Consider the following 113917-nt stretch of genomic DNA (forward strand, 5'->3'; position numbering starts at 1 on the left):
CGGCAGCCCGCAGTTCGCGAACGAGACGTGATGGCCGCGCTCCAGCACGATTATCTCTGCACTCTCGTCTAACCGGCGCGCGCGGGCGGCAACGGATGCCCCTCCCGCGACTCCTCCAACGACAACCAGTTTCATGGTATACCACACCTTTCGCGGCGGCCGCGCGACTGTTTGTCGCAGTCTTTTGGCCCATCTCGTATACGAATGCTAGTCCCCGGGCAGGTTAGAACGCCGCCGCCATGACGAAGATACCGAACCGGATCGCGCCCCAACTTTCGGGCCTCATTCAGCATTCGGCGAGCAAGTTCGTTCATTCGGGTGACCCGATAGTGAAGGAATAAACCGGAGCGCTACCCTAGCTCTTCTGCTCGGAGAGGAGTTCGGCATGGCCATGCAGCGTGCCGGTGGCGAATCCGATGGATACCGGCAACGGTGCGCCGCAGCAGGACTCGGCGGCCGTGCCAGGTGCGCCGCAGCTGGGTGTCGGTTCATCGGCCGCCGGCACGTCGCAGCAACCGCCCAGATCGGTGGAGCACACGCCGGTTTCGGGAAGTTGCAGCTCAACCCGGTCCGCGGCCATGCGGTCCCCGGCCAGAGACGCCGCGATCGAGCGAACCTGCTCGTAGCCGGTGGCGAGAAGAAATGTCGGTGCGCGGCCGTAACTCTTCATGCCGACGATGTAGAAATCGGTTTCCGGGTGCGCCAGGATTCGTTCTCCGTGAGCGGTAACCGTGCCACAGCTGTGAAATTCGGGATCGATCAGCGGTCCGAGGGCGAGCGGCGCCTCCACGATCTGGTCCAGATCCAACCGCAGTTCCGAAAGGATTTTCAGGTCCGGACGAAATCCGGTGGCCGGGACCACGAGGTCAACGACGAAGCTGCGTTCGTCGGAAAGGTTCACTGTCAATCGTTCCCCGGCTTCTAAGGCGGCGACGGAAACGTTTTCGACCACGGTGATGTCACCGTCTGCCACGAAGCGGCGCAAGCTGGTGCCGAGTTGACCGCGGGCCGGCAGTTCATCGGCGGCCCCGCCTCCGTACAGGCGCACCGGGTTCGCCGGGCCGCGCAGACCCCAGAGGATGGTCGTATTGGGGTGTTGTTGGCGTAGTCGGCCGAGACTGATCAGGGTATTGGCGGCCGAATGCCCGGCGCCCAGCACGAAAATGGTTTTCCCGGCGAAGAGCTTCTGATCGGTACCGAGTGGGTCCGGCAGGGGCGAGGTGATGAACCCTGCCGATGTGGCCTCGGCTTCGCCGATGGCGTCGATGCCCGATCGGCCCACCGGGTTGGGTGTGTTCCAGGTTCCGGAGGCGTCAATGACCGCCCGTGCCAGCACATCCGTTGTTCCTTCGGGGGTGCTGGTGCGCACCAGAAAGAGCGACTCCGCGCGGCCGGGCGAGCGCGTTTTGTCGATACCCGGGCCGTTCGGGTGGATCCGGGTGATATTGGTGACGCGGTGGCGGTAGCTGATTCTGGGGGCCAGCGCCGGGTGGGCGGCCAATGGCTTCAGGTAATCGTTGACCAGTTCCATTCCGGTGGGCAGCCGATCTTCCGTCGGGGCATCCCAATCAGCGGCGTAGTGCTCGGTGGGTGTTTCCAGAAGTCGACGTGCGGCGGCATCGATGTTGTAGAGCCAGGTAGAGAAGAGCTTGATGTGTCCCCAGTTTTGAATGGATGCACCGGCGCTGGCGCCGGCTTCCAGAACGAGAATTGCCTGGTGGCGTTCAACCAGGTGTGCGGCGGCTGCCAGACCGATGGGTCCGGCACCGATGATTACGATGGGATAGGGCTGGTTCACGGACTTCATCTTCTGGAATGCGGCGGTATTCGTCACGGTATATTCTCTCCAACTAGACATCGATGAACCTCGATGTATCGAGTATGCTTGCACATATCGACATTTGTCAATGTCCCGATTGCCGGTCGAAAGAAAGCGAGGGAAGGCACTTGTCTCCACCTGTCGTCTCAGCACGCGCGAGGATTCCCGTAGCTGCCGTCAGCGCAACTAACGCGCCGTGCTGCTTCCCCGCTCAGGGCCGAGGATCGTTGTCGGCGGCGGAAGCCGCGGCTCTTGCCGCTCGGTTCAAGGCTCTGGCTGATCCCAATCGCCTGCGTATTCTTTCCATCGTCTCCTCCAGTCCCGAAGCCGAGACCTGCGTCTGTGATCTGCCCGAACCGCTGGGTTTGGGGCAGCCCACGGTGTCGCACCACCTGAAAATTTTGGTGGAGGCTGGCCTGCTCAACCGTGAAAAGCGTGGCGTCTGGGCGTATTACTCGTTGGTTCCTGGGGCGCTGAATTCTTTGGCTGACACCCTGGCTCCGAAGCCGTGATGATGAGCGAGGCGCGCGCGGTCAGCTGTGCTGCCCCGATGGTCTGAGCGTTGGCCTTTACCCAGAGATTCGCGACCAGGCGCGACCACGTCATCATCGGTTTAGGTGTTGGGCAGATCCTTTCCTGGGGTTCGACCTTTTACCTGCTGGCTGTTCTGGCCGCTCCCATCGCCGCCGATACCGGATGGTCCGGTTCCCTGGTCGTTTCAGGCGTTTCGGTGGGACTGGTGATAGCGGGTCTGGGCTCGCCACGCGTTGGTGCCCTGGTTGCGAACGATCATGGGCGCACGGTTCTGATCGTCAGTGCGCTGCTGCTCGCACTCGGTCTGACAGTGCTCGGTTTGGCCCCCGATCAGTGGTGGTACCTCGGTGCCTGGATGATTCTGGGTTTGGGCATGAGTGGTGGCCTCTATAGTGGGGCGTTTGCGGTTCTCGGGCACACCTATGGGTCCTCCGCGCGCTCGGCTATTACGCTCCTGACCCTGTTCGGAGGGTTCGCCAGCACCATCTGCTGGCCCCTGAGTGCCTTGCTGGTCAACGAGGTCGGATGGCGATGGACGGCTCTGGCCTATGCGTGCGCACACCTTCTCGTGACTGCACCTCTCTATGCGCTTACGGTTCCGCGTCAACCCATTGTGCCCACGTCCGCTCGTGATGCCGGCGATGTACCCCAGGGTTCGCTTCCGAGCACGGCCCCGCGCTGGTTGGTAATTCTTCTGGTTGCCACTGTGTCTACCGTGGGAACATCCATCACAGCACTGATGTCGGTGCATATGTTCTCCTTGCTTGCCGGCATTGGAATCGCCGGAGCGGCAGCCATCGTGTTGGCCACAATGATTGGTCCTTCCCAAGTGGGTGCACGGTTTGTCGAATTGACCATCGGTCGACGGCACCACCCGCTGTGGACGCTATTGACCGCGACCTTCGCCATGGCAGTGGCCCTCAGTTTTCTCGGCTTCGGGTTGCTGGTACCCACGATTCTGATCATTGTGTACGGGGTCGGAATTGGTCTGGCGTCGATTGCCAACGGGACCGTGGCGCTGTCGCTCTTTGGTCAAACCCAGTACGCGCGCATCATGGGACGTATCGCTCTGCCTTCCCTCCTAGCCCAGGCGGCCGCTCCCATACTCGGTTCGATACTCATCCAAAACCTGGGGTACCGAGAGACACTGATTGTTTTGGGTTTCGTAGCGTTGCTGGCCTTTGGACTGGCGCTCTGGCTGGTGTTTCTTCTCCGGAGTGGGCGTAAAACGGCGATCGCCACGACAACCGGCGAATCATCCGCTCTGGGTGCGTTTCCGGCGTAGGACAACTATCTGCCGCCCCCGCTAGCGATATATCTGTGAGATACTAATCGAACTCGTTCAACGAAGTTCGGAGACAGATGTCACAGCGCGATTTGCACCAGGGCGGCGGATCGCTCTTCCGTGACGACGGCCAAGACGGGCTCTTGCATCGAGCGTTCCTCAGAGCCGAGGGTTTCACCGCCGCGGAGGTGCGTCGAACCCCGGTCATCGGCATCGCAAACAGTGCAAGTGAACTGAACCCCTGCAACGCGGGGTTACGAGCCCTCGTTGAATTTGTCAAAGAGGGTATACGAGAAGCCGGGGGACTGCCCCTGGAATTTCCGACGATTTCGATCTCGGAACCGTTTACCCGCCCAACAAGTTTGTACTTGCGCAACTTGATGTCCATGGACGTTGAAGAGATGGTTTCCAGCTCGCCCATCGATGGCGTCGTGCTGCTCGGCGGTTGTGACAAGACTGTTCCGGCGCAGATCATGGGGGCGATCAGTGCGAACAAGCCCGCAATGATGCTGGTCGCTGGTCACCGCCCGATCTCCTGTTTCAAGAAGAACAAACAATTCACCGTTGATGATGTCTGGCCGGTGTGCGAGCAGCGCCGCGTCGGTGAGGTGAATGATGCCGACTGGCTTGAGCTTGAAGGCCAGGTGAATATCGGAGTGGGAACCTGCAACGTCATGGGTACGGCCACAACCATGGCCGCCGCTGCAGAGATGCTCGGGTTTGCCCTGCCCGGTTCTACCCTGCAAGCCGCCGGCAGCCCGGCGCGCAATGAATTGGCTCGGGCGGTGGGTCGACAGATCGTGGCCAACGTGAACGCGAACTTACTCCCACGGGACCTGATTACGTCGGCTTCGCTGGAGAACGCCTTTCGAGTCGTTTCGGCCATCGGCGGCAGCACCAACGCAGTCATCCACCTTGAGGCCATCGCCGGTCGCGCCGGGCTCTCTATCGGAACGGACTCGTTCGAGGCGTGGTCGTCGACGACGCCCTACGTGGCCAATGTTCGCCCCGGCGGAGCGATGCTCCTATCCGATTTGGATGAGGCGGGCGGTATCCCGGCGATCGTGAATCGAATCCGCGAGTTGATCCACACCGGTTCTGTGACCGCGACCGGACGGAGTTGGGAGGACGAGCTGAACAACTTCGAGTTCGTGGAACATCCGTCTATTGCTCCCGTTGGCGCCCCACTCTCCGAGCGTGGTGCTTTGGTCATGCTTCGGGGAAATCTGGCTCCGCGCGGCGCGGTCTTCAAAGCCGCGGGTGCACATGATCTGGCCTTGCAGCATCACCGAGGCCGCGCCGTCGTTTTTGATGGCATCGACGACTTGAACACCAGAATCGACGACCCAAACCTCGAGGTCGATAAGGACAGCGTGCTGGTTCTACGCGGCATGGGAGTTCTGGGAGCACCCGGCATGCCCGAGGTCGGGCACATCCCCATCCCCGCCAAACTCGTCCGAGAAGGGGTCCGAGACATGGTCAGGCTCTCCGACGCGCGGATGAGCGGAACGTCGACGGGAACCGTGGTCGTGCACATTACGCCCGAAGCCGTCGCTGGGGGACCGCTCGGGTTGCTGCGCACCGGCGATGAGATCGAGCTTGACGTCGACAGCGGAATCATCCGTCACTTCCTCGACGATTCCGAGTTGGCGTCTCGCACACCGCTCGCCAACCCCAGCACCGCCCGACGAGGTTTTGCCTGGTTGCACCAGCAGCATGTTCTGCAGGCGGATGGGGGCTGCGACTTCGACTTCTTGCGGGAACAAATGAAGGGGGAGCTGGCATGAACGATCAGGTCGCAATAGTCACCGGCTCGTCGAGCGGAATCGGCAAGGCGATAGCCACGCGATTGTCCCGCGAAGGCTGGAGGGTTGTCTTGAATGGTTACCATTCGCAAACCGAAGGTCAGTTGCTATCCGCTGAGTTGAGTGGATCCGTTTACATCGATGCGGACGTCAGTACTGCCGACGGCGCGAATAGCCTCGTTTCGAAGACCATCGACGAATTTGGTCGACTGGATGTCTTGATCAACAATGCGGGGATCGCTCGCCAGATACCGCATTCCGATTTGGATGCCGTCGACGATGAATTCTGGGATCAAGTGATGGCGGTCAATCTGAAGGGTCCGTGGAATATGTCCAAAGCGGCTCGTCCGCACCTCGTCGCGACCCGCGGTCAGATCATCAACACAGCTTCTTTGGCCGGTCTCAAGGCGGCCGGCAGCTCGATCCCGTATGCCATCAGCAAAGCCGGCGTCATTCATCTGACCCAGTTGCTGGCTAAGGCACTCGGACCCGATATCCGCGTCAATGCCGTGGCTCCCGGGTATATCGATACGCCGCTAACCCGAGACTGGCATCCGCTACGAGAGTTCATGGAAGAGAACACTCCGGCCAGACGGCTGGGGGTTCCGGAGGATGTTGCCGAGGTGGTGCACGGCCTGTTATCGATGCGCTACGTGACCGGCACCACGATTCCCATCGATGGAGGGGCTCACCTACTATGAGCGACCGAACCGTAATACCGCTGCCAGAGGCAGATTCCATTAGCTCGCAAACTCGCCAGTCGCAGTCGGAACGTCTACGAAAGCTGTTTTGGGAACAGATCCTTCGAGGCGAACTGCGACCCGGCGAAATCGTGATCGAGTCTGAATTGGCGCGCAAGCACGATGTGTCCAAAACCCCGGTGCGAGAGGCGCTGCAAAACCTCGCGATGGAGGGTCTCGTTACGGTGCTGCCGAGGAAGGGCTACTTGATTCGTGGCCTGAGCTTCTCCGATATTCACGAGGTCATGGATCTGCGACTCATTTTGGAGCCTCGCCTGCTCCGGGTCGTCGCAGCGAACCCCCCACCCGGGACCGTGGCTGAACTGCGTGACATCCTGACGGAGCAGTTTCGAGAGGGCGCAACCCTCGACGAGCAGCTCGACGCCGCGAGCAACTTTCATCTCGCCTGTATGCGGGCATCTAGAAGCACCCGCGCGGTGTCGATAGTGCGCATGCTCACCTATGAAATCGAACGCCTCCACTACTTGTTTCCAGCGGTCGCTCGACACGTCTCGTCGGAAACAGAGTACGACGCACACAGCGGGATTATCGCTGCCATCGCGGCCGGAGATCCTGATGAAGCCGAGAAGCAAATGCAAGAGCATCTCCAGGAATCCAACATTGCCATGGTTCGGGCCTTCTCCGAACCAGGAGCAACAACAAGTACATTCTGAGGGAAAGTGCCATGACAAATAGAAACCTTACCGACGGAACACACAGCGCTCCCGTCGCCGTGGTGACCGGAGCGGGCTCCGGAATTGGCCGTGCGGTGGCGGAAGCCATGTTGAGCGCCGGCTACCGTGTAGCGCTGGCCGGTCGCCGCGAGGCGCCCCTGCGTGAAACGGCTGGTGCAAACGCCAATGCCCTGGTTGTACCCACCGACGTCACCGTCGCTGACGAGGTCAAACGGTTGTTTGATCGAACCGTCGAAGAATGGGGGCGGGTAGATGTGTTGTTCAATAACGCCGGCATACCCGGCCCCGCCGTTTCCGTGGACGACCTCAATGAGGCTGATTGGGATGCCGTGGTTGCGGTGAACCTCAGTGCCGCCATGTTGTGTGCCAGAGAAGCGGTGCGCACGATGAAACGGCAGACTCCGCAGGGCGGACGCATTATCAACAATGGCTCCATCGCCGCGCACTCACCGCGACCACAATCTGTGGCATACGCGACAACGAAGCACGCGATCACTGGATTGACCAAGTCGATCGAACTCGACGGACGCAAGTTTCAGATCAGTTGCGGTCAGATTGACATTGGCAATACTGCAACCCAAATAGCCACGGTGCTGGCAACGGGTTCGGGCGCCAAGCAGGCCGATGGGAGCACGATGCGGGAGCCGGTTTTTCCGGTAGAAGACGCGGCACGGGCCGTTCTGTTCATGGCAGACCTGCCCGCGTCGTCGAATGTGTTGTCCATGGTGATCACTGCTGCCGGCATGCCGTTCGTTGGGCGTGGCTGAGCACTCAGGCGGCACTTTCGGGTGGCAAAGAATCATTCCGGTATCGGTCGATTCCTTGCCAAAGGAAGACAGGCACGATAATGTGAGAACATATTCCTCTCATATATGACATGAATATCTGATTATAAATTGGCAGCGCGGCCAACACGAAGGATGCGGTACTTGACGATGAAAACGCCGAATAACGGACCGAGCGAGGTTCTGCTTGCCGCTCAAGGAATTCGCAAGTCCTATGGGCATCTAGAAATACTTCGAGGCATCGACCTCAATTTGGGTACTGGCGAGCATGTGTCCATCATCGGACCGAGTGGCTCGGGTAAGAGCACACTGATCCGTTGCCTGAACTTTCTCGAAATGCCCGATGGGGGATCGATTGACTTCGGCGGAAAGCGAATCTGGGATGAAAAGTCTCCCATCAAGGAAGCGGACAGCCGCGCCCACCGCACCAAGGTCGGCATGGTTTTCCAGTCCTTCAATCTTTTTGCGACTCACACCGCTCTTCAGAATGTGAGCATCGCACAAGTGCACACGCTGGGCCGGTCGCGAAAAGCGGCCGACGACCGCTCACGCGAATTGCTCGATCAGGTGGGATTGTCCGAACACCTCGACAAGCATCCTGGTCAGCTCTCGGGTGGGCAGCAGCAACGCGTAGCCATCGCGCGCGCTCTGGCGATGGACCCCGAGATCATGCTCTTTGACGAACCCACTTCAGCGATCGATCCAGAAATGCGCGTGGAGGTGCTGCGGGTTATGAAGGACCTCGCCAACGGCGGAATGACCATGATTTCGGTGACGCACGAATTCAATTTCGCCCGCGATGCCGCGGACCGCGTTCTCTTTTTGGCGGGCGGCCTCATTGTCGAAGAGGGGACGCCAGACGAGATCTTCAGCGCACCCAAGCAAGAACGAACTCAGCAGTTCGTCAATGCCGTGAGCGGAATCGTCTAATGGATCTCGCGTACCTGATGCAGGGGCTGAAAGGCACTCTTCTTATCTGGGTAGGCTCACTCGCTTTGGCGGTTCTGCTCGGTGTGGTCGTCGCCGCTGGGCGCCGATCGCACAGCACGTGGGTGCGTTCGATCGTTCGGGTGTGGGTCGCCATCGTGCGGGGCATTCCACCCTTGGTCTGGATGCTCCTGCTGTTCTTCGGCCTCGGCTGGGGTCTTCTGGGCGATTCGCCGATTTTTGCGGCCGTGGTCGCGCTGGGGCTCATCAACTCCGCCTATATCGGTGACAGCATCAACGCCGGACTCAGCGCCGTGCCACGAGGACAGTGGGAAGCCTGTCAGGCCATGGCGTTGCCCAAGCGGGTGGCGTACCTGCGGGTAATCCTCCCGCAGGCATTCCCCATCATGTTGGCCTCGAGCACCGCCTACGCGATCTCTCTCTTGAAGAACACCGCAATTGCCTCCATCATCGGGGCCAACGAGATGGTCTTCTACGCCTATAACACCGTGCAGCTCGGCGCCGACGCGCTCACCAGCTTCTTTGTGATCGGACTCGTCTATCTTGCCTTCAGCGTTCCCATTGGTTTTCTTGCCCGGTGGATTGAAGGCCGTTCAGTGATTGCGCAGGTGCGCTGATGGATTACATCGTTGAGTCTCTGACGAGGCTTCTTCCTGGCCTTCTCACCAGCGTTCAAATGACCGTGGTGAGCGTGGCAATCGGCATGGTTCTGGGCTTTCTCGGTGGTCTACTCCTGAATAACCGTCACCGCGGAGTGCGTTATCCCGTCATTGCACTCGTCGAGGTGCTGCGTGGTTTTCCCGCCCTGCTGACTCTGTATTTCGTCTATTTCGGACTGCCCAAACTGGATGTCGTTCTCGATGGTTTCGTCGCGGTCGTCATCGCCTTCGGATTGACCGTCGCGGCCTATACCGCGGAAATCTTCCGCGCGGCTATCGCCAGTGTTCCGCGGGGTCAACGCGAGGCCGCACTCAGCCTGGGACTTCGTCGAAACAAAACAATCCGACTGATTGTGCTGCCCCACGTCTTGCGCGTCGCCGTACCGCCACTCCTCGGAATTGTCGTCATCGCGTTTCAAGGAACGTCCTTGGCAATTTCGATCGGCCAACTCGAGCTCACCGGAGTGGCGTTGAACTTTGGCATGAGCACCTTTTATCTCCTCCCCGAAATTCTCATGGCCGGAGCGCTCTACCTGATCGTCACGACGCTGCTGACCTGGGTCGAAATCGTCTCCGAACGCCGTGCGCAGCGACTATCCGGTGGTAGCTACCAGGGGTCCGGACGAAAAAGAAGAAGGGGGGTCCCGAAAATTTCTACCGAAGCTCTGCGCACCACCGGCTGACCGCCACCATTCTAGAAAATACCTGCCTGCCCTGCACGACATCACAGAACTGGAAAATCAATGAAGATTTCACAACTGGCTCTTGGCGCATCCGCCACGATCTTCGCCCTCGCATTGACGGGCTGCTCGAGCGAGAGCGGCAGCACTGCTGCACCGGATGCCGATTGCAAGCCCGTATCAGAATTCACCACCGCGAGTGAGGGCGTTATCAAGGCCGCCGGCATGAACGAGATGCCCGGCTTTCTGGGAATTTCGGATCAGGGCCCCTTCGAAGGCTTCAACGCGACGCTCTTTGAGCAGTTCGCGGCCGAGAACTGCCTCACCGTGGACTGGACTCCGTCGACGGGCGCGGGTGCGACGCTCGCCCTGCAGGAGGAAAAAGTCGATATCTTCGTCGGCATCGTTGTGAAGAGCGAAGCGCGTGGCGAGATCTTCAATCAGCCGTCAAGCGAATTGTTTTTTGAGGCAGCGGGAATCCTGTCCGAAGATGGCTGGAGCAGCGTCGGTGATCTGCAGGGGAAGCAGGTTGGCGCCGTCACCGGTTCGACCTATACCACCCCGCTCATGGAGGCGATCGGCGAGGCGAACCTCACGCAGTACCAGTCCTCGGATGCCGCGTACAGCGATTTGAAAGCGGGTCGAATCGACGCCGTAGTGACCCCCAGCGTGCCTCAGGGCTGGTACGTTCACGAAAATCCAGATCTGGGCGTTGTGTCCGAAGTGATTGAAGCCGATGACAACTTTGCCCTGCTGACCCAGCAGTACGAGGTCAACTGGCCCGTGGTCAAGGGCAACGACGGCCTCAGCGACGCCATCAGCGACTTCTACGATCGAATCCACGAGGATGGAAGCCTCGAGAAGATCCTGGGCGAATACGACATCACGGATCCGTTCTACTTCAACGGACGGTAATACGTGCCGGCGCTCGCCCCGCAGCTGCGGAGCGAGCGTTGGCGTGCCCCTGCGCTTTCGACAGGGACAAATGACCGCCGATCTCAACGCTTAGATATTCTCGACACGTCCGGAGCCATGATGAACCGAACAACACAGTTGCGCCGCTATACGCTCAACCCCGAGCACGCTGCAGCTTTTTTCACTTGGTGGCAGGACAAAATCCTGCCCGTGCGTCGCGAATACGGATTCACCATCGAGTTTGCATACTTTGAACGCGAGGGGATGGACTTTGTTTGGGCGGTCAGTCTGGAGGGGGACACCGAGAAATTCATGCAGGTTGAGCACGACTACACCCGATCGAAGGGCCGAATGCTCGCCCTCGATGGTGTGCCCCCGTGGACGACGAACCAGCACATCGCGCTCGTGGATCCAATTGGCTTTCCCGGGCGTGCCGACGACGATGACAACTAGCGTGAGCATGTCGCAACGACGAGGTAGGACCGAATGAAAATCAGAATTTTGCCCTATGACGCTTCGGCGGCATCCGCTGTTGAACGCTCGGGAGCGGAGGTGGCGAACGAAAGCGACCGGGCCGACGGTCTCGTGGCACATTTTGCCTGCTCTGTTTCTGACCTTGTCCAGGCACTCGAGGCAGACAGTTCGATTCGCTGGGTGCAGCTTCCAACGGCGGGCATCGAGAAGTGGACAGACGTCATCGCCGCACACCCCACCCTGCTGTGGACGAGCGCGAAGGGAGCCTACGCCGAACCGGTTGCAGAACATGCGCTCGCCCTGGCCCTCGCGCTGTTGCGCAATTTAAAGGAGCGCTCCCGTGCCACCAGCTGGGGTTCGCCATCGGGTACGAGTCTTCACGGGTGCAATATTGTGCTGCTCGGTGCCGGGGGAGTAGCCGAGGAGACGGCACGCCTGCTGGGGGTATTCCGCACGTCCGTAACCGTCGTGCGGCGTCTGCCCGATCCCGTCGATTGGGCGGCGCGCACGATCTCACTCGATGAGCTCGATGAGGTACTCCCCGAGGCGGACGTGGTGATTGTTGCGGCTGCGCTCACGGGACAGACGCGCGGACTCTTCGATGCGGCACGGCTCGCTCGCTTGAAACCGAGCGCTGTTCTGGTGAATATTGCCCGGGGAGCGTTGGTCGATTCCGATGCACTCGTCGGCGCCTTGTCTCGGGGCGAGCTCGCGGGAGCTGCGCTGGATGTGACGGATCCAGAGCCACTCCCCGATGGACACGCGCTGTGGGGGGAGCCGCTCGCGCTGATCACCCCGCACACTGCCGACACGATGGAGATGATCGTTCCGTTGCTCGCCGAGCGGATCGCTGACAACGTTGCGCGTTTTGGCGACGGTCGCGATCTCGCCGGACGGGTCGACCCCGCTGCGGGCTACTGACAGCGGTAGCGGGTCGAGTTAGTCGACCGATACCTGCGCGCGTCTGGCGTCCCTGTCGGTCTGAACGTTGGCGCGGTGCAGCTCGTGGTGAGCGACCTGCTCCGGACGCCGGCGAATGACGGCCCACACAATGCCCAGCCCGATGAACCACACTGGCGTTACAAGCAGGGCCTGCAAGGTGTCGGTCTTCTGCGTGAGAGCCCAGACCAGGAACGCGAAGAAGGCCAGAACCACGTAACACATGTACACGCCGCCGGGCATTTTGAACTTGGATGCGGCATGCAGTGCGGGGCGGCGCTTGCGGAACACAATGTAGCTCACGAGGATAATCGTCCACACGAAGATGAAGAGCACCGCCGACATGGTGGTGACTACCGTGAACACAGCGATGATCGACGGGTTGGCATAGAGCAGCACCGCGGACACGAGCAGGAACGTGCATGAGAACAGCAGCGCGTTGGCGGGGACCCGGTGTCGCGACAACCGTTGAAAACGGCCGGGCGCTGTGCCCTCCCCGGCAAGGCCGAACATCATTCTCGATGTGGAATATAAGCCGGAGTTAGCGGATGAGGTGGCGCTGGTGAGCACAACGAAGTTGATCACTCCGGCGGCGATGCCGATTCCGGCCAGGGAAAACATGGCCACGAAGGGGCTCGCCTCGGCCGTGACCTCGCGCCAGGGCGTGACGGTCATGATCATGATCAGAGCCACCACGTAGAAGAGCATGATGCGAATGGGGATCGAATTGATGGCCTTGGGCAGGTTCTTCTCGGGGTCTTTCGCCTCTGCAGCAGTGGTTCCGATGAGTTCGAGCCCGACAAAAGCGAACACGGCAATCTGAAAGCCGGCAATGAAACCCATCGGTCCGGTGGGAAACATCCCGCCGTCGTTCCACAGATTGCTGAAGCTGGCCGGGGCCCCGCCGGGCGACTTGAAGTGGGTGATGACCATCACGAGGCCGACGACGATGAGCGTCACGATGGCGACGATTTTGATGAGCGCGAACCAGAATTCGGTCTCGCCGAAGGCCCTGACACTCGTGAGGTTGAGGCCGAGGAGCAGGCCCACCGCGGCGAGGGCAGGAATCCACAGTGGAAGGTCGGGCCACCAAAAGCTGGTGTACAAGGCGATCGCGATGAGTTCAGCGATGCCCGTGACGATCCAACACAGCCAGTAGGTCCAACTGGTGAAGAATCCGGCCCACGGACCGAGCAGGTCGCCGGCAAAATCGCTGAACGTCTTGTATTCCAGATTGGACAGCAGCAGCTCGCCCATGGCCCGCATGACGAAGAACAGCATGAAGCCGATGATCATATAGACGAAAATCACAGAGGGTCCCGCCAGGGCGATGGTCTTGCCCGAGCCCATGAAGAGGCCGGTTCCGATGGCGCCGCCGATGGCGATGAGCTGGATGTGCCGGTTCGACAGCGAGCGTGCGAGGTGCGGCTGCTGCCCGGAGGAGGTTCGAGGGCTAGTGGCGACCGAGGGTGTCTTCATTGACATCGAGGCTTCTTCCTGAGAGAGGGTAATGGAGCGCACGGATGCCGTGGGTCGGCCCAGCTGGTCGACCCAGGCATCCGTTCACGCAGGTTGTGATTCGAACGGATCTAGACGAGCGCGAGCTCGACCTCAGCGACGAGGTCTCTCCAGCTCTCGAGCTCAAGTCCGAGGGCCACGCTCACCGAACGGTTGGCGATCTTTCCTGCCGCAATGTTGAGCCCGCCGGCGAGTGCAGAGTCTCGCTCGAACGCAGCGCGTACGCCGCGGTCGGCGATGGAAAGGGCGTAGGGAAGGGTGACGTTCGTGAGCGCGTTCGTGGACGTGCGGGGCACGGCGCCGGGCATGTTCGCTACGCAGTAGAAGATGGAATCGTGAACGGCGAAAGTCGGGTCTTCGTGGGTGGTGGCGCGTGTGTCGGCGAAACACCCACCCTGGTCAACGGCGATGTCGACCAGGACGCTACCGGGCTTCATGCGGGAGACGAGCTCGTTGGTCACGAGTTTGGGGGCCTTGGCTCCCGGAATGAGTACGGAGCCGATGACGAGGTCGGCCTCGATGACAGCCCGATCAATCTCGAACGCGTTCGAGGCAATGGTTTTGAGACGGCCGGCGTACTGGGCATCGAGTTCACGCAGCCGATCGATGTTGATATCGAGGATGGTGACGTCCGCGCCGAGGCCGATGGCCATGGCTGCGGCGTTCGTTCCGGCCACTCCGGCACCGATCACAGTGACCTTCGCGGCACGCACGCCGGGCACTCCGCCCATCAAGATTCCGGGGCCGCCGGCCGGGCGGCTCAGCGATTGGGCGCCGACCTGAACGGCGAGACGCCCGGCGACCTCGCTCATCGGGGCGAGCAGCGGCAGCGAGCGATCGGCCTTCTGCACCGTCTCGTAGGCGATGGCAGTGACGCCGGATGCCAGCAGCGCGGCGGCGAGCTCAGGCTCGGCGGCGAGGTGCAGGTACGTGAAGAGGATGAGGCCGGTGCGAAAGTGCACGTACTCGGCGGTGATGGGTTCCTTCACCTTGAGTATCATGTCGGCGCTGGCCCACACGTCAACGGCGCTGTGAACGATCGTGGCGCCAGCCGAAGCGTAGTCGGCGTCAGTGAACCCGGATGCGATACCCGCACCAGCCTGCACGAGCACGGTGTGGCCGTGCAGCTTCGCCTCATGAACCCCGGCGGCGGTGATGGCCACTCGGAATTCGTTGTTTTTGACTTCTGTGGGAACTCCAATAATCACGGGAAACTCCAGCTTGTTGTGACGTGGCACTGATCGGCTTTGGTCAGCTAAGAAACCATATGTCGGGTTTTTCACGGTAGTTCGATTCCGCGGGGTCGGCCAACGGATGCCGCGGGTCGGAACCCGGGGATGGCGTGAGCGGAGATTCAGTCGAGATCCCCGTTTTTCCGCAGATGTCGGGCGGGCCCGGTGCAGCCGCGCCCTCGGCGGTACCGACCTCGCGAGCGGATCAAGCTCGACATGTGTAGCGTCAACCCGCTTCGATTGTCGCCTGACGTTCACAGGTATCCATAGACTGAACGCTATGAAAGCGGCCGATATTGATCAGGCGGTGGCGCTTATCGCCGCGCATCTCGGTCGCGCACTTTCTTTGGAAGACCTCGACGGTTTGCTTCTCGCGTATAGCGCGCACCAGGCCACGGCCGACCGGGTGCGCACGAACTTTCTGTTGAGCAAGGTTGTTCCGCCCGACGTCAGTACCTGGCAGCTCAGTCACGGTATCGCCACCGCGGTGAAGCCCGTGCCGGTTCCAGCGAATTCCGATCTGGGAATGTTGGGCCGGGTCTGCGTTCCGCTCCTGGCACGTGGATTTCGTGTGGGGTATCTCTGGGTGCTGCAGCTGGATGATGAGCTCGTGCCGGACGCGATCCTGCAGGAGGTGCGCATAATCCAGCCGGAGATGGACGCACTGGCCGAGATGCTCCTCAGCCGCACGAGCGCGTACTCCGACGGGCGCCGATTGGCGGAAGATCAGCTTCTTGCGGCCTGTCGCGGCGATCGCCACGCTGTGGTGGGTTTGGGCGGCTGGCCGGGAGTGCACGGGCATGGGCCGTGGCGACTTGCCGCACTGGTCACGCGCGGAACGAACCCGTCAAACCCAGAGGAAAGCAGCTTGCTGCATCGACTCTCGGCACTACAAGCCACGCTTGGCATCAACACGGTGCTGTTCTCGGCCGGAACGCAAACGCATGCCGTGCTGCTGTTAGAGGATGCCATTGATGGCATTGACGAAGCGGAGATTCTGCGTCGTTTTGGGCTCGAGATTTCCCGTCGCGCCGGTCTGCCGTCGTCGTCTGCCCTGATGGGCCTGAGTGAACCGCTCTCCGACCTGCGGCTGCTGCCCGGCGCGTATATGGAGGCGCGCAGCGCCGTGCAGGCGGCGTGGGTTGACGCGCAACTGGGCGGGCTGGTGTCGTTTCGCGCGACCGGGGTCTACCAATTTCTGGCCGTGGAAGGCCGAGACATTTCACCCGTCGAGTCCACTCTGTTCTCCCTGTTGCGGGAGCTCGACTGCAACCGGGAGCTGCTGCCGGTACTCGAGCTGCTCTACGACAAAGACGGCTCTGTGGCTCAGGTCGCTCAACAACTGCATCTGCACCGCACGAGCATCTACAACCGGCTGGGGCGCATCCGCTCTCTTCTTGGGGTCAATCCACTTGGCGGCCAGGTTCAGCTCGAGCTACACCTCGCGCTCAAGGCTGACCGCTGGGCGGGCCGCCCCCGTCTCTAGTTCGTGGCGAGGTGCGCGTGCGATGGTGCAGCGTTGCGGTAGACGCGCGGCACTCGGGGACTGACACGGGTGACCACTTCGTAGTTGATGGTACCGGCAGCGGACGCCCAGTCATCAGCAGATGCCTCACCGTCGTCTCCCGGGCCGAACAACACGGCTTCGGCGCCGATCATGCTCGCACCACGGGCCACGAGGTCGGCCTGGCCAAGGTCGATGACCATCTGGTCCATGGCGATTCGCCCCACTACGGGATAGTTGACCCCGTTGACTCGTACCGGGCCGCCGGTCGCGACGCGCGGGATACCATCGGCATAGCCGAGGGGGATGAGCGCGAGTGTCGACGCGGCAGTGGTGTGATACTTCAGCCCGTACGACACGCCACGGTCGGCCGGCACGTCCTTGCACATGGAGATCACCGTGCGCAGTGTCATGGCGGGGCGCAGGCCGAGGCTCGCCGAGGTGCGGCCCTCGAAGGGCGAGAGACCGTAGATGGCGAGTCCGGGACGTACGAGGTCGAAGTGCATATCGGGGCGCGAAAGCACTCCGGCGCTGTTGGCGATGTGGCGGTGGGTGGGGCGGAGACCCGCGGCCTCGGCCTGGGCGACCGCCTCGGTGAAGTCCGCGAGTTGCTCATCAGTCTCTGGGCGTTCGATCTCATCGGCCACGGCCAGGTGCGAGAAAATACCCACCACGCTGACCGCACCGGCCAGTTCGGCTGCCCGGGCCCGGGCCACAAACCCCACCCAGTCCTCAGCAGTCGAACCGTTGCGGCCCAGACCGGTGTCGATTTTCAAGTGGATGCGTGCGGTCGTATCCAACAGGTTTGCAGCCGCCACGATGTGGGGCAGCTCCCACCCGGAGCATCCGAGGTCGATGTCGGCAGCGACGGCCGCGTGAAAATCGCTCTCAATCGTGTGCAGCCACGCCAGCAGTGGGGCGTCGATGCCCGCAGCTCGCAACGGCAACGCTTCGGAAATGTGTGCCACGCCGAGCCAGCCAGCACCGGCGTCGAGTGCAGCGCGGGCCACGGGGAGAACGCCGTGGCCATATGCATCGGCCTTTACCACGGCCATAACCGTGGCTGGGGCGGCGAGTCCGATGAGATGACGAACGTTGTGCCTCACCGCGGCGAGGTCGATGACCGCCGCGCGCTCCGGCATCCGTTCGGTGGACTTGGGACTGGCTGCAGAATTCACACGTTGCAGCCTAGGGGAGAATCTTGGCCGAGGTTTTCCCGGGCTCAGGAGCTCGGGCGGATGCCCTCCTGAACTCATCCAGATCGCCGAATCGTGCAGCATGGCGGTCACCGGAGGCTTCAGTATTAGTCTGTTCGTGCCACAACCATCGGTAAAGTGCAGTGTGCAGCACATTTACTTCTATCGAGGAGAAGATGTGTCCTTTACCCTGCGCCAACTGGAACTGTTCGTCACCCTCGCGGACTATCCCACGCTCAGCGCAGCTGCCGCGGCGCTGCACATCTCTGAATCTGCGCTGTCCAATGCCATCAGCCAGCTCGAACGCGGGCTGGGCGCGCAGTTGTGCGTGCGGAGAAAAGCACGGGGCATGACGCTCACACCCACGGGGCATTTTTTTGCGGCGAAGGCGTCGTCGATCCTGCGGGATGTTCAAGAGCTCAGCAACGATGTCGCGGCGCGCGACGGAAAAACTGTGGGAGAAGTGAGAATCGGTTGTTTCACCACGTTGACTGCGACGGTCCTCCCGCCGATCATGCACCACCTGCCCGAAATCCATCCCGGCGTTCGGATTACGGTTTCGGTGGCTACGCAGGAGGAATTGCTCGATCAGCTCGACAAAGGGCGCTTGGACTTCGCCTTTTTATACGATCAATACCTGCCCGACTATCTGCAGAAGACTCCGATTTATCAGGCAGAGGAGATGGCGCTCCTTTCCGAAGACCACCCTCTCGCTGCGCGCGCTTCGATCACTCTGAAAGAGCTTGAAAATGAGCCGATGGTGCTCTTGGACGCCACTCCGAGCGTGCCGAATATGCGCCATCTCTACGCCGAGCAGGGTTTGACGCCGAACGTCGTCGCGGCGGTTCCTGAGATTGACCTCGTTCGCGCCTTGGTCGGACGCGGCGTGGGCTACGGGGTATTGATGTCACGACCCCAAGGGGTGGAGACGACGATCGATGGGCATCGAATTGTCTTTAAACCGCTACGCCCGCGGCGCCCACGCACCGATGTGGTTGCCGTGTGGCATCAGGATGCTGCTCCCACCCTGCGAGCTCAGGCTGCCATAACGTTTGCTCAGGAGTGGTTTCGTGACCGATCCGTCGTATCTGAGTAATTCGATTAAACCGAACTTATACATAGATCTTTTTCAATTTACTCTTAGTAGTTTGCGTGTGATGCTGGAGCACAAGTTCTCAACACGAAGGAGAGATCCAACATGGCGCACATCAGCCCGCTCACAGACCACGACATTGCGGACACAGAAATTCTCGCGTCGTTCGCGCACTACGAAAAAACCCGAGGCTTCGTTCCGAACAGCATCCGAACGATGGCGCGCCGGCCTGCGATAGCCAAAGCATTCATGGCTCTGAATCAAGCGGTGCTCTACGAAGGCACCGTGGCGATCGAGACCAAGATGCTCGTGAGCCTGGCCAGCAGCATGGCGGCGGGCTGCCAGTATTGCGAATCGCACATGACAAATCTCTCCAGCATCTACGAGGCATCTGATGAGAAGATCGCCGCGATCTGGGAGTTCGAATCCAGCGACCTGTTCTCGGATGCGGAGCGCGCAGCGATCACCATCGGGCTGAATGCCGGTGGTTCCCCGAACGAGGCTACTGCCGAGGATTTTACGGAGCTCAAGAAGCACTATTCAGACGAAGAGATCGTTGAAATCATGGCTTCGGCCGCGCTCTTCGGATACCTCAACCGGTGGAATGACACGATGGCCACAACCCTGGAAGTACTCGCTGCTGATGTTGCCGAGAGGGTGATCGGAAGCGTCGGGTGGACCCCCGGAAAGCACGCCTGATGGCGTCGCGGCCGGTCACGGACGAAACCTTCGAGGGCGCCCTCCGTGAACTCTCCGGGCCAGTCTTCCTGTATGTGTGGGCACCCTGGTGTGGTCCCTGCAAAATGGTGAAACCGCACTATCTCGCCATCTCCGAGCAGAAGAGCGGGGAGGCAATATTTCTCGATGCCGACCTACAAGCCTTTTCTGAGGTGGCAGCACGCCTGAGCGTAAAAACTACTCCAACTCTTGTTGCGTTTCGCGACGGGCGCGAGGTTGCCCGACGCACTGGCGCTCTGATGCGCGGGCAAATTCAAGACTGGGTTGACGCGCAATTGCGAGCAGAGCGGGGCTTAGGCACGGTGTGAATACGATTTATCCCAGGCTCGAGCCGAGCGCTCCGACGATATACGGAACGAGCCAGACCACCCACACGATGACCGAGAACCGGTGGAAGCTGCTCTTCTCGGTGTCGCGATTGCGCAGGAGCACGACGATCGCCCACGCGAGGTGCACAGACATGAGAACGATTGCGATTAGCCCGGTCACGCCCATCAGCTGATTTAGGGCGCTCTGCTCGAAACCGGCGGCTCGGTTCTCGTTCGCGATCATATTCATGAGAAAGGTGCCACTGGCGTCGGAAGCGAGCCCGAGCCCAAAGAATATGGCGTGCCACGGCTTGAGTACTTTCTGCACGCGTTCGCTCCAAACCCCGATCGTGTAGAAGGCGAGGGCGAGGGTGATGAGAATAATTGCGGGTAGCAGCATGCTTCTATTCTCCTTGGTCACTCCGTTGGGGCGGGCTTCGCCGGAAACGGCTCAGCGCTTTCTGGCCACTGGCGTACCGAAGCAATCAAACCGAATGTGACGTGATCGCCTCGAACGGCCGAGCGGCGAGAAGGCCTTCGCAGAGGGGCTTATGAAACGTGGAGCCGCACAGAACTCGCCCAACGTGTCGCAGTTCTGCGACGTGCTGCAGCCTTGTATGTTGAGCAGTCAGACGTGCTCGCAGCCGCCATGGCCCAGGGCATGGGTAAACCCGTTACGCAAGGAAGGGGCGAGGCTGGGAGCTGCGCTCGCATCCTGAACTACTACGCGGACAATGCTTCAGAATTGTTGGCACCCCAGCATTTGGGAACGGGCACCGAAGATGCGGCGCACGTCGAACTCGCACCCACGGGGTAATCCTTGGCATCATGCCGTGGAATTATCCCCACTACCAGCTAGTGCGACTTATCGCGCCGAATCTGCTCCTCGGGAACTCGATTCTCTTCAAGCATGCGCAGATCTGCAGGAGAACCGCAGAACTCGTCGAGGAGCTGTTCGAACGTGCCGGCGCCCCGCAGCACGTCGTACACCACTCGGGGTTTTCGCACGCGGAGACATCTGCTGCAATCACGCATCCCACAGTCACCGGCGTCTCATTCACTGGAGGAGAGACGGCAGGCGCTGCAATCGCCAAGACTGCGGGTGGGGCGCTCAAGAAGGCGGTGCTTGAACTTGGAGGAAACGATCCCTTTCTCGTTTTTGACGGAGAGCGCGTCAGCGAGCTAGCCGAGCTTGTAGCGTCAGCCCGTTTAGCGAATGCCGGATAAACGTGCGTTGCCCCGAAACGAATCATTGTTAAGCAGTCGCTGATGCATGAGTTCATGGAGGTCTTCACAGACCGATTTCTTGCCGCCGTTCCAGGTGACCCTCTTATAGATGACACTGTGCTGGGTCCTTTGGCTACGGAAGACGCCGCGAATGAACTCCGTGAGTTTAGTGCTCTTCGTCGTCGAGTTGGAGGTCGGCGGCTACCAGATTCTCTTCGAGCTGCGTGAGTGTTCGTGCGCCGATGATCGGGACGATGACGCTGAGGTGAGGGTCGGCACGGAGCCGGTCTCCTCGTAAGTCGTTGTCCGTCCCCTCGGTTTTGGCAGTAGATGATGGTCAGGTGAGGTGAAGTCCAATCTTTCAGCCGTTTTTGTATCAGGTTTTGAACGACACACGATCTCATCGATCGTTGCGCCAGACCACCAGGACCATGACAAGGGCATTCGCAATCTGCGGACAAATTTTGGCATCGACCACGGTCAGGAATCTTCATTCACGGATACCCTTCGCCGCAGACGTGCGTGCGTGCGACTAATGCCAATCCAATTGGCCTAGGGCTACGAACTGACGTTATCTCATGTAACCGTCGGGATCGTCCTGAGGGTTGAGGTCACAAAGGAGTGAACCGTGAAGAAGAACATCAAATTGGTGCTCGGCGCTAGTGCAGCTGCGCTGATCGCCCTGTCGTTGGGCGCTGCGCCGGCGTCAGCGCACGTCCCGAAATCGGTACGCGGCAACGTCGTGCTGACCGCCCACCTCACGGAGCTTAACGGCTCAGGAGCGTCGGGTAGCGCCTTCGCCGTCGTTCGCGGCGAGACAATTCGGGCGATCGGAATCCGCGCGAGGGGTTTGACGCCCGATGCTCCGCACGCACAGCACATCCACTACGGCGAACAGGCAATGAATGAGTGTCCCACGCTGGCGTTGGACAGCAACGGCGACGGACGACTGAACACCGTCGAGGGGGTTCCCGCGTACGGACCCGTTGTGGTGTCCCTGAATACCAGCGGAGACACCACGCCGGCCAGTTTTCTGGACGTTTCCCGGTTCCCCGTCTCGAAAAACGGCTCCTATAACTACCTCCGGACCAACATCCGCTTCACAGCCGTGGCCGGAACCGGATACCCGGGAGCCGAAGGGCTCGGCACCGCCGCGCAGATCGCCGAGGCTATCCGCGACGGGGAAGGTGTTGTCGTGATCCACGGAAACGACTACGACGGCAACGGAACGTACAACCTCAGCGATCCCGAGGGTGCGAGCGAGCTCAACCCCACCCTCCCGGCCGAGGCAACCGACCCGGTCGCCTGCGGAGTCCTTCACTAGCTGCGAGTGTCCGGTGAAGGCTGAGGTCCAGGCGCCGAGCGGGCGCGCACAGTGCCGCACGGTCCTGGGCCTCAGTCTTTGACACAGGGGCAACAGCCCGAGGCCGGCTCGGGCGCGCTCCAGCAATCACCTTGCTGTGCACGGACGTCCTTGAGCCGTGGCAGCAAATTCTCCATGATGCGGCCTTCAACACCGCATCGAGCATCCAGGCCGGGAACCGCCGGGGGGTGAACCGGTGCGAGTGTGCCTCACATGAAATCCTCGCGCCCCTGCGGGTCATGCCTCAGTATGAGAGTTGTGACCGACACCGAGCGCGAAAAACGGATGCGCAACCGCGTCGCGCTCGTCGGCGACCCTGTGCGAGTTCGCCGAGGCATACGCAGAGATTAAGCGGGCATGGGACTACCTCCGGTACCGGTGGAGAACATCGTCTACGCCCGGGCCGTCGAGATCGTCGCAGGGTGGATGCGTCGAGTCGACCTGCTGACCAGCCGCGACGTCGCGGCGGCTGTGCGGAGCACGAAGGCTGAGCTTCGGCGGGAAGAGCGGCAGCAGCAGATAAATGAGCTCGTGACGGCCATCGTGGTGCATCTTCACCAAGACAGTGCGCGGTTGGAAACCGGGCAGAGATCGAGAACCGGGCGCGGGAACATCAGGGCATGCCGCGGGTGCCGGCCAAGTCGTCGGTGGTGCAGTTTGCGCTGCAGGACGTTATCGAGCGCGTGCCCACGAGCAGGCTGATCCAAGCGGATGCTCGGACCGCCGCCCGCATTGCGGACCTGCACGTTGCGACGTCGCTCGAATCTCGCGAGGTGGTCGACCAGTCGGTTCATCGACGGGCGCTCTCGTAGTCGCTGGCGACGAAAGGAGCGAGCAAACCGGGCCCTTGCGAATGCCGGTGCTGGACTAGGCGGGAACCACGCCAGGCGACTCATCGACCTCGTGAGGCGTCCATGCGCTCTGGGCTCCCAAGGACCGACCGCTGAGGCATTGCCCCTCGCGTCCACGGCGCTCCCCACCGTGAACAGATACGCAATCATGGGTAGGGAGGCAGCGTTACGTGGATCCCTCTACGCACGGACATTTTTTCGTAGCTCGGTCGTTGCCAGTGAACATCAGCCCGATGCGGAGAATTCTCTTACACGTCCGTGACAAAGTCGGGCAGCGCAATCGAAGCAACTGCTAGCCTGTGGGCGTCAGCATGGACGAGTATGGGGGAATTCGCATGGGGCAGGGACCTCGAGATTGGAATCCGCCGGGGTACTGGGACGAACCGGTGGCCAAAGCAAATAGAGGTTCCTCGCGGGCGTTCAAGTCGAACCCGCCGCGCACACAGGGACGGCAACAGTCACAGCGACGGCAACAGCCTCAGCCACGGCAACAGCCACAGCCACAGCGACGGCAACAGCCACGTGTACTGCAACGTGCCAGGGTAGCGCCGAGCAACCTGACCGGCCTTGTCGCTGTTGCCCTAGGACTGTTCGCTACGCTCTTACCCCTTGCTCTGCCTGATGCGAGCACAAGCTTCCGAGGGTTTGCTTTCAGTACTGCCGGCATCACAGCAGTCGTTCTCGCTAATAGAGCAAGCCAGCTCCGCCGAGAAGGTCGTGCGACCAGTCGACTCTTCCCCGTTGTCGGCGGAATTCTCGGTGTGACGGGAACACTGCTATCACTTTGGAGCTTGGCATTCTTCTACGCGCCAAGCTACGTACCTCCGATACCGAATTTGGCTTCGTTGACTGGTTCCACCCAGCCCGTCATCGCCCCGGCTGACGCGGCACAACAGCCAAGCCGGCCAGCAGCATTACCGGAAGTTGTACCCAGCGCCCTCGCCCAAACGCCGCTGGCAGCGGCGCGGACTCCGGAGGAAACTCGTTTAGCCATGGCGCAGGCAGCTGGAACGATGTCATTCGTGCTCGACAAGTTGAGAAGGCCCGGAGCGCCTTGGCCGGATGCGCTTTTCCTCAGCGCAGATCGCATAGTGTCAACGCCAGAAGGGTACAAGCTGTCTCGAATTCCTGTCGATACAACAGCAACATACACACGGAGTCCAAGCGGTCAGAACTACCGCCTGACGATCACCGACGACGCTACGGGTCTTGGCGTGAACTTCGACTCCGTTGCCGGAGTTGTGGCGAACAACTGAACGCGGGATGCATGTGTCCTTGACGACTCGGATTGCCCTTCGGTGGCGCTTCCCTTACATCCGTTGGGCCATCGGCAACGAAATCAACATCAGTTTTGGTGTCCACTGGGCGTTATTCTCGCGCATCGGCTTGGAACTGGCGTGTGACACTCGTTCCAGTCAAATTCGACCCACGAGTGGCTCTTCGCAATCACGAGTGCAGTTGAGGTCGGAATCCGCCGGCCTCGAGGAGCGAGCGGGCTATGTAGTGCGTCAGTTTTCGGAAGCCTAAGGCTGTGCCGCGGAGGTGCTCGAGCCGTCCGTTGATGGCTCCGGTCGGGCCGTTCGAGGATCCCGGTCTGCGGCACCGAATATATCGAATCTGTTCTTCCAGCTCGTCGCGAGCCGCTATGAACACGCGTCTCTGATCCTCACGAGCAATTTAACATTCGGGTGCTGGGGCGAGGTCTTCGGCGACCAGACCGTCGCCTCCGCCATGATCGACCGGATCGTTCACCACGCCGACGTTCTTAGCCTCAAGGGTGCCAGCTATCGGCTCAAAAGCCACCAGTCGGTCGCTGATACGGCATAGTAGAAAACACAGATAGTGGTCCTGTTTTCAAACGGCAGGCACTATTGGCCCTGTTTTGGCCCGGCGTTAACACCACCGCGAAGTACCTAAACGGCCACGTAGGCCGCCACTACCGCCCGAGAGGGCACGCCTCCCCGCATTCCGAACAATCCGACGCGCCGCAAAACACAAAAAACCACCGGCGACACTGCCCTGGTCGACGAGTCGCCAACACAACTCCACGAACACCCCGCTTAAACCAGAAATCGCTCCTGAGAATCCTCAGGAGCGATTTCTTTTTGTTCCAACCAGACCGTTTCGCGAACAGTTTCGCGAACGGCCCTTTGGTCGGGCTGACAGGATTTGAACCTGCGACCCCTTGCCAGAATTAGAGCGATTCTGGACGTGACCGAATGTCTAGGGAACTCGCGGATTCCCTTGAATTTGCAGGGAACCGGGCGGTTCACTTCCTCCGAGTGTACGCGTCGATTTTCGGATGTTCACGGTTGATTCAGGTGGGTAAATGATGGTGTGCGAAAGCGAGCGCGTCTGCGATGACGCCGAGGATGACGAGTCAGAGTCCCTCACATCGCAATTGTGAAGGCGGAATGTTTTTAATCTCCGCCGGGATTACAAACATTCGTACAGTTCGCGATCAAAATGATCACTTCCGATTGAATCTTTTCAGGCAGCATCGCGTCTTGGACCATTGTGCTCAACCGAGATAATTTCGTCTGGTGGCTGCTGGCGAAACCCGTCATGGCGCGGACCGCGTGTGCCTGCGAATGGCGTTTCCCTCCTCGAAAGTCGAGTCTTTCCTCCAGGACATGTCAACATCAGGACTGCCCTTTCTCGATAGCGGTCCCCGACTCTTAAGTCGGCTCTTCGAAATCCCCGGGATCCGATGCAACCGCGGCTTCGACCTCATCCGCCACCTCGACTTCCGCCTGTTGCAGTGCCATGTTGTCGGGCCGGGCCACGCCCCATCTTTCCATCGCCCAGCTAGCAAGCTTGTGCTGACGCTCGATAATGGATACAGGCGTCCATTCCACCCACGAGGCGAGCTCACGCTCTTGAGCGAGACTCGCGGTGTAATAGCACGGCGGTGCGTACTGGTCGATCACGCCTCGCTTCGCGGCGTAGTCCTTGTTGGAGTATGAGGAGTTGTCATAGGTGAGGACGAGGTTTCCCAGCGTGTGGTGGAGCTGCTTATGCTCGTCCTGGCTGAATGTATTCCACCAGTCGCTGTCGGGCGCAGGATTTTGGGGAAGTACATGTTCGGTGGTCTTGCGGTTGCCGGTGTCGATGAATTCTGACCACGGCATGACGTCAAATTGTGAACCGTCCCGTGTTTCATGCCGCCGTTTTGTTGGCGGCTTCGATTTTTATCGGGCCGTTTGTTTCAGCGTAATAGTTGAGCTCATATTCGGCCGGCGGCATGTTCCCCAGGGCGCTGTGTAGCCGCCTGTTGTTGTACCAGTCGAGCCAGTCGAAGGTGAGTTTCTCGACGTCGGCGAGGGTCTTCAAAGGACCGGTGATGAAGGGTGAGTTCTTCGCGACGGCCTCGTTCTTGTAGAGGCCCATTACGGTCTCGGCGGCCGCATTGTCATAGGCGTCACCGACCGTCCCGATCGATGCGACCAGTCCCTCGAGCGCTACGGTCTCGGTGAATTTGATGGACGTGTACTGCGAGCCGGCGTCGCTGTGATGGATCAGGCCGGGTTGGACGGTGTGACCGGCGTTGTCTCGGCGCCAGAGCGCCATGTTCAAACACACCTCAACGAACGGGGTGTCCTTCACCGTGGACGCATGCCAGCCCACGATCGCCCGAGAATACAAGTCGATCGCGAAGGCCACATAGATGAACCCGCCCCACGTCGGCACATACGTGAAGTCCGTCACCCAGCTGTGGTTCGGGTGGGGCGCGCTGAAATTGCGTTTGAGGAGGTCAGGGGCGCGGGCGGAATCCTTCCCGGTCGAGACTGTGCTGCGCGGCTTACGGCCACGAACGAGGCCGTTCATGCCTTCGAGACGCATCAGCCGGTCCACGGTGTGTTTGGACACACCGGCGAACTCGCCCCGGCTCAGCCAGGCCGTCATCTTGCGGCGGCCGTAGAGAATCTCCGGCTGTTGCCGGCCGTGAACGTCCCGCACTGTCAGCGCTTTGAGCCGATCCAGAAGGATAGCGTCGCTGCGGGTCCTAACCGCAGCAGCGCGGATCTTCCACGCACGATACGACCGTGAAGTGACCGCGACGCCCTGCTCACGCAGGACGCCACACGTCAGCTCGACTCCATGGCCGTTCGCCTTCATCGAAACGATGAACGCGACTATGGACGGTTGCGAGGGTCGAGCTCCCTCGCGAAGAAAGACGCCGCTGCTTTGAGGATCTCGTTGGTTTCCCGAAGATCGCGGTTTTCGCGCTTGAGGCGCTTGATTTCCTCGAGCTCTTCGCTCGTGGGGCCGGTCCGTTCTCCAGCGTCGGATTGCGCCTGCCTCACCCACTTCCGGAGCGTCTCCGGGCCGACGTTGAGCTTGGGCGCCAGTTCGCGGCACGCGGCCCACATCGACGGGTAATCCTTCAAACGGTCAACCGTCATACGAACCGCTCGCTCACGAACCTCATCTGGGTATTTCTTGGGCATAACCGAATCCTTTCACTAGAAAGAAAGCGGCAGGAAATCAGGGACGGTTCAGCATCCAGTACTTGGGTGAACTTTGATCCAGGGTTTTCGATCTCTGTGTTCTTGGCCATAGGTCCAATCTATCGTTGGCTTTCGACGGCCTGAGATCAACCTGAACGTCTTGGTTTCTTACCGCCGTTCGTCGGCGGCCTCATCGAGATGCTTTCCTGAGTCTTGTTGCACCTAGAACTCATCCCCGGCTCGAGAGGTGTCCGAGACGAGAATTCGTTTCAGTCACGCCCGGGGTTGCTCCGGCTATTCGAACCGCTATCACGGCCACAATGACGGATGTCCTTCAGGAGGCGGTCGGCTCCGTGACTACCGAACGAGGAGCGTCGCCGATAAGGACGGATATGTCGGTGCGTCAGAGCATCATCGTTTCCCCACGCGTCGGCTGAATCCTGAAATCAGACGGATGCGGCACAGGTATAGATTTCGGCCTCTGCCGTGCGCCGCCTGGCAACGTCGTCGACGACGAACTGCACGAAGTCCTCGTCACGATCGCCAATGACGACATCCTCGACTCCTCCAGCGGGCGGTTCGCCAGGCCATGCAGTCTGCCGAGTAGGTCGGTCGCGCTCCAGCCGCGTGCCCGATATAGCGACCCAGTCGCGGAGCCGCTGGCGGGCATCCGCGAAGTCTCGGTGCCATCCCAGCGGGGCGGAGCCGTGCTGGTCGGGGTCGTAGGCGCCGAGCCAGTGCAGGTGCAGGGCGGAGAGTTCCCAGACAAGTTCGGGGTGTCGATGCCAGAACGGCGGCACGACGGATGCCGGCAGCCCGTAGGTGCGTCGCAGCCAGTTCACCCAGCGGTTGAGTTCGATCCATTCGGCCGCGGCGTCGTCGGCGCTGAGCAGGTTCCAGTTGATCGGATGCGGCGGTTCGGGCAGGGGCGGGCCGTCGAGATCGTCCAACGAGCTGGCTTCAAACGCGTTGTCGTGATCGTCGGACGCCCACTCGATGAGTGACTCTGACATGGCCGGTTCACCGCCTCGAGCCTGTGTGTACCGCTCCTGCTTCGTGCTCGACCTCGATGTTCGTACCTGTTCGATGGGTACGGTCGACGGAATAGTTGGTTCGCGCGAGGTCGTGGCCGATCTTCTTGGCAACAAACTCTTCGCGTTGGATGGTTTCGCCGTCGCGCTCGATCTGGAAGGTGCGCACATACCCTTCGGCGACAAAGCTGTCGCCCTTGGCCAACCGGGCAAGGGCCCGTTCGGCGGTGGCGCGGTAGGCGACGAGGTCGTGGAACGTCGGCTCGAGCGCGGTGAAGCTTCCAGTGTATTCATGGCGGAAGTGCGGCTGCCCGACTCGCACGTAGAAGCGGGTGTCGCCGTTTTCGGTGACCGATTGTTGCGGGTCGGATGCGATGAAACCAGACAGGGACTGCTGGGTGTGAAGTGCCATGGGACTTTGCCTCCTGTAATTCGGGCAGACCATCGTGGTCCGCGTTCACTAGGAGGTGCACCTGGCGCACCATGGCATTCTCTGCGGTATTCAAGGGAATCCGCGGTCAGCGTGGCAGGACATGCACCTGAAGATTGACGTGTGCAGTATCCGGTCCCGAATGTGGCAGGAGTATAGGCTTGGGCGCCATGGCCCTTCGACTGGTTCAGGTGAATTTCAAGGCTCGGGATGATTCGGCGCTCGGTCAGTTTTGGGCGGATGCGCTGGGTGGGGTGTGTCCAGCGAAGGTCCCGGCGTGACAAACGTCGAGCCTGCCGGCTTGGTCCTGCCGGATCCGGCCGCCGTCTGCGTCGATGTCGTGACCGTCCTAGACCCCGAAACGGTCAAATACCGCGCACACCTCGACCTCGCCACCTCTTCCTTGGCTCACCAATCGGAACTGGTAGCGCGATTGAAGGCGCTGGGCGCAACATCGCCTGATATCGGCCAGGGCATCGTGCCGTGGACGGTTCTGGCCAACCCGAAGGGCAACGTGTTCTGCGTGCTCGAGCCTCGGGCGATCTATGCGGACACCGGCCCGATCGCCGCAGTGGTCGTCAGCTGCGCGGATCCGCGGGCGATGGCCCGGTTCTGGAACGCGACGATGGATTGGACCTTGCACGAGGTGACCGACGACATGGCGCGGCTGCGATCGACCGCGGGGGTTGGTCCGTATCTGGAGTTCGTTCGCGTCACCGAAATAACCGTATGGACCCGCGTGCACCTTGACCTACGACCGAACCTTCGTGACGATCAGGTAACTGAAGTCGCTCGGCTGCGAACATTGGGTGCGACGGATGCTGACATTGGGCAGGGCCACGTGCCTTGGGATCTGCTCACTGATCCCGAGGGAAATGAGTTCTGCGTCCTTCAGTCGAGGTGATCCGTCAGGTCGGCCCCTACAAGGTCGTCCCTGTACAGCGGATGTCCGCCACCGGTAGGTATCTCCGCACGTTGAATTCGGCCGGCGCGATCTGGAAAGCGGGGCGCAATGTCGTTGCTTCTCGTTGCCCCGCTCCGGCATAGGCACGTTCCGAGTCGGGTGGTTCATAGCCGTTGCAGATAAACGCAGGACTTCAGTCACGTCAGGCATGGTCCAAACTGGGCCAATGGCCCTTGCAATCAACATGGAATTTTCGCTTATGAAGTGTGTGCGGTGCGGCTTTGGTCAGCGCGTCGCGGGACGGCCGTGCTCCGAATGCGGGCACTTGGGGCGCCTCGATGAGGTCAATTCACTCGTCGTCCGGCGACGGCAAGGTATTCGGGCCGTGCTCGCGCACATCGCCAGTAGCGAGGCCGCCGAATCCGAAGTGCTGCCGTTCTACCTCACCCGCTCATCGTGGCGCGCCTCGTCAGGACAGGCACTGGACGAGTCGATCGCAGCGCTGGCCAAGTTTTCTACGATGCCCTTGGATTCCGGCGCGCAGCTGGCGCTGGCCGTCGCGGTGGCGCGGCTGCAGCAGATTGGACGCGACCTGTCCACGTTTTCCCCAAGGAGGCCCTTCGTTTCGAACCTCAAGGCGATTCGACAAGCCACAGAGTGCCTGGTCCGGATGACTGATTTGTACATCGCGGCACTGGGAGCTGCCCTTCCTGCCGAAGCGCAGGCTCTCGGGAAGCGCGCACAGGACCAAATTGATGCAGCGACCAAATTCATGAACGACGCGGAACGTCACCAAGAGATAGGCGACAATCTCGGATCCGCCGATTCGCACGATTTTGTGAGCGCAACGCTCGCCGCGTTCGCCACCCTGTATCCGGAAAAATCGTTTATGGAGGTTGACGCGGACAGGCAAACCCGATTAGCCCGACATCTCGGTCGTGAAATTGCCACAGGGCAAGGTGCGGCCTACGAAATTGCTTTGGTCATCGCACGGTCGATTCTTGACGTGAATCGGTTCGAATCCGTAGTCGCAGAAGCCTCGCGACTTTTCGACTCAACTGCGCGTCTCCGCGACATCGCAGCTGAACCCGGTGCCCTAATCACCTTGCGGCGGGCAAGGAACGCGATCGTCGAATCCACAGCGGCTTTCGCAGCAACGTTGACGGCATCGACGAGTGACGAGTCGCGGCTCGCGAGGACCATCAATCTCTATCGGGAACTCTTCGAATACGCCGGGTTGCCTTTGTTCGCATGGTTTCTCCGAATCGGTGGCACGAAGTCAGCGCCCATATCAACGCTCATGCAAAGAGACTCAACCGCCTTGCTGAGCGCGATTGAAAAGCTGCCAGACCTCGCCAGCATCTTCGTCGGGGCAGACAAAAATATCCGCACTGCCGCTAGCCACGGTTTCGGCTACGAGCTTGTCGGCGACAACGTCATCTTCACCACCAGATCGTTTAAGGGAACAATGACCGTGGAGGTCGTGATCGACCTTCTCTTGGCTCTGATCGAGAGTTTTCTCGCGGCGTTCTGGGTGCTGGACAATGAATTAACCGTCGCAGGAATCGAAGGTCACGCTTCGGAGGACTCACTCGTCGGCGCACCGATGCTCGTCGTTGCGGAGGAGGTACTCAAGCACTTGGGGGCGACAGTTTTATCCGCAACATGTACGGAAACTGGGTGGCGATTCGAAGTCGCGGGAGGTTCGACTTCCATTCCTCTCGTGTATGCAGAGGGCCTGGCATCCCTCCCTCCGCGTGGCATCGACGAGATTTCCATCGTTTGCGCGAATTTCCCCGAGGGTGAACTCCGAATTCCGCGAGTTTCAAGCGCTCAGTTCAGACTAGCGAAAGACGCATCGCCGATGACATTGGTTGGTGCGAACCTTGACTTGCTCAGCGAATCATCCTTGGACGGGCGAACCGCTATTCGGGTAGAGCATATTCGATGGTCGGCGTGCGTCGCAGCTGTCGAACTGCTGTCAGAAGACAACCGAGAAGCCATCCGCTCACTCCGTCAATGCATTAGGTTGGCGCGTGTAACGGGCGCGGCAGACGTCGTTCAATTCGCCGAATTGGCGTTCACCCAGTGGCGATCTCCCGATAATGGCCGCCTCAAGCAAGTGCGCGAAACGATGATGGCCTGGACGACCCTGCCCACCCCCCAACAACCCTTAGTTCGTACCACCACTATGACGAATCTTCACGACAGTCAGTGACGGCTGCTGTGGTTCCTGGCTGACGCCAATTTCGCTGACCTCCGAACTGCTCACCTGGAATATTCGTGGAGCGATGAAGGAGCCCGTGACCGTTACCCACAATTAGGCGCTGGATCATAATCTGCACGCGCGCAGGCTCAAGACTCAGCTTCCAGAACGTCGCCATTTGGATCGCACATGGGCGGTATCAGCAGTTCTGGGACTCGCGAGATTCGACACCCGGTACTGCGAGCATTCGGCTACCATCGCTGTTGGTCGGCGTAGACGACAGACACGGCCTAGACGTTGCGACTCCCAGCCCGACGCTACGGCCCATCCCCGCCCCGGCACCACAGGTTGATGCGCGAACGGCCCCGAGATCATCTCCGGAGTGCACGATGGTTGGCTTGGCAACGCCATCAGTCCACAGGGCCGACAGGCTCTTCCGCGCCCTCAGCCTGAGTCGGCGCGCGCATCAAACCCTCGATTTCCTCGCGGTTGGCGCGGAGCGTCTTGGCGTCAGACCGGGCGGTCCACATTTGCAGTCTCGCGATGATGGGTGGCGCTGCGCGCAGCATGATCAGGCCGGTGCCGAACGGCAGGGTGCGGATCGTGTCGGGCGGCATGATCGGCACCCGGCGAATCGAGCGCTGCGATGACCGTGAACCGTGGTCGCCAATGGTCGTCGAGTCGGTCGTCTCGTCGCGATCGCCGATCAGGGTCGAGAGGTCGTGCAGATCCCGGGAATTGGATCCGCCGCCGAGCACGATCTTGACGATCGAGGAGTCCCAGATGGTGCCGGCGGCGTTGTCGCTCCACTTCGTGCGGGCCTGCGCGAGAGACTGCAGGACCGGCATCGTGGTGATGCCCGTGCCGCCGCCTTCGGCCATGAGAGTGGGGAGTGACGGGAGCGGTGCGAGGTTGCCGATCTCGTCGAGCGCGAGCAGCAAGGGCGGGTCCAGCCGTGCGCCCGCGCTTCGGGCGGCGATACGGCGGGCGGTCTCCACGAGGTCCTCGACGAACGCCGAGACGAGAGCGGCCGAATTGTTCGATCCCGCGCCGGTCGCCAGCAGATAAAGAGTGCCATTGCTGCGCAGAAACGGTTCGGGGTCGAACTCCTCGCCTTCGGGCGGTGAGACGGCATCCAGCACTCGCGGGTCAGCCAAGGCGCCGAGCGAAAGTGAAACGCCCTGCCATATGGAGTCACGCGTGCGCGGGTCGGCCTCGAGCGTGGCCCGGAGGGAGTCGCCCCAGCCTGTGGCCGCGGCCGGGGAAGCCAGCAGGATGGAGACAGCATCGTGGGCGGCGGCCGGGTCGAGGGTCCAGCGGAAGAGGTCAGCTGGCGTGCAGTGGTCGAGCGCTGCCGCGTGCAACATCGACTGCAGGGCCGTGCGGGTTTTGGCTTCCCAGAATCCGCCGCCGTCGACGCCACCCGCGGCCAGCCCGGTTCCAGCGGCGAGCCCCGCCGCGCGGATCATCGCCGTGAGCGGATCCTCACACCCACGAATCGGTGACCACCGCAGCCCCACAGGTACGCCCGCTGCCAGCTGCTGCGGGTCGAACACCGCCACTGGCCCGAGCCGTTGCCGGGCTCGCAGCGTCGTGGTGAGATTGTCGGGTCGCGTCGAGGTGGTCACGACCGGGCCGGGCGCATCGAGAATGGCATTGATCACAATGTGCGCCCCCTTGCCGGAGCGCGGCGGCCCGATCACCAGGATCGAGTCCTCGACGCTCGCCCATACCGCGGCACCGCGCGATCGCCCGATCCGGTAACCAACATCGCTCGGGCTGGCCTTCGCGAGCGATGGTCGAAGGTGCGTCGCGCGCTTCATGATCGCCGAATGCGACGCGGCGCGAGCAACCTCGGCACGGGTCGCGATGCCAGCGATGCGGAGGGGGTCGACCTTCGTTGAGACGCCCCGAAATATGCGCCACAACCCAACCGCCAGAGCGGATGCCAGCCCAACCAGCACGGTCGTCGTCACCCAATAGGTGACCGGGTTCAGACCCGGTGCCCGCAGCGCTGCGGCCGGGTTGTCTGGGTCGAGAAGCACGGCGAGCCCGGACTCCGGTCCGTCGTTGGGCTGCGCGATCCCACTTATCCAGGCGGCGACGGCACCCGAGCAGCGGAGCAGCAGGGCCAACACTGCCGCGCCGATTAGCAGTCCAAGACCGAGGTTGGTCAGTTCGTCGCCGAGGTCGGTCTGCGGTCTCTGGGTGGTCATCCGCTTAGAATTTCAGGTTCGGGCAGGTGCGGCTGAACCGTCTCGTTGAGGAGCGAGCGAAGTGTGGCTCGCCGGAGAAGCAGGCGGAACCGTCGGGTAGCTCGAGTAGTTCGGCGAGCGTTATTCGGGCTTCTCGTTCCATTGCCAGGCCTCCTCAATCAGATACAAGGTGCGCAGCTAATGCCCAGAGGTCATCCGAGCGGTCGTATCGAACGCCGTAAGCTCATCAGGATGCAGCTGGTGCTGCACCACAAAGCTGCGATCCTTCACCCGCCATAGTCCCTGACCGGCGCCGAGCGCGGGCAGCAGCTTCTGCTCGGTTCGGCTGAGTCCGAGCGCGCTCGCCGTTGAACCGAGCTGGTCCGGTTCCTGCCGATAGACGATGCGCGTTTCCGCGTTGGCCAGCAGAGACGACGCCAAAGCGCGCATGGCGGAGCCGGAGTCGCCGACGTTGTCGAGGTCGCTGAGTTTGTGAAAAATCAGCATGTTGGCGATGCCGAAGTGGCGGGCGAGCCGCCACTGGGCATCCATTCGGCGCAGCAGCGCCGGGTACGCCATGAGCCTCCAGGCTTCGTCGTAGATGACCCAGCGCTGGCCGCCGGCCGGGTCGGCCAGGGCGGATTCCATCCACGCCGACGAGCACGTCATCAGCACCGAGATCAGCGTCGAGTTCTCGGCCACCCGCGACAGGTCGAGCGAGACCATCGGCAGCGACGGGTCGAAGCGCACGGTGGAGGGTCCGTCGAAGAGTCCGGCGAGGTCGCCGGCCACCAGCCGCCGCAGTGCATGGCCGACCAGGCGTCCGTCTGCGGCGAGGCGGCCCTCGTCGTCCTCGGGGTTGGGGGAGAGGATGCGATCGACCACCATAGGCAGGATGGGCACCTCGGCGCTGCGCACGGCATCGGCCAGAGCGAGGTCGATGGCCGTGTGCTCGAGCGGGCTGAGCGGGCGGTCGAGCACGGTTTCGGCGAGGGCACCGATCAGATCACGGCGGCGGGCGGCCAGTTGCGCCGACCACTCAGCGTCCGAAACGGATGCTGCCCGGTGGCCTTCGTCGAGGGGGTTGAGCCGGTTGCGGAGTCCGTGGCCGAGGATGATCGCCTTGCCGCCGACGGCCTCGGCGACGGCGGTGTGCTCGCCCTTTGGATCGCCGGGCACGTACACGCGCCGACCGAAGGGGAGCGAGCGGGTGTAGAGAGACTTCGCCAGCGAGGATTTGCCGGAGCCGACGATGCCGGCGAGCACGATGTTCGGAGCGGTGATCAGGCCGCGCTGGTAGAGCACCCACGGGTCGTAGACAAAGGAGCCGCCCGAGTAGAGGTCCTGACCGACGAAAACGCCGGCCGAGCCGAGTCCTGCTTCGGCGAGAAACGGGTAGTGACCGGACAGCGTCGCCGTGGTGTCCTGGTGCTTGGGGAGTTTCAGTCGTCCGGGCGTTCGTAGTTGCGCGGGTCCGGCCTCGCCAGCTTTGGGCAGGTAGGCGCCTGATCGTGCTTCGTCTCGCTCCGCGTGCCAGCGAGTGCGGGTGGCGAGAGTTGTGGCCTTTTGGGCATCCGCTTCGATCTTGGCGGCTTCTCGCCGGCGGGCGCGACGGTCGCGGCGCAGCTCGCCGCGCGGTTCGACCAGCGCGGCCGTATGCATCCGCTCGGTTGCGGCGTCTTTCACAGCGTGACCGTGCGCTCAGCCTGGCGCGTTGACCGTGGGGCGGCCCAGATGTCGTCTCGATGGGGAGCTTGCCGTGCCGGTGCAACTTCAGATTCAAGCGGTTGCCACCGCAACAGCGAAACGTATCGGTAAGTCCGGCTGTAGGTCAGCGCGTACGGAGAGCCGTCGTGCTCGATGGTGTGGTCGGTGCGGCCGGCCGGGATGCGGTCGTACACGTACCCGTTCTCGAGGGCGGCGTTGGTCGTGGCCTCGCCGTGGTCCCGTGGCTGCAGGTATTCGAACGCAGCGGATGCTCCGCTTCGGTCGATCAGGCCGAGCACCGCGTCGGCCTCAATTCCCTGCAGGAAGGTGACACTGATCCATCGACTTTGTTGGTCAGGCATATTCGCTCCAATCGATTCACCGAGTAGGAGTGCATCGCTCACATGCTGCGGATCAGAGGAGCGCTGCCGCCTTGATCGGCTGCGCTTGCTCGCCCGTGAATCAGCGAGTTGGCGGGTGGAGGCATGGCTGGCGGTCCGGTCGATCGACGACCCAGAATTCTCGAGTCTTATACGATTTCAGCAAGGGTTATCAGCAGGGTGAGACAACCAATCTTTGGCTCTGCGGGGCTCGGATGCGAACAGAACTCGCACGCTTCGAACAGGCGGGAAGCGCGGGGGCGGGCCGTGCAACGCATGAGAGAATTTTCAGCAGCCGCTCAAGAGCGGTACTACCAGGGGGATAGTTTTGGTGAGTTTAGGTCTGGCCGATCAAGAATTAAAGACAAAAGCTGCGACGCTTAGATTCTGGGACATATCCGTATGAGCGGCCCAATGACGGTGGATGTAACCGATCTGACCCTGCAAGGCACCGTTGCGCTGGCTGCGCCGTTGTTGTTCTATGTAATCGTGCGCGTTAGACCGCACGACCGCTGGATGCGGCGTCTGCGCCGAGATCTCGCAATAGAGAGTGAGTTGCCGGAAAGTGAACTGAAGACTGAATACGAAATTTCGATTCGATACCAACTTGCGAAACTTACAAAATATCGCAGCATAATGCGGGGCTACACTCGTCTGTTCGTCGGGATCGCGGTGACACTTAGCGGATTTTGGTTGCTCCTGAATTTGTGGTTTGTTATTCAAATAGTTTTCACTGATTTGAACCGTACGGGCCTTATGGACTCGATGCCTTCGGGTTTCTGGTTTGGGTATTGGGCGGGTGCCTTCCTGACGGTCCTATATCTACTCGCGCAATCAGCGGGGCTTCTTTTCGGAATGGTGTTCCGAGCAAGAAGGGCGGTCCGAGCACTCCGTCGGCTTCCTCCCCCTGTCAGAAAGCAACGATGACCCTTCGACTCTTCAAATGTTCGTCCAACGCTCTGGTAATCATCGGGTTACCGGATGGTAATGCACGGATCACACGCTCCGACACAACGGCAGCGCCGCCGCCGTGAACGCCTGCGCCTGCTGCCCCACGAGCCGTCGAGTCTCGCACGAAGCCTGGATTGCGGCCTGCTCGATCGACGCCACCGCGGCGTCGAGCTCATCAACCGTCGGCGCGGTCACGCAGATGAGGCCGGTGGTGCGCAGCACGCCGTGGCCGGCGGTGAGGTCGGCTTCCTGGTGCAGCAGGTCGTCGTACTCGGCGGTGGCACCGGCATCCTCTATTTGGCCGATGCGGGTGCGTTGGTGGGCGTCGCTGATTAGCTCGGTCTTCTTCTTGCGCAGGTCGCGCGCGGCCTGGTCGGCGCGCACGGGCAGGTAGTGCAGCGACACCGTGCGCAGGATGCCGTTCGTGAAGACCAGGGGCGACAGAAACCCGGGGAACACCTGCGACCTGGGCCATTCACTGATCCACAGCACCGCGTGAAACGCACTATCAGTGCGGAGGTGGTCCCAGCTCTCGGCGACCGCGACCGGTCCGGCCGTGGCCAGCGACCGCCCGACCAGCGGATGCCGCTCCAGATCGATACCGACAGCGGGGTCGTAGGCGGTTCGCAATACAACGGCGAGCTCGTCCGCGGTGAGCCAGCCGCCGACGGTGAGGTCCGCTGCGCGCAAAGAACCGGTCAGTGCAGTCATTTCCTGGCGCAGTACCGTCGCCGCGCCGCGCATCCCGCCGCCCTGCGTGCGTACCTGGCGAGCCGCCGCGCCGAGGTCGAGTGAGAGCGCGATCGTTGTGGCGTGGCGCTCCCCGGCGGGCCCGGCTCGCTCGATCAGATCACGGTAGGTGGTCGCGGCCCAGCTGTCGTCGTCGATGCCGTGCCCCTCCCACCACTCGGACAGACCGGTGCCCGAGTCGGACAGCGTGCGTTCCGACACCTGCAGCCTCGCGATGCGGCCCGACCGGCAGGCGCCGGCCAGCACGCGCCCCCAGCCGACCACGCGGCGATGCTGCTCGTCCGGGTCGAGCAGCGCGAACGCCGGGTGCGACACCGCGACGACCGCGGTCAGGGTTTGCGCGTGCGGATCGTGGATCATGACCGCCCCCGACTCGGGATCGTTCCACTCGCGCAACGCGGCCGCATCGCCCGGCAGCGACAAGGTTCCCACCGGGCGCGGGCGGATGATGCGGCGCCGATAGGTCAGCTGCTCATGCCCCGACCGCCACGCCCACCGCGTGACAACCGGCATCCACTCGACGATCTTGCGCCCGCCCACGGGGATGCCGGCGATCACCGCCGCGGTGCCCCAGATTGGGCTGGTCCAGGCGACGCCTGTGGCACCGGCTGTGTACAGCGCTATGACGATAGTGAGCGTGCCGATCGACAGGGCCACCAGTTGCGGCACCGACAGTCCGAGCAGTACACCGCGCTTGGTCAATCGCGAGAACTGCACCGGGGCGAGTCGGTAGTCGGCGCGGTTCGTGTCGGTGTCCATGGCTACGCGTCTCTGACCTTTCGTCCGGCTGGCAGTTCCTGCGGTGAAGCGGATGCCGGTGGTCGCCTTGGGATGGAAGTAGGTGTACTCGGGGCGCTGGCGTTGCCGGCGGACTGGGTGTGGGCATCCGCTCTCTGCGCAACCGCGGTGCCGACTTTGGGGCCGGCCTTGGCTGTCGCGCTGGCAACGGCGGCACCGGCGCCGACTCCCGCGGTGGCCACTCCGGCGCCAGCACCAACTGCTGCGCCGCCCACTCCGGCGCTTGAGCCGGCACCAGCGTTCGCAGCGCCAGCCCCCGAGACTTCGGCCGACGAAGACATGGGTCCCGGTCCGGCGCTGCTGGACGTTGCCGTCGGTGCAGTGCCAGCCTGTGTCCCTCGACCGCTGCCGCCCGCACCCAGGACCTTCTGCGCGCTGCTCATCATGGGCGCGCTCGGCACCGGCACGGGCCGGTTCAGCGCGGACTTCGCCTCCTGCTCGCTGGACATGGCGTGGTACATGTCGAGGCCGACGAAGTTGAGGAACTTGTAGGTGATGTAGGGCGCGAAGGCGGCGATGAACATCAACACGATTCCGGCTATGGGGTCGCTGACGGAGGCCAGATCCGCATCGATTGGGGATGCAACCTGAGCGACCGCGACCAGAAAGATGACGACGAGCACAAGTTTGGAGAGGATGAGCGCGATCACGAACGCGACCCATTTTGAGAACCAGCCTTTGGCGGCATCCCAGGTGGCGCCGACGAGAGCGATCGGCCCGAAGACGATGGCGACCAGCAGCAGTGCTTTGCGGATGAGGAGGGAGAACCAGACGATGGCCGCGCCGCTGATGGCGAGGCCGGCCAGGAAGATCGTCAGGATGGCGCCGACGCCGGGTGCGCCGGGGCTGATCGCGGTGAGGCCTACGGCGAGGAGCGCGATGCGGTTGCCCATGCCTTCCATCGTGTTTCCGCTGGCCTGCACGACGCCGATGGACAGCTGGTCGGTGATTTCGAGGAGCAGGCCGGTGATGGTGATGATGACGAAGGATCCGAGGACCGATTTGGCGACGCCGATCGCTGCGCGAGAGAGCGCGGTCGGGTCGCGGTGCATGAGGCCGGTGATGAGTTGCAGGCAGAAGAAGATCAGGGTGACGAAGATGGCGAGGCCGAAGAGCACGTTGTAGACGTCGATGTAGGTCGGGTCGGTGAGGTCGACGAGGGTGGTCGTGTCGAAGGCGGCCCAGACGGATTCGAAGAGCCAGGCGGCGGTGGAGCCCATTGCGCTGGCGAGCCAGTCGAACGGTGCGGCGACGACAGCGGATGCGACGTCGGTGACGCCGGTGCAGACATCCGCCACGACGGGCACATCGCACACGCTCATCGGTTGCCCCGCTCGGAATCGCTGGTCAGACGGACTGGCCGACGTTCCAGAAGAAGTTGACGAGGGTGACGGCGGCGCCGCAGATGATCGCGGCGCCGCAGGCAGCCATGACGCCGGTCTTGCCGCGGGAGGCGAGGTGCGGGTTGGAGGAGTTGGCGCCGAATCCCCAGACGATCGCCGCGACGATGAGGGCGAGCACGCTCAGCACGAGGCCGATGGTCATCACCGCGCCGACGATGACGCGCAGCTGCTCGATGCCGGGAAGGCCCGTGCCGTTGGGGTTGATGTCGATCATGGGTGGCTCCCTGTGTCGTTTGATGCGTACGACAGGGAGGAGCGCACGGCATCCCGTGATCGCGCAGGTGAAACCTTGACGACTTGGAAAACGCGCGTTCGACACTCGCACCTTGCGTCGTTACATGTCCGGAACGTTCACCGTCTAGGGTCGAAACATGATCCCCGGTGAATCCCTCCATACGACCGGCACCGATCTCCGCGCCTTGTGGCAAACCCAGCCTGCAATAATTGCAATGACCGTGCTCTGGGCACCCGCTCATCGCCTGAAGGCTGCCGTTGCCTGGGTCACCCCTTGGTCAGCCCACGACAGCGATGACGATCTCGAAGGCCACCTTCTCTTAGTCAAACCAGATACCGCACGGCGGGCGATTGACTACGCGGTTGAGTGCGGTTCCATCGCAATTGCGATAGTCGGTGCCACCGCAGATTTAGACCCGGACATACTCGCGGCGGCGCGCCTGCGAAACATAGCCGTTGCCACCGTCGTGAGCGCACTAACGCCGACAGGATTGGCACGCCAGTGGAATACCCAACTGGTGCGGGCGCGTGATCGCCGGGCTGAAGATGCTCTCGATCTGCATGAGCAACTGGCAAGGGCACTCCTCGCGAACGCCGGAATCAGTGGTGCTCTTCGGCTAGCGCTGCGACCGCTGCACGAGGTGGAGGCCGTCGCCTTCAGCTATTTCGGTGAGATCGTCGGATCGCGGCAACCTTCCGCCCGCATCGTGACCGAGGTGGGGAGCCTGTTCAGTACGGCCAAGCGCCTGCTCAGTGACCGCGATTGGGCGGAAGAAACGCAGCCGGACGGCACGACCATCACCGCCGCTACCGTGCGAGTCTGGCGTAACCCCGAGGTATTTCTCGCGTTTCGCAGCACGCGGGCGGTTACTGACCGGGACCGGCTCGCGTTTCGGCACTGCACGGTCGCGGTGCTTCTCGAACTCGGTCGTCAGCAGACCTTTCGGCGCGCACGCCGCGCTGCAGTGGAACCATTCCTGCGCGGCCTCGACGAGGGCAGTCTCAGCCTGTCGGACGCGAGAAATCAACTTCAGAATCTCGGCTTCCAAGCGGTCGAGGGGTATCGGGTGCTTTGCCTGAATGCCCCGGTCGAACTCAGTACAGGGCAGGTGTGTTCTCTGGCTGAGGATGCGCTCGAAACATCGGGAACTCCCGTCGTCGGTTCGATCGATGAGCACGTTTACTGCCTCGTCGAGGAGTCGGGTGCGGACCAGGCTCAACGGCTCTTGGAAGCCTGCGTCGGGCGCGGCTGGACCGGGGTCAGAATCGGCGTCAGCAGGGTGAAGTCTGACGCGATTAATCTACGTGCAGCCATGCGCGAGGCCAACATCGCTGCATCACAACAGAGTCTCACCGAGAACGGAATTCAGCGGGTGGAAGACCTCGGCATCCAGTCGATGCTCGCGCCCTTGCTTAGCACTCACGCGACGACATCGTTTCTGTCTGGACTGCTCGGGCCCCTGATCGAACGGGACAGCGCCGATGACACTCGCCTGCTGGAAACTCTGATCTCCTATTTCAATGCCGGTTGTCATCCTGGCCCTACGGCTCTGGCCCTCAACCTGCATCGGCACAGCCTCGCAAACCGGCTAGACCGCATTGAGGCATTGCTCGGCATGGACCCGCGCAACCCTGAGTACATGCTGACCTTCTCACTCGCCGTGCAGCTGTGGAAGGAATTGGGAGAGGCCGGGCAGCGCGTCCTAGCGGCAGAGTGACGCACGTGTAGATCACACGCCCGAGGAATCGACCATTTGCTGGGCAATGATGCAGTGCAGGCGAACGTCACTGAGCTTTGACAGTGCACGACTGTACTCGTCGGGATCGGCGTGCAGTCGCACTCGGAGCCGAGTCAGCTCATCACGGTTGAAAACGAGGTCTCGACGGATGGATTCCCAGAACATCGGTGTGGAGCTATGGAACTCGTGCGCGATCTCACTGGCCAGCGGCGAGTAGAACACGAACAGTGCGTCGGTGAATAAGGGCACCAGGTGCGGGCGACGCAGATGCAGAATTGCCAGAGCGAGCGGAGCGCCCAACCCGTACCGATACCGAAAGTGCGTATACAGCTCGGTTACCCGATCGAGAAGTTCCGGATCAACCGAGGGGTCGGCGTCACTCAACCGCAGTTGCTGCGGTACGCCGCCCCACTTCGCGCTCACCGACGCAACGAGTGCTCGTGAAACCCGATCGGCGTCAAGTTCCACACCGAGGGCAAGAATTCGACCAAAATCGGCAAGAGTCAGAGTGTCATCCGGTTGCGGATCAAGCGCCGGCAGGTTGCCGGCAAAATCGAAGTAGATGACCGCGTCCTGCCGATAGACGTGCAGGAGCAGCCACGCCTCGCTCTCATCGAGCCGGGTTCGGCCAATCCGCATATCACCCTCCGCATGTTTGCTGGTGCAACTCTATGCCGACATGACAACCCGACTCCGCCGAGACGTCGGGGTAGGTCCGCGGCTGCCGAAGCGGTTCGCATCGAACGGGGCGCTCCATCCGGGTAATTTTTTCCCCCCGATGGCGCTGATGGCCAGTTCAGCGGATGCCGGGCCCAGGGTCAGACCGATCATGTTGTGTCCCGCAGCCACCACGACCCGATCGCTGGAACGCGCAGCGCCGATTAGGGGGAGTCCATCGGGCGTCATCGGCCTGGGACCGACCCACTCGTCGAAACGGGCATCCCAATCTATTCCCGTTAGGTACGGGGTGGCAGCGCGAATGATTCGCTCGATGCGACTCGGGTTGAACTTGTCCATCGTGCCGTCGAACTCGACTGTGCCGCCGATACGCAGGCGGTTGCCCATCGGAGTGGCAACCGCGTTGGATTCGGGCATGTTGATGACGTGCTCGGGCATTGTCTCGGGAGAGACGCTAAAGCTGTAGCCCTTGCCGGACTGGATGGGTGCGCGCACACCCACGGATTTGAGCACCTTGGGTGTCCAGGCCCCTGACGCAATGACGACGGCATCAGCATGCCGATCGCCCTTATCTGTGTGCACAACAACCGAGTCGCGGTATGGCGTGACGCCGGTCACCTCGGTATGTTCGATAAATTCGACACCGACGGCAAGCAAGGCGGCGTGCAAATCGCGTACGAGTACCGACGGATCAACGAACCATTGATCGGGCCAGTGGTAGCCGGCGACGACTTTGTTCGATACCACTGGAGCAAGTTCGCGAATTTCGTCGCCGGAGATCAATTGGGTCGGTGCAGCGAGACCGAATCGACGAACGTTCTGGGAGACCGCAAACTCACGGTGCGCCCGTGCGCTATCGGCGAAGCAGCGCAGGTTGCCCGATTTATCCAGCGTGGTGGCGACTCCCAGATCGGGGAGCTGCTCGAATAGTTCGAAGCTGCGCTTTGACAGCGACGACAGTGCCTCAAAGCCATGCTCGTACGCGCCTGGCCGGCAGTTGCGGGCGAATCCCAGTAGCCAGCGGCTGAGGTTCACACTCGGGGGCAGGTGAATGCGCAGAGCTGCATCGGGAGCGAGAGAGTTTGAGAGCCCGTTTTTGACCATGCCTGGGGCCGGCATGGGATTAGCCATTGATGGGCAAATCTCGCCGGCGTTTCCCTGCGATGCGCCGCTACCGACCACGCTTCGTTCGATCACGCGCACCCTGTAGCCGGCGCGCTGGCCATACAGTGCGGTGAACAGGCCGATAAGCCCGCCTCCGACAACGGTGATCTCACTGATTCCGGGGCGCTGCGTGGGCAGGGTGCTCGGCCGGTTATCCGTGCTCATGATGTGCTTCCTTTTCTGTCGTGCTCGATACGCGGCGGGGTGGGCCGTGCAGCGCCCGGCCCACCGAGGGGTGCAGTTAGCTGATGTCTTCGCCGAACCATTCCATGCTGATTTTTGTGTACGTGCCATCGTCGTGAATGGCCTGCAGAGCGGTGTTGATGGCAGCCAGCAGCTCGGTGTTGTCCTTGTTGACCGGGATGGCGGCGATGTCAGGCAGCAGCACGTCACCGACAGATCCAACCTTCAGCTCGGCGCTGTTAGCTAGGAATTTTCCGATGAAGCCCTGCGCGATGACAGCATCCACGCGGCCAGCATCCAGGTCGCGGAGTGCGTCGACGGTTGCCTGATAGGTCGTGATCTCGCCGACACCGGTGAGGGTGCGCGCGTAGGTTTCAAAAGTGGTGCCGAGTGCTACTCCGAGGTTGGAATCGGCAAGGTCGGTGACATCCGTGATCGGCGAGCCCTCCTTCACGAAGAGGCTGGCACCCGTGGAGTAGTAGGGCTCGGTGAAGTCGACTTCTTTGAGACGTTCTTCGGTGCTGGCCATCGATCCGACGATTGCGTCGAAGCGATTGCTCTTCAAACCAGCGATCAGCGTTGTGAAGGCGCCGGTGACGGGTGCCGCTTCCAGATCAAGTTTGTCGGCGATAGCGTTGCAGATGTCGACGTCGAAGCCAACGAGTGTATTGGTGTCATCGTAGAAGTTGAACGGCCGGTACTCGCCGCTCATGGCGCAGATGAACTTGCCGTCCTCCACGGTGCTGACAGCCGTTGCGGCCGCAGTGTCGGTCGGTTCGGCCGTGTCAACAGTGGCCGAGCAGGCGGTCGCGCCCAGGAGCAATCCGGCCGCGATGGTAGTCGCCGCAATACGGCGTAGTGCGGTGAGCGAGTGTTGAGTCTTCATAGGATTGTCCTTCTTTCATTGTTTGCTGCTGCGGTGGATGAGGGAAATTTAGGGGGAACGGATGCGGCTGCACGGTTGGAACGCAGAGTCGCGGTCTTCGGCGCATCGACCAGCCCATCAACGGTCAGGATGACGCCGTAATCGGCCTCGGCTTGTTCGGCGTTGATATAGCCGAGCTTGCAATCACGCGCGACTCGAGCTGTATCGCGCTCCCACGGTGCGCCGTACCCGCCGCCGCCAGGGGCGTAAAAGGTGACGGTGTCGCCGTACTCAAGATCGAGGGTTGGTCCCGCCTGATTGGCCAGAACGTGTGCCGCCGGCGTGCCTTCGTTAATAATCCAGCGGCTTACCCCGCCGCTGCCGCCGCCGAATAGGCCGTGGGGTGGGATCACGGAGCGCTGTGACGTGTGCGAGAATCTCACGTCGTATCCGAGGGCTTGCCAGGACAGAATGACGCCCAGGCCCCCGCGATATTTGCCGGGACCCGCGGAGCCGGCGCGAAGCTCCTTGCGCAGGTAACGGACGGGGCCCTCGACCTCCGAACTTTCAATTGATGTGCTCGCGACGTTGGTGATCCAACCGGGCATTCCGGTCAGACCGTCTTTCGTGGCGCGAGCGCCAAGCCCGCCGACGCTGGGTCCAGCACCGTTGCCCCAGCCGCGGCGCCCGGAGACGTCGCCTCCATCGGGGTGGCTGTCGCGATTGATGGCCGACGCGACGCAATAGACCATTCCGCACGAGTTGGCCACAACAGCGTCCGGGACCGCTGGCGCGAGCGCGTCGAAGACGAGGTCCACGATCTGGTGAGTCACCGCCATACGTTGGTAGACGGCGGCGGGGAATCGCGGGTTCACCAGCGAGCCCTCTGGCGCGACGATGTGTACTGGGTTTGATGATCCTTCGTTCTTGGGAATGTCCGTCGGAAGGAGCGACAATAAACCGAACAAGCTGGCCGATATTGTTGCCGACATGGGGCAATTGATTGGTCCGGCAACGGATGCATCGGTGCCAGCGAAATCGAAGGTGATCTCATCACCAGCAACTATCACTGTTAGTGCCAGCTTGACCGGGCCGCACATGCTCCCGTCTTCGAGCAGGGTTGTCTCGGCAGAGTATCGTCCGTCGGCGATTTGGGCGATGTAGCTGCGGGTACGCCGTTCTGCGTAGTCGATCTGGCTATCGATGGCCTCGTCGATCGCGGAGAGACCGTATTTCTCGACTAGGGCGAGGTAACCGTTTGCGCCGACCTTCGCCCCTGCTACTTGCCCAAGGATGTCCCCGCGCTGTTCGTACGGCGAGTTTGTATTGGCGAGGATGAGCTTGAACAGCTGCTCATCCAGAACTCCTTCATTGAAGAGTTTGATCGGCGGAATGCGCAGACCCTCCTCGAAGATGGTCGTGTGCCAGCCTTCAGGATCATTTCCGCCGGAACCTGCCAGATGGGCGAAAATCGTCGAGAATCCGATCAATTGGTCGCCGAGGAATATCGGGTGGTAAACGATGAAGTCTGAAGTATGGTGAGCTCCAACACTGCCGCCGACGTAGGGGTCGTTGGTCAGGATGATGTCGCCGGGTTTCATATCGCTCGCCGGGATGTGCTCCTGCAGCATGGCGCGCAGGCACGGGCCCAGGGCGTTGAGATGAACGGGGATATTCGCGCCTTCAGCAACGAGCCGGCCGGAGACGTCGAAGATGGAAGAGGAGCAGTCCTTGCCTTCCTTGAGGAGCAGGGAGTAGCTGGTGCGTTCCATGGTGTCGGTCATCTGTTCGGCGAGAGATTCCAGCGCGCTGCGGATGACTTCAACCGTGATGACGTCAAGTGTGCTCGTCGGAACGAGAGAGATGGGCATGGGTCAGACACTCCTTGAGGAATTGGACGAGGCGAGGGCCGGTGCGAGATCGTAGATCACGAGACTGCCGTCGTCGGCGGGTTCCAGAAGATGGCCCGGCGGCACGACAATGGTGCTTCCGGATTCCTCGATGATTGCTGGGCCCGTGATGGAATCGCCCTGACGGATGGCGGCGCGAGCGAAAACAGGTACGTCGAGCCAGGTATTGAAATATGCGCTTCGGGTCGTGGTGGGCATCGGCGCGACCCCGTCCTCTGAACGAGCCAGCGCAACCGGACGTGGGCTATAGGTCTTTCCGATTCCGGTGACGCGGAGGTTTACGAGCTCGATCGGATCGGATTGGGACGAGTGTCCATATCGGCCTTCATGCTGGCGATGGAATTCGCGTTCCAGACTGTCGAGCGTTTCGGTCGTGATCGGTCCGGACGGGCACGGCACGATCAACTCGAAGGTTTGGCCAAGATAGCGTAGTTCGACAAATCGATGTATCTCGCGGGAATCCTCCTGGACGTTATCCTGCTCCAGTTGGAGCGCGCAGTCACCTTCGAGCTGTTCGAATGCAATATTCAGTGCGGCTACGTCGCTTCCAGCCAGGAGGGAGAGGAACGAGGCAAGAACGTCGTGGCGCTGGTCAGTGAGCAGGAGCCCAAGGGCGGAACTGTTGCCGGGATTTTGGGGAATCACGAGCCGGGGCGTGCCCAACTCGTGGGCCAGCGCGGCGGCGATGAGCCCGCCGGCGCCGCCGAAAGCGATGAGGGCCATGTCGCGGGGATCGTGTCCGCGCGCGATGGTGAGCCGCCGAATGGCGCGCAGGGATGCGGCTGCCGCGAGCGCCATGATGCCGCTTGCCACGGCAGGCATCGACATGCCCAGGGGTTCGGCGACTATTTCTATGGCGCGCACGGCGGCATCACGATCGAGGGTACGGCGCCCGCCAAGGAACGCGCTGGTCCCGAGATAGCCGAGTGCAAGCGCGGCGTCCGTAACTGTAGGACGAATGCCGCCCTCACCGTACGCGGCCGGACCGGGATGCGCGCCGGCGCTTTCCGGGCCCACTCGCAAGGCCCCGCCATCGTCGACCCACGCGATCGAGCCGCCCCCAGCCCCGATCGGGTCAACTTCGATGGCCGGTTGCTGCACCGGATGGCCCTGCATGGCATCGCTCGGGACCTCAATGGGCGCGCCGTCCAAAACGAGAGCTACGTCCGTACTCGTGCCGCCCATATCGAGAGTGATCACTGCCGGTAGGTCGAGGTTGCGGGCGATTGCAGCACCAGCGATGACGCCGGCGACTGGGCCGGAATTAGTCACACGAATCGGTTGGCGCCGGGCAGCGTCGAAGGACATCGTTCCGCCGTTGCCCTGCATAGTGAGCAATACGGCATCGATGCCCAACTTCCGAAGCTGGTCCTCAAGATGGGCGAAGTGCTCGGCGAGTCGCGGTTTCACGAAGGCGTCTACGGCGGCCGTGCTGGCACGCTCGTATTCGCCGATGGTCGGGCTCAGATCCGACGAAATTGAGATGTAGGCCTGGGGAAGGGCTGCGCGAACGAGTGTAGCGATTTGTTGCTCGTGAGCATCATTCTTATACGAGTGCAGAAGGCAGATAGCGACCGATTCGACGCCACGGTTCGCGAATGTCGCAATTGCCTGGCGCACATCCGCTTCGTTCAGCGGTTCGACAATGCGTCCGCGAAAGTCAATTCGCTCGCGCACGCCGAGGCGCAGCTCTCGGGGAATGAGCGGGACAGGCTGTTCCCATTGAATGTTGTAGATGCTGCCGGCCCGGTGAGACCGGGCGAGTTCGAGCACGTCTGTGAATCCAGCCGTGGTGATCAGCCCGCTGACTGTCCCGTCACCCTGGATGATGCGGTTGACCATCACTGTTGTGCCGTAGACCACCGTCGACACCTGAGAAGGGTTGACGCCAGCCGTGGCAAGAACGCGCTCGATGCCGTTGAGCACCCCGATGACGGGGTCACTCGGCGTCGAGGACACTTTGTCCACCCACACGGCTCCGGTTTCCTCGTTGAGCAGCACGAGGTCGGTATGCGTGCCGCCCGTGTCTATGCCCACTCTGAAAGTCACAATTAAATCCTTTGCTCGGGCTGAAGTGCCGCGGCGTTGACCGCTGAAAACCATCCCACCAGCGAGCGTTCAGTCCTGTCACCTTGCGAACGACAGTTTCGAGACGGCCCTCCCTGGACAAATGTCCAGTGTGGCAGCTGGGCGATCGCGCTATCTCGAGAGGGATTCCAGCCAGCTACGTTCCTGAACGGTAAATGGGCGGGATCGACCCGCTTCATCATCTACGGCGACCATGACAACGTTTCCGGCGGCGTAAACGCGATCGTCCGAATCTGCTGATGCATCGTGGATGCGACAACTCAGGGTGAATGAGGAGGTGCCGACTCGTGTAACTCTGAGGCCAACCAGCACCGGTTCGTGCCTATAACTCAGCGGCATGGCGTAGTCGAGACCTTGGCTCGCGACGACGATCCCGCTGGCGAGTAGTGAAGCGCCGTCGCCCGTTGTCGGAAACCAACGTGCACGCGCCTCTTCGAGGATTCGAAAGAATTCGACGTTATTCACGTGCCGATTGGCGTCCATGTCCGCCCACCTTAAGGCAACTTCGATGTCCTGTTCCGCTGGCATGGGCGATTCCGTCCTTTGAGGGTCGTTAAGTGACATTCATGTTTCGTTTGCACCCGAGGCTTGCTTCGCAGCGGGTGCCGCCTCTATTGTAAAACACATGATCGATCGATCGATCGATTACACCGAAGATTCTATGTCGGCCTGCGTTGCACCTGAACAGAAGGACCTCAATGACTCACCGTCAACCTCTCTCACGAATACGTAACAGAGTCGCTGCGGCGGGTGTGGGGATCGTGCTCCTCGCCGGCATCAGTGCCTGTTCGGCCTCGGTCGACTCCGATAGCGACGCCACCTCAGCAGCATCCGCTTTGAGTACCGTGGCGGACGGTAAGTTCACGTGCGCCATGAGCGGTGAGTATCGCCCGTTCAATTTCTATGACGACACGAACGAACTCGTCGGGTTCGATGTAGATATCTGCAATGCCATTGCAGACGAACTCAACTTGACCGCAGAGCCAACCACGGGTGCATTCAACTCGCTCATTGCCGGGCTCAAGTCCAATCGTTACGACGCCGTGGTCGGGTCGATGTCAAGTACCGAAGAGCGCCTCGCCCAGGTCGACTTCACTGAACCCTATTACGCCACCGGTGCGGAACTGTTCGTCGGCGCCGAGTCCAAGGTCAAGGACGTGGCCGACCTCAACAACTCAACCGTCGGCGTGGCCCTCGGCACGACTTTCGAGGAGTTTGCCCGCACGCTCGACGGTGTGAGTGAGGTCACCACGTATCAAGCTGATATCGATGCACTTCGCGACCTCGAGGCCGGACGGGTTGATGCCGTGATCACCCAGGGGTTCATGGGACGCTATCTGGCCAAGAACGCTGACCTCAAGGTAGTCGCGGTCGGTGACGTTCTCTTCCCCGACGTTGCAGCGATCCCCGTGAACAAGGACAACCCCGAGCTGTTAGCTGCGATTAACGCGGCCCTCACGACAATGCACGAAGACGGCACCTACGCCGCCATCAGTATTGATTGGTTCGGCGAAGACATCAGCTAGCCACCCGTGGACGGCCGGCTTTACTGCCGGCCGCCCTCTGAATAGTCGCCCCACCACCGGGAGTAATACATGGAATTTCTGAATGCCCTCATAACCAGCTGGCCCACCTTGGTCAAGGGACTAACGGTCACGCTCAGCCTCACAGCACTCACGCTCGTATTCTCGGTCATCCTGGGCGGGATCATCGTCGCCCTTAAAATGAGCAAGATACGCGCTCTGTCCGCGTTCGCCACGGCCTACCTCGCCATTGTGCGTGGCGTGCCGCTCATCGCACTGTTGTTCGTTATCTATTTCGGCATCGTGTCGATCGTCAAGGTCGACGCCTTTGCTGCGGCCGCTATCGGATTGAGCGTGCACAGTTCGGCCTATGTCGCCGAGATCTTTCGGTCGGGAATTAATTCGGTTCACAATGGCCAGATTGAAGCATCCCGTTCCCTCGGTATGAGTCGTGTCGCAACGATGAGCAAGGTTGTCGCGCCCCAGGCGTTGCGCGTAGTGGTGCCAGCCTTGGTCAATCAAGCCATCATTTCGCTCAAGGACAGCGCTGTCGCCTCGTTCATCACCGTCGATGAGCTCTTCATGAGCGCTCAACGCCTTTCCGCGGCTACTTTCCAACCGCTCACCTATTACGCAATCGTCAGCCTGTACTACCTGGCGATCGTCGGTGCGATGACCTACTTCTCCGGTCGCGTCGAGCGTTACTTTGAAAAGCGAGGCTAGAGCATGATAAATACAGCGTCCCTCACAACCACCCCCCGCGTCACCATTACCGGGGCGGTGAAAAAATTCGGCGACACCACGGTGCTTGACGGTATCGATCTGCAGGTTCGGTCGGGCGAAGTCGCGGTGCTGATTGGCCCCTCCGGGGCTGGAAAAAGTACCCTTTTGCGATGCATAAACGGGTTGGAACGTCTCACGGCCGGCACCGTCGATATTGACGGTGTGCGACTGGAGTATCGCGAAAGCGCTCTCAATCACATGCGCGAGCACGTCGGCATGGTGTTTCAATCCTTCAATCTCTTTCCCCACCTCACGGCCCTCGAAAACATCACGATGGCCCAAACCCGCGTCTCGAAACGTTCCAAAGCGGATGCCCGCGATCGCGGAATGGCGCTGCTCGCCCGTGTGGGGCTCGCCGGAAAAGCCGACAGTTATCCGAGCGCCCTTTCTGGTGGGCAGCAGCAACGGGTGGCCATCGCCCGCGCCCTGGCCATGACGCCAAAGCTCATGCTGTTTGACGAACCTACGTCTGCCCTTGACCCCGAGCTGGTTGGTGAAGTGCTTCAGGTTATGCGTGAGCTCGCCGACGAGGGAATGACCATGGTCGTCGTCACGCATGAGATGCGCTTTGCCCGCCAAGTAGCCGATCACGTGGTGCTCCTGGCCGACGGCGGCATCGTCGAAGAGGGACCACCCGAGAAAGTGCTTGACGCTCCCGAATCAGAGCGCGCACGGAGCTTTCTGAGCCAAATTCGAGCCGATGACTAAACTACGGCGCCCCGGTACCGTCGCCCACACCCGCACGACCGACAAGGAGAACAACCAGTGACCGGCACGACCTCTCAATCCGAGTTCGTCATCCTGACCCAAGAGGATGGTATCGCCGTCCTCCGACTCAATCGCCCCGACCGCTTGAATGCGGCGTCGCCCGAACTCGTTGCAGATTTCAAGGCAGCGCTCGACCGTGCCATTAACGACAAGGCCTTCGTTGTGATCGTCACCGGAGAGGGCCGAGCCTTCTGCGCAGGTCACGATCTAAAGTCCAGCACGTTGCTACCGGAATCCGCGGAAGCCCTCGAGCATCTGCACAACGTGCAGGACATCACCCGGCTGCTTCGCAGCTCCTCGATAATCTCGATCGCTGCCGTTCACGGGTACGCCCTCGGTGCCGGTATCGAGTTTGCCTTGAGCTGCGACCTGGTTGTTGCCGAGGAGGGCACGACGTTCGGGTTCCCCGAGGTATCAGTGGGATTGTCCGTGACCGGTGGCATCTCCTACCTTCTGCCGCAGGCGATCGGACTGCCGCGGGCAAAGGAGTTGATTCTTCTCGGTGAGAATTTTGGAGCGGACAAGGCCTACGACCTCGGCCTGGTCAACCGCGTGACGGCATCGGGGGAGCGACTCGTCGTGGCACAGGAACTGGCCCGCAAAATTGTGAGCCAGCCCCATCACGCTCTGGCGCTCGCCAAGGAATCATTCGAAGTTGCCGTGCGCAGCCAGGTCGAGTCGGCCATGGCCGTGGAGATTTCCAACGCACTTCTCACCGGAGACTCCGCGGACGCTGACGTGGCGAAGGCGGAATTCGCCGCCAAGAGCCAGTAGTCGGGGCTGGCGCCGGGCGAACGCTATCGCCCGGCGCTGGTGTCAGCTTGCAGGCAGCCACCGATAGGTGGTCCAGCCGGACTGCGCTACGGCCCCCAACTTGCGGTAGAAGCGTTCGGCGCCGTCATTGCCGGCCGACACATCCCACTCGATCCGTCCATCGGTGCGGGTGCGCAGATCGCTCATCAATTCCAGACCAAGGCCAGCGTTTCGATAGCTGTCGTCCACGAAGAGATCCTCGAGCCATATTCCGCTGGCCAAGGACCACGACGAGAAGGTCGGGTACCACATTGCCAAACCTGCGATGGTCTCGGGTGCATGTGGCAGTGACACGACGGTCACGAACACGGTCGGTGTAGCCCCGACCAGGGCCTGCTCGAGCCCATCGTCCACGCTGGCAACCGTGGCAATGCCACTCTCTGTCTTGGCGTGAGTGCGCAACATCGATCGGATGGTGCTGAGATCAGCGGGGGTGGCAAGTCGAACAGACATTTTTCCTCTTTTGGCCTGGGGTGTGCTTGGTGGGAGTGCAATTGCACCGTAGCATGGAGGGGTTACCGATCGATCGATAGATTGTAATTGGACAACATATGAAGGACGTCACGATGAACCGCGAGCAAACCGAAAGTAGTTCCAGCGCTGCAGCGACCGATGCTCCATTGATCACGCAGAGCGCCGGAATCGACAACCTCGGGCAACTCATCCTGCGGGCCGCAGAGCGGTGGCCACAGCAATCCGCATGGTGCTTTGATGAGACCGCCGATACGCTCACGTTTAGCCAGGTTGAGGAGGTTACCCGCCACTTGGCTGGGGAACTGGCCGCTGCCGGCATCCGTTCGGGTGATCATGTCGCCGTGCTCGCCCGAAACACCCTGGATTTTCCGGCGGCCTGGCTGGCACTGGCCCGCATTGGTGCGGTCATCGTGCCGCTTAATGTGAACTATCGACTCACCGACGCCAGCCACGTTGTGGCCCACGCCCGGGCTACCTTCATTCTCGCCGTTGATGAGTTTCGCCTTCTGGCCGCCGCCATTGCCGAGCGCTGTCCCGCTGTCCGCACGGTCCTATCGCTCGATGGGATGCTCAACCGGTGGCGCTCTGGCGGTGCGGCCAACGTCGTCCTGACGCTGGATCAGGCGTCGCGCGTCCACACCGCGAACATTCAATACACCTCGGGTACGACGGGCAAGCCCAAGGGTTGCGTTCTGGGCCACGACTATTGGCTGTCGATCGCAAATACCATGTCGAACGATTTTCCGTTCCTCGCTCCCACCGACGTCATGCTCACCGTTCAGCCGTTTCACTACATTGACCCGCAGTGGAATGTGGTCAGCGCCCTGCTCTCGGGAGCCGAGCTCGTGGTACTCGACCGGTTCCACCCGAGCACGTTCTGGCAGCAGGTACGTGCTTACGAGGTCACCTATTTCTATTGCTTGGGCCTCATGCCCACGCTGTTGCTGAAAATGCCCGTTTCGCCCGACGACCGGAACAACCGCGTTCGGGTGATCCAGGCCTCAGCGATTCCGGCCGGGTTGCATCGCGCTCTCGAGGAGCGGTGGGGTGTGCCGTGGTACGAGGCCTACGGCATGACCGAGACGGGTGCCGACCTGTACGTCGACGAGCGGGAACACGACGAGCTCGTGGGCAGCGGATGCCTGGGGCGACCACGCAGTCACCGCGAAGCACTCGTCGTAAACAGTTCCGATCAGCCGTGCGCTCCGGGGGAGGTCGGCGCGCTGCTCCTGCGCGGTGCCGGCTTGATGCACGCCTACTTTGACGACCCCGCAGCCACCGAAACGGCCTTTGCAGGGGGATGGTTTCATACTGGTGACCTGGCCAGCATCGATTCGGCCGGACGCCTGTACTATCGCGGGCGCACTAAGGACATGATTCGGCGAAGCGGCGAGAACATCTCCGCGATTGAGGTTGAAGAGGTTCTCGGCTTGCATACGTCGGTCGATCTCGCAGCCGTAGTACCGGTCACCGACGAGCTGCGTGGCGAAGAGGTGCTCGCCTATATCGTCAGTGCGGAAGCGGCCGGCACCATCCCTGCTCAATCCGATGCTGCTCGTGAGCTCTTTGAGAGCGTGCGGGGGCACTGTGCGGCCGAGCTGGCCTACTTCAAAGTGCCGCGCTATTGGAAGCTCCTAAATGACCTGCCCCGCACGGTCTCGGAACGCGTCGCCAAGCATGAGCTGGCCCAGTCCGGCAGCTTGTCTGGTACTTGGGATGCAACGGAAGGCCGATGGAATGACTGAATGCCCGAGTTTCACCGAATACAATCGATCGAACGTTCGGACTCCGAGTTCGTGTCTGAAGGAGTTGCCTTGCCCAATCCCGGCGTGCCGTCACCGGCCATCAATGAGACGCACCAGCGCATCCTCGAATCCGCCGTGCGCCTATTCGCCGATCGCGGATTCCACGGCACGGGAATTCGGGACCTCGCAGCGAGTGCAGGCCTCTCCACTGCCAGCCTCTATCACTACATGGGCACGAAAGAGCGGCTGCTCTTTCAGATCATGCACGACGCGCTGCAACGGCTTGTCCTGGCCGCGTCGATCATTGAAGAGCAATCCGACGATGTGCGGGTGCGGCTGGACCGTCTCGTGCGCATGCACGTCGTCACGCACGCTCTCAGCCGCGATGCCTCCAATGTCGTCGACAATCAAGTCGGTGCCCTTGACCCGGTCGACCGGCTGGTCATTGTGGAACAGCGCGACGCTTACGAGCGGTTCTGGGCGCACGCGATCCGCGACGGCGTCGATGCCGGATATTTCCAAGTGCCCGATCAGAGCTCGGCCCGCATGGCGATCCTCGAGATGTGTTCCGGCGTTGCTCGGTGGTACTCAGTGGGAGGTAAATACTCCGTCGATCAGATTGCCGACATCCACGTCGATCTCGCTGCGAACCTCCTGCACGGTGGTGGCACCCGCTTTGACCGGGCACAGACGGAACCCCACTTGGACATCCACGAGCTGGTGGAAAGCATTTGGGCCATTCGATTGCCCGAGCGGGCCAGTTCCCCCGGCACTAAAGCGGCCAAGACTAGACGCGCCGTCCGCTGACTTTGTCGGGCGGGAGGCCACCCATGTCTGAGCCAGTCATCGTCGCCACCGCGCGCACGCCGATCGGACGTGCCTTTAAAGGAAGCCTGGCCGCAGAACGTCCCGAAAATCTTGCTGCCGCAGCGATCAGCGCCGCCCTGGACCAGATTCCGCAGCTGGATCCGCGCGACATCGACGACCTCATCGTCGGCTGTGGTGTGCCCGGCGGAATTCAGGGTAGTAATCTCGCCCGGGTCATCGCCGTTCAGATGGGCTGGGACAGCGTGCCGGGCGTGATCGTGTCCAGGTTCTGCGCATCGTCTCTTCAAAGCATCCGCTCGGCCGCCCATGCGATTCGCGCTGGCGAGGGCGACGTCTTTGTCGCTGCGGGCGTCGAGTCCATTTCGAGCTTCGCCCAAACGGATGTCGACGGCTCACCCCAGGCGCACAGCCCCAATTTTGCGGCCGCGGCCGAGCGCACCGCCCGTCGGACCGGGCTGAACGTTCAATCAACCGCGCCATGGCGCGACCCGCGCGATGACGGCGCTCTGCCTGACGTTTACATTCAGATGGGTCAGACTGCCGAAAACGTAGCCTCGCTGACGGGGATCAGTCGACTCGACCAAGATAATTTCGCCCTGCGCAGTCAGACGCTCACAGCCGCTGCCGCCGCCAGCGGCTTCTGGGCTGGGGAAATCAGTCCCTATCGCCGCGCCGACGGGTCATTGATACAGACGGATGACAGCCCACGGCCGCAGACCACTCTCGAAGCGCTGGCCGGGCTGCAACCGGCCTTCCGAGTCGGCGGATCGGTGACGGCCGGCAACAGCTGTCCGCTCAACGACGGTGCTGCTGCAGTGGTGATCATGTCGCATGAACGGGCACGGGAGCTGGGTATTGTGCCTCTGGCGCGCATTCTCGGTACCGGAGTGTCGGCCGTGTCGCCGGAGATCATGGGCACCGGGCCGGTCGGCGCAATTTCGCGGCTACTGGACCGGCTGGGAATGAACTTGAGCCAGATCGATGAATTCGAGATCAACGAGGCATTCGCCGTGCAGGTACTGTCCAACATTCGTGCCCTGGGAATTGACCCGGCGCGGGTAAACGTAAACGGTGGAAGTCTCGCTATCGGCCACCCCTACGGTATGACCGGCGCCCGGATCGCGACGACCCTCGTGCATTCTTTGCGCGTACACGACCGGCAGTTCGGCATGGAAGCAATGTGCGTTGCCGGTGGGCAGGGCATGGCTCTGGCACTTGAACGCCTGAGCTGATCAACGTGACCAATCGCAACAACGAACGGGTGGGGTATTCCATGACAACAACAACGAAACAGGTCGCGATTGTGACCGGTGGCGCACAGGGCATCGGCGCGGCGATCGCGCGGCGGCTGGCCGCCGACGGGATTGCGGTCGCGGTCCTCGACAGAAACCTCGTCGCGGCCGAGGACTGCGTGCGAGACCTCGTTGCGGGGGGAGCCACGGCGATTGCCGTGCAGGTCGACGTCTCCGATGAGGCCTCGGTGGCCGCCGCTGTGGCACTCGTCGCAGAGCAACTTGGAGCTCCTCAGATCCTCGTGAACAATGCGGGAGTTCTACGCGACAACATGCTGTTCAAGATGACCGCTGTCGACTGGGATCTCGTGCTGGGAGTCCACCTGCGAGGGGCCTTTCTTATGTCGAGGGCCGTGCAAAGCCACATGGTGGCGGCGAAGTGGGGCCGCATCGTCAACCTTTCGAGCACTTCCGCGCTCGGTAACCGCGGTCAGGCCAACTACGCGGCGGCTAAGGCGGGCGTGCAGGGTTTCACGAAGACTTTGGCATGGGAGCTCGGCCCCTACGGGGTGACCGTGAACGCGGTCGCGCCGGGGTTCATCGCGACCGACATGACCCGCGCTACGGCCGAACGGCTCGGCGTGACCTTTGACGATTTCCAGGCCAGCGCTGCAGCCGCGATTGCCGTTCGCCGGGTCGGCGCCCCCGAGGACGTCGCGGATGCCGTGTCATTTTTTGTCGGGCTCGGCGCTGGCTTCGTGTCCGGTCAGGTCCTGTATGTGGCTGGCGGCCCTCATGGCTGAATCGGCTCTGCCGCGGGTGTTCGCCGGAGTGGAAGCCGTCGCGGCTGCGAACGGCGAGGAACTCGGCCCCACCCCCTGGTTGCTGATTAGCCAGAAGGACGTGGATGCCTTCGCTCGTGTCACCAAGGACTGGCAGCCGCTGCACTGCGACCCCACGGCCGCAGCGCACACATTGTGGGGCACGACCATCGTGCACGGCTACCTAACGATGTCGCTGCTCAGCTTCTTTGCCGGGCAGCTCTACCGCGTCGATGGCGTTGCTCACGTACTGAACTACGGCATCGATAAGCTGCGCTTTCCCGCGTCGGTTCCGGTCGGCTCACGCATTCGTGCCCGCGCCGTTGTCGGATCGTTCGCCATGAAAGGGGAATTGGGCGTGGTCGGTGTCAGGTACAGCGTCGAGGTTGAGGGTGCCTCGAAACCGTGCCTCGTCGCTGAAACGCTCGTAGGACTTGTTCCAACCGCCGCTCCAGAAAGCAGATAGAACTTATGGCCATGCCACCGCTCGACCTCATCATTCGAAATGCCACAGTACTCACCATGGACGACCGCCGGCCGGAGGCCGGGGCGATCGGGGTTCAAAATGGCCGAATCGTTGCGGTCGGGGCCGAACTCGATGGGTATTCGGCGACGCGGCAGATCGACGGCGGAGGGTTGACCGTGTTGCCCGGATTCAACGACGTGCATTGCCACACCACATGGTTCGGTTTGTCCCTCACTGAAGTCGATTGTGCTGCGTTCGGTCGACTGGACGACGTGTATGCGGCCCTCGCCGCGAAGATCGCTGTGACGCCGGAGGGAAGCTGGGTATTGGCGTCCGGGTTCAACCACCAGGCGTTTGGCGGACAATATCCCGATATTGCAATTTTGGACCGGCTGGCGCCCCGGCATCCGATCTATATTCGGCATAATTCAGGTCATGCCTGCATCGTCAATTCGGCAGCACTCGAATTGGCCGGGTTTCTGGCCGCAGATCGGGTCGAGGAGGATGGTGCCCTGGCCGTGCGTGACCGTGGTGGCTGCTTCACTGGATTGCTCGAAGAGCGTGCCCAACAAAAAATTCAGGATCTATTTCTACCGCACTCCCAACGCACCATCACTGAGGCGATTGACCGGGCTACCTCGGTCTATGCCGCCGAGGGAATCACGAGTTTCACAGAGGCCGGAATTGGCGGGGGCTGGATTGGTCACAGCCCGCTCGAGCTGGCGGCCTATCAGACGGCTCTCGACAACGGCGCGCTATCGGCGCGGGCCCAGCTCATGGTGGCACTGGATGCGCTGCACCCCGTTGTCGGCCACGTTGACGACCCGATCAAGCTGGGGCTCGACTTGGGCGTGCGAACCGGATTCGGCAACGAACTCCTGCGAGTCGGGCCGACCAAGGTATTTCTCGACGGCTCGCTGTTGGGACTGACTGCTGCAATGAACGATCCGTACTGCGTGGGCGCGGCTCACAACCACGGCTACTTTCAGGGCGATGTCGGACAGCTCAAAGAGCGCATTCTTGCCGCCTACCGGTCGGGCTGGTCGATCGCCGCGCACGCCATTGGAGATTCCGCCATAGACCTCGCGATCGAGATCTTCGAGAAGGCTCGGTCACTGTATGGCAACCGCCCCGTGCCGAATCGCATCGAGCACGGTGGCGTGATAACGGATGCCCAACTCGCCCGAATCCAGGCGGTGGGCGCAATTGTGGTACCGCAGCCGGGTTTCATCCCGGCCTTTGGTGTTGACATGGCCCGCGCTCTCGGAGCTGACCGGGTGCCGCTGTCCTACCGCGCAGCTTCTCTGCTCTCGGCCGGTATTCCTCTCCCCGGAAGTTCGGACCGCCCGGTCACGTCGGGCAACGCGCTTCGCAATGTTCAGGCTTTCGTTGAGAGACTCGACGCTGCCGGCGAGATCTACGGGCCGGACGAACGCATCACCGTCGCCGAGGCGCTGCGGGCTTATACCCTGGGTTCGGCGCAAACAACGGGCGCCGACAACGTAGCCGGGAGCATTACACCCGGCAAGTTCGCCGACTTCGTCCTGCTCGATCGCAACCCGCTGACCACGCCGGTCGAGTCCATCGCCCAGATCGGGGTCGCGGCAACGATCATGAACGGCGAGTTCACTTACGACCACCGCTAATGGCCCCGCTTCTATCGAATCTCACTGTCAAGCAATCACAGTAGAAGCGGGGCCAGTTCCGTCGTATTGGGGCCAACAGATTCCTGGACGCTACGCCGCAGTTACCTGCGTCTCCATGCGACTTCTCCGCGGCAACGACGCGTAGAAGTCGTCATCATCGAAGCCGGTCGGTACGGCGATGCCAAATTCCGTGCGGGCTGCTTGCGGAATCGTAGCCAGAAGCATCTGAGCGTCGTACTGATTCTCATTTCGTGGGGTATCGACAAAGGGAAAACCTGCCGTCATGTCGGGGTCATATTCAGTTTTGAACCGGCGCAGCCCCTCTGCGTTCTCCCCGGTCAGAGTCGCATGTGCATCGGCCGCGGCGAAGTTGGCGAAGTAGTCGAAGACCGTCCAGCCCGCGCCGACCGCTGCGTGGATGCTGCCGCCAGAGTAGAGACCTTCCGCTCCGGGAAAGAACAATGCGAGGTGCAAGTGCGGGTGACCGCGCCGGTACTCGACCAGCCCGTCGGGGAGAAAGTCGTAGTGCACCTCGTACCCGGTCGCGAAGACGATGACGTCGACGTCCTCGGAAGTTCCATCGTCAAAATACACGGTCGAACCATCGATTCGTTCGAGGTCTGGGCGACGCGTGAGTAATCCGTGCGAGAACGCGTGCAGCACGGTATTGCTCACGATCGGGTGGGTCTCACCGACCGGCCCTTCCGGCACCGGCAGTCCGTACGTTGACAGATCGCCAACAGTGGAAAGCACGACGTCCATGAAATCAGCGGGTTCGAGACCGTCCATCCAGGGCCGGGGCGCGATCTGCGCTCGGCCGTCAAAGAGGTCAGGAAGGGCCACACCAAAAATCTGCTTCGGAAAGAAGTAGTACGGGCGTCGGGTCGACAGGAACGCAGCATCAGCGTGAAAGGCGGCGTCGGAAGCAATGTCTACGCCGCTGTTTCCAGCGCCGACAACGAGAACCCGCTTGCCCTTCAACTCTTCGGTTGAGCGATAGTCTTTCGCGTGGATCGCCCGACCGGTAAACGAGTCGAGACCGGGTATGTTCGGGACGAGGGGCTGCCATTGCGACCCGATCGCCGAGTATATTCCGCGGTAGCGACGCCTTTCACCCGTGGACAGCAGCACGTCCCAATAGCGGCCGACCGCGCTGTCGACCGGAGTGGCCGTGACGACCGACAGGCCAAACTCGCAGAGTTCGTCGAGCTGAAACTCACGGGCGAAGTCCTGAATGTAGGCGTACAGGTCCGACCAGCGCGGATACATCGGCAGGTCATCGGACATGGGGAATCCGACGAAGCCACCGGCCACGCGAGATGAGATCATGCTGCAGGATTCATACATTGGGGTTCCGGGGTTGTCCATGTCCCAGAGCCCGCCGAGTCGGGTATGGCGTTCAATGATGTCGACATCGATACCGTATCGGCGAAATGCCCGAGCGGCGATGAGCCCGTTGACACCGGCACCGATGATCAAATAGCGGGTGGGAAGTTCGTCATTCATAGCTTTTCTCTCCTTCGTCGTAGGTTCACAAATGAAACGTGCGGTGTCATTGACGAACTAGGTCAGAACTGTTCCGCCATCAACGGCCAGCGTCTGGCCTGTGATGTTCTTGGCTCGCTCGCTGAGAAAGAAGGCCGTCGCTTCAGCGATGTCTTCCGGCTCCTGCGGCCGACCCATGGGCACGTTCTGATCGACGATGCCCGCGAAGATTTGTTCGTCGGTCACGTCGGCCAGGGCAGGATTGTGCTCGCGCATGAAGGGCACGCTATTGCGCCACATGTCGGTGTAGATGAAGCCGGGCATGATCGCATTCGAGCGGATGCCTTTGCGCCCGTAACCGCGCGCAAAGCTGTGGCTCAGTTCGATGACCGCAGCTTTCGAGGCGCCGTAGTGCGCCAGCACATCATTGCCCGAGCGTGCACCGATCGACGAGATATTGACAATGGATGCCGGTGCCGTCGCGACGCGAACAAATGCCTGCGACATCAGGAAAGTTCCCTTGGTATTGATTTCGAAGACACGATCCCACTGTTGCGGCAGAAGTTCCTCGATGCCGCAGAACCCGCCGATGCCTGCGGCGTTGACCAGGCCGGTCACGGCGCCTACCTGGTTTGCGCGCTCAAACAGTGCCGTGACCTGGTCGGGGTCACTCACATCGCAGACGTGAGAAATTACGCGAGCACGTGAACTGGCGCCGATGCGCTCGACGACCGCTTGAAGGGCCTTTTCCTGAATGTCGGTCACAAGCACGACGTCGAAGTCGTCGGCGACGCGAGCGGCGATCGCCGACCCAAGTCCGCCTGCTGCCCCGGTAACAATCACAACTGTTGAATTCACTACGACTCCTCATTGAGTGGTGGATGGCGAGCGTGCAGGCATCCGTTTGAGTGGAATCTGACGCTCGTTGGTTCGAGATTGAGTCTCGGGGAGGCGGGCCTCGAAGTACATGTCGCAAACCGTACGTGTGCGCACGAACTTCTTATCGAGCGCCGAGCACGTGGCATCTACACTGTGAACACCTGCCAAGGAGGGCGATGCGCGTGAACAAAGATGTTTCGGGCTTGGATATCAACTTGCGAGCAGTGAGCGCTTTCGTCACCGTCATGGAAGAAGGTCACTTTGGCCGGGCAGCCGCGAGCATGTTTGTGACGGCTCCGGCTCTGAGCCAACAGATTCGTCGTCTCGAGCAATCGTTGGGCTTTCGACTGATCAAGCGAGACTCGCACCCACTGACGCTGACAGCAGCCGGAGTGGCGTTCATGCCACACGCCTGCCGGCTGCTCGATTCCGCTCAGGAAGCAGCCCTCGACCTGACCCGCTTTGCTCGCAGTCGCGATCACACCCTGCGCGTGGGCTTCATCGCCGGCGGCACCCAACACGCAACGTCATTGTTGCGTCGCTTGAGCAACCGCATCGAGCTCAAACAACTGAACTGGCCCGAGCAGCTGACCGCCGTGGCCAACGGAACGGTTGACGCATCGTTCGTGATTCCGCCCATTCCGCTAGTCGACGGCCTGACTCTGGAGCCGATCGGAACGGAGCCGCGTGTCGTCGCCGTGCATCGTGAGCATCCGCTGATCGGCAGCGCCACCGTGTCGATCAATGACCTCGACGATGATGAGCACGTCGGTGCCGACCACATGACCCCGGACTGGATGAATTGGTGGGCGGTCGACCCGCGCCCCAGCGGGCGACCGGTACGCTACGGACCAATCATCCACACGATGGATGAAGAGCTGCAGTTGGTCGCCACCGGACGTGCCATTGCGATCACGACCACCTCGATTGCGTCGTACTACGCGGGAGCGGATGTCGAGTTCATTCCCGTTCGCGACATCGAACCCTGTGTGATCATGCTGTGCACGCGAACCGGGGACGACCACACCGGGGTTCGGGAACTGCGTAGGGCGAGTTCGGCGCTAATGATCTAAGGCTGCGTTTTTTGGTATCGGTATTGGGCCACCGAACCAAATGAACCATCCCAGGCGACACCCACGCCAGAGAGGGCAGCAGCCGCGCAAGCAACCAAATTCCGAGGCGGGCCCGGGTGGCGGTCTGGTAGTTGCCGTGTGCTGAGGCGAGTGCCCAAGCACAGCAGCGCGCCCACGATTCTCTGCAACACTTCAGAGCCGCCGACGGCGGCGAAGTCTGGAAAGACGTCCATCTCACTCCCTCTTTCCTGCTGGGCATCCGCTGGGTGCGGCCGTTAGATCGGCGGCACCAGGGGCAGTCAGCCACTCCACTGCATTGGCGGCCGGTTGGCCCGCCCGGTCCGGATGGATCTCGAGATGCAAGTGCGGACCGGTCGACTTGACCGCGGAACCGACGTCGCCGGTGTGCTGGCCATGCCGTGGGCGATCGCGAGGTCGCTGCCCGCGTGGAACTGCCGCTCGCCCGTGTACGGATCGATGTGTCACCGGAAGCTGTCGCTCGGCCCAGAGACGATCCCACACCTTGAGGAGGTCATCCCTGGGTCGAACGCTGTCGATTAGCGCAGCGACAACTCGATCATGGGGAGCTGCGAACTCGTCGACACAGGTGCCTCTTCGCAATCGGTGCGAGAGCGGGAAGCGGGTGGTGTTCCCTTAGCGTCGCGTGTTTTATGGCAGCTTGCTATCTCGTTCGATGGTGCGCCGGAACGCTTCACAAGAGTTTTGATGGCGGTATGGCTTAGCCCACCACGTCAGGCATCCACTTTTCGACCTCTGAAGCCGCGGCGGGAAACCAGATGACTTCAATGGCATCGGCAGAATCGCTTGCTTCGCTGGCGTTGTAGTCAAACCCACCCGTGTATGAGGCGATCCACCCTGTTACTTCATGCTGGGGAATGGTGTTGATTGCGTAGTCCGAGCCGTGCTCGGCGATGAAGCTTTCGAACGTGGACGGCGACTCTGCGAAGGCAATTTCCTTGTCGGTAACAACTTCGGCAAAGAATTTGTTCGTGCCCTCGGCATGCGCGATATCAGCGATGATCATTTTTACCTGATCTTTGTACGCCGCGGTGGAATAGTCGAGGGGGCCCGTATAGATCCAATGATGGGTGAGCTTAGCTGACCTCTGGTTTTCATCAACGGTGACAATTTCGTATTGCGGTCCTTGGTAGCTATAGGCATCCATGTCGGGCTCGGACGATCCCGACTCTGGGGCCGAGCCGGCAGCGTCATCGCCATCGCACGTGCGGTCTACGGTGAGGCGTGGGGCAGTATCGACCTTTGTACCATTCTCAGGCTCTTGGCTGCAGACGGTCCAGTTGGACTCGTCGACTACGCCAAACATGCCCCCGCCCAGGACCTCTACATCGTCGCCGAATCCTGCCCGTTCCACGTCGCTGAGTGCAACATCGAGTTGCTTTCCCACGACGTCTGGCATGGTGACGGTGCCTCCGCCGGAGCATCCAGCGAGGAGTAGCGCAGCGACAAAGGTTGTGAGTGTGGCAGCAAGACGGCGCATCGGTATTCCCCCGGGACGATGTAACTTCGTCGTGAAGGAGACGCGCCCGATGACCGGCATATGGACGCTGCCTGAAGCTGCGGTTCCCCTTGCCTCATACTCTAGTCCGGGAAGACACAGCTGCTGTGTCCAAATGGAGCGTGCGAGGACGGTCGAAGCGGCGAGGGCACGAACCCACGCGGTTTCGTCACCGGCACCTGACGGACACACATTTTGCCTAATGCAGTGGATTAGCGCGATTAGTTTGACCCGGGGCAAGCAGAGTCGTTCCTTCACTGTGTAAGCTTTGGTCAATCACGGTTACGTGAACCAAGGAATGTCTGTATTGGGCGACATTCAAGTGTGGATTTGAGCCACGCGAGCAAACTTCTTATCTAGGAGACAGCCGCGATGGCAAACTGCACGAAAGTCAAGTATCCAAATTTCTGGACCGCGGGCTGCGCACTCCGCGCAATTATTTCAAAGAATGCGCATGCCACAGGGAAACAGCCCGTGGCTATCCACCACTGTGGGTACTGTCGTGCGTGGCACCTCACCTCGCAAAAACCCGCGGGAAAAAAGTCAAGGCAGTGGAATGCCCTGATCTAGTCCTTGATCGCGGCGGGCGAGTGCGTATCCAGTAATCAGACATAGTCACGGAAATGATTCATAATGCCACGGGTTGTCTGGATTGCTTTGCCGGAAGGCCCTTGAGATGGGGTCTACGGAGTATTCGTCTCGTCTAATACGTTTGAAGCATGGGTGATTTCGAACCGAACTTTGCGGCGGGTGCTGGGATAGCCGTCGTTCTCGTTGTCGTGTACCTGCTGATGCTCGCGGTGGGGTTCGTGGTCAGCGCCTGGGTCACGAGCCTCTTCATTCGGCTCGTTATTCGGTTCATGCGCAAACCACTGGATCGGGAGTATCGCTATATGCGGGGCGACTACAGCTCGCCGACGCGACCCGGCGCCCAGCGCCAGACGTTCCGGCCCAATGGCTTTTGATCGTGCTGAAAGCGTTCTTTGGTGGGCGGTGAAATGTTATTCCGAATGCGCGGTGCGTGACACAGGCCGGCTGGTTGCGACAGCCTCCGGAAGAAACTGACCGCGACCGACGTAGGCGGGCTCCTGGACGGGCCGAAGTCAACCGGCACGCTGGCCCGTTGCGGGTGGAACTCCAACCCTCCGCGCGCAGTCGTGGATGCTGCCCATCAAAGCTTGGAGCCCACGCCGAGCAGAAAGTTCACCCAGGCCACACTGGCGCCCGCAAGCGCCGCCGCGCCGCACGCGACCCAGAGCACCAGTCGAGCCCGCGTAGCCGTATGAAAGTTGCCGTGCGCAGAGGCCAGCGCCCACGTCACCCCGCTGATGATCATCATGAGCACCGCGATGATGAGCACGAACCTCAACAGCGCGCCGACGATGCTTTTAAGCTCTGATGAGCCGCCGACGGCGCCGAAATCGGGAAACACGTCCATCACGCCACCGCGCATCCGCTGGGGGCGTCGGTGAGGTCGGAAGCGCCGCGGGCGGCAAGCCAGTCGACCGCATTGACGGCTGGCTGACTCGATCCGCCCGGATGGATCTCCAGGTGCAAGTGCGGACCGGTCGACTTGCCCGCGGAACCAACGTCGCCGATGTGCTGGCCAGCGACCACGCTGACGCCGACCGTGACATGCATGCCCTGCTCGTACATGTGCGCGTAGAACGAGGTGACCCGATCGCCGCCGACCGTGTGCTCGATGGTGATCAGCCCGCCGTAGGTGCCGCGTGGCCCGGCGAAGCTCACGACTCCGTCGGCGACCGCGAGGATCGGCGTCCCCAACGGTGCCGCAAGGTCACTGCCGACGTGAAAGCGACGTTCACCGGTGTACGGATCGATGCGCCATCCGAAGCTGTCGGTGTTCGTATACGTGCCCGCAGTCAGCGGAAACACGACCCGCGATGACTCGGCAACGCTCGAAGCGCGGGTCAGCGCAACCAGAATCGCTTCCGCAACTGGCTCATAGTTCGCGTACCGGTCCGGATATCGAACCGAGCTGCCCGTCGGGTCGGGGACCGGAGACGTGGCCGACACCGGCCTCCCACTGTGCGATAGCAACGCGGATCTTGTTGACCTCGACCGCGGTGAGTGCATCGGGGATGTGGGGCTCGCGGTGCAGCCGGGCCACATGGTCCATCGGGTTGGTCGGGAGGATCTCGTGCCGAACCGCGAGTTCGAGCGCCAGGCGCAGCACGACGCGCGATTGCTTGGCGCGGCTGTAGGAGAGCTTCGCCATCTGCTTGATGAATTGATCGCAGCGCACCACGCCGATCTCGCGCAGGGTGAGATATTGAAACACCGGCAGCACGAGCGTGCGCATGTTGCGCTCATACAGGTTGCGGGTGGTCTTGGAGATTCGACCCTCCGCGTCGATGTCGTCCAGCCAATACTTCACCAGGTCGGTGAAGGGGCTGTCTGGAGTCAGGAAGCCGTTCGTGGGCTGCACTTCGGTTCTCTCAGCCAGCTTGCTCTTCAGCGCGCGTTCGGCCGCCTTGGCGGTGCTGCCGGTGGCCTGCACTTGGCGCGATTGGCCATCCCAGTCCCGGTAGTGGGTTCGGGCCTCGAACTGGCCCGACGGCCTGATGCGGGTGATGATGTCGCCGAAGGTGCCGATCGTCTGACGTGGCCGCGACATCAGTTCACCGCCGAGCGGGGGTGCCGGGCTGCCCAGACGGTTCGCGCTGCTGGGCCATCCACGCCTGCACGTCGGAGATTGCGAATTTCAGATGCTTGCCGAACCGGTACGCGGCCGGACCTTTGCCGTGCACGCGCCAGTCGTAGACAGTGGAGACCGGGATGCCGAGGTAGTTCGCCAGCTCGGCGACATCCATCAGCGGCTCCAACGAGACCGTGGCTGAAGTTGCTTCGTGTGTGTTCATATTCCGTAGGTACGCCAGGCGCACCTAAACAATCAAAGACGACCAATACTGACCTGCGCACCTCACACGAGAGAGCGGCCGAGGGGCGTTCAGAGAGGGGTAAAAGGTAGGTTTTCGGTAGGGTGATCAATTTCTTAACCTAAAAAGTCCCGGAAACCCTTGAGTTTCCGGGACTTTTGGTCGGGCTGACAGGATTTGAACCTGCGACCCCTTGACCCCCAGTCAAGTGCGCTACCAAGCTGCGCCACAGCCCGCCGCTTCCACAATACGATTTCAAACTTCAAAACCTGCGGAAGACAACTGTACGAGCTTACCGCTTTATTCGGGGCTCAGAAACACATAGGCGGAGCCGTGACGGCGGCGGGATGGATTTGCGAACCTTGGCGGTCCCTGCGCTGTAGAGGGGAGCGCTAGATGCCGGCGCACGCCCACGGGCTTCGACCAGTCCCGCGATCGCCAGATAGATTGGTTACCCTGCGTGTGTCGCCGACCGAGTCACCACGATGCGCCTCGCCGGTGCCGTCGCCCTGACCTGCACCAGCGCGCACGCACGCATCCGCTTAAACACCACCAACGCCGGCATTCCCGGTCGCCACTGTCGCGAAGGACCACGCACCATGACCAAAACCATCATCATCACCGGTGCCAGCGACGGGATCGGAGCCGCTGCTGCCCGCCGGCTCTCAGCAGACGGCCACCGCATCGTGGTCGTGGGGCGCTCGGACAGTAAAACAGCTGACATCGCCAAAGAGATCGGGGCGAAGCACTACGTGGCGGATTTCGCTGATCTCTCGCAAGTGCGTGGCCTCGCCGATGACTTGCTCGCCGCCTACCCGTCGATCGACGTTCTCGCGAACAACGCCGGGGGAATTATGGGTGCGCGCACCCTGACCGTCGACGGCCATGAAATGACTTTTCAGGTCAACCATCTTGCACCGTTTCTTCTGACCACCCTGCTCATGCCCAGCCTGGTGGCGGGCAAAGCGACCGTGATTCAAACGGCGAGCCTCGCTGCCCGCATCTACGGCAAGTTCGACATTGACGACCTGCAAAACGCCCACGATTACGCGCCCCAGACGGCCTACGGAAACGCCAAACTGGCCAATATTCTGTTCACGAGAGAACTTCAGCGTCGTTACGCAGACCAAGGCCTCTCGGCGGTCTCCTTCCATCCCGGCGTGGTTGGGACGAGCTTCGCCAACGACACCACCCACGTCATGCGTTTTTTGTACCATGGGCCGCTCAAGCGGATGCTCACCATCACCGCCGACAAGGGTGCCGACCAGCTGGTCTGGCTCGCCGAGGGCATTCCCGGCACCACCTTTGAGCCTGGGGGATACTACGAATCGAAAAAGCTGGCTAAGAAAGTCAACCCGGACGCGAACGACGCGATTCTCGCTCGTTTACTCTGGGAACGGTCCGCAGCGCTGGTCTAACGCCCGGCAGTACGGATGCCGACAGCGACCTACGCTGTCGGTTTTTCGTTGCTGTCGATCCGTTCGCCGGGTACCCGTTTCGCGGCGAACCTAACACCGACACCGTGGGCCCCGCACCGAAACCGACTCCTGAGCCTCACACCGACTCTGGTTGACCCTGGCTTCTACACTGGTCCCTATGAGACCGAAAAACGCGCTCAACAAGGCGAAGCATTGGGCGCAGGTTATTGCGGGTAGCTGCAGATTCAGGCACAGGGCGCTGGCCAATGAGGTCAGCCCGTGATCCTCAGCTTTGGCATCGTGTTGCTCGCTGCCATTCTGATCTCGGGAATCGCACACCGCACGGTGCTGTCCACGGCGGTGCTGTTCCTGGTCGCGGGTTTTCTGCTCGGGCAGGGGATGGCCGGAGTCGTTGTGCTGCAGGCCGGCGATGCCCAGGTGAGCGAGATCGCGCAGATCGCCCTGTTTGTCGTGCTGTTCACCGATGGACAGCGGCTCGCCGTGCGGGAGCTCAGGCGGGCCTGGCGTTTACCCGGCCGGGCACTGCTTCTGGGCATGCCGCTGACGTTCGTCATCACGGCGCTGCTCGGCGTGTGGCTCGTGGGCCTGCCCTGGACGGAAGCGCTGCTGGTCGCCGCAGTGCTCGCCCCCACCGATCCGGTGTTCGCCTCGGCAATCGTTGGCCGCATCGAGATTCCGGCTCGAATTCGCGGCCTGCTCAACGTGGAATCAGGGCTCAACGACGGACTCGCCCTCCCGGTAGTGCTCATCCTCATCGCCTCAATCGGCGGTCCGGAAGTCGACTATTTCGTGCTCGCCCTCGAGCTGGTGGGCGGCGTCGTGCTCGGAGTGGCCGTTCCGCTGCTCGTCACATTTCTGCTGCGCATTCCCTACCTGGCAGCGACGCCGTTGTATGCCTCACTCGGCCCGCTCGCGATCGCGATCATCATCTACGGCGTCGCCACCGGCACGGGAGCAAACCTGTATCTGGCTGCTTTCTCGGCGGGCATCACCATCGCCAGCGCGGCGCCCGAGCTGCGTGATGCTTTCATCGAATACGGCGAATACATCGCCGAGATCATTAAGCTGCTGGCCATCTTCGTGTTCGGCGCGCTCATCACGCCGAGCTTTCTGGGCGACGTATCACCGCTCGGGTACCTCTTCGCTGTCTTGATTTTGGTGATTGCCCGGCCGGTAGCCGTGGAACTCTCGCTCATCGGCAGCAAACTACCGTGGGAGGAACGCGCCACCGCAGCGTGGTTCGGCCCGAAGGGTTTCGCGTCGGTGCTCTACGGCCTGCTGGTGCTGGAGAGCGGCAATGCCGACGCTGATCATTTGTTTCACCTCATCGTTGTGGCGATCTCTATTTCGATCATTGCCCATTCCTCCACCGACGTGCCCATTGCCGGATATTTCGCCCGACTGGAGAAGCAGGATCGGGCGCGGTCGGGCATCGTCCAGTAGCGCGAATATACGGGCCTGCCGATAGGGTGATCAGCATCATGCAGATAAGTGCAATCGGTATCTCGGCCCTCAAAGGGGGTCGCCACCAGCCGCGGCAACAGGTGCTGCTCGATGCTGACGGGCCCGTCGGGGACCGCGACTTCGCTTTCATTGATCAGGAGAGCGGACGGGTGCTGAAAACAGTCGAGCATCCACTTTTTCTCCGGTGCGAAGCCCGGTGGGGCGACGGGATGCTCACAATGGACGTCGATGGCCGGCCGGTGACCGCCGTACCGGAGACGACGGGAACCTTTCTCGAGCTGGACTACTGGGGCCGAGCGACCGCCATGGAGATTGTCGACGGGCCCTGGGCAGGCGAGGTCTCCCGTCTGGTGGGACGTGACGTCGTGCTCGCGCGGAGCGTGGTCGCCGGAGGCGTGGTCTACGGCGATGCCGTCACTATTGCCACGACCAGCTCGCTCGAACGGCTGGCCCGGGAATCGGGGATTGCCGTCGATGCGCGCCGGTTTCGGAGCACGTTCACCATCGATACCGGTGACGCCGCTGCTCACGTTGAGGATCTCTGGGCTGGCCGCGAACTGCACATCGGGGGAGCCCGGCTGCTCGTGAAGGCCGGCATCCCTCGGTGCGCAGTTATCGATTTCGATCCGAACACGGGCGCCAGTGGCACCAACCTGCTGAAGACTCTCGCCGGCTATCGATTGCAGGCGAGCGATATCATGTTCGGCGTCTATGCGGAGGTCCTTCAAGCGGGTACCGTGTCGGTCGGTGACGACGCGGTTCTCGTGGCTACGCCGCCGCGCTGAAGGCCGCGACGAGGCATATTCACCGGCACCAGCCGTGTGGTGGCAGAATACGACCACGTTGAGGCCAGCTGAGGTCGACGCGAATGGGAGCAAGACATGTCGTCCTGGCCGTTGTGGGTGCTCGCCGTAATATTTCTCGTCGGCGCCGTCGTGATTTGGGCGGCTGGCATCCAGCTGTCGAAGACGACGGATGTGCTCGACGCGAGGCTTCACCTCGGCAGCGCGTTGGGCGGACTTATCGTGCTCGCCCTTGCGACAAATCTTCCAGAAATCGCGATCACCGTGAGCGCTGCAATGTCGGGCAGCCTCGATATAGCCGTGGGAAACATTCTGGGTGGCATCGCCCTGCAGACCGTGGTGCTGGTGATATTGGACTTCTTCGGCCGGCGTGGGCAGGGAGTGAAACCCCTGACCTATCGCGCGGCGTCGTTGACGCTCGTGCTGGAAACGCTCGTAGTCGTCGCCGTGCTCGCTGCGGTGATCGCAGGTAGCCAACTGCCGTCGACCCTCGTTTTTGCTCGGCTAACGCCGGATGTACTTGTGATTGCCCTGCTGTGGATCGTCGGTCTCTTCCTGATCCAGCGAGCGGGCAAGGGACTCCCCTGGCACGAGAGCGGCCAGGCGCCGGACTCGTCGCCGCACGTGCAGGGGCATCGTCGGCACACCCCCGAGAAAAAGATGAGCGTTTCGAAGGCAGCGGTCATCTTTACCGTGTCGGCCGTGGCCACCCTGGTCGCCGGTGTGGTGCTCGAACGAGCGGGGGAGGCGGCATCGACACAAATTGGCCTCTCCGGAGTCTTGTTCGGCGCGACTGTTCTCGCCCTGGCCACGTCCCTGCCGGAGATTTCCACCGGCCTCCAGGCGGTGAAACAGGGAGACGACAACCTCGCCGTCAGTGACATCCTCGGCGGCAATGCGTTTCTTCCCGTGCTCTTCCTGGTAGCTACCGTCATCTCGGGCAAAGCCGTCTTGCCGCAGGCCAATTCCAGCGATATCTACCTCACCGCGCTGGCCGCGCTGCTCACCCTCGTATACACGGTCGGGCTGATCTTCCGTGCGAAACGTCGCATTCTGGGGATGGGAATCGATTCCCTGGCCGTGCTGGTGCTGTACATCGTGGGTATCGTCGGTCTGTTCGCCATGTCGGCAGCATAGATAGCGACCTCTCCGGCGGTATCAGGGTGCTCACAGCCGAAGGCCGGGTGGGTATCGACCGGCCGAAGCTAGCCCCCTCAGGCGGGATCGTCGCCACGAGCAGTACGCCGTGGCTCATAATCCAGCGGCACCAGTTCCGTCAGCGAGTGGGCATTGTATAAAAAGGGAGATCATTGCAACCGGCCTCGAGCATTTCGAGCCGAGTGCTATCGGTATTGTCACCCAACAACGTCAGAAGGGTCACGCTGTCGCGCGCGGCGATGGCGTCGCAAGCTGCCACGGAGTCAAAATGTGCTGGGTAGATGATTATTGCGAGAATCACCGCGGTCAGACCAGAGACCCAGGTGCCGACGGCAATGCCTTTCCCCTTGTGGGCGATTTGAAGGCCAACAGCAAATATGGCCGCCCCTACCGGGACGAACAAAATGCCCAGCAACAAGGGGCCAAGAATCGAAGCCAGGCCGATCCAGAGGGCGGGGTCGCGCATAATTTTGTACCCCCAATGAGGTTGTTGCCCAGCATCCACCCGCAGTGCCCCAGGCGCAAGCCCAATTTGGGAGTGTGAGCAAGCGGATGCCGCGGTGCAGGCCACAGACACCGCGCACCTGCCGCGCCTAAAGTGTTCTTATGCCCACAATCATTCACGAGTTCGCCTGGCCCGATCGGGTCGTTGTCGGCACCATCGGTCTGCCGGGGTCACGCACGTTCTACCTGCAGGTACGAGCCGGAGCGCAGGTCGTGAGTATTGCCCTCGAAAAACAGCAGTCCGCCCTGCTCGCCGAGAAGATCGACGAGATTCTCGACCAGCTCATCACCTTTGAGGGCAACCCGTTCAGCATTCCAACGTCGACTCCCGTTGAACTTGTCGACAACGACCCGCTGGAGCAGCCCATTGCGGAGGAGTTTCGGATCGGAGCGCTGACCCTGAGCTGGGACCCTTCGACGGTGCAGGTGGTCATCGAGGCCTACCCCCTGCCGGACGACGACGGCGAGGACGACGACCCGGACATGGACAGTACGGAGGTGCCGGAGATGTTGCTCGTGCGCATGCCCGTGGGCACCGCCCGAGCATTCGCCATGCGTACCCGGGAGGTTGTGGGTGCCGGTCGCCCGATGTGCCCGCTCTGCGGTTACCCGGTTGATGCTGACGGTCACACCTGCACCCTGCCCGACATCTGATGCCGCCACCCGACCTCGAGGCCGGTGAGCTGACACTGACGGGCCGCCTCACGACGGCGTCCAACGCCACGTTCCTCGGCAGCATCGAGGGGGTTGCGGTGGTCTACAAGCCGATTATGGGGGAGCATCCGCTGTGGGACTTTGCCGATGGCACCCTCGCGCACCGCGAGATCGCGGCCTACCTGGTCTCGGAGGCCCTCGGCTGGAACGTCGTACCGCGCACCTGGCTGCGCGACGGCCCGATGGGCGAGGGCATGGTGCAGCTCTGGCAGCACGCCGACCCCGCCCAGAACGCCGTCGACCTCGTGGCCTCGACGGCTGTGCCCGGCGTCGGGTGGCGACCCGTTTTCGAGGGACGCGACGAGCACGAACGGATGGTCACCCTCATTCACGAGGACACGCCGACGCTTCGACGTATGGCCGTGTTTGACGTGATCGTGAACAACGCCGACCGCAAGGGTGACCACGTTCTGGCGATGCCCGACGGTCACCGGCACGGTGTCGATCACGGGCTCACCTTTCACGTTGACCACAAACTGCGCACCGTGCTGTGGGGCTGGCTCGGCGACGCGCTCAGCGCCGACGAACTACACGGCATCGACCGGGTGCGCACCGGCTTGTCGGGCGAGCTCGGAGCGACCCTGGCCGATTTGCTCAGCACGGCCGAAATCGCGGCGCTTTCCGCGCGCTGTGACCGGTTGCGCACTGCCGAACGGTTTCCGGCCCCGAGCGGACAGATGCCCGCCGTGCCCTGGCCCCTATTCTGACCAGATCGTGCAACGCTTGGTGCATGGATCTGGAGGTATCGCCGCAACTGACCATTCCCGAGCGCGAACTCGGGTGGCGATTCTCTCGGTCGTCCGGTCCCGGCGGCCAGCACGTCAATACTTCCGACAGTCGGGTCGAGCTGTTCTGGAACGTCGCCGATTCCACGGTACTCACCGATGACGAACGGATGCTGCTGCTGACCCGCCTCGAGCATCGCCTCATTCTCGGGGTGGTCACCGTCGCCGCCTCCGAGCAGCGCTCCCAGTTGCGCAATCGGGAGACGGCCCTGCGCAAGCTCGCCGACCTGGTGTCTTCGGGCCTGGCGCCGGAAGCGGCCAAGCGCCGCCGCACCAAACCCACCAAGGGGTCGGCCCGGCGGCACCTGGCCGCCAAACAACAGCGCTCAGCCACGAAACGCAACCGTCAGCGGCCTTCAGCCGACTGACATTTACCGTCTCGCGGCATCCGCTGTCAACGCGGTTGAACTCGTGCCGTCGCGCTACCGCGCCAACAGCATCTGCCGAAAGTACGCGGCCAGATCGTCGGTGGCGGTCAGGGGCAGCACGTGCGCCACGTACTGGTCCGGACGCACCACGACAACAGCGCCATCCCGGCTGACGCCGCGAAGCTCGAAGATGTCGTGCTGCGGGTCGGCGGCATAGACCTTCTCGTAGTCGATCAAGCCGTACGGGCCGGTTCTCGGCAGAAAAGTTTCGTCGACCTGACCAAGATCAACGTCGGTGTGCGCCTGCTGGTAGACCACTTTGATGTCGAAAACACTGTCGATGTCAGCATCGGTCGGTGTGTGTGCCCGCAAGGGCGAATCCGGGGAGGTGCGCATCCACTCGGCCCACTCGATCAGTGCGGAGCCGGTGCTGGCGTCAGCAAAGGCGTACACGCGCCAGCGTCCGTCGGCGCGGTGGTGGTGGCCCAACTGCACCGGATTAGCGTCGCCGACGCGTACCGCCGGGGCGGACTTGAAGCGCTTCCCGATGGGGAACCCGGTCGCGAGCGCCTGGTGAGTCGCCTCACCAATCAACATCGACGGCGGATACTGCGTCATGAAACCGGCCGGAAACTCCGCCGTTTGGGTATAGAAATCTTCGAGCGGCACCTTGAGGTCTTCCGGCTTCGCGGCCATGAGGGTCGACCACTCCTTGTCGAAGTCGATGAGGTTCTTGGCGATTACCTGGCGCTCGGCCGAATAGGTGCTGAGCAGGCTTTCGGGGCTGCGCCCGTCGAGCACGTAGCCCAGCTTCCAGCCCAGGTTGAATCCGTCCTGCATGGACACGTTCATACCCTGGCCGGCCTTGGCGCTGTGCGTGTGGCAGGCGTCACCCGTGATGAAGACTCGCGGCGAGCGGATGCCGATCTCTTCGGGGCGTACATCGTCGAATCGATCGGTGAGCCGGTGGGCGACCTCGTACACGCTGTGCCAGGCGACGTTCTTCACGTCGAGGGTGTACGGGTGCAGAATTTCGTTCGCCTTCACGATGATCTCGTCGATCGTCGTCTTGCGCACGGCGCCATTGTCGTCGGCGGCTACTTCGCCGAGGTCGACATACATGCGAAACAGGTAGCCGCCTTCGCGCGGAATGTGCAGAATGCTGCCACCGGTGCTGGACTGGATGGCGCACTTGGTGCGAATGTCAGGAAAGTCGGTGACGGCGAGCACGTCCATGACACCCCAGGCATGCAGGGCCGCGTCGCCGGCGAGCGTGCAGCCGATGGAATCGCGTACCCCGCTGCGGGCGCCATCGGCGCCGACCACATATTTGGCGTGCACGATGCGCTCTTGACCGGTGCGCTCGCCACTGGTGTGTCGGAGCGTCACGGTGACGGGATAGTCGCCCTCGTTGGTATTGGTCAGGGTGACAAACTCAAAGCCGAAGTCCGGAGTCATTCGGGTGGGCGAGTTCGCCATCACCTCGGCAAAATAGTCCAGCACGCGGGCCTGGTTGACGATGAGGTGCGGAAATTCGCTGATGCCGGTGGGGTCATCGACGGCCCGGGCCGTGCGGATGATGTTCGACGGATTCGTGGGGTCGGGCTTCCAAAAAGCCATCTCGGTAATGCGGTAAGCCTCGGCGATGATGCGTTCGGCGAAACCGAAGGCCTGAAAGGTCTCAACGCTGCGAGCCTGGATGCCGTCGGCCTGGCCGATCGCGAGGCGCTCGCCGCGACGCTCAACGATGCGCGTGGTGATCGAGGGAAATTGGGAGAGCTGGGCGGCGGTGATCATGCCGGCCGGGCCACTTCCCACGATGAGCACATCGACGTTGTCGGGGAGCGCATCGGGGCGGTCGATGCCGACACCGGCCGCATCCTGTTGGCGGGGATCGGTGGACACGTATCCGTGGTGGTGAAACTGCACGGCTTCCTCACTTCTCTGTGTGGTCTCTGGGTGCGGGTTTCTTTGCGTCGAATCCAATGCCCGCAGCACTGTCTGTTCGATAATAGAACGAGGTGTTCTATTATCGTTTCTTGAATCATATATGGCAGCGCGAGATCCGCAATACGTGCACAGCGAAGCATCCGCTTGGGAGCGGAGAGTATGGACGAGGTTGGACTACTTCTTATCCTTTTTGTCGTCGACGATTCCGCCGATCAAACCTCCGATTTCACCGCCGAGGATGGCTCCGGCCGGTCCTCCGAGGATCGCCCCGATCCCGGCGCCGATCGCCGCGCCGGACTGGCCATAGCTGCGTTTGAAAGCCACGACCGTAGGCGGTCCCTTGGGGTCGTCCACCAGCTCGAAGGAGCCGACGGCCGCCGAGGCGATGACGAGCGCCACGGGGCTGGCCGTGCCGCTGACCGCCAGCTTGCTGTAGACCTCTCGCGATTCGAAGTATGCGCGCTGGGGATTGCCCTTGGGCTCGCCAGCGTCAAAGCCGATCTTGTAGAGGGCCAGGAGCGTCTTCGCTTCCGTATCGGTGATCAATTTGGCCGTGGTCAGCCGGGCGAGCACCGCCTTCTGCTCGGCGACGAGGTCGCCTTTGTTCTCCGCCATAATGCGTCGGGTCTCGGTCCGAGCGGCGTGCATGGCGTCGCTCATTCCGGTTCCGGGGTTGGGTGTGAATTCCATTGTGTGCCTCCTTGAGAGTCGGCTTACACCGCTGAACACCGGCGGTCAATGGCGAGGGGGCTTTCGTTCCGCCGAGCGGGGCCTGCGCGCAACCGTGGCTGAGGTGAAACGATAGGCTCTATCGACGGAACCCGCTTGAACATCAAGTGGCATCATCGCTCGCCCTGGCCAAGGAGGTCCACTTAATGACAAGAAAACTGCTTTCTGCCGCAGTATGCGGTTCAGCTCTACTGCTCGCCATCACTGGTTGCAGCACCGCGACCAGCACAGAATCGACCGCGGGTGGCGGTCTGACTGGATCGGGGACCGGCGCGGACTGCACCATCGATTCCCCTATCCCCATTGCCGCCTCGTTCAGCCTCACCGGTGCCGCGGCACAGTATGGCGCCGGCCAGAAAAACGCGCTGGAACTCGCTATTGAGGACCTCAACAAGGTCGGCGGCGTCACCTACGCCCTCACCGTCGAAGACGACGCGACCGACCCGAAACAGGCCATCCAGGTCTTCGACACCTTCATCGCCGCCGGCGCCAGTATCATCATCGGCCCGACACTGTCGAACACGGCCAAGCAGACCGACCCGATCGCTCAGGACGCTCAGGTACCCGTGCTCGGCGTTTCGAACACGGCCGCTGGCATTACCGAAATCGGCGACTACATCTTCCGCGATTCGCTCACCGAAGAATCCGTCATTCCGCAGACTGTCAAGGCTGCCGTTGACAAGCTCGGCGTGAAAAAGGTTGTTGTCATGTACAGCAACGATGACGCCTTCACGGAATCCGGTTACCAGGCCTTCGCCGCGGCACTCAAGGACCAGAACGTGGAAGTGGCCGACACTCTCACCTTCTCGAAGTCGGACACCGACTTTCGCGCCCTGCTGAACAAGGCGAAGCAGTCCGACGCCGACGCCATCGTGGTCTCTGGCCTCATCGACGCGGCCGTGCCGCTCGTGAGCCAGGCCCGCGAAATCGGCATCGACACTCCGATCATCGGCGGTAACGGCTTCAACTCGCCCGCTCTGCTCGCTGGTGCCGGTGCGGCAGCCGAGGGCGTTATCGTGGGGGCCGCGTGGAACTCAGCATCCGATAACGATCAGAACGTCAAGTTCATTGCGGACTACACGGCCGCCTACGACGCTGCTCCCGACCAGTTCTCCGCGCAGGCTTACGCCGGCATGCAGATCATCGATGACGCCGTTCGTTCCGAATGCTCGGGCGAGCGTGAGGACATCAAAACGGGCCTCGGCAACGTCAAGGATGTTCCGACCGTTTTGGGCGACGTGAGCCTGAACGAAAACCGCGACGCCGTGCACGACGCTCTCGTGCAGATCGTCCAGGACGGCCAGTTCACCATCCTGAACTAGGTTCCACCGCTCCACTAATTACGAACCGGCCGTGTGCCGCCCTCCGGCGGCACACGGCCAAAAACAGGGACGTCACCAATGCAACTCTTTCTGGACGGGATCTTTCTCGGTTCCATCTATGCTCTGTTCGCCATCGGCTTCACCTTGGTGTTCGGTATCCTCGACCGGCTGAACCTGGCGCACGCTGCGGTTTTCACTGCCGGCGCCCTCGTCGGGATTGAGATCGTCACCCGCCTGGGTGTACCCATCTGGTTGCTGATCCCCATGGTTCTCGTCTTTGGCGCGGTCCTGGGCATCCTGATCGAACGCATTGCCTTCCGGCCGCTCGCCGGGCGGCACGACGCCCACTTCGCCGGTTTGATCTCCTCGATCGCCTTCGGTGCCATCCTCCTGTCGTTATTGCAGGCTATGTACGGCGCCGACACCCGTCGATTCCCCGCAGACATTTTTACGCCCACCAGAGTGGAGATTCTCGGCGCTACAGTTTCGCTCCTGCAGGTCGTCATCCTGATCATCAGCGTGTCGCTGATGATCGTGCTGACCTGGCTCGTTGCTAAATCCAAGCTGGGTCGCGGCATGCGCACTATCGCTGAAAACCCGCACGCGGCCGCAGTGCTGGGCTTGAACGTTGGCCGGATCAGCAGCACGACCTTCGCCCTCTCGTCGGCGCTGGGTGCGGTGGCCGGTGTGCTCTTCACCCTCAACGTCAACGCAGCCTCGCTCGGAATCGGTCATGCCGTAGAACTCAAAGCCCTGGCCGTGATCGTGGTCGGTGGCATGGGTTCCCTGCCCGGCGCTCTGATCGGCGGTCTCATCCTCGGCGTGGCCGAGGTTCTGGCCGTAAACTACATCGGCAGTTCCTGGCGTGACATGGTGGCGTTCGGGCTTTTGTTCCTGATCCTGATCCTTCGGCCCCAGGGGCTCTTCGGCGCACGCAAGACGCGGGAGGTGTGAGCGTGCTGGTCGAATACAACTCACTCATCACCCTGATCGCACTGACAGCGATCCTCGCCTTCAGCTTCTACGCCGTACTGATCGCCGGGCAGCTGAGCTTGGCCCAGGTCGGGTTGGCCTCCCTCGCGGCTTTCACCTCCTCCCTCGTTGTGCCCGCCGAGCCGTTATTCGGCTTCATCCCACCGCTGGCTGTTGGCATTGTCTTCGGCATGTGCGTCGGTATCATCGCGGCCTTCATTTTGGGGCTGCCGGTCATCCGCTTGCGCGGGGTGTTCCTCGCCATCGCCACCCTCGCCTTCGGCGAAATGGTGCGGATCTTTCTGATCAACCAATCCTGGACGAACGGCGCGCAGGGGATGAGCTTTCCCAAGCTCGTCGGCATCGAAATTGCCTGGATCGCCCTGGTCGTGGTGGCATTCTGGTTCTGGCGCCTCTCCGGCTCCCGCCTGGGACGGGCCTTCGCCGCGATTCGCGAAGACGAATTGGCCGCCACCTCCATGGGCATCGACGTTGCCCGCTACCGCATGGCGTCGTTCGTTATCGCGGGCGCCGTTGCCGGTCTGTACGGCGTGCTGCTGACCTACTTCTCTCGGTTCGCTGATCCCAACGAGTTCTCCTTCACCGCCGCCGTTGATGGCCTGGTCACCGCGGTCGTGGGCGGTGTGACCCTCTTCGTGGGTCCGGTCCTGGGCTCCGTCTTCCTCTCCGTGCTGCCCGAGGTGCAGCGTGTGCTCGGCGTAGACGCCGGCTGGATCCGCCCGACAGTCTCCGGCGTGCTGCTCCTGGTCGTGATTCTCTTCCTACCGGGCGGCCTGTCCGGACTCATCCCGCGCCGGAAGTCCGCCAAGCGCCTCATCGTTGACCCGGCCGCGCGGCCCGACCTGCCCGACCTCCCAGCACCCGGCACCGAGCTCGTGCGCCTGCAGAGCCTTGGCAAGTCCTACGGCGGGGTGCACGCGGTGCGCTCGGTTGACCTCACGGTGGCAGCGGGTGAGGTTCTCGGCCTGATCGGCCCGAACGGTGCAGGCAAGACCACCCTCGTCAATATGGTGACCGCGTTGACTCCGCCGAGTACCGGCAGCGGGTCGGTGCTCGGAGTGAACCTCACCGACAGCACGAAGGCTCACCGTCTGGCTCAAGCCGGGGTTGCCCGCACGTTCCAGCAGATCAAGCTGTTCAACCGGCTCTCTGCCCTGGAGAACGTGCTGGTCGGCGGGTATCGCATCACGCACGATACGTTGCTGCGGCGCTTGTTCTTTCTGCCCTCCGCCCGACGGTTTGAGCGTGAGGCCGTCGCAATGGCATCCGCTCAATTGATCCGCGTGGGGCTGGGTGACAAAGCGGCCAATGCCGCGGGGGACCTCTCCTACGGTGACCAGCGCCGGCTGGAGATCGCGCGCGCGCTCGCGTCGCATCCGTCACTGTTGGTTCTGGACGAGCCGGCAGCCGGCATGAACCACGTCGAAGCCGGCCGGTTGTCGGAGCTGATTCGTTCTCTCGCCGCCGACGGAATCGCCGTACTGGTGATCGAGCACAACGTGCGCATGATGCTGGCCACCTGCGATCGCATCATGGTGCTGAACTTCGGTGAGGTTATCGCGTCGGGCACACCCGGTGAGATCGCCCGTGACCCGAAGGTACTGGAGGCCTACCTCGGCTCCAGCGGCTCCGACGCCGACTCCGACGCCGCAGCCGTGTTGGCGGCTGAAGACCTCGCCGAAGTCACCGCAGAATCGGTCAGGGACCACAATCGGGGTCATGCCGATGCTGGCCCGGACGGTCGGTCGAACGAAAGTGGTGCAACGGACGTGGAGGACAACCGATGAGTGATCCGATCCTGAGCGTCGAAGGTTTGCAGGTCAACTACGGTCGCGTTGAGGCCGTGCGCAACGTCTCCTTTGAGGTGGCGGCGGGCTCCCTGGTTACGCTGGTGGGCGCCAACGGCGCCGGCAAAACATCCGTTTTGAACGCCGTTTCCGGTCTGCTCCGTGCGCGTCAGGGTGTCATCCGGTTTAAAGGCCAGGACATCACCAAGTGGCCGGCACACCGGTTGGTCAAAGCCGGGCTCGTTCAAGTTCCGGAGGGTCGCGAGATTCTCGGAACCCTGACGGTGGCGGAAAACCTGAGTCTGGGTGGCTGGCACCGTGGCAGCACCCTGCACAAGAATGTGGCCGGCGTGTACGAACGGTTCCCGGTGCTCTTTGAACGGCGCAAGCTGCAGGCCGGCGCCCTCTCCGGAGGCGAGCAGCAGATGCTCTCCATCGCCCGAGCTCTCATCGCCGAGCCGGAGATCTTGCTGCTCGACGAACCATCGATGGGGCTCGCGCCGCTGATCGTGGACGAGGTGTTCGCGGTGATCGAGGAGATTCGTCTGACCGGCACCACGGTGGTGCTCGTTGAGCAGAACGCCCGGCGTGCTCTCGCGGCGGCCGATTTCGGCTATGTGCTCGAGACCGGGGAAATCACCCATTCCGGACCGGCACACGAACTGCTCGCCGACGAGAAAGTCATCGAGGCTTACCTCGGCTTGGACTAAAATTCATTCGGCACGTGACCTGTCAGGAGACGAGGAATCATGAGCGCGAACGCTGTGATCGAGATTGCCGGGCTGGTCAAGTCCTACGGAAAGTTCCCAGCCCTGAACGGGCTGGATCTGACAGTCGACCAGGGTCAGGTGCACGGATTCCTCGGGCCGAACGGCTCGGGAAAGTCCACCACGATCCGTGTACTGCTGGGCCTGCTGCGCGCGGACGGCGGGACAGTGCGGCTGCTCGGCGGCGACCCGTGGAAAGACGTGGTTGAGCTGCATCGGCGGCTCGCCTATGTGCCCGGCGACGTCTCCTTGTGGCCCGGGATGACCGGTGGTGAGGCGATCGACCTGCTCGGCGCTCTGCGCGGCGGGCTCAATGAAAAGCGTCGTGCCGAGCTCGTGGACCGGTTCGAGCTCGACCCGACGAAACGCGGTCGACAGTATTCGAAAGGCAACCGGCAGAAGGTCGCCATCGTGGCGGCGCTGGCCTCGGATGTGGAACTGCTGATCCTGGACGAACCGACGAGTGGCTTAGACCCGCTGATGGAGAACATCTTCCTGGAAGTGATTGCGGAGGCCAAGCAGCGCGGTACGACCGTACTGCTGTCCAGCCACATCCTCGCCGAGGTAGAATCGCTGGCTGATCGGTTGAGCATTATCCGTGACGGCCGGATCGTCGAGACTGGAACGCTGACCGAATTGCGTGGGCATACCCGCACCTCGATTCACGCGGTGTTGCAGCGGATCCCGCCGGAGGATGAGATGGATGCGTTCCGCGACGTTCGCCTCGATGGCGCCAAGCTGACCGGAACGGTCGACTCGAACCGGATCGGTGAGGCGATGAGCTTTCTCGCGCCCTATGGCATCCAGTCGCTGACGGTGGAACCGCCGTCGCTGGAGAGCCTGTTCCTGCGCCTCTACGAGACTGACACTCCCGCGGCCGCGACCTCATGAGCACGATGCTGGCCGGCGCGGCACCGCTGTTGCGCACGACCCTCAAGCACGACGGTCGCCGTTTCGCGCCGTGGATTGTCATCGTCACTTTTCTGTCCACATCCTCGGTGCTGGTTTATCCGTGGATTTTTCCTAGTCAGCAGGACCGGGCCGGCCTGGCCGCTGCGGTCGGCGGGAACCCGGCGGTCGGGCTCATTTTCGGTCCTGCGTTTGATCTGTCCACGACGGACGGGTTCAATGCCTGGCGCAGCCTGGCCCTGGGCGGTTTCATGACCGCGCTCGGCGCCATTTTTGTACTGACGCGTGCCACCCGCGGCCAGGAAGATTCCGGTCAGGCCGAATTGCTGGCGTCGGGGGTTCTGGGGCGGGCCAGCAGGCTGCTCGTCGGCATCGGTCTTGCACTGATCGGCTCGCTCGCGCTCGGTGTGATCGCGAGCGTGCTGACCGGTTTGTCCGGCGGGGATTGGCCGTCGTCCCTCCTGCTGGGGGCGACTTTCACGGCTACCGGGTGGATGTTCGCTGCGGTGGCGGCGGTGACGGCCCAAATCGGGTCCGACTCCCGCACCGCGAATTCCATCGCCGTTGGTGTACTCGGCGTGCTGTTTCTGCTCCGGGGTTTCGCCTATTCCATTCAGGCGCCGGACTGGACGGTGTGGATCAACCCGCTCGGCTGGATGACCCAAACCCACCCGGGCACCGGCAACCACTGGTGGCCGCTCGGCTACGCGCTGGCCCTCACGCTCGTGCTGACCACAATCGCATTCACCCTCCAGTCCCGACGTGACTTCGGGCAGGGCGCCATCGCCCCGCGTCCCGGTCCCGCCCGCGGGAAAGACCGCTCGACCTGGCGACTCGCGGTGCGGTTGAACGGCGGGCCGATCATCGCCTGGACGGTGGCCTTCCTGGCCCTCGGCCTTGTTTTTGGCTACTTTGCGACCTCGATCAACGACATCCTGGGCAACGACAGTAACGTGTCGCAGATGCTCGCCGCCGGGGCGACCACCCCGGATGCCCTGATCGCTGCGTTCATCGTCACGATCCTCAGCCTGGTCGGCATCATCGCTGCCATCCCCGGCGTGCAAATCATGCTCAAGCTCCGCACGGAGGAGATGGAAGACCGGGTCGAGCTCGTCATCGCCACGAAGGTGCGCCGGGTTCGGTTCTACGCAAGCAACGTGATCCTCGCGTTGGCGGCCCCGACTCTCTTTCTGCTGATCGCCGGTGTGTTGATCGCCACTTTGGCGTCGGCCGCAGACATCGGTGTCGATTTCGGCGATGCCGTTCTTCAGACGGTCGCAACCGTACCGGCCGTGTGGACCATTATCGCCGTGTCGATCGCCGTGGTCGGAGCCAGGCCTCAGGTCAGTCTGGCGGCCTGGGTGGGCGTGCTGTCGTCGTTTGTGCTCACCCTGCTCGGTCCCAGCTTCAAACTGTGGGATTCGGTGCTCGCCTTCAGCCCGTTCTGGCACGTGCCGAACGTCACCAACAGCGACGCGGACGTGTGGGGACTGCTGTGGATCACACTCGTGACAGCGTTGTTCCTCGTTGTCGGATTTATCGGATTCCGTCGGCGCGACCTGGCCCGATGAGTTTCACCGCACGAGCGGAGACGGTGTGGGACGCTCGTCGGGTAACCGGTGCCGTCGCGGTCCCACCGGTCAGTAAGCTCGTGTCACACACGCATCGAACAAAGGAAAACAATGGCAACCGGCGAGACTCAACTCGACAACGGCATTTTTCGATCGACCAAATGGACGATTGAACCCGGAGACGTCATCCCCATGCACGTTCATGAATATGAATACGTGGTCGTGCCTCTCGTGAATGAAACCATGCACGTGGTCAACGCCGACGGTTCAGAGATCGTCGCCGAAATTCGCACCGGGCAGAGCTACACGCGTCCCTCCGGCGCCGAACACACGGTTGAGAATCGTGGCACCCGCACCATTGAATTCGTCGAGGTCGAAAAACTCGTCTAGCTTGCGCGGCTACTGGGCGTGATATTCAATATTGTCTTGCAGCGCCAAAACCTCATCCTGGAATGCCAGATAGAGGTTGGCGATCGTGGCGGTGTTGCTCATGGAAGTGCCCAGTAGCTCCTCGCATTTGCGCAGCCGGTACCTCACCGTGTTGGCATGAACAAAGAGATGCCGCGCACTCCGACCGACATCCTGATCCAGCGCCAAATACACGATCAGGGTGTCGATCAAATCACCATCCAGGTTCAGCGTCGCGACAAACTTGCGCAATTTGTCTTCGAGCTGGGGCGCTTCGCGTCGGGCCAGAAGCCAACTGGCCAGGTCAACTTCATCCAAGCGCACCACGGTGCGCTGCGCTCCAGGGTGACGACCCGCCTGAGTGGCGCGGCGCCGCGCTATCTCCAATGCCGTTTCGGCCTCGCGGAATGCCAGGGGAGTGCTGGCCAGCTCGCTGAACGGTTCCGATGCTCCGACGACGAGTTCGGTGCCGGCCAGGGTGAGCCAGTCGGTGAGAACACCGGAGTTGGCGACCAAGGCGTGGATGCTCGCCATCGTTCGAGACCCACCGCCATTCTCATCGAGCAGTAGTCCCAGGCCGCCGAGCGCTGCCTCCTGCAGCAAGCCCTCGATCAGGTGCTTGGCGGCGGGCTCGCCAGACGGGGTGGAGATGGCGACAGCCCGCAGCGATTCATAGGCGATGAATCGAAACGGATTCATACGATTCCAGTAGCGATGTTCCCGGGAAGGCGAGATGCCATCCTGAAGCGCCACCAGTAGTTGCGCATTTTCGTACAGCTCGCGGGACAGGCCGATTTGAGTGATGCCGTTGATGGCGCCCAGAAGACGCTGAGTGGTCTGCAGTAGTACGTCGCCGAGGTCGTCCAGCATGGTGGAATTGCGGCTCGCGAGCACGAGCCGATAGGTCTTGCCGCGCAGCACGATGGACTTTCCAATCGCCTCCCAGCGCCCGACGGTGAAGCGCTCCTGAACGCCCCCGGAGCGCTGCATCTCGGTCCACATGAGACGGATCGGGCCCTCACCGGCCGAGGCGACGACTCGACCGGAATCTTCATACAGCACCGCCGAACCGCGGCACGACGAAGCGAGTTTGGCGATGAGCGCATCAATCGGCTGGTCCGATGACATGCTCTGCAGAAGTTCATTCATAAACCAGGCCGCACGCTTCAGAAGATAGGCGTCAGCCGACAGTTTGGACTGGTTCACGAAATTTTCGACGGTATAAAACGGCACCTCGGCGGCCACCGTGTAGAGCGGAAAATTCTCAGTACGTGCGGCCGCGACCAGGGCCGGTGGAACCTCGTCGAAATGCACGCCGACACCGAAAAACATCGCGGTGGTTTGCGCTTCGCGCATGTCCCTGATCAGCGATAGGGCTTGCATCTCGTCGCGTTCGTGGCCGATAAAGAGCAGCCCGGTGGTGAGCAGCACCGTGCCTGGTTCGACCCAGCGCCCCGGATCACCCAGTTCACTCGTTCGGGCCGCCAGAACGAGGCTCTGGGCATCTCCGGGCACGACGGGAATGATCCCGAGTGCGTCTTCGCCGACCAGTTCGCCGAGTGTTATTGACAAAGGATCTCCCGAGTTTGTGCGCTTCGTCGTGTTAACACTGTGTTTCGTGGTGACGCACGTTGGCAAAGCACGGCTGCTCGTTGGAGTTTATCCAAAAAATCGCGACCAGCGTTGCACAGTCTCCAGTGACACCTTCCACGGGCGTACCCATACTTGACCACAACCTGAACAGTCCGGAGGACAACCCATGTCGCAAGTCCGAGTCGCCGTTGATGTTGGCGGAACTTTTACCGACGTTTGTATTTTTGACGAGGAATCGCACAAGATTCGTGTCACCAAGGTGCCGTCAACCCCGCACGACCCTCTCGTTGCCGTTATGAATGGTGTGGCCCGCGCGAATATCGACCTGGCCGACGTCACGCTCTTTTCGCACGGAACAACCGTGGCCACCAATGCCTTGATCACCCGCAATTTTCCGCCGGCTGCGATGGTGACGACCCGAGGCTTTCGCGACGTCATTGAAATTCGCGACGGCACCAAGGACGACCTGTGGGATGCGTACAAAGACGTGTCGGGTCCCTATATTCGCCGGCGCGATCGGTTCGAGGTCTCCGAACGCATCGACTACGCGGGCAATACGGTTATGCCCCTCGATGAAGTGGATGCCCGCCGGGTCGCGCAACTCCTGCGCAAACGCAACGTCAATACGGTGGCCGTGTGCTTCATGAATTCCTACGCGAATCCGCAGAACGAAATCCGCATGCGGGAAATCCTCGAAGAAGAACTGCCCAACGCAACCGTGTCAACGTCGGCCGAGATCCTTCCCGAGATCTTCGAACACGACCGTTTCAACACGACCGTCGCCAATGCCGTTCTCGCTCCGCTGGTCTCCGGCTATGTGAATCGCCTGTCCGACCAGCTCAAGGCCGGCGGGTATAAGGGAGACCTGCTCGTGCTGCATTCCGGGGGAGGGTCGATGACGCCTCGAATGGTCGAACGCTACCCGGTGCGTTTGGCTGCTTCCGGCATTGCGGCCGGTGCCATCGCGGCCAAGCATGTGGCCCAGCAGTGCGGTTATGAGAACGCCGTGGGGCTCGACATGGGGGGTACGTCGACGGACATTGCGTTGGTCAGCGGCGGCGAACTCCGGATCACGAAGGAGTGGGAAGTCGAGTACGGGCACCCGATCATTTTTCCCAGCATCGATGTGCTGACGATCGGGGCCGGCGGTGGCTCGCTCGCTTATATTGACATCGCCGGCTCCCTCCGAAACGGTCCGCAGTCCGCTGGCGCCGATCCCGGCCCGGCGTGCTACGACACCGGCGGAGAGCAGCCGACGAACACCGACGCCAACGTAGTGCTCAACCGCTTGGGCACATCGCTGGCCGGAGGCGCCAAGAACCTGAACAAGGACCTCGCGACGGCGGCAATCAAAAAGTCCGTCGCGGACCCGCTCAATATGTCCATCGCGGAAGCCGCATACGCGGTGATTCAGGTGGCGAACGCCAATATGGCCGACGCGGTACGGCTGGTATCGATCCGGCGCGGGCACGACCCGCGCGATTTCGCTCTCGTCGCCTTTGGCGGAGCCGGCGCGCTGCACGGGGCCGAAGTAGCTCGTGAGCTCAACATCCCGACGGTCATCATCCCGCCGAACCCGGGCGTCGCATCCGCTTTGGGCTGTTTGCTGGTGGATATCCGTCACGATTTGTCGACCATGTTCACCGGAATTGCCGCTGATGCCGACACCGAGGCATTGGAAGGTTTATATACCTCGCTGGAGAGCGAGGCCATGACGCGGCTGCGCCAGGAACGCGTCGCGGATGAAAACGCCCTGCTCCAACGTCAAATCTCGATGCGCTACCTGGGCCAATGGCGATCGCTGTCGGTCAGCATCGGATCCGGACCTGATGCCTTGGTCGAAGCCGTCGAAACGTTCCACGAACAGCACGAACGGGAATTTGCTTTCAGCCAAAAAGACCAGCCGGTTGAGGTGTATCAGCTGCACCTCACCGCCATAGGAAAAACTCCAAAGCCGTCGTTCAAGCCGGCCGTGGAACTCAACGCCGATCCCGGTGCACCCCGCGAAACTCGCCCCGTCTACTTCGGCGAGCTGGGCTGGGTCGACACCCCCGTGTTTGAACGCGATGACATGCCGGCCGGCGCCATGTTCAGCGGGCCGGCCGTGATCGACCAGTTCGACTCCACCACCGTGATTCCGCCGAATACTACCGCAGTAATAGACGAATGGATGAATATCCTCATCCACCTGAAGGAGATCTGATGTCGGAAACAGTTGCATCCATGTCGGTGCCCGAAGCCAACGGAAGCACCCTCGATCCGGTCACATTCGAGGTGCTGAAAAACGCCTTCGCCACGAGCGTCGACCTGATGAGCGAGCAGATTCTGCGCACCTGCTACTCCTTCGTGATCTATTCCCGCGACTTCTCGTCAGCGCTGTGCGACGCGGCCGGAAACACCGTGATGCAGGGCAGCGGCGACATCGCCGTGCACGTGGGAACGCTGCACTTTCAGTGCAAGGCCGTACTCGAGGAATTCGGGTCCGATATCAACCCGGGTGACGTCTTCGCGATCAACGACCCGTACCGCGGCGGCACACACTTCAACGATGTGAGCTTTATCCGACCGATCTTCTCCGGCGGTGCAGTCATCGCGTTCGCGCAGAACAAAGGCCACTGGGCCGATATCGGCGGAAATGTTCCCGGATCATTTGATGTGAACGCCAAGGAACACTTCGGCGAGGGACTGCGCATCACTCCCGTGCGCATCTGGAGTCGCGGCGTGTTCCTACACGACGTGGCCCAGCTCCTGGTCTCCAATACGCGTGCCCCCCGGCAGGCCATGGGCGATTTGCACGCCCAGTCTGAGGCCACAGCCGTGTGCGAACGCGAAATTCTGCGTCTGGTTGATCGGTACTCCCGGGCCACCGTGCAGAATGCCATGCAGGAAACTCAGGACTATGTGGAACGCACCGTTCGGCGTCGGCTGGAAGGGCTGCCCCATGGCGTGTGGGAGACCACCGACTACATGGACAATGACCCGGGAAAGAGCGAAGGACTCGTTCCGATCAAGATCAAGCTGACCATTGACGACCACGGCATTCACTATGACCTGGCCGGATCGGCACCCGTGGTGGCGACATTCCTCAACTCCGGTTACGGCACGACGTTCTCGGCGATTTATGCCGGAACAAAAACGTTCTTTCCGGACGTGCCGCTCAACTCTGGTTTCTACGCGGCGGTCACCGCCGACATCGGCCCGGAGGGCACTGTCGTCAACGCCGGTTGGCCCAACGCCGTGACTGGCTTCTGCTCCGGTCCGTACGAGAAACTCATGAACGGCATCTTCGAGATTTGGTCGAAGATCATGCCGGAACGGGCGATGGCCTGCGCCTTCAACCTGGAATACCTCTTGGTCGGAGGCAAGGACGGCCGCACCGAAGAGAGCCCGTACTTCATGTGGTACGACTGGATGGCTGGCGGTTGGGGTGGCCGGGCGAGCAAAGACGGCAGCGGCGCCACCGCTCCAGTCTTCGGCGCCGGACTGGCCGTTCAGCCCGTGGAAGGCCAGGAACGCCTCTCGCCGGTCTTGACCTCGATGCACCAGATCGGCATGGACTCCGGCGGACCCGGACGCTTTCGTGGTGGCGTGGGAATCGAAAAGGGCGGCATGCTCACCGACGCCCAGAACGCCGTGATGAGTTACTGCTGTGACCGCGCGCGCTCCATCACCTGGGGTATCGAGGGTGGACTTCCTTCGATTCCACACGGCGTCTGGCTGAACAAGGGCACCGAGGGCGAACGCTTCCTCGGTTCCAACTTCTCCTCCGTGCCGGTGCAGTCGGGAGACTCCTTCGTGCGCCCGTCAGCTGGCGGGGGTGGCTATGGCGATCCCCTTGAGCGCAGCTACCTGGAGGTGCTCGACGATGTTATCGACGGCTACGTCTCCATCGGTCGGGCCGCCAAAGACTACGGCGTGGTCATTCGTGCCATCGATCCCGATCTGGACGACTACGAGGTCGACGAGGCGGCGAGTGTGGCATTGCGCGTGGATATCGCCGCCCACCGGCTCGGGTGGCTGGCGGAAGATCCCGCAGCGATCGCCGCACGTTACGTGAGCGGGGATATCGACATGCTCGACGTCATCCGCCGCTACGGCGTCATCCTGGACTGGGGAACCGGCGAACTATTTGCCACGACAACGCAGGAGCACCGCGCTCTCATGGAGCGTCGTTCCTCGTCGCACTGGCCGGTTGTTTCGGCCTAGGCTGCCCCGGCTCCACTTCGAAGAAGAGAAAATTCACATGTGCATTCGCACAGACTTTGCGGGATCTCTCTTGCATTTGCCTACTGGCTAGGACCCACAGCTCGTTCACATACTTGCACAAGCCCTTTTCAGCTACTGGCCTCGTTGGCACTGGCGGTCGTCACCCTGCGGCCGCTGCTCCACCCGAAGACCCGTATTTTCTTCACCCAACACGAAACATTTTGCCGGGCGTCACCGGCCCTAATGGAGGTACAGAGTGAATCTCAATTTGACCGGCAGTAACAATACCGTTGAAGCCACGGATGCCCTATACCGCGAGGGCAACGATGAAGACCAAATGTCTAAAGGGTCGTTGTCGATGGCCTGGTACGGCGTGGCCAGTGCCATGTTCTTCGTCTACATCGGCGCGGCGCTGGCCGTGGCCTACGGCACCAAGGACGCGTTGATCGGGCTTGCGCTCACGATTGTGGCTTATGGTCTGATCAATCGAGTTCTGTCGAAATACGCCATCAACAACCGCACCACGGTTGCGCTGTTCTCCCGCACCATTCTGGGCACCGCAGGGTCGGCGATTGCGACCATCATCTTCGCCCTCGTCGCCATCTACTACGCCGTATTCGAAGGTTCCATCGTTGCCTACGCCTTTCAGGTTGCTTTCGGCGGCGAAATGTGGATGTGGTACCTCATCGTGGTGGCGTATTCCACGCCGCTGATTTTGGGTGGAGCGCGTCGGTTCCTCGACAAGCTCAACGGATGGCTGTTGCCGGTCTACGTCGGCGGACTCGTCGCAGCAGTGATCTGGGCGGGCGTGCAGTACGGCTTCAGCAGCACCTGGCTCACCCAGCAGCCGGAATCGGGACTGGCTGTCACCATGGGCGGACCTGGTTGGCTCGCCACCTTCGCCGCGTACATGGGCGTGTGGATCATGATGATGTTCACCATCGACTACGCCTCCCTCGGCAAGCGTAATGACACCAAGTTTCACCAGCGCTGGAGCTTCGGCTGGGCCTTCTACACCCTCGCCTACGGGTTCAGTGCCTTCGTCGGTATCTTCCTGACCTTCACCATCCCCGGCCTGGAAGCCTCGGAAACGGGTATCGCCGGCGGAATCGTTTCGATGATGGGAATTCTCGGACTGATCGTGGTCTTCGTGTCCCAAACCCGCATCAATACCGCGAACTACTACCTCGGTGCCGCCAACCTCAAATCATTCGGCGAACGGGTCTTTCGCATCAAGATGCCCAACCTGGTGTGGGTGCTGACGTCGTCGGTGATTATTTTCCTGCTCATGCTCCTGCCGATCGTTCAGTACATTCTGCTGGCTCTGGCCTGGCAGGGTGTGCTCGTGACCGCGTGGGTGGCAATCGCCATGACCCACATCCTCATCACTCGGGGCCGGGCGCAGGAACACGGGATGCTGGACGATGTGCACTACCGCAAGTTCAACAACTCGGGACTGATCGCCTGGATCGTTGCGACACTCACCGGCATTGTCATGCTGCAGTTGGGCTTGCTCAACGCGGATCTGGCCGGGGTCGGCGCGACGTGGGGGCCCATCCTCACCGCTGTCGTCGCATCCGCCGTGTACGCGGTGCTGTGGACCACGACGTCGCACAAAACCGCTCTGGTCGCGTCTGCCGTCTAATATTTGCACTGCCGAACGCCAGAACCGGCGTGGGAATGCCTGCGGGCATCCCACGCCGGTTTTACGTTTCTCCGAGATCAATCAGTCGAAGCGCGAAAAGACAGGTGGCTTGCCCGTCAACCGAGTTGAGGTTGAGCCGCAGCAGCGTCTCAATTTTGCGCAGCCGATAATTGAGCGAGTTGCGGTGGATGAAGAGGGCACTGCAGGTTTTCGACGGCTGCGCGTCATTGTCGAGATAGGCGCGAAGCGTCTCCATCAGCGGTCCGCCGCGCTTGGTGTCATGGTCCATCAGCGGGGTCAGGAACTTGCGTGCCGATTCCTTCGCCCCTCGCCCCGCGGTGGCGGTGACCACGGCGCTGAGGCCCAGTTCGGGAGCGAGCTGGGGGCGATCAATGCGTTGCACCAACTGCAGGGAATGCACCACGGCCAGCCGTAGTTCAAAGAGGCTCAGGGTCAGGCTTTTCAGTACCAGCGGCTGCCGATCGTGGAGGTGCAGCAACCGCTCGGTGACGGCATCGAAGTCATCGCGCGGATTCTGGGCGAAGGCCACCAGGCGATCGCTGAACTCGGTGACCCGCACCGTATGGAAAGTCTCGTGGAGCGCAACGCGCAGTTGCCACGACATCGAGGCGAATTCTCCACTCATATCAGCGACCAGAACGGATGTTTCGACTCGAGGGTCCAGTCCGATGCCCTGAAACGCACTCCGCACATCGAGGTGGGTTGCTTCTTCCCACGACTCACAGGCCAGAACAAAACTCTTGATCTCCTCCTGGCGGCTGGCATCCACGTTGACGGACCGATTCAGCTGCAGGGCGATGATGGAAGCGACCGGGCCGAGCAATGACGCCAGGGGATTGCCGCTTTGGGTTTCCCTGATCGCCAGACGACACGGGTTATTGAGACCCATCGGGAGAGGGATGTTCAGTACCCCCGCCTGCGGTTTGGTTCTGATTCCCGAGGCCCAGGTGGCCAGGGCTGGATACTGCGCTATGACCGTGCCGTAGGCGTCGTAGACCGCCAGCGGCGATTGGATGACGCTGTAGACGGTTGCCAGCAGGGTGATGATCTCGGCGTCCTGGTTCGCCAGGCGGGCACATTCGTCGGCCAGCCTCCAACCACGGTTGACGACGGCTAGCCGCTCCGCTTGCATAACGCTTTCGATATAGCGGTTCACCTGCAGTGGGGGAACAGCAGCGGGCACTTCCAACAGTGGCACGTCGCGTTGGGTGCAGGCCGCGACGAGACCGGGCGGCAGCACACGATGGGCCATGCCGGTCGCGAAAACAATGGCCGAGACGGGTACCTCGATGAGGCGTTCGACGAACGCATCCCAGGTGCGCTCATCGGAGAAATTCATGCCGATCCCACTGGTGAGCAGCAGGGAAGAGGGGTCGAGAAAGGGGGTGGGATCCATTAGTTCCGTGGGGGCGCATCCGCTGACTTCGACCGCCAAACGTGCCTCGGATGATGGCGTTTGCAGCAGGAGTTGCAAGGAGCGTTCCAGAATTAGATCAACAACGCGCATTCAAGAATCCCATTCCTTCGTTAAAGTGCACAAACTTTTCTGCAAGGTTAGTGCAATTGCCTACTGGGCCGCGACGCGGTCGCGCCGTAGCGTAGAGCCATGGACGACGTGCAGAACAACTCGAACATCACCATCAATTCCGACATGGGAGAATCCCTCGGTATTCATAGTTTCGGCAATGACGTGGCTCTGATGAAGCTCATCGATGTCGCCAACGTTGCCTGCGGCTTTCATTCCGGTGACCCCGATGCCATGGACACCACCGTTGCACTGGCCAAGGAGCACGGTGTGCTCGTGGGGGCGCACCCCGGGTTGCCCGACCTGGTTGGGTTCGGTCGGCGCGAGATGAAACTCACACCGGAGGAGGTCGAATCACTGATTCGGTACCAGGTCGGCGCCCTGGTCGGATTTCTGGGCAAATACGATCTTCCGCTGAACCACATCAAACCCCATGGCTCGCTTTTCGGAATGCTGGCGCGCGACGAGGCGCTCATGCAGGGCGCCGTCAACGTGGCCCGGTCCTATGGCGTTCCCCTGTTCGGGATTGCGGGCAGCGCCCACCAAACGGTGGCCGAACGCAACGGGGTTGGCTTCGTCGGCGAGTTGTATGTGGACCTCGACTACAACGCCGAGGGCGGCCTGATCATTCTGCGTCGGCCGGAAGAAACCAACCCGGACAACGCTGCGGCGCGTGTTCGCCGGGTGCTCGAGGACGGCGCGGTTCTGGCTACCGACGGCACCATTTTGAATATTTCCTTCGACAGCATCTGTGTGCACTCAGACGCACCAAACTCGCCTGCGGTGGCCCTCGCCGTGGGAGGAGCCCTCGGCCGCACTACCTGACGCACGCAGCACACCACCAGACGCGTGCACTCACGCTGACCATTTCGACGAAAGTGAACCTATGAGCCACCAGATCATTTCTCCCCTTCCCGGCATTTTCTACCGCAAGCCCGGCCCGGGCAAAGATCCGTATGTCAACGAAGGCGACACGGTGTCGGCGGGGCAAACCATTGGCCTCGTCGAGATCATGAAGCAATTCAGTGAGGTGCGCGCCGAATTCGACGGGGTGTTGGAGTCGTTCGAAATCGAAGACTTCGGTGTCGTGAATCCCGGTGACGTGATCGCCGTCACCTCCTAACCCCGTGCGGGTGCCTCCCTGCGCCCCGCCTTCCTTTCCAACGTTTCACTCGACTCACTGGAAGACTCAATGCAGAAATTGCTCATAGCCAATCGCGGCGAAATCGCCGTTCGAATCATACGTACCGCCCGAGAAATGGGCATTACGACCGTTGCCGTCGTCAGTGAAGCGGACAAGTCCTCCTTCGCGGCCGACCTCGCTGACGAGGTTATTATTATCGGTCCGGCCCCGGCCGGTCTCAGCTATCTCAACCACGAGGCCGTACTCAAGGCGGCCCTCGACAGCGGATCAGACGCCGTGCACCCCGGTTACGGCTTTCTGTCGGAAAACGCCGAATTTGCGCGGAAGGTGATTGCTGCCGGGTTGACCTGGGTCGGGCCGTCACCGGAATCGATTGAACTCATGGGAGATAAATCCCGTGCTCGCCGAGCAGCGATTGATGCCGGTGTGCCCACTCTTCCGGGGACCGAGTCCGCCCTGCAGGAGGGGGACGACATCGACGCGATCGCCGCCGAGATCGGATTCCCGCTGGTCGTCAAGGCGTCCGCCGGCGGCGGCGGTCGCGGCATCCGTTTGGTCGAAGACCCGTCCCAGCTGCGCGGCACGGTGGAGATCGCCCAGGCCGAGGCGCTCGGTGCCTTCAATTCGTCGGACGTCTACTTCGAGAAGTTCGTGACGAGGGCCCGCCACGTTGAGGTGCAGGTTCTCGGCGACGGCGAAACGTACGTTCACCTGGGCGATCGAGATTGCTCGATGCAACGCCGACAGCAGAAGATTCTCGAAGAGGCACCGGCTCCCGGTCTGCCGGATGCGGTACGAGAACGGATGCGCGAGTCCTCGGTGCAACTGGCGCGGCAGGCCCACTACATCGGAGTGGGCACCGTGGAATTTCTCTACGACCCGATCAGCCATGAGGTCGCCTTTATTGAAATGAATACCCGCATTCAGGTGGAGCACACCATTACCGAAGCGATCACGGGTATGGACCTGGTGCGCGAGCAACTGCGAATTGCCGCGGGGGAGAAGCTCGGCCTCACACAGGATGACATCCATTTTTCGGGGCATGCCCTTGAATTTCGCATCAATGCCGAAGACCCCGACAATAAGTTCATGCCGAGCCCGGGCCTGATCAAGACGTTGAACCTGCCCGGGGGCGCCGGAGTCCGATCCGACTTCGGCTTTATCGCGGGCAAGACCGTGGCACCGTTCTATGACTCCCTGCTGGGCAAAATCATTGTCTGGGCGCCCACCCGTGAACTCGCCATCGCGCGAGCGAAACGAGCCCTCGACGAATCCTCGATCGAGGGTGTGCGATCAACCATTGGTCTGCTCACCTCCCTCGTCGGTCTCGACGACTTCGCGGAGGTCAATCACCACACCAAGTACATCGAATCTGTTCTCGACGCGTTGGGAGACACCGAATGACACCGCAAACAACAGCTCGCTACACCTGGGGCGGCGACGAATTTCTTTTCGTCGAGATCGCCGAGGGGATGTCCCTCGAAGCGAATTTCATCTCCAACAGCATCGCGAATGCCCTGGAAGCCAGAGCTCTCGCCGGCATTGTGGATATCTGCCCGGCCAACGCCTCGTTGCTGGTGCGCTTCGACCCCGACAAATTGGCGTGGCAGGAGCTCGAGCGGGTGGTGCACGCGTTGGAGGACGAGGTGCGGGCCTCCACCGAGAAGGTACTGGAGACGCGAATCATCGAGATTCCGGTTTGGTACAACGATCCGTATACGAATGAAACGGTCGCCCGCTTTCGTGAGGGGTACCATCAGCGGCCCGAAGGAAATGACCTGGATTACGCCGCCGAGGTCAACGGACTGGCAGACGCTGAAGAGTTCATCAAGCGGCATCACGAATCACCCTGGCTGGTGTCCATGGTGGGTTTCGTCGCCGGACTGCCGTTCCTCTATCAACTGGTTGAGCGCGAACAGCAGCTGGAAGTTCCCAAGTATCTGAGCCCCCGCACGGATACCCCGCCGCTGACCGTGGGCTACGGCGGCTGTTTCAGTTGCATCTATTCGGTGCGCGGTGCGGGTGGATACCAGATGTTCGGCGTTGCGGCCGCTCCTATTTTTGATCCGACCCAGGCGTTGGAAGACTTCTCGGATTTCATGATCTTCTTTAAACCCGGCGACATCGTGAAGTTCAAGCCGATTGACGAGACCGAATACCGGCGGATCCGCACCGAAGTCGACGCCGGCACCTTCCGCTACCGACAGGCACCGATCACTTTCGATTTGAAAGCAGCACTGGCCGACCCCGACGGTTACAAGCTGTCACTTCTGGAGGCACTCAATGGCATTTGACATTCTCGAACCCGGCCTCGCCACCACCGTGCAGGATGAGGGACGAATCGGCTACTACCGGTTCGGGCTCCCGCAGGGTGGATCGATGGACCAGTACTCGGCCTCATTGGCCAACCGTCTGGTGGGAAACACTGTTGCCGAAGCGGTCTTGGAATGCACCTATATCGGGCCCAAGATCGTGACCACAACGGATGCCGTGATTGCCGTGACCGGTGCCCCCGTTGACGTCTTCGTCAATGGCGAGATCGTGCCCGAATACGAGCGAATTGCTCTCGTAACCGGCGACGAACTGAAGTTCGGCGTGATCAAGGGCGGCACCAAGTACTTCATTGCCGTGCACGGCGGTATTGATGTTCCCGAAGTTCTCGGTTCGCGGTCGACGTATCCGATCGGCGCCATCGGCGGAGTCGAGGGTCGTGCGCTCAAGGCGGGCGATCTGGTACCGGTTGGTGTCGGTAGGGACAACGGATTGCCGGAGCTGCGCGCCATCGCTCTGGAAGATCGACCGGTATTTTCCAAGGACGTGACTGTTCGCGTCATGCTGGGGCTCTATGACCAGAATCTTTCAGCCAAGGGGCTGGAGACTCTGCTGAACAGCGAATGGGTGCTGACCCCGGTAGCCGACCGCATGGGGCTTCGCTACAGCGGCCCCGGCGTGGAATGGAAAGAGCGCGAACAACCCTTTGGCGCTGGACAGGACCCGTCGAATATCGTAGACGCGGGATACGCCGTTGGTTCCATTCAGATACCCGGCGGTACCCAGCCGATCATTCTGCACCGCGACGCCGTATCCGGTGGTGGCTATGCCATGGTCGCCACGGTTATTTCTGCGGACATGGACCTGGTGGCGCGCTGCGCGCCCGGTACGAAAACCCATTTCGTGGCCGTGACCATGGAACAGGCGTTGGAAGCTCGCCACGAAAACACGGCACGCGCAGCCAGGATCTGGTCCTAGCTGCGCGTAGTTTCTCGTGCGGGTACGCTGTCCCGCATGAGAGCTGCCGTCTACCGCAGATATGGAACGCCGAGCGTTGTGCACGTCGAGGAGACACCGGCTCCGGTACCGGGGAAGGGGGAACTGCTCGTACGGGTGTCTGCCAGCACGGTGAATCGCACCGACTGTGGGTTTTTGAGTGGCAAGCCGCGGATCGTGCGCCTGTTCAGCGGACTGCGGGCGCCCCGGGCGAGGATTCTCGGCTGCGAATTCGCCGGCGAAGTGACCGATATCGGTGCCGACGTGCGCGCGTTTACTGTCGGCCAACGAGTGTTCGGTTACAACAGCGTGAAATTCGGCGGGCACGCCGACTTTCTGACAATCGCGGAAACGGATCTCGTAGCGGAGATCCCGGCGGGACTGACCTACGCTGAGGCGGCGCCGATCGTGGAGGGTGCCCACTACGCGCTCAGCATGATTCGGGCGGCCCGGGTCTCGGCTGGCCAAAATGTTCTCGTCAACGGTGCCACCGGGGGAATCGGGTCGGCCGCTGTGCAATTGCTCGTACATTTGGGCGTTCACGTCACGGCGGTAGGCGCGAGCGCTCACCGGGAATTGCTGGAATCCCTCGGTGCCGAACACGTGGTGGACTACACCCGAGAGGATTTCACGGCACTCGACAAGAAATTCAACCTCGTGCTCGACGTGGTCGGTAAGAGCACTTTCGGGGCCTGCCGCCGCCTGCTCGCGCCGGGCGGAATTTACTTATCTTCGGAACTCGGTCGAAAGTGGCAAAACCCAGTCCTGGCGCTGATCACACCGCTGCTCGGAAAGCAACGGGTGCTTTTTCCGATTCCCAAGGATACGAGAGACGATGTGTTGTTCTTGAAGAACCTCATCGAATCGGGGGAGTTCCGACCGGTGATTGACCGCACCTACCCGCTTGAGAAGATTCGTGATGCGTACGACTACGTTTCGAGCGGTCAGAAGATCGGTAACGTCGTCCTGCGACTGCGTGCGGAGCGCTAGTCAGTGGCGGGCTTCCCAAAAGCCGCTATGTACCTCGGCGGCCTCATCGAGCAGGGCGGGACCGGCCACGGTGACGCTGTTTCCGCCACGGGCAAACACCTCGCGGCAGGGCAGATCCATGGTGGCTTCGCCGTCTTGCCGGGGAACCATCGCGGCCAGATCCTGCTCGGGCAGCGCATAGACGACGCGGCCGATCCCGGCCCAATAGATCGCCCCGGCACACATCGCGCACGGTTCGGTGCTCGTGTAGAGCGTGCTGGTGTGCAGGGCGTCTCGTGCCAGCAGGGTTGCGGCGATGCGTACCAGATTGGTCTCCGCGTGCCCGGTGGGGTCACCGAGGGTGACGACGGTGTTCTGGCCCTCAATGATGATGTCCTCGCCGGTCACGAGGACCGCTCCGAAGGGGTGATTGCCCACCTCGCGGGAGGCGCGCGCCACCTTGATGGCGTGCCGCAGGTGTGCTTCATCGGTGGTTGAGACAGTGCTGAGGTCGGGCATGATCGTCGCTTTCTCAATGGGGGAAAGAGTCAAGCCTAACCGCGCCCCGCTACCGGTCGGTGGTCTGGCGCTCGCGAAAGGCGATCATATTCATGCGGTTGCCGCAGCGCACGCTGCAAAAGCGCTTAGACCCGTTTCGGGAGAGGTCGAGCACGAGGCCGGTGCAATCATCCGCTTCACAGAGACGCAGGCGAGCCATTTCGTCGCTGCGGATCACGTCGATCAAGGCCAGCGCCGCCTCGACCCGCATCCGCTCGCCGAGGGGGGCCTCGGGAACGGTCGCGTGCAGGTGCCAGTCCGACTCGTCGTGGCGCGCGAGCTGGGGAAGCGCGCTCGCCTCACGCAACATGCGATTGACCTCGATCACGGCGTCGTCGCGGTCCAGGGTCCACACCCGGCGCAGCAGGGCGCGGGTCTGTCGCACGTCGCGCAGTTCGGTTTCATCCCCATCGATACGGCCGGTGAAGGGAATCGGGGCCAGAAGGTGGGCGAGATCGGCAAGCGTTTCGAGTTCGTCGAGGCCGCTGCGGGAGGCCCCGGGGTCGGTCTTGCCGAGGGCCACCACGAATTCCAGGGCCTCTTCGGTGTCAGGGGCAAAATGCAAGTTGACTCCTTATGGGTTCGGTCGTATTGTCAGTGGCGTGAGCCAGTTTAGGCCATGACAGGTGCGACCGAAGGACTCCCCATGAAGCTGGCATCGATACCGGGCGGACTGGTCGTAGCCGTGATCGCGGCCGTCTCATTCGGCACCTCAGGCGCACTGGCCAAGCCCATGCTCGAGGCAGGCTGGTCGCCGACCGCCGCTGTCACCGCACGCGCCCTCACCGCCGGAATCGTATTGTTGCCGCTCGCGTTGTATTCGTTGCGCGGTCGGTGGGCGGCGCTGTGGCTCGGCCGGTGGCGCGTGCTGGGAATGGGGATCATCGGCGTGGCTTGCACGCAGCTGGCATACTTTGCTGCTCTGCAGACCATTCCGGTCTCGACCGCTCTTCTCATCGAATTTTTGGCCCCGCTGATTCTGGTCGGCTTCGTCTGGGCGACGACGAGGCGGATGCCGCGCCGCACCGTGCTGCTCGGCTCGGCACTCGCGGTCAGCGGCCTCGTTCTCGTGATCGGTCCCGGCGCAATTCAGGCCGTCGACCCGGTGGGGGTGCTGTTCGCCTTCGGCGCGGCGATCGCCTGCGCGGTGTTTTTCGTCGTGGCCGCACGTCCGGCCCACGGGTTGCCGCCCATCGCGCTGGCGGCATTTGGACTGTTAGTCGGTGGCGGGGCGCTCGGCCTGCTCGGCCTCACCGGTCTGCTCTCGTTCACGGCGTCGTTCGCCGACCTGTCGTTGCTGGGGATGTTAACGCCCTGGTGGGTGCCGTTGGTCGCGCTGGCGGTCATCAGCACAGCGATCGCCTATGCGGCGGGCATTACCGCCGCCGGGGTGCTCGGATCGAGGCTCGCATCGTTTGTGGGACTGCTGGAGGTGATCTTCGCGTCGTTGTTCGCCTGGCTGCTGCTCGGGGAGATGCTCACGCCCCTGCAATTGCTCGGTGGCTTGCTGATTTTGGGCGGTATCGCCGCAGTCGGGGAGGAGCGGGTGGAATTGGCCGCGGAATCCCTGTTGCCGGACGAGCCGCTCGTGCACGAGCAGCTATACCACGAGGTGGACCAACCCGAGTCGTCGGGCGATGGGCGGGGCATCCACTCGGTAAACAGGTAGCAGCCCGGCGCACTCGCGGGCGTCGAGTGACTGGCTCTCGCGTAGGGCCTGACTCTCGCGTCGGGCTTGGTCGAACGGGCACGGTCCCATTAGGGCACTAGAGACTTCTAAACTTGAGGGTCTGAGTCTCTACTGAAGGATTGTTCGTGCCCGACGCTGTTGGATCGCCCGCTCGCGCACGAACCAACCGAATTCGGCGGGTGTTCGCCTCGCGGGGATTGCTATTGGTGGCATTCGCCTTCTCGGTGATGGCCGACCCCGTGTCGTCGGTCGCCTATGCGGTGGAGGCGGCGTTGCGGGCGCTCGGCGGGGACCTGTCACTGTTGCTGGCGACTATGGGCCTCGTGCTGGCCATCATCGCCCTCGTCATCGTGAATTACCGCCAGCTGATTTCGCGCTACCCCAAGGGCGGTGGGGCGTCGGCCGCGGTCGGGGAAGCGTTTGGAGACGGCTGGTCGTTCATTCCCATTGGTGCCCTGGTCGTGGACTTCGTGCTGACGATTGCCGTGAGCGTCTCAGCCGGAGCGTCTGCGGCCATCGCCTATTTTCCCGCTCTTGCTCCGTGGCGGGTAGAAATTGCTATTGGTTTGTTGCTCGTCGTCGCCGGGACCACGATGTTCGGGCATCTCGGTCGCGTGATCTTCGCCGCGATGACATTGACCTTCATCGTGCTGACCGTTTTCGTGTTGCTATATGGGTTGGGCGTGACCCCACAGGAATCCGGAACGATCTCCGACACCGCTCCCCACGTGCCGATCCTGGCTGTGCTCCTTGCCTTTCCGGTGGCCATGGCCCTGGCCACCGGCGTCGAGGCACCATCCACGGCCATCGCCGAGCTCGGCGAACTTGACGATGCCGGCCGAAGGCGGTTCGGCCGGCTCACCCTGTGGCTGACGCTGGGCGTGGTTGGCACCATCACCATCGGGCTCGCCCTCGAGCTGGTTCACCTGCAAATTGGAGTGCCGGGGGCGGACACGACCCAAATTGCTGAGCTGGCCCGGGTCGCCGCTCCGGCACCGCTCTTTGCCGCATTTCAGTTGGCTACCGCGCTGCTCCTGCTCGCCGCGGCGAGTTCTTCCTTTCAGGCCGGTCCGGGAATGCTCAAGGCACTGGCTCGGCACGCTCGATCGGACGGCCAGCTCGTGGGGATCCTGCCGAAGGCACTGGCCCGCACCAACGGCCGGCACACACCGGTGTGGGGAGTGGCGCTCTTTACCGCGCTGGCGGTCACGATCACGATCATCGCTGGCGCCAATGATCAAAATCTGGTTCTCTACTATGCCGTTGCGGTGTTCCTGAGCTTTTTGGGCGGTCTGCTGGCCATGGCCAAGTTCTCTTTTCACAGCCGTCGCAGCGCCTCCCTCGTGCTCAACCTCGTGGGTGCGGTCGTTGTGTTGTTCACGCTCATCATGAATCTGTCGCGCGGCCTTCCCTTGATCAGTCTCGGAGCAGCCCTCGCGGTGTCGGCCATTCTGCATCAGATTTGGGTGCATTCGGGCCGGCCAGAGGGCGTGCGCAGCGTTCAGGCCGCCAGCACGGCCAAATCCTAGATGCACCAGACTGGGGGTATGCCTGATCTCACCCTGCACGGCGGCGCGGGTAGCCGCGTGGATGCCGAAATTGAGGTCAAACGATCCCGGTTTCTGTGCCGTCTGGTCAGAACTGAGACCGAGGATGCCGCCCGCGCCGCAATCGACGACGCACGCAAGGAACACTGGAATGCCCGCCACCATTGCTCGGCCTTCGTGCTCGGGCCCTCGGTGGCCCCCGATCAGGTGCGTCGCTCGAATGACGACGGTGAACCGTCTGGCACAGCGGGTCGGCCCATGCTCGAGGCCCTGACCGGACGAGACTTCGTAGACTGCGTGGCCGTCGTCAGTCGTTACTTCGGCGGTACCCTGCTCGGCGCTGGCGGCCTGGTGCGCGCATACTCAGAGGCGGTCCTGACCGCCATCGACGAAGCGCAGGTGCACGGGCTGGTCGTGGCACGTGAACGCCGCGAACTGTTCACCCTCGCGCTCTCCCACGCGGATGCCGGACGAATCGAGGCCGAGCTGCGCCAGCGCGGTGTGCTCATCCTGGGGACCGATTACGGGCGTGACGCCGTGCTGCACATTGCCGACGACAATACCGAGCGGCTGGCTGCGACAGTGGCTCAGGTCACGGCTGGTGGCGCCGTTCTGGAAGCGCTCGGCCACGAATGGGTTGACGTCACAGCGTAATTCCGTTCGTCTCGAACAAACCGGCGGCGACATCCATTTGTTTCCTCCGATGCAGGAAACATTCCGGCCCCTGCGACGTTGGGTCTGGTATGAAGACCATTATCTATCGCGAAACCGGTGACCCGTCCGTACTCCAGCTTGTTGAGCGGCCGGTGACGGAGCCCGCGGCCGGCGAGGTGCGCGTACAGATCGTCGTGAGCGGAGTCAACCCGACCGATTGGAAGTCACGCCGCGGCTCCGAGCCGGGTGAGGCGCTTGCGTTCGCTGACGTGGTACCGAACCAGGATGGCGCGGGAATCGTGGACGCTGTCGGAGCCGGCGTCTCCAACGTTGCTGTCGGCGACCGCGTCTGGCTGGCCCTGGCCGCCTATCAACTGGCGCACGGCGGCACAGCGCAGGAGTACGCGGTGCTGCCGGCAGAGCGCGTTTTTCTGCTGCCGTCTCCGGCCGGCTTTGACCAGGGAGCCAGCCTCGGTGTGCCGGCCATCACGGCCTACCGCGCGTTGACGGTGGCCGAAGACGGGCCGAGCCGGCTGCATCCGGGGGCTTTGGACGGCAAGGTCGTGCTCGTGGCGGGGGGTGCCGGTGCCGTCGGTCACGCCGCGATTCAGCTCGCGAGGTGGGCCGGAGCCACCGTTGTCACGACGGTGAGTGGGCCGGCCAAAGCCGCTCTCGCGACAGCTGCGGGCGCACACCACGTGCTCACCTACACCGACTCCGATGTCGCCGCTACGATTCGGCAGATCGCGCCCGACGGCGTGGATCTGATCGTGGAGGTCGCTCCGGCTCAGAACTCCGCACTCGATCTCGCCGTCATTCGCAATCGCGGATCCATCGCCGTCTACGCCAACAACGGCGGAGACCAGATGACCCTGGACGTGCGCAGACACTTCAGCCTGAACGTGCGATATCAGTTTGTCTTGCTCTACACGGTTGGCGCCGAGGTCGTGCAGCACGCTGCCGCCGGAATTAACGAAGCGCTCGTCGATGGGGCGCTTGCCGTCGGAGCGGATGCGGGATTGCCGCTCCACCGCTTCGATTTGGCGCAGACAGCGGATGCCCACGCTCTCGTCGAAAGCGGCGTCACCGGCAAGGTACTCATCGACGTGTCGGCTGCCTGACCCAACACGAAAGCACCCCTCATCGTTTGCGACGAGGGGTGCTTTCATGTTTAGGCTCTAGTACTCGCGGCGCGGAGCGCGCGGCGGGCGGTCGCCCTGATCGGCGGAGCGACTGGCGCCGCCCTTGTCGGCACGCAGCTCGATGAGCTTGCCGCTGATGCGGGTGTTTTCCAGCTTGGAGAACACCTCGCCGGACAGGTCAGCGGGCAACTCGACCAGCGAGAACTCGGGCAGAATCTTGATGTGCCCGAAGTCGTCACGGCTCAGTCCGCCCTCGTTGGCCAGGGCGCCAACGATCTGCCGCGGCTCGACCTTGTGACGCTTGCCGACCTCGATGCGGTACTGCGCCATCGGCTTGCCGCTGGACCGCACCGGGCGTTCGCTGCGCACGGGCCGATCGTCGCGGCTGCCACGGTCGTCGCGGTTGAAACGGTCCGAACGGCCGCCACGGTCGGGGCGATCGCCGCGCTGCTCGGAGCGCTCGACCCGCTCGTCGCGCTCGATGCGTTGCTGGGCACGCACGTCTTCGGCGGAGAGCAGCAAGGGAGTCTCGCCCTGCGAAACCACGGCCAGCGCCGCGGCCACATCAACCTCGGGCACGTCGTGGTGGGAGACGTAGTGCGCGATGATGTCGCGGAATTTGCTGATGCGATCGGTCTCGTCGAGGGCTGCGGTGATGGCATCGTCGAAGCGGGTCAGGCGCGTCACGTTGACGTCTTCCACGCTTGGAAGCTGCATCTGGGTAAGCGGCTGGCGGGTGGCTTTTTCAATCGCGGTGAGCAGGCGACGCTCGCGCGGAGTGACGAAGCTGATCGCTGCGCCGCTGCGGCCGGCCCGGCCGGTGCGGCCGATGCGGTGCACGTAGGACTCAGTGTCGATGGGAATGTCGTAGTTGACCACGTGGCTGATGCGTTCCACGTCGAGGCCACGAGCGGCAACATCCGTGGCAACCAGAATGTCGAGCTTGCCGCTCTTGAGCTGGTTGACCGTGCGCTCACGCTGCACCTGCTGCACGTCACCGTTGATGGCCATGGCGGAGTAGCCGCGGGCCCGCAGCTTCTCGGCGAGCAACTCGGTCTCGTTCTTGGTGCGGGCGAAGATGATCATGCCCTCGAAGTTCTCGACCTCGAGAATGCGGGTAAGCGCGTCGAGCTTCTGCGGGTACGACACCATCAGGTAGCGCTGGGTTGTGTTCGACGAGGTCGTGGTCTTGGTCTTGACCGTGATCTCGGCGGGGTCGTGCAGGTACTTCTGCGAGATGCGGCGAATCTGCGCCGGCATCGTGGCGGAGAACAGGGCGACCTGCTTGTCTTCGGGGGTGTCGGCGAGAATCGTTTCGACGTCTTCCGCGAAACCCATCTTGAGCATCTCGTCGGCCTCATCCAGCACCAGATACTTGAGCTCAGAAAGGTCGAGGGTGCCCTTTTCGAGGTGGTCCATGATGCGGCCGGGAGTACCGACGACGATGTGCACCCCGCGCCGCAGGGCCGACAGCTGCACGCCGTAGCCCTGTCCGCCGTAGACGGGAAGTACGTGCACGCCACGAATGTGTGCGCCGTACTTCTCGAACGCTTCGCACACCTGCAGCGCGAGCTCGCGCGTCGGCGCGAGCACGAGCGCCTGCGGGTTTTTCTGCGACAGGTCGAGACGGTTCAGAATCGGCAGCGCGAACGCAGCCGTCTTGCCGGTGCCGGTCTGGGCGAGTCCGACAACGTCACGACCCTCCAGAAGCGGCGGAATAGTGGCGGCCTGAATGGCCGAGGGGGTTTCGTAGCCGACGGCCTTGAGCGCCTTAAGCATGGCGTCATTGAGCCCGAGATCGGCAAATGTCTTGGTTGCAGTGGCAGATTCTGCCTGGTTCTGCGCTGTAGTGTCTGGTGCGGTCATAGTACAACGGTAGTCGAAGAGTTCGCCCCCGGCGTAAAGGCTCGTCCGACGACCTGCAAAGCGGATGCCCCGCCGCACCCGTTCCCGAAACGGTGGGTCGGAGTATCAGGCCTTGAGAAAGGCAATAGCCGCCTCGCGGAACGGCCGCGACGTGGGGGCGTTGAAGTGATTGCGGCCGGGAATTTCGAAAAAGCTACCGTGCGGGGCCGCCTCGGCTAGCGCCCGCGAGGCATCGAGAATGCTGTCCTCGCTTCCCGTCGCGAACAGCAGGGGCTGCCGAGGCGCGTTGGCGGCGCCGGGCTGCGTTCCGCCGCGCATGCCCTCCACGAGGGCTACGAGGGCCGCGAGGTCATTGCCCGGCAGAGCTTTCGCCATGGTGAGGTAGGCGCCGGTGAGGCGGTCGGTGACCTCGTGGCCGTGTTCGAGGTGGGCGCGGGCATCCGCTATCTGAAAGCGTTTAAGCGGATCGCCGTCGGGGATGCCGCCGAGCACCGCTTGGGTGATGCGGCCGCCGAGCTCGCGGGCGGCCTGCCAGCCCACCCGGGCACCGAGTGAATAGCCGACGTAGCGCACCTCGGTGAGCAGGTAGGCGTCGAGTACCGCCTCGACGTCGGCAACGAGCAGCTCCATCGTGTACGCGTCGGGCGAGTGCGGCTTATCGCTCGCGCCGTGCCCGCGCTGGTCGATGCCGATCACATGAAAGCCAGCCCGAGTGAGATCGCGGGTCCATCCGGTGGCGTGCCAGTTGGCGATTGCGCTCGAGGCAAAGCCATGCACCACGAACACGGTCGGGTCCTGCGGGTCGCCGAGCTCGTAGGTGGCCAGTTGCACACCGTCGACGGACGGAACAAAACGGTGTTCGGGAGCGGTGTGTTGCAACATCCCCCTATTTCACCACGTATCTCACCACGGATGCCCGGCTCGACTAGCCCACCGGGAGCAGGGCGGACTGCACGATGACGACGTCGGGGCCGTACTGCTGGTCGAAAAAATGCTGAATGGTGCCATCGTCGTAGGTCACCGACACCCAGAGGTAGCCATTCATGGGGACTGTCGCAAGAATTTGCGTAGCGGCGATTTCGTCGCTGATGCGTTGTAGCGTTGCCGTGTCGCTGGCACCCGCGTTCTCCGCTTCACGGAGTGGGTCGGGGGAGCCGATCGGCGAATACAGCGCCAGCGGAATCGGAGGCTGGGTCTGCGCAAAAGCTTCGCCATTCCAGATGCCGAAGACCGCGTAGGTGCCCCAGGTGACCGTCGACGCGGTTTCGGAGTACCTCGCCAGCGACCAGTTCCAGCCGCTGATCGTCGGCCCGGAGCACTGCGGCGGGTAGGACTCCATGATCGGGCCCAAGCAGAGCATGGGTTCGGCGTGGCCCTTCTGCAGAACTGTGCCCTGGCCGACGAGTTCGGTATCGGTGGGTGTGGGCTGGGGGAGAGCGACCGGCCCCGAGTCCGTTCCCCCAGATGCATCTCCCGCGCAGGCCGTGACGGCGAACAGACCCGTGGCCACCAGTGTGGCAATGATCAGGCGTCGACTTCTCATGATTTAAGTCTGGCATCGACGCGGCACCGCCGCCACAGTGCCGGCCGCCCCATCGCCCGTTAGTCGCGCAATCGTGACGAAACGAGGGGTGCCGGAGTACGCCGGTACGCTGGGCACACAACGAAGCGAGTGGGAGCAGCCAGTGAACGAGAACACATCCGGGCCCAGCCCAGAGGTCATGGAGGGCGTTTTCGACCTCGCCCGCGACGGTCGTACCGGCCCGCTGGGCGAAATGATCGACGCCGGTTTTGGCCTGGACCTGGTCAATGCGCGGGGAGACACACTGCTGATCGTCGCGGCCTACCAACAGCACCCCGAGACCGTCGCTGAACTGCTGCGCCGCGGGGCAGACGCATCGACGGTCAACGCGATGGGCCAGACCGCGATTTCGTGTGCGGTCTTTCGCAACAATGAGGGGATTCTACGGTTGCTCCTCGAAGCGGATGCCGACCCCCGCCTCGGTACGCACAGTGGCGTGGCTATCGCTGATCAGTTCGGACTGCCGCTCATGCGCGAGATCATCGAGTCGTACCCGCGCGCCTGAGCGACAACTCACCCAGAACGCGCAAAAAAAGGAAGGGCGCCTCCCCGGAGAAAGACGCCCTTCTGGTAGGTCAGCGAGGGTTAGCGACCGAGGCCGAGTCCGAGGCCGCCGAGAACGTCATTGATGATCGAGTCGACGGAAGCATCGATGTTTTCAACATCGACGCCGCCGACATCGGTACTTCCGACATCAGTGCCGCGAACATCCGTGCCGTTTCCAGCATCGACCGGGGCGGTGACCGGGGCCTCGACCGGGGCGGTGACGGGAGCTTCAATCGGTGCGACGACGTCGTTGCCGTTTCCGACGGACGTGCCGTTGGCGACGTCGTTGCCGACCTCGTTGCCGGAGGCGACGTCACCGATGTCGCTGTTCAGCGAATCGTTCACGAGCGGTCCATTCACGAGCCCGCCGTTAGCCACGCCGCCGTTAGCCACCCCGCCGAGTGCGGTGCCGTTGCCGGAGAGATTGAACAGGTCGCCGATGATGTCGAGGCGGTTCTGCTCGGACGAGCTGTCGGTGCTGGTGCTGGTGTTGCTGGTGGCGTTGGTGAGGTCGCCGTCGAAAGCCTGGGCGGGAGCGACGAAACCACCGATGATCAGAGCGGATGCTGCCGCGCCGGTGATACCGAGTGCGGTGATCTTGCGAATGTTCGTGTGCTTCGTGATCGTGTTCATGAAAGCTCCTATTCGTTGTTCAGTTCCGGTCCAATGTGTTCTCGGACCGCACTCATGGTCCGGAGCCCCGGCCCAGGTGGTTTGGTCGGACTGCCACAAAAGGGTTTCAATGGCCGATATCGGGGAGGATGAGTGTGGCATTGACGCTGGCAGATCGCCGCCACGGGCGGCATCCGCTCGCCACTGGCACACAAGCTGAGAAGCGGCTGGCAACCGGCCTGGGGGAGCCACGGCGCAGGCAGCACCCGACGTCGACCTAGACGAGAAGGGCGACCACCTGGTCGCGCAGCACGTTGCTCTGAGTGGTGAAATCGCGCTGGCGTCGCACGTACTCCGCCTTGCCAGCGGCCGTCTCAACCGCGACCGGTGTGTAGCCCCAGTCGCTCAGATCGTAGGGGGAGGCCTCCATGTCGAGCTGGCGAATGTCTCGAGCGAGCTCGAAGGCATCGAGCAGGAGCTCCCCGGGAATCAGGGGACCGAGCTTGATCACCCATTTGTAGATGTCCATGCCCGCGTGCAGGCAGCCGGGCTGTTCCATCGCCGGCTGGTTTTCGCGTGACGGTTGTAATGCGTTGAGCCCGATTGCGGGCGGGGTGAAGAAACGAAACGCGTCGAAGTGGCTGCACGCGATGCGGTTTCCGTCGACGACGGCATCGGTATCGCCCTGACCCAGCCGCAACGGTGCGACATGGCGGTGCTCGCCCTGGCGGTAGACCATCGCCCATTCGTGGAGTCCGAAACAGCCGAAGTGGGCCGGGCGTTGCCTGGTCGAAGACAGCAGCGAAGCAACGAAGCGGATGACGCGGTCATTCTTCGCGGAGAAGGCCGCGGCATCCACCTGGCTGGCGTCGCCGGTGGTGCGATACCACTTCCAACTCGCACGCGGCTCATTGGCGGCGCCCCGTAACAGCACACCGGCGCCGGGATGCCAGCGGCGCAGCAAGCCGGGCCGAAACGGGTAGTAGGTAAACAGAAAATCGTCGACCGGATGGCTCTGGCCGGTGGCGGCGCGTTCGCGGCGGCCGCGGGTGAAATTGTCAGCGCGGTATTCATGAGCCTGCTCGAGTGCCCGCCACTCGGTCGCGGCGAGCGTTCGGGTCTGGTCCGTCCCAGGCTGCTCAGAAAGTTGCACCCGTCGACACTACGCCGTGAACCCTAGGATCGAGCGCGGCCCAGCCCCACGGCGGGCAGCACGACGCCGTCGATCAGGCCGATGAAGAAGTCCCGATTGACCGGCTCCTGCAACACCAGCACGCGGAAGATAGCCATGGACTGGCTCACCACCGCGAGATTCTCGATATCGCAGTCCGCTGAAATCTCGCCACGGTCAATGGCTCGCTGCAGCAAAATACGATTGGCGGATGCCCGCGGCTCCACGATCGCGACCCGGGCAGCCTCGGCCAATTCCGGACTGCGGGAGATCATCGACGTGAGCCCGGCCATGATGCGCATCTTACGAGTGCTGTCTTCGATCGTGTGCGGTTTGATCATCGCCACGAGATCGCCGCGTAACGTGCCGGTGTCTGGCAGGCCGTCACGGTCAACGTCGCCGTGTTTCATGCACGCGATGGCATCAATGACGAGTTCGCCCTTCGACGGCCAACGACGGTACAGGGTGGCCTTTCCCGCCTTCGCGCGGGTGGCCACCATTTCCATGGTCATTCCTTCGTAGCCGGTCTCGGCGAGTACATCCAAGGCCGCGGCGAGAATATCGGGGTCACGGGTGTGGTCGCGTTTGCGACCCAGTTTTGGGCTCGCTTCGGCGTTGGTGTCGAGCTGCGTGGTGTCGAGCTGTTCGGTGTCGAGCTGGCCGGCGTCGAGCGTCATTGCTGGGCTCCTTCGTTTCGTCTCTGTAAAATATATCGCATATAGGGAACTGGGTAGATCCGGAACTGTTCAGTTTCGTATAGAGTGGCCGTCATGTCACAGTCTTCCTCACTCGCGACGCCTGACGTCGTCGCCGCACCGCCCACCAACCGTCGCTGGTGGACCCTCATCGTCGTGGGCCTGGCCCAGCTCATGGTCGTGCTCGATTCGACCGTCGTTAATATTGCCCTGCCCTCGGCTCAGGCCGATCTCGGCTTCTCGAACGGCGACCGTCAATGGATTGTGACCGCCTACTCGCTTGCGTTCGGCAGCCTGTTGTTGCTCGGTGGTCGGCTCTCCGACCTGATCGGCCGCAAGCGCACCTTCATCATCGGTTTGATTGGGTTCGCCGCCGCATCAGCGCTCGGGGGAGCGGCCGACAGCTTCGGCATGCTCGTCGGTGCCCGAGCCCTGCAGGGTGCCTTCGGGGCGCTCCTCGCTCCGACCGCCCTCGCGGTGCTCACGACGACCTTCACGATTCCCAAGGAACGCGCCCGTGCCTTCGGCGTGTTCGGGGCCATCGCCGGTGCCGGTGGTGCTTTCGGTCTGCTGCTCGGCGGCTACCTCACCGAGTATTTCGACTGGCGCTGGAACCTCTACATCAACGTGGTTATCGCCGTTGTCGCGATCGTCGGTGCGACCATCTTCGTCACCCACGTCACACGCACCGGCCCGCGTCCCAAGCTCGACATTCCGGGCACACTGCTGGTCTCCGGCGCCTTGTTTGGTCTGGTCTACGGGTTCTCCAATGCCGAGACCGACGGCTGGGACTCCATTTTGACGTGGGGAACACTGTCGGTCGCCGGGATTCTGCTGGTCGCGTTCGTGCTCTGGCAGCGCAAGGCGGCGCATCCGCTTCTGCCGCTGGCCATCGTGCTCGATCGCAACCGCGCCGCGGCCTACATTTCGATTCTCGTTGCCGGCGCGGGAATGTTCGGTATTTTCCTGTTTGTGACTTATTACCTGCAGGTCTCACTGCATTATTCGCCCATGCAAACCGGTTTGTCGTTCCTGCCGATGATCGCCATGCTCGTGCTGGCAGCGCAGCTGTCCACGAACATTTTCGTGCCGCGGTTCGGGCCAAAAATTCTGGTGCCGATCGGCATGAGCCTCGGCGCGATCGGTATGGTCTACCTCACGCACCTCGATCTGAACAGCGTCTACGTGGTCGATGTGCTGCCGCCGCTGATGCTTCTCGGGCTGGCGATGGGAACGATTATGCCGGCATCCATGCAAACCGCCACCCTCGGCGTCGACGGCCAGTTCGCCGGCGTGGCCTCGGCCATGGTCAATACCAGCCAGCAGGTGGGCGGGTCCATCGGCACCGCGCTGCTGAACACCCTCGCGGCGACCGCTGCCACCAACTATGTCGCCGACCATCTGCCGGCAACGGCCGCGGTCGCCGCCCAGGCTGCCGTGCAGAGCTATGCAACCGCCTACTGGT

The 113917-nt window shown here is 62.1% G+C and carries 107 protein-coding genes, 1 tRNA gene and 3 pseudogenes (2 of these 111 only partly in view); 66 read left to right on the plus strand and 45 right to left on the minus strand.

The features are described from left to right. Together QMK22_RS09785 and QMK22_RS09790 are read right to left on the minus strand one after the other, a co-directional pair. Positions 1 to 135, minus strand: the 5' portion of a protein-coding gene (locus tag QMK22_RS09785; RefSeq protein WP_283497451.1) for an FAD-dependent oxidoreductase. 2394 nt of this gene lie to the left of the window's left edge; the window shows 135 of its 2529 coding nt (coding positions 1-135); the start codon lies at positions 133 to 135; the stop codon falls past the left edge of the window. 220 nt (positions 136 to 355) lie between these two features. Then, complete coding sequence (locus QMK22_RS09790) at positions 356 to 1807, minus strand: FAD-dependent oxidoreductase (protein WP_283497594.1); 1452 nt, start codon at positions 1805 to 1807, stop codon at positions 356 to 358. 173 nt (positions 1808 to 1980) lie between these two features. Between QMK22_RS09790 and QMK22_RS09795 the strand changes: the two genes are divergently transcribed. The 12 genes from QMK22_RS09795 (at position 1981) to QMK22_RS09850 (ending at position 12260) form a co-directional block, all read left to right on the plus strand. Then, positions 1981 to 2331: an ArsR/SmtB family transcription factor gene (locus QMK22_RS09795; RefSeq protein ID WP_502857482.1), complete on the plus strand. Its 351-nt coding sequence runs from the start codon at positions 1981 to 1983 to the stop codon at positions 2329 to 2331. A gap of 50 nt (positions 2332 to 2381) precedes the next feature. Next, positions 2382 to 3638: an MFS transporter gene (locus QMK22_RS09800; protein ID WP_283497453.1), complete on the plus strand. Its 1257-nt coding sequence runs from the start codon at positions 2382 to 2384 to the stop codon at positions 3636 to 3638. A 77-nt stretch (positions 3639 to 3715) separates the two neighbouring features. After that, the gene (locus QMK22_RS09805; RefSeq protein WP_283497454.1) at positions 3716 to 5425 is read left to right on the plus strand and encodes a dihydroxy-acid dehydratase; all 1710 of its coding nucleotides are present in this window, start codon (positions 3716 to 3718) and stop codon (positions 5423 to 5425) included. Next, a complete protein-coding gene (locus QMK22_RS09810; RefSeq protein ID WP_283497455.1) occupies positions 5422 to 6144 on the plus strand; it encodes an SDR family NAD(P)-dependent oxidoreductase in 723 nt (240 codons plus the stop codon). The genes QMK22_RS09805 and QMK22_RS09810 overlap by 4 nt, the downstream gene beginning before the upstream one ends. Next, positions 6141 to 6857, plus strand: a complete 717-nt coding sequence (locus tag QMK22_RS09815) for a GntR family transcriptional regulator (protein WP_283497456.1) — start codon at positions 6141 to 6143, stop codon at positions 6855 to 6857. The genes QMK22_RS09810 and QMK22_RS09815 overlap by 4 nt, the downstream gene beginning before the upstream one ends. 11 nt (positions 6858 to 6868) lie before the next feature. Continuing rightward, entirely contained in the window at positions 6869 to 7645 is a 777-nt protein-coding gene (locus tag QMK22_RS09820) for an SDR family oxidoreductase (protein ID WP_283497457.1), read from the plus strand. Positions 7646 to 7813: 168 nt separating this feature from the next. Beyond that, positions 7814 to 8593, plus strand: coding sequence for an amino acid ABC transporter ATP-binding protein (locus tag QMK22_RS09825; protein WP_283497595.1), 780 nt, complete (start codon positions 7814 to 7816; stop codon positions 8591 to 8593). Beyond that, the gene (locus tag QMK22_RS09830) at positions 8593 to 9228 is read left to right on the plus strand and encodes an amino acid ABC transporter permease (protein ID WP_283497458.1); all 636 of its coding nucleotides are present in this window, start codon (positions 8593 to 8595) and stop codon (positions 9226 to 9228) included. Before QMK22_RS09825 ends, QMK22_RS09830 begins: the two co-directional genes overlap by 1 nt. Next, positions 9228 to 9953 carry an amino acid ABC transporter permease gene (locus QMK22_RS09835; protein ID WP_283497459.1) on the plus strand — a complete coding sequence of 242 codons (726 nt, stop codon included), beginning with the start codon at positions 9228 to 9230 and terminating at the stop codon, positions 9951 to 9953. Before QMK22_RS09830 ends, QMK22_RS09835 begins: the two co-directional genes overlap by 1 nt. Before the next feature lie 60 nt (positions 9954 to 10013). Beyond that, a complete protein-coding gene (locus tag QMK22_RS09840; RefSeq protein WP_283497460.1) occupies positions 10014 to 10865 on the plus strand; it encodes a substrate-binding periplasmic protein in 852 nt (283 codons plus the stop codon). A 120-nt stretch (positions 10866 to 10985) separates the two neighbouring features. Beyond that, positions 10986 to 11318: a hypothetical protein gene (locus tag QMK22_RS09845; RefSeq protein ID WP_283497461.1), complete on the plus strand. Its 333-nt coding sequence runs from the start codon at positions 10986 to 10988 to the stop codon at positions 11316 to 11318. A 33-nt stretch (positions 11319 to 11351) separates the two neighbouring features. Further along, positions 11352 to 12260 (plus strand): NAD(P)-dependent oxidoreductase, encoded by a 909-nt coding sequence (locus QMK22_RS09850; protein ID WP_283497462.1) that lies wholly within the window; start codon positions 11352 to 11354, stop codon positions 12258 to 12260. An 18-nt stretch (positions 12261 to 12278) separates the two neighbouring features. On the opposite strand, the gene cycA is transcribed toward QMK22_RS09850, so the two are convergent. Further along, positions 12279 to 13757 carry a D-serine/D-alanine/glycine transporter gene (gene cycA / locus QMK22_RS09855; RefSeq protein WP_502857449.1) on the minus strand — a complete coding sequence of 493 codons (1479 nt, stop codon included), beginning with the start codon at positions 13755 to 13757 and terminating at the stop codon, positions 12279 to 12281. 110 nt (positions 13758 to 13867) lie between these two features. After that, complete coding sequence (gene ald / locus QMK22_RS09860; protein WP_283497464.1) at positions 13868 to 15004, minus strand: alanine dehydrogenase; 1137 nt, start codon at positions 15002 to 15004, stop codon at positions 13868 to 13870. Positions 15005 to 15308: 304 nt separating this feature from the next. Between ald and QMK22_RS09865 the strand changes: the two genes are divergently transcribed. Beyond that, positions 15309 to 16514, plus strand: coding sequence for a PucR family transcriptional regulator (locus QMK22_RS09865; RefSeq protein WP_283497465.1), 1206 nt, complete (start codon positions 15309 to 15311; stop codon positions 16512 to 16514). Here the strand turns inward: QMK22_RS09865 and alr are convergent. Next, on the minus strand, positions 16511 to 17674 hold the full coding sequence (gene alr, locus QMK22_RS09870) for an alanine racemase (protein WP_283497596.1): 1164 nt from the start codon (positions 17672 to 17674) through the stop codon (positions 16511 to 16513). The genes QMK22_RS09865 and alr overlap by 4 nt on opposite strands. Positions 17675 to 17810: 136 nt before the next feature. Between alr and QMK22_RS09875 the strand changes: the two genes are divergently transcribed. The 3 genes from QMK22_RS09875 (at position 17811) to QMK22_RS17575 (ending at position 19867) form a co-directional block, all read left to right on the plus strand. Next, positions 17811 to 18824, plus strand: coding sequence for a LysR family transcriptional regulator (locus QMK22_RS09875; RefSeq protein ID WP_283497466.1), 1014 nt, complete (start codon positions 17811 to 17813; stop codon positions 18822 to 18824). A gap of 102 nt (positions 18825 to 18926) precedes the next feature. Beyond that, on the plus strand, positions 18927 to 19520 hold the full coding sequence (locus QMK22_RS09880; protein ID WP_283497467.1) for a carboxymuconolactone decarboxylase family protein: 594 nt from the start codon (positions 18927 to 18929) through the stop codon (positions 19518 to 19520). After that, positions 19520 to 19867, plus strand: a complete 348-nt coding sequence (locus tag QMK22_RS17575; protein WP_502857453.1) for a thioredoxin family protein — start codon at positions 19520 to 19522, stop codon at positions 19865 to 19867. Before QMK22_RS09880 ends, QMK22_RS17575 begins: the two co-directional genes overlap by 1 nt. 7 nt (positions 19868 to 19874) lie before the next feature. Here QMK22_RS17575 and QMK22_RS09885 read toward each other — a convergent pair whose 3' ends face one another. Continuing rightward, a complete protein-coding gene (locus QMK22_RS09885; protein ID WP_283497468.1) occupies positions 19875 to 20267 on the minus strand; it encodes an HsmA family protein in 393 nt (130 codons plus the stop codon). A gap of 195 nt (positions 20268 to 20462) precedes the next feature. On the opposite strand from QMK22_RS09885, the pseudogene QMK22_RS09890 reads away from it, so the two are divergent. The 4 genes and pseudogenes from QMK22_RS09890 to QMK22_RS09905 form a co-directional block, all read left to right on the plus strand. Further along, positions 20463 to 21226: pseudogene (locus tag QMK22_RS09890) on the plus strand (aldehyde dehydrogenase family protein); the annotation flags it as partial. Between the two features lie 19 nt (positions 21227 to 21245). Beyond that, positions 21246 to 21392 carry a hypothetical protein gene (locus tag QMK22_RS09895; protein WP_283497469.1) on the plus strand — a complete coding sequence of 49 codons (147 nt, stop codon included), beginning with the start codon at positions 21246 to 21248 and terminating at the stop codon, positions 21390 to 21392. Positions 21393 to 21722: 330 nt separating this feature from the next. Further along, entirely contained in the window at positions 21723 to 22418 is a 696-nt protein-coding gene (locus QMK22_RS09900; protein WP_283497470.1) for a hypothetical protein, read from the plus strand. Between the two features lie 659 nt (positions 22419 to 23077). Next, positions 23078 to 23269 carry a hypothetical protein gene (locus tag QMK22_RS09905; protein ID WP_283497471.1) on the plus strand — a complete coding sequence of 64 codons (192 nt, stop codon included), beginning with the start codon at positions 23078 to 23080 and terminating at the stop codon, positions 23267 to 23269. Positions 23270 to 24754: 1485 nt separating this feature from the next. On the opposite strand, the pseudogene QMK22_RS09910 reads toward QMK22_RS09905, so the two are convergent. Then, a pseudogene (locus tag QMK22_RS09910) lies at positions 24755 to 24904 on the minus strand (ISL3 family transposase); the annotation flags it as partial. 15 nt (positions 24905 to 24919) lie between these two features. On the opposite strand from QMK22_RS09910, the pseudogene QMK22_RS09915 reads away from it, so the two are divergent. Further along, positions 24920 to 25135: pseudogene (locus tag QMK22_RS09915) on the plus strand (ATP-binding protein); the annotation flags it as partial. Between the two features lie 851 nt (positions 25136 to 25986). On the opposite strand, the gene QMK22_RS09920 reads toward QMK22_RS09915, so the two are convergent. From QMK22_RS09920 to QMK22_RS09935, 4 genes are all read right to left on the minus strand, one after another. After that, positions 25987 to 26439: an HNH endonuclease family protein gene (locus QMK22_RS09920; protein ID WP_283497472.1), complete on the minus strand. Its 453-nt coding sequence runs from the start codon at positions 26437 to 26439 to the stop codon at positions 25987 to 25989. 28 nt (positions 26440 to 26467) lie between these two features. Beyond that, a protein-coding gene (locus QMK22_RS09925; RefSeq protein WP_283497473.1) for an IS3 family transposase occupies positions 26468 to 27759 on the minus strand; the annotation gives its coding sequence in 2 pieces (ribosomal slippage) (positions 26468 to 27489 and positions 27489 to 27759; 1293 coding nt in all). A 446-nt stretch (positions 27760 to 28205) separates the two neighbouring features. Next, the gene (locus tag QMK22_RS09930) at positions 28206 to 28772 is read right to left on the minus strand and encodes a hypothetical protein (protein ID WP_283497474.1); all 567 of its coding nucleotides are present in this window, start codon (positions 28770 to 28772) and stop codon (positions 28206 to 28208) included. Positions 28773 to 28779: 7 nt separating this feature from the next. Beyond that, the gene (locus QMK22_RS09935; RefSeq protein ID WP_283497475.1) at positions 28780 to 29202 is read right to left on the minus strand and encodes a single-stranded DNA-binding protein; all 423 of its coding nucleotides are present in this window, start codon (positions 29200 to 29202) and stop codon (positions 28780 to 28782) included. A gap of 295 nt (positions 29203 to 29497) precedes the next feature. Between QMK22_RS09935 and QMK22_RS09940 the strand changes: the two genes are divergently transcribed. Both QMK22_RS09940 and QMK22_RS09945 read left to right on the plus strand, forming a co-directional pair. Further along, the gene (locus QMK22_RS09940) at positions 29498 to 30124 is read left to right on the plus strand and encodes a VOC family protein (RefSeq protein ID WP_283497476.1); all 627 of its coding nucleotides are present in this window, start codon (positions 29498 to 29500) and stop codon (positions 30122 to 30124) included. Positions 30125 to 30350: 226 nt separating this feature from the next. Beyond that, on the plus strand, positions 30351 to 32342 hold the full coding sequence (locus QMK22_RS09945) for a hypothetical protein (RefSeq protein WP_283497477.1): 1992 nt from the start codon (positions 30351 to 30353) through the stop codon (positions 32340 to 32342). A 398-nt stretch (positions 32343 to 32740) separates the two neighbouring features. Here the strand turns inward: QMK22_RS09945 and QMK22_RS09950 are convergent, their stop codons facing one another. From QMK22_RS09950 to QMK22_RS09960, 3 genes are all read right to left on the minus strand, one after another. After that, entirely contained in the window at positions 32741 to 34546 is a 1806-nt protein-coding gene (locus QMK22_RS09950; RefSeq protein ID WP_283497478.1) for a TraM recognition domain-containing protein, read from the minus strand. Positions 34547 to 34723: 177 nt separating this feature from the next. Beyond that, positions 34724 to 36187, minus strand: coding sequence for a putative type IV secretion/conjugal transfer ATPase (locus tag QMK22_RS09955; RefSeq protein ID WP_283497597.1), 1464 nt, complete (start codon positions 36185 to 36187; stop codon positions 34724 to 34726). Between the two features lie 20 nt (positions 36188 to 36207). Then, positions 36208 to 36594: a hypothetical protein gene (locus tag QMK22_RS09960; RefSeq protein WP_283497479.1), complete on the minus strand. Its 387-nt coding sequence runs from the start codon at positions 36592 to 36594 to the stop codon at positions 36208 to 36210. A gap of 432 nt (positions 36595 to 37026) precedes the next feature. Between QMK22_RS09960 and QMK22_RS09965 the strand changes: the two genes are divergently transcribed. Continuing rightward, the gene (locus QMK22_RS09965) at positions 37027 to 37539 is read left to right on the plus strand and encodes a hypothetical protein (protein ID WP_283497480.1); all 513 of its coding nucleotides are present in this window, start codon (positions 37027 to 37029) and stop codon (positions 37537 to 37539) included. Positions 37540 to 37608: 69 nt separating this feature from the next. Here QMK22_RS09965 and QMK22_RS09970 read toward each other — a convergent pair whose 3' ends face one another. The 3 genes from QMK22_RS09970 to QMK22_RS09980 are packed head-to-tail and all read right to left on the minus strand — an operon-like array spanning position 37609 to position 40728. Beyond that, a complete protein-coding gene (locus QMK22_RS09970; RefSeq protein WP_283497481.1) occupies positions 37609 to 39072 on the minus strand; it encodes an SCO6880 family protein in 1464 nt (487 codons plus the stop codon). Positions 39073 to 39074: 2 nt separating this feature from the next. Then, a complete protein-coding gene (locus QMK22_RS09975; RefSeq protein ID WP_283497482.1) occupies positions 39075 to 40433 on the minus strand; it encodes a TrbL/VirB6 family protein in 1359 nt (452 codons plus the stop codon). Between the two features lie 25 nt (positions 40434 to 40458). Continuing rightward, entirely contained in the window at positions 40459 to 40728 is a 270-nt protein-coding gene (locus QMK22_RS09980) for a DUF6112 family protein (protein ID WP_283497483.1), read from the minus strand. 157 nt (positions 40729 to 40885) lie between these two features. On the opposite strand from QMK22_RS09980, the gene QMK22_RS09985 reads away from it, so the two are divergent. After that, complete coding sequence (locus QMK22_RS09985; RefSeq protein WP_283497484.1) at positions 40886 to 42466, plus strand: PucR family transcriptional regulator; 1581 nt, start codon at positions 40886 to 40888, stop codon at positions 42464 to 42466. Between the two features lie 12 nt (positions 42467 to 42478). Here the strand turns inward: QMK22_RS09985 and QMK22_RS09990 are convergent, their stop codons facing one another. The 6 genes from QMK22_RS09990 to QMK22_RS10015 form a co-directional block, all read right to left on the minus strand. Next, positions 42479 to 43126, minus strand: coding sequence for a DUF6308 family protein (locus QMK22_RS09990; RefSeq protein WP_283497485.1), 648 nt, complete (start codon positions 43124 to 43126; stop codon positions 42479 to 42481). Between the two features lie 30 nt (positions 43127 to 43156). After that, entirely contained in the window at positions 43157 to 44494 is a 1338-nt protein-coding gene (locus QMK22_RS09995) for an NAD(P)/FAD-dependent oxidoreductase (protein WP_283497486.1), read from the minus strand. Positions 44495 to 44570: 76 nt separating this feature from the next. Further along, positions 44571 to 45398, minus strand: a complete 828-nt coding sequence (locus tag QMK22_RS10000) for a transporter substrate-binding domain-containing protein (protein WP_283497487.1) — start codon at positions 45396 to 45398, stop codon at positions 44571 to 44573. After that, positions 45395 to 47248 (minus strand): hydantoinase B/oxoprolinase family protein, encoded by a 1854-nt coding sequence (locus tag QMK22_RS10005; RefSeq protein ID WP_283497488.1) that lies wholly within the window; start codon positions 47246 to 47248, stop codon positions 45395 to 45397. The genes QMK22_RS10000 and QMK22_RS10005 overlap by 4 nt, the downstream gene beginning before the upstream one ends. A 3-nt stretch (positions 47249 to 47251) precedes the next feature. Next, positions 47252 to 49336 (minus strand): hydantoinase/oxoprolinase family protein, encoded by a 2085-nt coding sequence (locus QMK22_RS10010; RefSeq protein ID WP_283497489.1) that lies wholly within the window; start codon positions 49334 to 49336, stop codon positions 47252 to 47254. 150 nt (positions 49337 to 49486) lie between these two features. Then, a complete protein-coding gene (locus tag QMK22_RS10015) occupies positions 49487 to 49939 on the minus strand; it encodes an acyl-CoA thioesterase (protein WP_349360908.1) in 453 nt (150 codons plus the stop codon). Positions 49940 to 50127: 188 nt separating this feature from the next. Between QMK22_RS10015 and QMK22_RS10020 the strand changes: the two genes are divergently transcribed. The 4 genes from QMK22_RS10020 to QMK22_RS10035 all read left to right on the plus strand — a co-directional run bounded on the left by QMK22_RS10020 (position 50128) and on the right by QMK22_RS10035 (position 53223). After that, entirely contained in the window at positions 50128 to 50901 is a 774-nt protein-coding gene (locus QMK22_RS10020; protein WP_283497490.1) for a transporter substrate-binding domain-containing protein, read from the plus strand. 69 nt (positions 50902 to 50970) lie between these two features. Next, on the plus strand, positions 50971 to 51621 hold the full coding sequence (locus tag QMK22_RS10025; protein WP_283497491.1) for an amino acid ABC transporter permease: 651 nt from the start codon (positions 50971 to 50973) through the stop codon (positions 51619 to 51621). A 3-nt stretch (positions 51622 to 51624) separates the two neighbouring features. Further along, positions 51625 to 52389, plus strand: coding sequence for an amino acid ABC transporter ATP-binding protein (locus QMK22_RS10030; protein ID WP_283497492.1), 765 nt, complete (start codon positions 51625 to 51627; stop codon positions 52387 to 52389). Positions 52390 to 52446: 57 nt separating this feature from the next. After that, a complete protein-coding gene (locus tag QMK22_RS10035; protein WP_283497493.1) occupies positions 52447 to 53223 on the plus strand; it encodes an enoyl-CoA hydratase/isomerase family protein in 777 nt (258 codons plus the stop codon). Between the two features lie 42 nt (positions 53224 to 53265). Here QMK22_RS10035 and QMK22_RS10040 read toward each other — a convergent pair whose 3' ends face one another. Next, a complete protein-coding gene (locus tag QMK22_RS10040; protein ID WP_283497494.1) occupies positions 53266 to 53715 on the minus strand; it encodes a GNAT family N-acetyltransferase in 450 nt (149 codons plus the stop codon). A gap of 98 nt (positions 53716 to 53813) precedes the next feature. Here QMK22_RS10040 and QMK22_RS10045 point away from each other — a divergent pair, with 98 nt between their 5' ends. From QMK22_RS10045 to QMK22_RS10070, 6 genes are all read left to right on the plus strand, one after another. Further along, the gene (locus QMK22_RS10045) at positions 53814 to 55481 is read left to right on the plus strand and encodes an AMP-binding protein (RefSeq protein ID WP_283497495.1); all 1668 of its coding nucleotides are present in this window, start codon (positions 53814 to 53816) and stop codon (positions 55479 to 55481) included. 69 nt (positions 55482 to 55550) lie between these two features. Next, a complete protein-coding gene (locus tag QMK22_RS10050) occupies positions 55551 to 56288 on the plus strand; it encodes a TetR/AcrR family transcriptional regulator (RefSeq protein ID WP_283497496.1) in 738 nt (245 codons plus the stop codon). Positions 56289 to 56311: 23 nt separating this feature from the next. Next, positions 56312 to 57541: an acetyl-CoA C-acetyltransferase gene (locus QMK22_RS10055; protein WP_283497497.1), complete on the plus strand. Its 1230-nt coding sequence runs from the start codon at positions 56312 to 56314 to the stop codon at positions 57539 to 57541. Positions 57542 to 57582: 41 nt separating this feature from the next. Then, positions 57583 to 58344 (plus strand): SDR family oxidoreductase, encoded by a 762-nt coding sequence (locus QMK22_RS10060; RefSeq protein ID WP_283497498.1) that lies wholly within the window; start codon positions 57583 to 57585, stop codon positions 58342 to 58344. Next, positions 58337 to 58828: a MaoC family dehydratase gene (locus tag QMK22_RS10065; protein WP_283497499.1), complete on the plus strand. Its 492-nt coding sequence runs from the start codon at positions 58337 to 58339 to the stop codon at positions 58826 to 58828. Before QMK22_RS10060 ends, QMK22_RS10065 begins: the two co-directional genes overlap by 8 nt. A 5-nt stretch (positions 58829 to 58833) precedes the next feature. Then, entirely contained in the window at positions 58834 to 60474 is a 1641-nt protein-coding gene (locus QMK22_RS10070; RefSeq protein WP_283497500.1) for an amidohydrolase, read from the plus strand. 90 nt (positions 60475 to 60564) lie between these two features. On the opposite strand, the gene QMK22_RS10075 is transcribed toward QMK22_RS10070, so the two are convergent. Both QMK22_RS10075 and QMK22_RS10080 read right to left on the minus strand, forming a co-directional pair. Beyond that, the gene (locus tag QMK22_RS10075; protein ID WP_283497501.1) at positions 60565 to 61980 is read right to left on the minus strand and encodes a flavin-containing monooxygenase; all 1416 of its coding nucleotides are present in this window, start codon (positions 61978 to 61980) and stop codon (positions 60565 to 60567) included. A gap of 57 nt (positions 61981 to 62037) precedes the next feature. Beyond that, complete coding sequence (locus QMK22_RS10080) at positions 62038 to 62817, minus strand: SDR family NAD(P)-dependent oxidoreductase (protein WP_283497502.1); 780 nt, start codon at positions 62815 to 62817, stop codon at positions 62038 to 62040. 197 nt (positions 62818 to 63014) lie between these two features. Between QMK22_RS10080 and QMK22_RS10085 the strand changes: the two genes are divergently transcribed. Next, positions 63015 to 63911, plus strand: coding sequence for a LysR family transcriptional regulator (locus QMK22_RS10085; RefSeq protein ID WP_283497503.1), 897 nt, complete (start codon positions 63015 to 63017; stop codon positions 63909 to 63911). 739 nt (positions 63912 to 64650) lie between these two features. Here the strand turns inward: QMK22_RS10085 and QMK22_RS10090 are convergent. Beyond that, positions 64651 to 65349, minus strand: coding sequence for a PASTA domain-containing protein (locus tag QMK22_RS10090; protein ID WP_283497504.1), 699 nt, complete (start codon positions 65347 to 65349; stop codon positions 64651 to 64653). 818 nt (positions 65350 to 66167) lie between these two features. Here QMK22_RS10090 and QMK22_RS10095 point away from each other — a divergent pair. Further along, complete coding sequence (locus QMK22_RS10095) at positions 66168 to 66413, plus strand: hypothetical protein (RefSeq protein ID WP_283497505.1); 246 nt, start codon at positions 66168 to 66170, stop codon at positions 66411 to 66413. 206 nt (positions 66414 to 66619) lie between these two features. Here QMK22_RS10095 and QMK22_RS10100 read toward each other — a convergent pair whose 3' ends face one another. From QMK22_RS10100 to QMK22_RS10120, 5 genes are all read right to left on the minus strand, one after another. Further along, a complete protein-coding gene (locus QMK22_RS10100; RefSeq protein ID WP_283497506.1) occupies positions 66620 to 66886 on the minus strand; it encodes a DUF6112 family protein in 267 nt (88 codons plus the stop codon). Continuing rightward, positions 66886 to 67485 carry a M23 family metallopeptidase gene (locus tag QMK22_RS10105; RefSeq protein WP_283497507.1) on the minus strand — a complete coding sequence of 200 codons (600 nt, stop codon included), beginning with the start codon at positions 67483 to 67485 and terminating at the stop codon, positions 66886 to 66888. Before QMK22_RS10105 ends, QMK22_RS10100 begins: the two co-directional genes overlap by 1 nt. Beyond that, complete coding sequence (locus QMK22_RS10110) at positions 67412 to 68086, minus strand: tyrosine-type recombinase/integrase (RefSeq protein WP_283497508.1); 675 nt, start codon at positions 68084 to 68086, stop codon at positions 67412 to 67414. Before QMK22_RS10110 ends, QMK22_RS10105 begins: the two co-directional genes overlap by 74 nt. A 4-nt stretch (positions 68087 to 68090) precedes the next feature. After that, positions 68091 to 68330: a helix-turn-helix domain-containing protein gene (locus tag QMK22_RS10115; protein WP_283497509.1), complete on the minus strand. Its 240-nt coding sequence runs from the start codon at positions 68328 to 68330 to the stop codon at positions 68091 to 68093. Between the two features lie 177 nt (positions 68331 to 68507). After that, positions 68508 to 68584, minus strand: a tRNA-Pro gene (locus tag QMK22_RS10120). Between the two features lie 363 nt (positions 68585 to 68947). Between QMK22_RS10120 and QMK22_RS10125 the strand changes: the two genes are divergently transcribed. The 4 genes from QMK22_RS10125 to QMK22_RS10140 all read left to right on the plus strand — a co-directional run bounded on the left by QMK22_RS10125 (position 68948) and on the right by QMK22_RS10140 (position 73191). Further along, positions 68948 to 69766, plus strand: a complete 819-nt coding sequence (locus tag QMK22_RS10125) for an SDR family NAD(P)-dependent oxidoreductase (protein ID WP_283497599.1) — start codon at positions 68948 to 68950, stop codon at positions 69764 to 69766. 279 nt (positions 69767 to 70045) lie between these two features. Beyond that, positions 70046 to 71230: a cation:proton antiporter gene (locus QMK22_RS10130; RefSeq protein WP_283497510.1), complete on the plus strand. Its 1185-nt coding sequence runs from the start codon at positions 70046 to 70048 to the stop codon at positions 71228 to 71230. A 38-nt stretch (positions 71231 to 71268) separates the two neighbouring features. Then, entirely contained in the window at positions 71269 to 72036 is a 768-nt protein-coding gene (locus QMK22_RS10135; protein ID WP_283497511.1) for an MOSC domain-containing protein, read from the plus strand. A gap of 96 nt (positions 72037 to 72132) precedes the next feature. Next, complete coding sequence (locus QMK22_RS10140; protein WP_283497512.1) at positions 72133 to 73191, plus strand: sodium:calcium antiporter; 1059 nt, start codon at positions 72133 to 72135, stop codon at positions 73189 to 73191. Between the two features lie 139 nt (positions 73192 to 73330). Here the strand turns inward: QMK22_RS10140 and QMK22_RS10145 are convergent, their stop codons facing one another. Further along, positions 73331 to 73678 (minus strand): hypothetical protein, encoded by a 348-nt coding sequence (locus QMK22_RS10145; protein WP_283497513.1) that lies wholly within the window; start codon positions 73676 to 73678, stop codon positions 73331 to 73333. Positions 73679 to 73818: 140 nt separating this feature from the next. Here QMK22_RS10145 and QMK22_RS10150 point away from each other — a divergent pair, with 140 nt between their 5' ends. From QMK22_RS10150 to arfB, 3 genes are read left to right on the plus strand one after another with little or no spacing between them, the layout of a single operon-like run. Next, complete coding sequence (locus QMK22_RS10150; protein WP_283497514.1) at positions 73819 to 74370, plus strand: DUF3090 domain-containing protein; 552 nt, start codon at positions 73819 to 73821, stop codon at positions 74368 to 74370. Further along, positions 74370 to 75137, plus strand: coding sequence for an SCO1664 family protein (locus QMK22_RS10155; RefSeq protein WP_283497515.1), 768 nt, complete (start codon positions 74370 to 74372; stop codon positions 75135 to 75137). The genes QMK22_RS10150 and QMK22_RS10155 overlap by 1 nt, the downstream gene beginning before the upstream one ends. A gap of 23 nt (positions 75138 to 75160) precedes the next feature. Then, positions 75161 to 75583 (plus strand): alternative ribosome rescue aminoacyl-tRNA hydrolase ArfB, encoded by a 423-nt coding sequence (gene arfB / locus QMK22_RS10160; RefSeq protein WP_283497516.1) that lies wholly within the window; start codon positions 75161 to 75163, stop codon positions 75581 to 75583. A gap of 54 nt (positions 75584 to 75637) precedes the next feature. On the opposite strand, the gene QMK22_RS10165 is transcribed toward arfB, so the two are convergent. Together QMK22_RS10165 and QMK22_RS10170 are read right to left on the minus strand one after the other, a co-directional pair. Further along, positions 75638 to 77512, minus strand: coding sequence for an FAD-binding monooxygenase (locus tag QMK22_RS10165; RefSeq protein WP_283497517.1), 1875 nt, complete (start codon positions 77510 to 77512; stop codon positions 75638 to 75640). Between the two features lie 195 nt (positions 77513 to 77707). After that, positions 77708 to 78223, minus strand: coding sequence for a hypothetical protein (locus tag QMK22_RS10170; protein WP_283497518.1), 516 nt, complete (start codon positions 78221 to 78223; stop codon positions 77708 to 77710). A 185-nt stretch (positions 78224 to 78408) separates the two neighbouring features. Between QMK22_RS10170 and QMK22_RS10175 the strand changes: the two genes are divergently transcribed. From QMK22_RS10175 to QMK22_RS10205, 7 genes are all read left to right on the plus strand, one after another. Then, positions 78409 to 79584 (plus strand): ABC transporter substrate-binding protein, encoded by a 1176-nt coding sequence (locus tag QMK22_RS10175; RefSeq protein ID WP_283497519.1) that lies wholly within the window; start codon positions 78409 to 78411, stop codon positions 79582 to 79584. A 78-nt stretch (positions 79585 to 79662) separates the two neighbouring features. Next, positions 79663 to 80538 (plus strand): branched-chain amino acid ABC transporter permease, encoded by an 876-nt coding sequence (locus QMK22_RS10180; RefSeq protein WP_283497520.1) that lies wholly within the window; start codon positions 79663 to 79665, stop codon positions 80536 to 80538. 2 nt (positions 80539 to 80540) lie between these two features. After that, a complete protein-coding gene (locus QMK22_RS10185; protein WP_283497521.1) occupies positions 80541 to 82364 on the plus strand; it encodes a branched-chain amino acid ABC transporter ATP-binding protein/permease in 1824 nt (607 codons plus the stop codon). Then, entirely contained in the window at positions 82361 to 83074 is a 714-nt protein-coding gene (locus QMK22_RS10190; RefSeq protein WP_283497522.1) for an ABC transporter ATP-binding protein, read from the plus strand. The genes QMK22_RS10185 and QMK22_RS10190 overlap by 4 nt, the downstream gene beginning before the upstream one ends. Positions 83075 to 83113: 39 nt before the next feature. Continuing rightward, positions 83114 to 84022, plus strand: a complete 909-nt coding sequence (locus QMK22_RS10195; protein WP_283497523.1) for an ABC transporter ATP-binding protein — start codon at positions 83114 to 83116, stop codon at positions 84020 to 84022. Continuing rightward, positions 84019 to 85611 (plus strand): ABC transporter permease, encoded by a 1593-nt coding sequence (locus QMK22_RS10200; protein ID WP_283497524.1) that lies wholly within the window; start codon positions 84019 to 84021, stop codon positions 85609 to 85611. Before QMK22_RS10195 ends, QMK22_RS10200 begins: the two co-directional genes overlap by 4 nt. Before the next feature lie 111 nt (positions 85612 to 85722). Then, positions 85723 to 86001 (plus strand): cupin domain-containing protein, encoded by a 279-nt coding sequence (locus tag QMK22_RS10205; RefSeq protein WP_283497525.1) that lies wholly within the window; start codon positions 85723 to 85725, stop codon positions 85999 to 86001. A gap of 9 nt (positions 86002 to 86010) precedes the next feature. On the opposite strand, the gene QMK22_RS10210 is transcribed toward QMK22_RS10205, so the two are convergent. After that, entirely contained in the window at positions 86011 to 87591 is a 1581-nt protein-coding gene (locus QMK22_RS10210; RefSeq protein ID WP_283497526.1) for a helix-turn-helix domain-containing protein, read from the minus strand. Between the two features lie 187 nt (positions 87592 to 87778). Between QMK22_RS10210 and QMK22_RS10215 the strand changes: the two genes are divergently transcribed. The 3 genes from QMK22_RS10215 to QMK22_RS10225 all read left to right on the plus strand — a co-directional run bounded on the left by QMK22_RS10215 (position 87779) and on the right by QMK22_RS10225 (position 93463). Next, the gene (locus tag QMK22_RS10215; protein ID WP_283497527.1) at positions 87779 to 89815 is read left to right on the plus strand and encodes a hydantoinase/oxoprolinase family protein; all 2037 of its coding nucleotides are present in this window, start codon (positions 87779 to 87781) and stop codon (positions 89813 to 89815) included. After that, on the plus strand, positions 89815 to 91818 hold the full coding sequence (locus QMK22_RS10220) for a hydantoinase B/oxoprolinase family protein (protein ID WP_283497528.1): 2004 nt from the start codon (positions 89815 to 89817) through the stop codon (positions 91816 to 91818). The genes QMK22_RS10215 and QMK22_RS10220 overlap by 1 nt, the downstream gene beginning before the upstream one ends. Before the next feature lie 256 nt (positions 91819 to 92074). After that, on the plus strand, positions 92075 to 93463 hold the full coding sequence (locus tag QMK22_RS10225; RefSeq protein ID WP_283497529.1) for a purine-cytosine permease family protein: 1389 nt from the start codon (positions 92075 to 92077) through the stop codon (positions 93461 to 93463). Between the two features lie 61 nt (positions 93464 to 93524). Here the strand turns inward: QMK22_RS10225 and QMK22_RS10230 are convergent, their stop codons facing one another. Further along, the gene (locus QMK22_RS10230; protein ID WP_283497530.1) at positions 93525 to 94991 is read right to left on the minus strand and encodes a helix-turn-helix domain-containing protein; all 1467 of its coding nucleotides are present in this window, start codon (positions 94989 to 94991) and stop codon (positions 93525 to 93527) included. A gap of 99 nt (positions 94992 to 95090) precedes the next feature. On the opposite strand from QMK22_RS10230, the gene pxpA reads away from it, so the two are divergent. The 6 genes from pxpA to QMK22_RS10260 all read left to right on the plus strand — a co-directional run bounded on the left by pxpA (position 95091) and on the right by QMK22_RS10260 (position 100410). Next, a complete protein-coding gene (gene pxpA, locus QMK22_RS10235) occupies positions 95091 to 95834 on the plus strand; it encodes a 5-oxoprolinase subunit PxpA (protein ID WP_283497531.1) in 744 nt (247 codons plus the stop codon). A gap of 61 nt (positions 95835 to 95895) precedes the next feature. Beyond that, the gene (locus QMK22_RS10240) at positions 95896 to 96132 is read left to right on the plus strand and encodes an acetyl-CoA carboxylase (RefSeq protein ID WP_283497532.1); all 237 of its coding nucleotides are present in this window, start codon (positions 95896 to 95898) and stop codon (positions 96130 to 96132) included. A 69-nt stretch (positions 96133 to 96201) separates the two neighbouring features. After that, positions 96202 to 97557, plus strand: coding sequence for an acetyl-CoA carboxylase biotin carboxylase subunit (locus QMK22_RS10245; RefSeq protein ID WP_283497533.1), 1356 nt, complete (start codon positions 96202 to 96204; stop codon positions 97555 to 97557). Continuing rightward, complete coding sequence (locus tag QMK22_RS10250; RefSeq protein ID WP_283497534.1) at positions 97554 to 98447, plus strand: 5-oxoprolinase subunit B family protein; 894 nt, start codon at positions 97554 to 97556, stop codon at positions 98445 to 98447. The genes QMK22_RS10245 and QMK22_RS10250 overlap by 4 nt, the downstream gene beginning before the upstream one ends. Next, positions 98437 to 99402: a 5-oxoprolinase subunit C family protein gene (locus tag QMK22_RS10255; protein ID WP_283497535.1), complete on the plus strand. Its 966-nt coding sequence runs from the start codon at positions 98437 to 98439 to the stop codon at positions 99400 to 99402. Before QMK22_RS10250 ends, QMK22_RS10255 begins: the two co-directional genes overlap by 11 nt. Before the next feature lie 36 nt (positions 99403 to 99438). Continuing rightward, the gene (locus tag QMK22_RS10260) at positions 99439 to 100410 is read left to right on the plus strand and encodes an NAD(P)-dependent alcohol dehydrogenase (protein WP_283497536.1); all 972 of its coding nucleotides are present in this window, start codon (positions 99439 to 99441) and stop codon (positions 100408 to 100410) included. On the opposite strand, the gene QMK22_RS10265 is transcribed toward QMK22_RS10260, so the two are convergent. Continuing rightward, complete coding sequence (locus QMK22_RS10265) at positions 100411 to 100941, minus strand: nucleoside deaminase (RefSeq protein ID WP_283497537.1); 531 nt, start codon at positions 100939 to 100941, stop codon at positions 100411 to 100413. 16 nt (positions 100942 to 100957) lie between these two features. Beyond that, entirely contained in the window at positions 100958 to 101512 is a 555-nt protein-coding gene (locus QMK22_RS10270; RefSeq protein WP_283497538.1) for a CGNR zinc finger domain-containing protein, read from the minus strand. 81 nt (positions 101513 to 101593) lie between these two features. On the opposite strand from QMK22_RS10270, the gene QMK22_RS10275 reads away from it, so the two are divergent. From QMK22_RS10275 to QMK22_RS10290, 4 genes are all read left to right on the plus strand, one after another. Continuing rightward, positions 101594 to 102616, plus strand: a complete 1023-nt coding sequence (locus tag QMK22_RS10275) for an EamA family transporter (RefSeq protein WP_283497539.1) — start codon at positions 101594 to 101596, stop codon at positions 102614 to 102616. 146 nt (positions 102617 to 102762) lie between these two features. Further along, positions 102763 to 104166, plus strand: a complete 1404-nt coding sequence (locus QMK22_RS10280) for an APC family permease (RefSeq protein WP_283497540.1) — start codon at positions 102763 to 102765, stop codon at positions 104164 to 104166. Between the two features lie 18 nt (positions 104167 to 104184). Further along, a complete protein-coding gene (locus QMK22_RS10285) occupies positions 104185 to 104838 on the plus strand; it encodes a YigZ family protein (protein WP_283497541.1) in 654 nt (217 codons plus the stop codon). 89 nt (positions 104839 to 104927) lie between these two features. Then, the gene (locus tag QMK22_RS10290) at positions 104928 to 105959 is read left to right on the plus strand and encodes an NADPH:quinone reductase (protein ID WP_283497542.1); all 1032 of its coding nucleotides are present in this window, start codon (positions 104928 to 104930) and stop codon (positions 105957 to 105959) included. Positions 105960 to 106016: 57 nt separating this feature from the next. Here QMK22_RS10290 and QMK22_RS10295 read toward each other — a convergent pair whose 3' ends face one another. The 3 genes from QMK22_RS10295 to QMK22_RS10305 form a co-directional block, all read right to left on the minus strand. Beyond that, positions 106017 to 107846 carry a DEAD/DEAH box helicase gene (locus tag QMK22_RS10295; protein WP_283497543.1) on the minus strand — a complete coding sequence of 610 codons (1830 nt, stop codon included), beginning with the start codon at positions 107844 to 107846 and terminating at the stop codon, positions 106017 to 106019. 105 nt (positions 107847 to 107951) lie between these two features. After that, positions 107952 to 108728: an alpha/beta fold hydrolase gene (locus tag QMK22_RS10300; protein WP_283497544.1), complete on the minus strand. Its 777-nt coding sequence runs from the start codon at positions 108726 to 108728 to the stop codon at positions 107952 to 107954. 43 nt (positions 108729 to 108771) lie between these two features. Then, positions 108772 to 109389 carry a hypothetical protein gene (locus QMK22_RS10305; protein WP_283497545.1) on the minus strand — a complete coding sequence of 206 codons (618 nt, stop codon included), beginning with the start codon at positions 109387 to 109389 and terminating at the stop codon, positions 108772 to 108774. A gap of 142 nt (positions 109390 to 109531) precedes the next feature. Here QMK22_RS10305 and QMK22_RS10310 point away from each other — a divergent pair, with 142 nt between their 5' ends. Continuing rightward, positions 109532 to 109933, plus strand: a complete 402-nt coding sequence (locus QMK22_RS10310) for an ankyrin repeat domain-containing protein (RefSeq protein ID WP_283497546.1) — start codon at positions 109532 to 109534, stop codon at positions 109931 to 109933. 80 nt (positions 109934 to 110013) lie between these two features. Here QMK22_RS10310 and QMK22_RS10315 read toward each other — a convergent pair whose 3' ends face one another. The 3 genes from QMK22_RS10315 to QMK22_RS10325 all read right to left on the minus strand — a co-directional run bounded on the left by QMK22_RS10315 (position 110014) and on the right by QMK22_RS10325 (position 112434). After that, a complete protein-coding gene (locus tag QMK22_RS10315; protein ID WP_283497547.1) occupies positions 110014 to 110607 on the minus strand; it encodes a hypothetical protein in 594 nt (197 codons plus the stop codon). A gap of 256 nt (positions 110608 to 110863) precedes the next feature. Further along, positions 110864 to 111739 (minus strand): 3-methyladenine DNA glycosylase, encoded by an 876-nt coding sequence (locus QMK22_RS10320; protein ID WP_283497548.1) that lies wholly within the window; start codon positions 111737 to 111739, stop codon positions 110864 to 110866. Positions 111740 to 111762: 23 nt separating this feature from the next. Beyond that, positions 111763 to 112434 carry a TetR/AcrR family transcriptional regulator gene (locus QMK22_RS10325; protein ID WP_283497549.1) on the minus strand — a complete coding sequence of 224 codons (672 nt, stop codon included), beginning with the start codon at positions 112432 to 112434 and terminating at the stop codon, positions 111763 to 111765. Positions 112435 to 112527: 93 nt separating this feature from the next. Between QMK22_RS10325 and QMK22_RS10330 the strand changes: the two genes are divergently transcribed. Further along, positions 112528 to 113917, plus strand: the 5' portion of a protein-coding gene (locus QMK22_RS10330; RefSeq protein WP_283497550.1) for an MFS transporter. It continues 86 nt past the right edge of the window; 1390 of the gene's 1476 nt are visible here — the first part of the coding sequence; the start codon lies at positions 112528 to 112530; the stop codon falls past the right edge of the window.

The organism is Cryobacterium sp. PH29-G1 (assembly GCF_030063365.1).
Taxonomy (GTDB): Bacteria; Actinomycetota; Actinomycetes; order Actinomycetales; family Microbacteriaceae; genus Cryobacterium.

Excerpts from the sequence above, each read along its gene's own strand:
- QMK22_RS10170 (WP_283497518.1), bottom strand. The coding sequence starts at position 78,223 with ATGGAATTCACACCCAACCCCGGAACCGGAATGAGCGACGCCATGCAC.
- QMK22_RS09880 (WP_283497467.1), top strand. The coding sequence starts at position 18,927 with ATGGCGCACATCAGCCCGCTCACAGACCACGACATTGCGGACACAGAA.
- QMK22_RS09920 (WP_283497472.1), bottom strand. The coding sequence starts at position 26,439 with ATGCCGTGGTCAGAATTCATCGACACCGGCAACCGCAAGACCACCGAA.
- QMK22_RS10075 (WP_283497501.1), bottom strand. The coding sequence starts at position 61,980 with ATGAATGACGAACTTCCCACCCGCTATTTGATCATCGGTGCCGGTGTC.
- QMK22_RS10205 (WP_283497525.1), top strand. The coding sequence starts at position 85,723 with ATGGCAACCGGCGAGACTCAACTCGACAACGGCATTTTTCGATCGACC.
- QMK22_RS09875 (WP_283497466.1), top strand. The coding sequence starts at position 17,811 with ATGGCGGTCACCGGAGGCTTCAGTATTAGTCTGTTCGTGCCACAACCA.
- QMK22_RS10325 (WP_283497549.1), bottom strand. The coding sequence starts at position 112,434 with ATGACGCTCGACGCCGGCCAGCTCGACACCGAACAGCTCGACACCACG.
- QMK22_RS10140 (WP_283497512.1), top strand. The coding sequence starts at position 72,133 with ATGTCGTCCTGGCCGTTGTGGGTGCTCGCCGTAATATTTCTCGTCGGC.
- QMK22_RS10245 (WP_283497533.1), top strand. The coding sequence starts at position 96,202 with ATGCAGAAATTGCTCATAGCCAATCGCGGCGAAATCGCCGTTCGAATC.
- QMK22_RS09810 (WP_283497455.1), top strand. The coding sequence starts at position 5,422 with ATGAACGATCAGGTCGCAATAGTCACCGGCTCGTCGAGCGGAATCGGC.
- QMK22_RS10005 (WP_283497488.1), bottom strand. The coding sequence starts at position 47,248 with ATGCCCATCTCTCTCGTTCCGACGAGCACACTTGACGTCATCACGGTT.
- QMK22_RS10135 (WP_283497511.1), top strand. The coding sequence starts at position 71,269 with ATGCAGATAAGTGCAATCGGTATCTCGGCCCTCAAAGGGGGTCGCCAC.
- QMK22_RS09975 (WP_283497482.1), bottom strand. The coding sequence starts at position 40,433 with ATGAGCGTGTGCGATGTGCCCGTCGTGGCGGATGTCTGCACCGGCGTC.
- QMK22_RS10015 (WP_349360908.1), bottom strand. The coding sequence starts at position 49,939 with ATGTCACTTAACGACCCTCAAAGGACGGAATCGCCCATGCCAGCGGAA.
- QMK22_RS10285 (WP_283497541.1), top strand. The coding sequence starts at position 104,185 with ATGCCTGATCTCACCCTGCACGGCGGCGCGGGTAGCCGCGTGGATGCC.
- QMK22_RS09805 (WP_283497454.1), top strand. The coding sequence starts at position 3,716 with ATGTCACAGCGCGATTTGCACCAGGGCGGCGGATCGCTCTTCCGTGAC.
- QMK22_RS10295 (WP_283497543.1), bottom strand. The coding sequence starts at position 107,846 with ATGACCGCACCAGACACTACAGCGCAGAACCAGGCAGAATCTGCCACT.
- QMK22_RS10240 (WP_283497532.1), top strand. The coding sequence starts at position 95,896 with ATGAGCCACCAGATCATTTCTCCCCTTCCCGGCATTTTCTACCGCAAG.
- QMK22_RS09985 (WP_283497484.1), top strand. The coding sequence starts at position 40,886 with ATGATCCCCGGTGAATCCCTCCATACGACCGGCACCGATCTCCGCGCC.
- QMK22_RS10315 (WP_283497547.1), bottom strand. The coding sequence starts at position 110,607 with ATGAACACGATCACGAAGCACACGAACATTCGCAAGATCACCGCACTC.
- QMK22_RS17575 (WP_502857453.1), top strand. The coding sequence starts at position 19,520 with ATGGCGTCGCGGCCGGTCACGGACGAAACCTTCGAGGGCGCCCTCCGT.
- QMK22_RS09845 (WP_283497461.1), top strand. The coding sequence starts at position 10,986 with ATGAACCGAACAACACAGTTGCGCCGCTATACGCTCAACCCCGAGCAC.
- QMK22_RS10275 (WP_283497539.1), top strand. The coding sequence starts at position 101,594 with ATGAAGCTGGCATCGATACCGGGCGGACTGGTCGTAGCCGTGATCGCG.
- QMK22_RS10055 (WP_283497497.1), top strand. The coding sequence starts at position 56,312 with ATGTCTGAGCCAGTCATCGTCGCCACCGCGCGCACGCCGATCGGACGT.
- QMK22_RS10150 (WP_283497514.1), top strand. The coding sequence starts at position 73,819 with ATGCCCACAATCATTCACGAGTTCGCCTGGCCCGATCGGGTCGTTGTC.
- arfB (WP_283497516.1), top strand. The coding sequence starts at position 75,161 with ATGGATCTGGAGGTATCGCCGCAACTGACCATTCCCGAGCGCGAACTC.
- QMK22_RS09935 (WP_283497475.1), bottom strand. The coding sequence starts at position 29,202 with ATGGCACTTCACACCCAGCAGTCCCTGTCTGGTTTCATCGCATCCGAC.
- QMK22_RS10260 (WP_283497536.1), top strand. The coding sequence starts at position 99,439 with ATGAGAGCTGCCGTCTACCGCAGATATGGAACGCCGAGCGTTGTGCAC.
- QMK22_RS10145 (WP_283497513.1), bottom strand. The coding sequence starts at position 73,678 with ATGCGCGACCCCGCCCTCTGGATCGGCCTGGCTTCGATTCTTGGCCCC.
- QMK22_RS10030 (WP_283497492.1), top strand. The coding sequence starts at position 51,625 with ATGATAAATACAGCGTCCCTCACAACCACCCCCCGCGTCACCATTACC.
- QMK22_RS09790 (WP_283497594.1), bottom strand. The coding sequence starts at position 1,807 with ATGAAGTCCGTGAACCAGCCCTATCCCATCGTAATCATCGGTGCCGGA.
- QMK22_RS09950 (WP_283497478.1), bottom strand. The coding sequence starts at position 34,546 with ATGACCACCCAGAGACCGCAGACCGACCTCGGCGACGAACTGACCAAC.
- QMK22_RS09970 (WP_283497481.1), bottom strand. The coding sequence starts at position 39,072 with ATGGACACCGACACGAACCGCGCCGACTACCGACTCGCCCCGGTGCAG.
- QMK22_RS09835 (WP_283497459.1), top strand. The coding sequence starts at position 9,228 with ATGGATTACATCGTTGAGTCTCTGACGAGGCTTCTTCCTGGCCTTCTC.
- QMK22_RS10155 (WP_283497515.1), top strand. The coding sequence starts at position 74,370 with ATGCCGCCACCCGACCTCGAGGCCGGTGAGCTGACACTGACGGGCCGC.
- QMK22_RS10255 (WP_283497535.1), top strand. The coding sequence starts at position 98,437 with ATGGCATTTGACATTCTCGAACCCGGCCTCGCCACCACCGTGCAGGAT.
- QMK22_RS10190 (WP_283497522.1), top strand. The coding sequence starts at position 82,361 with ATGAGTGATCCGATCCTGAGCGTCGAAGGTTTGCAGGTCAACTACGGT.
- QMK22_RS09815 (WP_283497456.1), top strand. The coding sequence starts at position 6,141 with ATGAGCGACCGAACCGTAATACCGCTGCCAGAGGCAGATTCCATTAGC.
- QMK22_RS09840 (WP_283497460.1), top strand. The coding sequence starts at position 10,014 with ATGAAGATTTCACAACTGGCTCTTGGCGCATCCGCCACGATCTTCGCC.
- QMK22_RS10045 (WP_283497495.1), top strand. The coding sequence starts at position 53,814 with ATGAAGGACGTCACGATGAACCGCGAGCAAACCGAAAGTAGTTCCAGC.
- QMK22_RS10070 (WP_283497500.1), top strand. The coding sequence starts at position 58,834 with ATGGCCATGCCACCGCTCGACCTCATCATTCGAAATGCCACAGTACTC.
- pxpA (WP_283497531.1), top strand. The coding sequence starts at position 95,091 with ATGGACGACGTGCAGAACAACTCGAACATCACCATCAATTCCGACATG.
- QMK22_RS10110 (WP_283497508.1), bottom strand. The coding sequence starts at position 68,086 with ATGTCGCGGCCACGTCAGACGATCGGCACCTTCGGCGACATCATCACC.
- QMK22_RS09965 (WP_283497480.1), top strand. The coding sequence starts at position 37,027 with ATGACGGTGGATGTAACCGATCTGACCCTGCAAGGCACCGTTGCGCTG.
- QMK22_RS10200 (WP_283497524.1), top strand. The coding sequence starts at position 84,019 with ATGAGCACGATGCTGGCCGGCGCGGCACCGCTGTTGCGCACGACCCTC.
- QMK22_RS10300 (WP_283497544.1), bottom strand. The coding sequence starts at position 108,728 with ATGTTGCAACACACCGCTCCCGAACACCGTTTTGTTCCGTCCGTCGAC.
- QMK22_RS09885 (WP_283497468.1), bottom strand. The coding sequence starts at position 20,267 with ATGCTGCTACCCGCAATTATTCTCATCACCCTCGCCCTCGCCTTCTAC.
- QMK22_RS10040 (WP_283497494.1), bottom strand. The coding sequence starts at position 53,715 with ATGTCTGTTCGACTTGCCACCCCCGCTGATCTCAGCACCATCCGATCG.
- QMK22_RS10000 (WP_283497487.1), bottom strand. The coding sequence starts at position 45,398 with ATGAAGACTCAACACTCGCTCACCGCACTACGCCGTATTGCGGCGACT.
- QMK22_RS09990 (WP_283497485.1), bottom strand. The coding sequence starts at position 43,126 with ATGCGGATTGGCCGAACCCGGCTCGATGAGAGCGAGGCGTGGCTGCTC.
- QMK22_RS09895 (WP_283497469.1), top strand. The coding sequence starts at position 21,246 with ATGAACTCCGTGAGTTTAGTGCTCTTCGTCGTCGAGTTGGAGGTCGGC.
- QMK22_RS09930 (WP_283497474.1), bottom strand. The coding sequence starts at position 28,772 with ATGTCAGAGTCACTCATCGAGTGGGCGTCCGACGATCACGACAACGCG.
- QMK22_RS10215 (WP_283497527.1), top strand. The coding sequence starts at position 87,779 with ATGTCGCAAGTCCGAGTCGCCGTTGATGTTGGCGGAACTTTTACCGAC.
- QMK22_RS09850 (WP_283497462.1), top strand. The coding sequence starts at position 11,352 with ATGAAAATCAGAATTTTGCCCTATGACGCTTCGGCGGCATCCGCTGTT.
- QMK22_RS10180 (WP_283497520.1), top strand. The coding sequence starts at position 79,663 with ATGCAACTCTTTCTGGACGGGATCTTTCTCGGTTCCATCTATGCTCTG.
- QMK22_RS10085 (WP_283497503.1), top strand. The coding sequence starts at position 63,015 with ATGCGCGTGAACAAAGATGTTTCGGGCTTGGATATCAACTTGCGAGCA.
- cycA (WP_502857449.1), bottom strand. The coding sequence starts at position 13,757 with ATGAAGACACCCTCGGTCGCCACTAGCCCTCGAACCTCCTCCGGGCAG.
- QMK22_RS10290 (WP_283497542.1), top strand. The coding sequence starts at position 104,928 with ATGAAGACCATTATCTATCGCGAAACCGGTGACCCGTCCGTACTCCAG.
- QMK22_RS10065 (WP_283497499.1), top strand. The coding sequence starts at position 58,337 with ATGGCTGAATCGGCTCTGCCGCGGGTGTTCGCCGGAGTGGAAGCCGTC.
- QMK22_RS10305 (WP_283497545.1), bottom strand. The coding sequence starts at position 109,389 with ATGAGAAGTCGACGCCTGATCATTGCCACACTGGTGGCCACGGGTCTG.
- alr (WP_283497596.1), bottom strand. The coding sequence starts at position 17,674 with ATGCCGGAGCGCGCGGCGGTCATCGACCTCGCCGCGGTGAGGCACAAC.
- QMK22_RS10025 (WP_283497491.1), top strand. The coding sequence starts at position 50,971 with ATGGAATTTCTGAATGCCCTCATAACCAGCTGGCCCACCTTGGTCAAG.
- QMK22_RS09820 (WP_283497457.1), top strand. The coding sequence starts at position 6,869 with ATGACAAATAGAAACCTTACCGACGGAACACACAGCGCTCCCGTCGCC.
- QMK22_RS10125 (WP_283497599.1), top strand. The coding sequence starts at position 68,948 with ATGACCAAAACCATCATCATCACCGGTGCCAGCGACGGGATCGGAGCC.
- QMK22_RS10175 (WP_283497519.1), top strand. The coding sequence starts at position 78,409 with ATGACAAGAAAACTGCTTTCTGCCGCAGTATGCGGTTCAGCTCTACTG.
- QMK22_RS10115 (WP_283497509.1), bottom strand. The coding sequence starts at position 68,330 with ATGAACACACACGAAGCAACTTCAGCCACGGTCTCGTTGGAGCCGCTG.
- QMK22_RS10100 (WP_283497506.1), bottom strand. The coding sequence starts at position 66,886 with ATGGACGTGTTTCCCGATTTCGGCGCCGTCGGCGGCTCATCAGAGCTT.
- QMK22_RS09980 (WP_283497483.1), bottom strand. The coding sequence starts at position 40,728 with ATGATCGACATCAACCCCAACGGCACGGGCCTTCCCGGCATCGAGCAG.
- QMK22_RS09865 (WP_283497465.1), top strand. The coding sequence starts at position 15,309 with ATGAAAGCGGCCGATATTGATCAGGCGGTGGCGCTTATCGCCGCGCAT.
- QMK22_RS09955 (WP_283497597.1), bottom strand. The coding sequence starts at position 36,187 with ATGCATACGGCCGCGCTGGTCGAACCGCGCGGCGAGCTGCGCCGCGAC.
- QMK22_RS10195 (WP_283497523.1), top strand. The coding sequence starts at position 83,114 with ATGAGCGCGAACGCTGTGATCGAGATTGCCGGGCTGGTCAAGTCCTAC.
- QMK22_RS09945 (WP_283497477.1), top strand. The coding sequence starts at position 30,351 with ATGGCCCTTGCAATCAACATGGAATTTTCGCTTATGAAGTGTGTGCGG.
- QMK22_RS09905 (WP_283497471.1), top strand. The coding sequence starts at position 23,078 with ATGCCGCGGGTGCCGGCCAAGTCGTCGGTGGTGCAGTTTGCGCTGCAG.
- QMK22_RS10090 (WP_283497504.1), bottom strand. The coding sequence starts at position 65,349 with ATGCCAGACGTCGTGGGAAAGCAACTCGATGTTGCACTCAGCGACGTG.
- QMK22_RS10095 (WP_283497505.1), top strand. The coding sequence starts at position 66,168 with ATGGGTGATTTCGAACCGAACTTTGCGGCGGGTGCTGGGATAGCCGTC.
- QMK22_RS10230 (WP_283497530.1), bottom strand. The coding sequence starts at position 94,991 with ATGCGCGTTGTTGATCTAATTCTGGAACGCTCCTTGCAACTCCTGCTG.
- QMK22_RS10220 (WP_283497528.1), top strand. The coding sequence starts at position 89,815 with ATGTCGGAAACAGTTGCATCCATGTCGGTGCCCGAAGCCAACGGAAGC.
- QMK22_RS09960 (WP_283497479.1), bottom strand. The coding sequence starts at position 36,594 with ATGCCTGACCAACAAAGTCGATGGATCAGTGTCACCTTCCTGCAGGGA.
- QMK22_RS10060 (WP_283497498.1), top strand. The coding sequence starts at position 57,583 with ATGACAACAACAACGAAACAGGTCGCGATTGTGACCGGTGGCGCACAG.
- QMK22_RS10250 (WP_283497534.1), top strand. The coding sequence starts at position 97,554 with ATGACACCGCAAACAACAGCTCGCTACACCTGGGGCGGCGACGAATTT.
- QMK22_RS09825 (WP_283497595.1), top strand. The coding sequence starts at position 7,814 with ATGAAAACGCCGAATAACGGACCGAGCGAGGTTCTGCTTGCCGCTCAA.
- QMK22_RS09995 (WP_283497486.1), bottom strand. The coding sequence starts at position 44,494 with ATGAGCACGGATAACCGGCCGAGCACCCTGCCCACGCAGCGCCCCGGA.
- QMK22_RS09830 (WP_283497458.1), top strand. The coding sequence starts at position 8,593 with ATGGATCTCGCGTACCTGATGCAGGGGCTGAAAGGCACTCTTCTTATC.